Here is a 115343-nt window from a genome sequence, read left to right as displayed (position 1 = left end):
CTCCCGCTTTGGCCTTGCGGGACTTGTCGGCGGCGGTCTGCTCGGCATCGATGCGGCCGTCGGGCCCGATCTCGGCCTCGACGGGGTTGAAGTACCGATCGTCGGGGCCGGGGTTCCACACCGCCTTGGTGGTGTCCACACGCGCGGCGGCTGCGGACGAGGTGACGCCGGGTGCCGCGGTCAGTCCCGTGACCGCGAGGAGCGAGACGGACAGTAGCGTCACCGGGCCACGCAATCGCCGGATGGCTCGCGGCGGAGTTCCGCCACGTCCGGGTATCGCTCGACTCAAGATGGTCTCCCTTCCGCCCGGAAGGTGGTTCCGGACGCGAAGCGACGCCGATCAGGGTGCTGTGGTGCCGTTGTGCGCCCACGACGTCGAGCTGTTTCGGCAGAAACCCGACGCCTGCTCCCACCAACCGCCGGGTCACGGCGACCGGTGGGAAACGGGCCGGGTGACCGGACCCTAGAGGCGTGAGTGACGGCAGAGGCAGGGGAAGCCAGAGGTTCTTTGCGAATTCTTTGCCCGGCTATCAACGAGGCATGCCCTGCGCAGTGATCGCACTCGTCCCGATCGGCTAAAATTCGCCGCCGCGAAATCGCCCCGCGCCCGGTCGCAGCCTCAAATGCCCTGTCGACAGCCGGATTTCGTCCTCCGAGGCAGATGTTGCCGGCACCGTGCCGCGCGCGGCACGCGGTTCCCGCGGGGAGTCGACTTTCGTATCTCCCACCGTCATCCTCCGCGCCGTCACACCCAACTTTCGTCGGTTCCGCGCGAGTCGGGCCGCCGCCATCCTGGACCGGTTCGGCGCGCCGTGTGCGTTCGGCGCACCGATCCCGATCCCGCCACCGACACTCGAAGGATGGACATCCTCGAAACGCACGGCACGATCTCGCTCCCGGATCGGGGCGAAGTCGAGGTCACGCTCGACCTGTACGACCCGCCCCGCACCGACGACGTACTCCCCCGCGGGTGGACCGCGATCATCACCTCCGGTCCCGACCTCACCGTCGGCGACCGAGGCCTGCTCTTCCTCGACGCCCAGGACGGCCTGATCGCCAACCCCTTCGTCGTCGTGGCGAGCGCCGACCGCACCACCCGGATCAGCGGCCACGAGCCGTCGTGAAGGAGGATCCCCACCCCCGCACGGGCCGGCGTCGCCCGCGAATCCCTATTCGGCCGAGACCAGGATCAGCGCCTCGTTCAGGTTGTGTTCGGGGATCTCCCGTATGAACGCCCGGTCGGGAAAGTCGCCGTCGAGCAGCCGCAGCGGCCCGGCCGTCAGGGACAGTCGTTGGGCGAGCATGTAGAGGGCGAGCCGGTCCTCGTCCAGACCGCCGACCGCGAGTCGCCGGTAGTCGTCGTGCAGCCGGATCCGCAGGAACACGTGCTCCCACTCGACGTCGAAGTACATCAGGTCCTCGATGTCGATCAGGACGGGCCGGCCTTCGCGGTCCACCAGTACGTGGTCCAGTCCCAGTTCGCCGTGCACGACCGAATACTCGGCGCGCGGTTCACCTCTCCGGCTCGACGACCGGAGCACCCTATGCGGGCCGGCGCGCGACGCCGAACGATTTCTCCGGCCAAGTGGCCGATGTACCGGGGAGGTTCACCGGAAACCGAAAGAAATCCGGTACCGAGGGAATCCGATATCGGCCGCCCCCTCGGCCCGGCCGGGCCGAGGGGGCGGCGAGGGCGCCGGCGTCCGGGTCGGCCCGGCGCGGGCCGACCCGGACGTCGTGCTCACGCCAGGTCGAACCGGTCCAGGTTCATCACCTTGTCCCACGCGGCGACGAAGTCGTGCACGAACTTCTCCTTCGCGTCGTCGCTCGCGTAGACCTCGGCGAGGGCGCGCAGCTCGGAGTTGGACCCGAAGACGAGGTCGACCCGGCTGCCGGTCCACCGGACCTCGCCGGTGGCGGCGTCGCGACCCTCGAACGTGCTCGCGTCCTCGGAGGTCGCCTTCCACGTCGTGCCCAGGTCGAGCAGGTTGACGAAGAAGTCGTTGGTCAGCACCCCGGGGGTCGCCGTGAAGGCGCCGAGCGGGGACTGCTGGTGGTTCGCGCCCAGGACCCGCAGGCCGCCGACGAGGGCGGTCGTCTCCGGGGCGCTCAGGGTCAGCAGGTTCGCCCGGTCGATCAGCAGGTACTCGGCCGGCAGCCGGTTGCCCTTGCCGAGGTAGTTGCGGAACCCGTCGGCGGCCGGTTCGAGCGCGGTGAAGGACTCCACGTCGGTCTGTTCCTGCGAGGCGTCCACGCGGCCCGCCGTGAACGGGACCTCGACGTCGAAGCCGGCGTCCTTGGCGGCCCGCTCGACCGCGGCGGCGCCGGCGAGCACGATCAGGTCGGCGAGCGAGATCCGCTTGCCGTCGGTGCGGTCGGCGTTGAACGCCTCCTGGATCCCCTCCAGTGCGCTCAGCACCGTGGCCAGCTCGTCGGGCTCGTTGACCTCCCACCCGATCTGCGGCTGGAGCCGGATGCGCGCACCGTTGGCGCCGCCGCGCTTGTCGCTGCCGCGGAAGGACGAGGCCGACGCCCACGCGGTGGACACGAGCTGGGACACCGACAGGCCCGAGTCGAGGATCCGGCTCTTGAGCGCGGCGACGTCCGCTGTGTCGACGAGTTCGTGCGTCACCGCCGGCAGCGGGTCCTGCCACAGCAGCGTCTCGGTGGGGACCTCCGGGCCGAGGTAACGCACGACCGGGCCCATGTCGCGGTGGGTCAGCTTGAACCACGCGCGGGCGAAGGCGTCCGCGAACTCGGCGGGGTTGTTCAGGAAGCGCCGCGAGATCTGCTCGTAGGCCGGGTCGAACCGGAGCGAGAGGTCGGTCGTCAACATCGTCGGCGCGTGCGTCTTGGACGCGTCGTGCGCATCCGGCACGGTGCCGGCACCGCCGCCGTCCTTCGGCCGCCACTGGTGCGCGCCGGCCGGGCTCTGGAACAGCTCCCACTCGTAGCCGAACAGAATCTCGAAGAAGCTGTTGTCCCACGTCGTGGGGGTGTTGGTCCAGATGCCCTCCAGACCGCTGGTGATCGCGTCGCCGCCCTTGCCGGTGCCGTAGGAGTTCTTCCAGCCCAGGCCCTGCTGTTCGAGCGGCGCGGCCTCGGGGTCGGGGCCGACGCTGTCCGCCGGGCCCGCGCCGTGGGTCTTGCCGAAGGTGTGGCCGCCCGCGATCAGGGCCACCGTCTCCTCGTCGTTCATCGCCATCCGGCGGAACGTCTCGCGGATGTCGCGGGCCGCGGCCAGCGGGTCCGGGTTGCCGTTCGGGCCCTCGGGGTTGACGTAGATCAGGCCCATCTGGACCGCGCCGAGCGGGTTCTCCAGATCCCGGTCGCCGGTGTACCGCTCGTCGCCGAGCCAGGTGGTCTCCGGGCCCCAGTACACGTCCTCGTCGGGCTCCCACACGTCCGCCCGACCGCCGCCGAAGCCGAAGGTCTCGAAGCCCATCGACTCCAGGGCGACGTTGCCGGTGAGGACCAGCAGGTCGGCCCACGAAAGGTTGCGGCCGTACTTCTTCTTGACCGGCCACAACAACCGGCGGGCCTTGTCCAGGCTCGCGTTGTCCGGCCAGCTGTTGAGCGGGGCGAAGCGCTGCTGGCCGGAGCCGGCGCCGCCGCGGCCGTCGCTGATCCGGTAGGTGCCGGCGCTGTGCCAGGCCATCCGGATCATCAGGGGGCCGTAGTTGCCGAAGTCGGCGGGCCACCAGTCCTGCGAGGTGGTCAGCACCTCGGCGATGTCTTGCTTGACGGCGGCGAGGTCGAGGGTGTTGAACGCCTCGGCGTAGTCGAAGTCCTCGCCGAACGGGTTGGCCACGGCCGGGTTCTTGGCAAGGATCTTCAGGTTGAGCCGCTCCGGCCACCACTGCCGGTTGCCGCCGCCCTGCGTCGGGTGCGGGGCGCGTCCGTGTGCGACCGGGCAGCCCCCCTCGCCCTCCGACTTCGCGTCTACGACGATTGCATCATGGTTCTCAGACATGGGAATCCTTCCGGACCAGGCGGATCACGGTGCTCGGAACTGCGGATCGCGGTGCTCGGAACTGCGTGCCACGAAGCCGGGGGACTGCGTGGACGGTGGAACGGTCGGGGCAGCGGCGGCCCCGGTCGGCGACGACACGACGTCCTCGGTCGAACCGGGCCGGGGCGCCCGCCGGTTCGAGGCGGTGAACGGGTCGCGCCGGCGGGAGCGGGTCGAGGTCCCGGGGGGCGGTCCGAAGGGGAATGGTGATCACGTTCGTCCCATACCCACCGCACGCCCGAAAGGCGATCGCCTCGACATCGAGGTGGTCACCGTCCGGAATGCTCCGGAGCAGCGCGACGCGGGTGGCCGTCATGCGCAGGCCGGTACCGCGCGGCTTCTCGACGGTGGTGCCGTCACGTCTGCGTCTCCTGCCGTAGTGGAGTCTTCTGCTGCCCCTTGGCTACCGCCGGAACCGATCCTACGATGGACAGAGTCCAAGTCAAGATGCTCGCCAATCCCGTACCCAACCGGAATCCGGACGTCCACCGGTAAACTTCGGTATCCCACCGAGCCTGAATAGGTGAACCGACATGAGCGACCTGCTGGAGCGGCTGCGAGAGCGCGGTTGGCGGATGACCTCCCAGCGGCGTGTCGTTGCGGAGGTCCTCGACGGCGACCACGTACATCTGACGGCCGACGAGGTACACGCCCGTGCGGCGCGGCGGTTGCCCGAGATCTCCCGGGCAACCGTCTACAACGCGTTGGGCGAGTTGGTCTCGCTCGGCGAGGTCAAGGAGGTCTCCACCGACGGCCGCGCCAAGCGCTACGACCCCAACGCCCACCACCCGCACCAGCACCTGGTGTGCTCGGCCTGCGGCACCGTGCGCGACGTGCACCCGACCGGCAACCCGCTGGCCGACCTCCCGCCGGACCAGCGGTTCGGCTTCACCGTCTCCGAGGCCGAGGTCACCTACCGCGGCCTGTGCCCGTCCTGCGTCTAGGTCCTGTTCCCAGGCTCTGTCCATAGGCCCTGTTCGACGAGGGCACAGCGGCGCGGCCGCCGGTCGGGTGTCGCGCCGATGCCGGTTGTTCAGGCGCCGACGTAGGCCGCGAGGTACTCGCCGGTCAGCGTGGAGCGGTCGGCGACGAGGTCGGCGGGCGTGCCCTCGAAGACGACCAGGCCGCCGTCGTGGCCGGCGCCGGGGCCGAGGTCGATGATCCAGTCGGCGTGTGCCATCACTGCCTGGTGGTGCTCGATGACGATGACCGACTTGCCGGCGTCGACGAGCCGGTCGAGCAGGCCGAGCAACTGCTCGACATCGGCGAGGTGCAGTCCGGTGGTCGGCTCGTCGAGGACGTAGATGCCGCCCTTCTCGGCCATGTGCGTGGCCAGCTTGAGCCGCTGCCGCTCACCGCCGGACAGCGTGGTGAGCGGGCGGCCCAGGCTGAGGTAGCCGAGCCCGACGTCGGCGAGCCGGACCAGGACGGCGTGCGCGGCCGGCGTGTGCGCCGCACCGGAGCCGAAGAACTCCAGGGCCTCGGTCACCGACATGGCGAGCACCTCGCTGATGTCGCGACCGCCGAGCCGATACTCCAGCACCGACGCCTCGAACCGCTTCCCCTCGCACTCCTCGCACACGCTCGCGACGCCGGCCATCATCGCCAGGTCGGTGAAGACGACGCCGACGCCGTTGCAGGTGGGGCAGGCGCCCTCGGAGTTGGCGCTGAACAGCGCCGGCTTCACCCCGTTGGCCTTTGCGAACGCCTTGCGGATCGGGTCGAGCAGGCCGGTGTACGTCGCCGGGTTGCTCCGCCGCGATCCGCGGATCGCACTCTGGTCGACCGACACCACACCCGCGCCTGCGGCTGCCTCCGAATCCTTGACCAGCGACCCGTTCACGAGCGAGCTCTTGCCGGAGCCGGCGACCCCGGTGACGACGACCAGCACCCCGAGCGGGACGTCCACGTCCACGTTGCGCAGGTTATGCGTGCTCGCGCCGCGGATCTCCAGCGCGCCGGTGGGCGTGCGTACCTTCTCCTTGAGGACGGCCCGATCGTCGAAATGGCGGCCGGTGACGGTGCCGCCCGTCCGCAGTCCCGCCACGGTGCCCTCGAAGCAGATGGTGCCACCCCCCGCGCCGGCGCCCGGGCCGAGGTCGATCACGTGGTCGGCGATCGCGATCGTCTCCGGCTTGTGCTCCACCACGAGCACCGTGTTGCCCTTGTCCCGCAGCCGCAGCAGCAGGCCGTTCATGCGCTGGATGTCGTGCGGGTGCATCCCGATGGTGGGCTCGTCGAAGACGTATGTGGTGTCGGTCAGCGAGGACCCCAGGTGTCGGATCATCTTGACGCGCTGCGCCTCGCCACCGGACAGGGTGCCCGCGGGCCGGTCGAGCGAGAGGTAGCCCAGCCCGATCTCCACGAACGAGTCGAGGGTGTGCCGCAGCGTGTCGAGCAGCGGCGCCACCGACGGCTCGTCCAGGTCGCGGATCCAGGCGACCAGGTCGGTGATCTGCATCGCGCACGCGTCGGCGATGCTGATCCGCTTGATCTTCGAGGACCGGGCCCCCTCGCTCAGCCGGGTACCGGCGCACTCGGGGCACGTGGTGAACGTCATCGCCCGCTCCACGAACGCGCGGATGTGCGGCTGTAGTGCGTCGATGTCCTTGGCGAGCATCGACTTGCGGATCCTGGGGATCAGTCCCTCATAGGTCAGGTTGACCCCCTCGACCTTGATCTTGGTCGGCTCCTTGTGCAGGAGGTCGTTCAGTTCCCGCTTGGTGAACCTGCGGATCGGCTTGTCCGGGTCGAAGAAGCCGCAACCGCCGAAGATCCGCCCGTACCAGCCGTCCATGCTGTAGCCGGGGACCGTGATCGCGCCCTCGTTGAGCGACTTGGAGTCGTCGTAGAGCTGGGTGAGGTCGATGTCGGAGACCGTGCCGCGGCCCTCGCAGCGCGAACACATGCCGCCGGTGCGGTCGAAGGTCGCCTTCACCGCCTTCTTGGCACCGCGCTCGACGGTGATCGCGCCGCTCGCGCGGACCGAGGGCACGTTGAAGGCGTACGCGCTGGGCGGGCCGATGTGCGGCTTGCCGAGTCGGCTGAACAGGATGCGCAACAGCGCGTTCGCGTCGGTGGCGGTGCCCACCGTGGAGCGCGGGTCGGCGCCCATGCGCTGCTGGTCGACGAGGATCGCGGTGGTCAGCCCTTCGAGGACGTCGACCTCCGGCCGCGCGAGCGTCGGCATGAAGCCCTGCACGAAGGCGCTGTACGTCTCGTTGATCAGCCGCTGCGACTCCGCGGCGATCGTGCCGAACACCAGGGAGCTCTTGCCCGAGCCGGAGACGCCGGTGAACACCGTCAGTCGACGCTTGGGGATCTCGACGCTGACGTCCTTGAGGTTGTTCACGCGCGCGCCGTGCACCCGGATCAGGTCGTGGCTGTCGGCAACGTGCGGCGCAGGCGACTGCGAGTCCGTTCTCTTGGCCATGCTCGTCGTGTCTCCATCTCTCGGGCGGGACCGCTTTCGCGGCCTCCGCCGGCGTCGCCCGGCTCGATCCGATCGGGTTCGAACCGTACATCCGGTGCTCGTGCGCCTCGGCCGGCGGAGCAGCCCGGGAGGGCGCCGCCGTCGGCCGCGGTGTCCGCTTGGCCGGCAGGGCGCCGTCCATGATCATCACGCTAGCCGCGGCCCGGTCGGTCGCGCTTCTCGATTCCTGATCGATCCGGCCGCAATACGATCATCCGGCGTGCTTGGGGTCCTGCCCGGCCCCGGGTGTGCGCAGTTCCAGGAGGCCGGAGCCCAGGCGGCGGGTGGCGAGGCCGGCTTCGGCGGCCTCGGCTTCCATCCGCGCGAGCGGGATGGGATGCATCGTGAAGCGCGCCGAGCGCTCGTCGAGCACGCGTCCGGCGCTGGTGGTGCGGTAGGTCATCGTCCAGTCCATCGTGTCGGCCCCGCTGGGCTCGGCTCCCATCCAGCCCTCGTACACGAGGTCGCCCACGGCACTGGCGTGATAGCGGGTTCGTGGGATGCGGCAGGGCGCGGGCGGCTCCTGCACCTCGACGAACGCCGGTGCCCCCGGAGCCAGTCGCTCCGCCAGCAGGCGGGTCAGCAGACGACGTTCGTCGGGGTCGAAGTGATGCAGGACGGCGGTGGCCACGACGGCGGACAGGACCGGCGGCAGCGCGGGCTCGGCTTCGGCGAGCGTCGCGGCATGGATCGTCACCCGCCCGTGCAGTGCCGGATCGTCGGCCGTGCGGGTACGCAGCACGGCGCACATCGCGGTGGACGGTTCGAGCGCGACGATGCGCGCGGCGGGCAGTGCGTCCGCCACGACGCGGGTGGACAGGCCCGTGCCCGCGCCGATGTCCAGGACCGGGCCCACCGCGGGGTCCACCTGGCGCAGGGCGTCGGCCAGGACCGGGCGCAACTGGCGCCAGTAGGGCTCGGACATCAGGTGGTAGTAGTCGGCGGTCACGGCGTAGGGGTCGTTCATGGAGGCCTCTCGGGCGGGATGCGGTGTCGATCGGACCCTCAGGCGTTCGGGGTGTCTGACCGTGGTTAATGGAAACGATTATCATGAGCTATAGGGTGTGGCGTCCAGGGGCCGGGCATCTCCCGTCCGGGTCCCGCCGACGAGAGGGAAGGTTCCCGTGAGCGAGACGAGCACGGCGCGCGAGGCGGATGAAGCATCCGGAACGCGTGAAGCACCCGAGATAGGCGAAATGGGACAGATGGGCGAGACGGGCCGAACCGGTGAGCCGTTCGATGTCGTCGTGGTCGGGGCCGGCCCGGCGGGGTTGAATGCGGCCCTGGTCTGCGGACGGCAGCGTCGCCGCGTATTGCTGATCGACAGCGGCCGGCCCCGCAACGCCCCCTCCCCCGAGACCCACATGTTGCTCAGTCGGGACGGCTTCTCCCCCGCCGCGTTGCGCGCGGCCGCCCGTGCCGACCTGGCGGCGTATGCCACCGTCGAGACCCGCGCGGGCGAGGTGACCGACGCCCGCGCACTGGACTGCGGATTCGAACTCGTGCTCGCGGACGGGCGGGTCGAGCACACCCGCAAGCTGATCCTGGCCACCGGGCAGGTCGATGTCCTGGTCGACATCCCCGGTCTGGCCGAGCGGTTCGGCCGCGGGGTCTTCCATTGCCCGTTCTGCCACGGCTACGAGACCCGCGACATGCCGCTCGCCGTCGTCGGGTCGGATCCCGCCTCGGTGATGTTGGCCCGCTATGTGGCCGACCGCTTCACCGACGACGTGGTTCTGGCCACCCACGGGCAGGCGCCGACCGACGAGCAGTGCGCCCTGCTCGCCAAGGCCGGAGTGGGGCTGCGCGTCGAGCAATTGACCTCGATCACCGGCGAACCCGGCTCCCTGACACTGGAGTTCGCCACCGGATCACCGTTGGCCCGAGGCGCGGTCTTCCACCGCACCCGGATCCACCAGCACTCCGCGCTCGCCGCGCGCCTGGGCTGCGCGCATCTCCCGGACGGCTGCGTGCGCGTGGACGAGTTCCAACGCACGTCCGTTCCGGGCGTCTTCGCGGCCGGCGACATGGCCCGCCTGGAGGCGTTGCCGGATCCGCTGACGTTCGTGGTCACCGGCGCGGCGGACGGCGCCCGCGCCGCGGTGTGGGCGGATCAGGAAATGTTCAGGGCGGACGCGGGACTGTAGCCGGACGGTTTCGGTCGGCCTTCGTCGGCCTCGGTCGGATCGGCATCAAGCGCACCCGCGCCGGACGGATGGCTTCCGTCCGGCGCGGGTGCGCTTCGGCGCGGTGCGGGTGCGGGTGCGGCTCCAGGTAAGGGTGCGGGGGCGCTCAGCGCAACGGCTCGTGCTCGTCCTCGCGTTCCGCCGAAGCCGTGCGGACCGCCTCCGCCAGGGCTGCCACGGTCGGCGCCGTCAGGAACGCGCGGGGCGGCACCCGGCCCACGCCGGTTCGGGCGAGCATCGCGAGCATACGTACCGCCAGCAACGAGTCGCCGCCCGTGGCGAAGAAGTCCGTCGCCCGGTCGATCGGTTCGTGCTCGGGCAGCCCCAGCACCGTGCGCCAGGCGTCCGCGATGACCTGTTCGAGGGCATCGCGAGGAAGGCCGCCCGCAGCTCGTACGACGGCCCGAGCACGCGCGTGCAGGCGTGGCGCCGCCGGGTCGTCGGTGGGGTCGAGCGGCTGCGGGAGCGGGTGTTCGACCTGCCATCCCTCGGGCTCGGCGAGAGCTGCGACAAGGCTTGTGAAGTGGGTGAAGAGCGCGTCCAGGGCGGCGGGGGCGAACAGTTCCTCGACCGCGGACATCCCGATCACCAGTTCGTCGCGCGCCTCGTACAGGCGGGCCTCCAGGGCGACCTGTGGCGTGCGCAGTTCCTGGTGGTGGTCCTTGAGGTCCACCGTGCCCAGCGGTCCGGCGTCCTCGGGGACCGCGCTGCCCATCGCCACGTCGACACCCAGGGTGCTCTGGAACACCACCGGTGCCACCGGACGGGTGGTGCCGCGCCTGCGGGCCAGCTCGCGGCCGATCTCGACCCCGGACACCAGGTTGTGGGCCAGTGCCCGGCCCAGGTGCTCGCCCGTCGACCGGGCGGCCTCGGCAAGCGTGGTGCGCGCGTCGAGCTCGATCGCGAGCGGGACGGTCGTGGAGAACGGCCCGATCATCCGGTGCACGTCGGGGTGCAGCGGCAGCCGACCCAGTTGCAGGCTGCCCACCAGGAAGCGGCGATGGCCGGCCATCCGCGCGAGGGCCATGGCGTAGGCGGCCAGCGCGGCGGACGACGGCGTCACCGAGTGGCTGCGGCACAGGTCCCGGAGGGCTTGCCAACGCGCCGGTGACAGGCGCGACTCGCGGCTCGTCATCACCGGTTCGGCCACCGCGTCCGGCTGCACCGCCAGCGGCAGCGCGGGCGGTTGCGGCAACTGCGGCAGCCGTCGCCACCACCAGTCGCGGTCGGCGATCCACCTCGGGGTCGTCGGCAGGGCGGCCAGCGCGGTCGCGTAGTCGCCGAAGTCCACGTCCAGCGGCGCCGGCACGGCGTTCCAGTCGGCGGCGAAGGCCAGCAGGTCCCGGTAGAGCAGACCCGAGGACCAGCCGTCGATCAGGAGCAGGCTGGTCGCCGAGTGGATCCGGGCACGCCCGCCCGGCAGCAGGCTCAGCCGCACGTCGATACCGGGCCCGGTCTGCGGATCCGGCCCGTGGTGGCGCATGCGCTCGCGCAACTCGGCAACTCGCAGGCGGGCTTCCTCCGGGTCCGCGTCACGCCAGTCGTACACGGTCGGTGCCACGATCGCGTCCGGGTCGTCGGGGTCGAGGATGTGTTGTCGGCCGTCCGCGGTGATCCGGGCGCGCAGCATGGGCTGATGGATCATCAGGCGGTACAGCGCGTCGCGCAGCGCCTCGGGCGCCTCGTCGGCGTCCACGTCGCGCAGCGCGAAGTCGAGGTAGTGGTGGGCGGACGCGTAGGACAACTCCCAGGCGTCCTGTTGACCGACGAAGTAGCCCTGCTGCAACGGGAGCAGCGGGAACGCCGCGCGTGGATCCGGACGCGGCGTCACCTCCAGGTCCGGGACGCTCGCCGCGCCGGAGGCGGGTGCCCGCGTGGCGACGGCCGTCGCGAACTCCGCGAGGGTGTTCTCCACGCGCACGTCGGACAACGCGAGCACGGCTCCCGCGCGGCGGCGCACCAGCGCGGCGGTGCGCACGGCGAGGATCGAGTCCCCGCCCAGGGACAGGAAGGTGTCGTCGGGGCCGATGTCGGCCGCGGGCAGGTCCAGGATGTCCGCCCAGATGCGGCGGACCAGGGTCGTCGCGTCGATCGGATCCGTGGGGTGGCCGGGAGTACCGGCAGCGCCGGGAGCGGGCGATGCGGTCGGGTTCGTGGGGCGGAAGGTGCCGGGCGCGGGCGGTGCGGTCGGGTTCGTGGGGTCGGGGGTGGTGGGCACAGGTTCCTCCGGGGCGGTGTCATGGGGCGGGCACGGTGGATGGGGCGAGGGCGTCGACGGCGTGTACTTCGATCGGGGCAAGGGCGGTGGGCAGCAGGTCGGCGGCGGCTGCCCGGACCGCGCCCGGGTCGGGGCGCGGCCGGCTGGGCTCGCGGCGGCGGGCGGTGAACACGTGTTGCCCCGCGGCGGCCAGGGGATCGCCCGGTCCCGGGTCCACGGCGACGTGGTCGAACCCGGCCGCGTGCAGGGAGGTGGTCCATTCCCCGACCGTCGGGAAGATCCGGTCCCCGCCGGCGCGGAAGTCGGCGAAGCCGGGCACCGGATCGTCGGCGCGCGCCGACATCAGGAACTGCATCCCGGTCGAGAGCACGGCGTGCTCACGGCACGACTCCAGGAAGACCAGGGTGCCGTCCGGCGCCAGGAGTTCGCGCAGCAGAGCGAGACTGCGGGTGGCATGTCGGGCGTTGTGCAGCACGTTGGCGGCGAGGATCACGTCGAACGGCGGTTCGGCCGCGAGCCGGGACGACCTCGGCGCGTTGATGTCGACGAGCGTGTAACGCAGACCCGGGCGGGCGGCGAAACGTCGTCGGCCGGCGTCCAGGAAGAAGCTCGACACGTCGGTGAACAGGTAGTCGACCGAGCCGAGTTCGGGCAGCACGCTCTCGGTGGTGGCGCCCACTCCCGCCCCGATCTCCAGGACACGTGGTCGCCCCGCGGCGCGGCCCGCGGCGTGCGCCACCGCCGTCGCGGCCACGGCGTTGACGTGCCGACTGATCACGTTGTCCCGGTAGTTGCCGGTCGCGGTGTCGGTGGCTCCGCCCTCGAACAGGGAGGCCTGTACGGTGCGTTGCCCGCTGACGAGAGCGGGCAGGGCACGCAGTGTGGTCTGGAGGAAGCGGCCCATCGTCGGCGGGTAGCCGAGTTCGCGTCGGGCGGCGTCCAGTCCGACCATGGCGACACCGAGTTCGGCTCGCGTGACGGCGCGCAGCGGACCGTATCGCGCCTGCGCCGGGACGGCGGCGAGCAACTCGTGTTCGGTCAGCGCGGTCAGCCAGCGGCGGAGGATCCAGCGATGGCGTTCGGGGACGCGCAGTCGGTCGCAGATCTCGGTCGCGGTGTGCGTGTTGCCCGGCGTGAACAGACCTGCCCCGTGCAGCGTGTGTGCCATCGCCAGGACCGCGGCCCGGTCCAGTGCGGCAATGGCGGGCGTCACGTCGGGGCCGGTGTACGGCGGACTCGGGGCCGGGGTTCCGGGGGTGGTGGGATCGGGCGGGTGGTGACCGCGGACCAGCGCGGCGACGGCGGCGGCCGGGCCGTGCGCGATCCGGAACACCTCGGCCGCGGCCACGTCCGGCAGCGCTTCGAGCACCTCGCGAACGCGGAGCAGGTCGTGGTCAGCGGACACGGGCGGCCTCGCGGGTGGCGGGCAGCGCCACGGACAGGCGCGGCGGGGTGCGCCCCGGCAGCCGGGCGCGCAGGTGGTCGCGCAGGACTTCGGGCAGGCGCCGGGCGATGAAGGCGTGCAGGGGTTCGTGCGCGGGTGCGGTGCCGTCGGCGATGTCCTCGACCGGCCGAAAGCGGGCACTGTCGGGGCCGGCCACGACCAGGCGGGTGGGGTCGTCCGGGTCGACCAGCACGACGGCGTCCCGGGCCGCGGCCTCGGTGTGCAGGTCGTGCGGGGTGCGGGCATCGGGGTGGTCGGTCAACAGCGCGTTGGGTACGGGTGATTCCGGGCGGGTCGGCGTCGGGCCGGGTGGGGCGTCGACGCGCAGCAGGGCGTCGTAGCGATAGCGGGTGAGTTCGGTGTCGGCGGCCATCGTGCGGGCTCGTATCGAGAGTTCGACCCGGCGACCGGTCCCGGTCGCGGCCCATGCCAGCGCACGCGGGTCGAGCAGCATCTCCTCCTCGTGCCCCGCGCGTTCCAGTGCCCGGCGTCGGATCTCGTCGGGTGCGGCGCCGGGGTCCCTGGCCCGCTCGACCCAGCGGGCGTAGTGATCGAGCAGACCGGCGTGGCGGATGTCGCCGACCAGCACACTCCCGCCCGGGGCAGAGGAGGCGATCGCGTCGTGCAACACGGCCCGCAGGTAGGCCAGGTCGGGAAAGCACTGCGTGACGGAGTTGATCAGGACCAGGTCCGGCGGCGCATCCGGGCCGAACGCCGCGGCCGACGCCCGGGTGACCGCCGGCGAGCGCATCTCGTGTGCGCCGGCCGGCACGATCGTGGCGTACGCGAGATCCTGGCTGCGCAGGCGGTCGACGGCCGCGGCGGACACGTCGGTGCCCACGTACGCGGTGACATGGGCACCGAGCGCGCGCACGAACATCCCGCTTCCGCAGCCCGGTTCCAGGACTCGGGTGGGCCGGCAGGACAGCGCGAGCGCGGTGGTGGTGTCGCGCCAGTCCGCCATGTGTGCGGCGGGCAGCGGCCGTCCGGTGTCGGAGGCGAGCCACCCCGACAGGTCCGCGTCGACGGGGTGTTCCGGGCCGGCGGGCCGGTCGTACACCCAGTCGTAGACGTCGCTCCAGTGCTCCAGAAACTCGCGGAGCAGACCCCCGGGGGCGGGCCGAAGGGCCGACGCCTCCGGGTGCGGCACGACGACCAGCCCGCCGTCGGGTGCGCGTCGGGCGTCGCCGACCCACGGGTGCGCACGCAGTTCACGCAGAAGGTCGTCTCGATCGTGGCTCATGTACTTCCTTCGGATCGGTCGGGGCGGCCGGGGTCCGGATGGCCGGGGTGACGGAGGTCGGGAGCGAGGTGGTCGGAGGCGGGTGTGCCCTCGGTCAGGGCGCCCCCGGTGATGTGCAGAATGCGGTCGGCGCGGGCCGCGATGTGGGGGTCGTGGGTGGCCATCAACACGGCGAGGCCCTCGGCGCGTAGACCGTCGAGCAGGTCGAGGAGCGCGGCGGCGGTTTCGGCGTCCAGCGCGGAGGTGACCTCGTCGGCGAGCAGGATCTGCGGCCGGGCCGCCAAAGCCCGGGCGAGGGCGACCCGTTGGCGTTGCCCGCCGGAGAGCCGACCGGGTCGACGGCGGGCCGTCCCGGCGTCGAGGCCGACGGCGGCGAGCAGCCGCAGTGCCTCGTGCCGCGCCGGGGTGCGGGCGAGCCCGTTCGGGCCGCGCAGGGGGCGGGCAACGGCGCCGATCACCCGGTGTGCGGGGTTGAGCTCGTCGCGTGGATCCTGCCCGACGTATTGAATGCGCCGCAGTTCGGCGCGCGAACGAGCGGCGGCGGATGCGGCGAGCGGACGCTGGTCCGTGCCGAGGTGAAGGGTGCCCGCGCAAGGTGGATGGAGGCCGGCCAGGGCGCGCAGCAAGGTGCTCTTGCCGCTGCCGGACGGTCCGATCAGCGCGATGAACTCACCGGCGTGCAGGCTGAGTTCGACATCCGTGAGCAGCGGTGCAGCGAGCTCCCGGCGAGCCGGCTCAGGGTCCGGTCCCGAATCGGATTCCGGTTTCGGTTCCGGTTCCGGTTCCGGTTCCGGTTTCCGCACGCTCTGCAGTTTCGATCCGATGGACGCCGCCGTGGTGAACGAAGCGGCGCCCGCCTCGGGCCCGCCCCCGGTGGACGGCGTGACGGCGCGGTCGGCGTGGGCCAGTTCCACTGCGTGTGCGGCCAGAATCGGCGGCCCGATGGGCGCCCGCTCGCGACGGGGCACGTTTCGGCGGATCCCGGGCCGGTCGAATCGCAGTACACGGTCGGCGAGTTCGGCGATCAGGTGCTGATCGTGGGTGGCCGTCACGGTCACCCGGGAGCGATCGTGGTGCCGTTCGCGGATCAGGTTCGTCACCCGGCCGGCGGTCTCCCGGTCCAGGCTTGCGGTGGGCTCGTCGAGGAAGGCGAGCATCGGGTTCGCGACCAACGCGACGGCCAGAGCGGCGCGTTGTGCCTGACCTCCGGACAGCGCGCGTGGCCGCCGCGCGGCGAGCCCGGCATCCAGCCCGAGCCGATCCAGCAGTTCGAGGGCCTGCTCGCGGGCGGCCCGGCGGGCGACACCGCGGTCCGCGGCGGCCTCGGCGACCAGGTCGAGGATCGTTCGGCGTGGGTCGAGCGCGCCGTGCGGATCCTGGCCGAGCAGGCCGACGTGGCGCAGCCGCCAGGCTCGGCCCGCGTGCGCGATCGGGCGGGGCGCGCCGTGCCAGGTCACCGTTCCGGTGGTGCTGCGCAGCCCGACGGGAAGCGGGCCGAGCAGGGCACGCAGCGCCGTGGTCTTGCCGCAGCCGGACGGGCCGACCAGCGCGAGTACGCCGCCGGCCGGCGCGTGTGCGGTGAATCCGTCCAGGACCGGGCGACCGGCGGCGTCCACGACCCGGATGCCGTCCGCCCGCAGGCCCTCGCCGGCGTCGAGCGGGTGCGTGGGGGCGGCGATCGGGCGCGTCGTGGTTCCGGGGGCGCTCATCGAAGCCCCGATCCGGTACCCGCCCGCGCGGCCGTGTGTGCGCTGCCGGCAACGGCGAGGGCCAGGGCGGTGATCAGCACGGCGGGCGCGGCCAGGGCGGCGGGGTTCAGGGTCGCGCCGGGCAGGTTCTCACGCAACATCGCCGCCCAGTCCCCCGACGGCGGCACAGTACCGCCGAGTCCCAGCACGCCGAGGGCGCACGAGAGTTGCAGCGCGGTGACGAAGCGAAGCCCGAAGTCGGCGGCGAGCAGCGCGGACATCGACGGAAGCACCTCGCGGACCAGGATCGTCGGCGACCGTTCCGCCCGCAGCCGTGCCGCTCGAACGTAGCCGGAGGCCAGGGCGCGGGTCGCGGCATCGGCCACGATCCGCGCGGTGAGCGGCGCCCCGGACACGACGGTCGCGGCGATCACCGCACCGGTCCCGGGCAGTACGGCCGCCAGTAGCAGCGCGGGCAGCAGTGCCGGCACCGCGATCAGCAGATCGGCGGCGAGGTCGACGGCGTAGCCGGTGCCCGGCCGCCCGCCCGCGGCGATCAAGCCGGCCGCGGTGCCGATCAGGCACGTGCACGCGGCGGCCAGGGCGCCGACCGCAAGCAGCCGGTGCCCGCCGGTCATGGCCCGGGAGAGCACGTCGCGGCCCAGGACGTCGGTACCCAGCACGTGCCGCCCGCCCGCGGGGGTCCACGGCGCACCGACGGGCGCCGCCGGGTCGTACGGGGTCAGCGCGGGCCCGACGACGACGAACGCGACGAGCAGGCACGCGGCGGCGGCCGGCAGCAGCACCCGCGGGCGCACCGCGAGCCGCGGTGACCGGCGGCCGACGGCGCTCACCGGTCCTCCCGCCCGGCGACCAGGTCGGCGACGAGCAGGATGCCCGACACCACGACCGCCGATCCGACGGCGAGCAGGTGGACCACGGGGGTGTCCCGGGTGGCGACTGCGGTGACCAGGAGTTCGCCCGCGCCGGCGTAGCCGAAGGTGCTCTCGGCCAGGGCGGTTCCGGCGGTCGTGGCCGAGACGGCGACCGCGAGCACCCGCAGCGCGGGCACGGTGAGTGCGGGTGCGACGTGTCGGCGCAGGATACGGCCGGGTGGAACGCCGCGCAGGCGCGCGTCGACGGCGTGCGGGGCCAGGAGCGCGTCGGCGACGGCGCCGCCGAGCAGCGCGGTGGCGAACGCGGCGGTGGGCAGGGCGATGGTGAGTACGGGCAGGATCAGGATGCGGGGCTCCGTCAGGGGATTGCCGCCGGGTGGCAGCAGCGACACGGGAGGCAGCAGGGCGAGGCCGCCCGTGAGCAGAGCGGTCAGTCCGGCGGCCACCACGGGTTGCGGGACGGCCGCGAGTGCGGTGGCGACGCCGGACGGCCCGGTGTGCGGGCGGCGCAGCGCCCGGCGCCCGGTGAGCAGGCAGCCGACCAGGCATCCGAACGCGGCGCAGGCGAGCGAGAGTCCGGCCAGGATCAGGGTCGCGGGCAGTCGTTCGCCGATCACCCGGTACACCGGGCGGCCGGTGAGCAGCGAGTGTCCGCCGTCCCGGCCGGCCAGATCCCCGACGGTGTGCAGCCAGCGCAGCCACTCGGGGTCGGTCAGGCCGCGCCGGGCGCGTAGTTCGTCCAGTCCGGTGGGTGTGACCCGCCCGCCGCCGAGGGTGTCCGCGGCATCGCCCGGGAGCGCCTCGCCGGCGGCGAACACCGTTGCGGAGACGGCCAGGAGCAGGAGCGCCGCGCGCAACACGGCCCCGAACAGCCGAAACCGTGGCCGCCGAGGTTGTGGCGGTCGGGCCCGAGGCGGCAGGGGCCGTGGCTGTCGGCGCCATGGCCGCGGCCATGGCGTCGGCCGACGGGAACGCGACTCGGGCGCACCGGCGAGCGGCTTCCGGGACGGGCGGATCGTGATCATCGCCTACCGGGCCATCCAGACCGAGTCCAGGAGAAAGCGTCCGAACCCCGGCGTGGTGGGCATCCCGTGCACGGCCGCGGAGGTCAGGTCGAGCCCGTCCCCCAGACCCCAGACGAGATAGCCACCGTCCGCCCACAGTTCCTTCTGGAGTGCGCCCAGGTGCGTCTGTCGGGCCTGGTCGTCCCGGTTGCCCATCGCCTCGCGGAAGCCCGCGTCCCACCCGGGTCGCCGCCAGGCGCTCTCGTTGCCGGGCGAGGTCGACAACAGCGTGACGCGTGCGACGTCGGTGAACGGAATGCCGCCGAAGTAGCCGGTGTAGAAGTCGGCGGTGCCCCATACCGCGGTGAAGTAGGTGTCGGGCGGCTCGTTGCGGACGGTGACCACGACGCCGATGTCGGCGAGTTGGCGGGCGTACAGGGCCGCCGCGGTGTCCATGCCCGGGTAGGAGGTGGTGGTGCGCAGCGTGACACGCAGTCCGTCCGGGTGTCCCGCCTCGGTGAGCAGTTGCCGGGCTCGGACGAGGTCTCGGGGACGCTGGGCGAGGTCCTTGGGGTACGCGGGGTCGTACGGCGTCGGGAGGTCGTTGCCGATGCCGCCGAAGCCCAGGAAGACGGTGTCCACCAGGGCCTTGCGGTCGGCGGCGAGCTTGAACGCCTCGCGCACACGGGGGTCGTCGAAGGGCGCCCGGTCCAACCGCATCACGAACGGGTAGGCGGTGACGCCGGTCCTGCGGACCACCCGGGCACCGCTCCCGGCGGTCTTCGCGGCGGCGGGCCCGACGCTGCCGGCCGCATCGACCTGTCCGGAGGTGACGGCCGCCGCGCGGGCCTGGGGGTCGGCGACGGCCCGAATTTGTACTCGGTCCGGGTGCGGACGCGAGCCCCACCATTGGGGGTTGCGGCTCAGGGTCGCGGTCTGCGCGTCGGCCGTGTCCAGCCGGAAGGGTCCCGAACCGGGGGCGGGGCGGGCGAAGTCGGTGGTGCCGTCGGGTACGACGAAGGTGACGGATTCGAGCGCCTCGGGCACCAGGGCATCGGGGGTGCGGCTGACCAGGACCACGGTGTGCTCGTCCGCGGCGGAGGAGGCGTCCGTGTCGAACTGGGCGAGCCTGCCATAGTTTTCCGCGGCCTTGCCCTGGATGCGGCGCAGCGAGTACAGCACGTCCGCGGCCCGCACCGGGCGCCCGTCGGTGAACCGCGCGTCCGCGCGCAGGTGCAGCGTCCACCGGGTCGCCGACGGGTCGGCGTCCCAGGATGCGGCGAGGCGCGGTGCGGCGCGGCCGTTGCCGCCGGGCACGGTCAACACGTCGTACATCAGCGCGAATCGCTGCACGTCGGATTCGTTGGCCAGTCCGCCGTGCGGGTCGTTGCTCGCGGTCGCCGGGCTGCCGGCGAGGGCGTAGCGCAGCGTGCCGCCGTCGCGCGGCGCGCCGGTGGGGGCGGCGGCCTCGGGGGTGGGCGTGTCGGTCCGGGTGGAGCAGGCGGCCAGGATGCAGGCCGCGGCGGCGAGATGAACGAGGTTGCGAGCGGAGCGGCGTGGGCCGGTCGGCCGGGATCGGGCGATGCGCATGGGGTCCTCGGGGTGATGGAACAGGGAACGGGAAGGCGACACGCGGGCGGGGGCGGGCGTTGCTCCCGCAGCCTCTCCCGCTGCCGGCCCTCGAAGGCGACGCGCGGGCGGGGGCGGGGGCGGGCGGGAGCGGGGTGTGACCTGCGAAAGCGGTCAGGACCTCGGGCGCTCGGCCGCCGCGTCGGGTTCGGCCGCTGCCGGAAGGTCGCGCAGCGCTCGGTCCACGAGCGCGACGAGGTGGCCGAGTGCGGGTTCGCGCAAAAGGGCGTAGTGGTGGGCGTCGACGTCGACGCAGCGCGGTGGTGTGCTCAGGAAAGGCGTCCACCCGAGGTCGGTTCCGCCGGGAACGTCGTCCACACCCATGCCCGTTCCGCTGTTTCGCGGCGAGCGTTGCCCGGCGCGCACGATGAGCGTGTCGGTGCCGGCGTCCTTCAGCGGGTGGGCCGTATGCAGGCCCAGCAGGCGCAGGTGGCGGGTGAACACCTCGATCCGCTCGGCGGCCGTGTCCCGGGCGCCGAGCAGGCCGGCCGCGCGCAGTCGGCGGGTGGCCTCGGGGATGCGCTCGGCGGGCGGCAGCGCGGTGAAGCCCGCGTCGGAACCTGCCGGGTCGGGGTCCGCTCGGTCGAGGTTGGAGTCGAGGTCGAGGTCGAGGTCGAGGAACGCTTCGAGGGAGGCGAGATAGCGCAGGGTCGGTTCGGTGTCGCGGGTCTGGTCCGCTTCCTCGGGGAAGGTGCGGATGTGGTCGGGCAGGTTGGCGTCGAGCAGGACGAGCAGTTCGACGCGCTCCCCGGCGGCGTGCAGTCGGCCGGCGATCTCGTGGGCGAGGATGCCACCCATGGACCAGCCGCCGAGGGCGTACGGTCCGCACGGTTGGCGGAACCGGATCGCCCGGAGGTGCCGTTCGACCAGCGCCTCCGCGTCGACGGGGGCTTTCGCCCCGACGAGTTGCGGGTCGGTCAGGCCGATCACCGGACGGTCGGTGGTCAGCCTTCGGGCCAACTCGCCGTAGCACAACACGTCACCGCCGGAGGGATGGATCAGGAACAACGGGCGCGGGTGCGCGCCGGCACGCAGCAACAGGGCCACGTCGTCGGGGTCCTCGACCCCGTCGAGTGTCGTTGCCACGCCGTCGGAGTCGAGTTGCCCTCCCCACGCTCGCGGATCGTCCGCGAGTCGACGCACCGTCGCCACGTACCGCGTGAACGCCGCGTCCACGTCGGCCGGTTCGAGGATCGTCTCCGCGGCGTCCCATTGCAGCAGCAGGGCGCCGCCCTGCTCGAACGCCTGGTGGTCCAGCCACACCTGCGGCGTCTGGCTCACGCCGTGGACCGGAGTGCCGACCCAGTCCAGGTCGTGGCCGCCGTCGAGGACGTCGGCCAGGCCCAGTGCACTGGTGAACACGACGGGGGCGGCGTGCAACCGCCCGGTACGGGCGGCTTGTTCGGCCAGGACGTCCAGGGCGCCGAAGTCGCGATGGTCCAGGTCCGCGAACAACCGCCGCTGCGTCGTCGCGGCTCGTGCGGCGAACGTCGGGGTCGGCGTGGGGTGTCGGCTCTCGTGCAGCAGCAGCGTGGTGAAGTCGCCGACCACACGGTCCACGTCGCGGTGGATCGCGGGTCGGTCGAACAGGGTGAGGTTGACGCAGAACCGGTCGCTTCCGGACCAGTGGGCGAGGGTCTCGGTGTAGGCGGCCAGGAGTACCGCGGTGGGTGTGAGGCGTCGGCGGGCCGCCGCGTCGCGCAGTCGGCGCCAGGTGTCGGGGGCGAGGCGGGCGGAGCGGCGGACGAATCGGGGCGGCTGCTCCGTCGTCGTCCCCGTGGTGTGGGCAAGGGCGGGCGGTCCCGGGAGGTCGGCCAGTCGTGCACGCCAGAATTCGGCGGCGGCATCGAACGCGGGTCCGCTGCGGCGGGCCTCCAGGGCTGCCGCACAGGTGGCGAAATCGAGTCCCGGGAGCGGAAGTTCGTCGTGCGGATGGTCGTGGAAGTGTTTGATCTCGCGGTCCACCAGCAGATAGCTCGCGGTGTCGCAGACCAGCACGTCGAACCCGGTGAACAGTCGGATCGCGCCGTCGGACAGCCGGGCGGCGGTCACCTCGAACAGCGGCCAGCGGTCGGGACGTGGTGCGCGGTGGGAGAGCCTGGCGCGCAACTCGACCAGTTCGGCGTCGCGTTCGGCCGGGTCCAGGCGGGTGAGGTCGTGCACGCGGATGCGGTAGCGGGGCACCCGGTCCAGGATGCGGTTGCGGCCCTCGGGCGTGATCACGGCGCGCAACATCGGGTGCCGGGCGATGACCCGGTTCAGCGCCTCCTGGTAGCGGTGCACGTCCAGGTCGGGGCAGTGGTGTTCGAGAAAGAAGTGACACGCGGTCCCACCGTGCCGATAGCCTCCGCCGCCCCCGACCCAGTAGGCATGCTGGACGCGCGTGAGCGGGAAGTCCCGCACCACGGGCGACGCAGCCGACCGAAACGGCTCGGGAACGGTCGAGAGGTCCCGGGCTGCGAGCGACGCATCCGGTCGAGGCCCCTCGGCGCGCGGGGGAAGGTCGCCACTCGCAGGCGATGGAGCCGATCGGAGCGGCTCGGAGCCCGGGGGGAGATCGCCACTCGCGGGCGACGGAACCGATCGGAGCGGCTCGGTATGCGGCGCGCCGTCCCCCGCCACGACCGGTGCATGCGATGCGGACGGTTCGGGCGGCTCCGGCCGCGTCGTGCTGTTCGACTCGGTGCGGTCGAGGAGATGGGCCAGGCCCGCTGCGGTGGGGTGGTCGAGGAGGTCCGACAGGCGCAGGCGCACGCCGAACGCGTCGTGTACGCGGGCGAGCATGCGAGTCGCGAGCAGCGAGTGTCCGCCGAGCGCGAAGAAGTCCGCGTCCGGGTCCGCGACGGCGAAACCGAGCAGGTCGGACCAGATCGCCGCCATGGCGTGTGCTCGCGGATCCGTTCGGCGGTCGGAATCGCATGCGTCCGGCGACGGATCCGCCGGTGTGGGTACCGCGGTGGGCGCCACGGTTGGTGCCGGTGTCGCATCGTGCCGCAGCCGGGCGGCCAGGTCGGCCGGGGAGACGGCGACGACGCTCGGGGCCGTGTCGTCGGCTGCCGCGGCGAGCAGCAGGTCCAGGGCGCGGGTACCGTCCTCGGCGCCGAGCGAATGGGCTGCGGCCACGACGCGTTCGCGACCCGCGGGTCCGACCCGCCAGCCGTCCCAGGCCGCGCAGAGCCAGGTGGTGTGGTCGTCGCTGTGACGCGCGGAGATCGCTTCCAGTGCCCGATTGGCGGCGGCGTACGGGCCCAGGCCCAGGCCGCCCACCGCCGCGGTGGCGGAGGACATCGCCAGGACGGTCGGCGGGCGCAGCGCCTCGGGGAGCTCGCCGAGGGCGATGCGCAGGGCGTCGGCGGCGCCGACCTTGGCACGTACGTGCGCGGCGATCGTCGCCGGGTCGCTCGCACGCAGCGGTGCGATGCCGGCGGAGGCGACGACGCCCGCGGCGTGGACGACGAGTCGAGGGCGGCCGTGCCGTTCGCCCAGGTCGTGCAGGAGTCCGTGCACGGCAGCCGGGTCCGCGGCATCGCAGACGGCGATCTCGACGCACAGGCCGCGCAATCGCAGGTGATCGAGCCACGCCCGACGGCCCGCCGCGGTCCGCTCGGGCGCGGAGCCGTCGGGCGCGGAGCGGTCCGACCCCGTGCGGCCCGACCCGGAGCGGTCCGACCCGGAGCGGTCGGGCACGGTGCGAGCGCGTGCCACGCCGTGCGATTCTGTGCCGTCCGACGCCGTCCGGTTCAAGGTCGCGCCGCCGGCCGACAGCTCACGGTGCGGCGCCGGGTGATCCGCCGCGGTCCGGTCCGACACCGTGCGGTCCGACGGCGATCGATCCGGCTCCGCGTCGTTCGACGCCGCGCGGACCGACGCCGAGCGGGTCGCCGCCGACCGGTCCACGGTGATGGGTTCGGGTGCGGAATCCGGTCGCGGCGTGGCCTCCTCCGGGTTCGGGATCCCGGTACGGGAGGTGAGCACCACTCGGGCCCGGTGGGTGCGGGTGAGGTGTTCGGCGAGGGTGAAGCCGACGTCGCCCAGGCCGCCGAGGATGACGATGGTGTCACCGGGGTCGATGGCCGGCGTGCGGTCGGTGGGATGCCAGGCGGCGAACGAGCGCACCCGGCGGGTCCGGCCGCGCACGGCGACCTCCCGCGCGTTGTCGCCGGTCCGCAGGTCGGCGGCCTCGCGGGCGAGGGCATGCATCGGATCGTGCGCACCGAGGTCCAGTGCGCGCCAGCGCAGGCCCGGGGTCTCCTGGGCGAGTACCCGCGGCAGCGCGCGGATCGCGGCGGCGGCCGGGTCGAACGCGTCGGTGTGCTCGACCCGTTCACCATTTCGGGTGAGCACGATCAAGCGGGTGGGGGCATCCGCACGATCCGCCAGGCCTGCGGCGAAGCGGGCGAAGGCGGCGACGGCGGCTGCCACGGCCGCTTCGCTGCCGTCCGCTACCGGTGCGGCGTCGTGGACGAAAACCGCTCCCGTGCACGGGCGTTCGTCGTCGATCGTGGCGGTTTCGGCGCCGGCGGCTTCGAGGGCGCGGCGTACCGCGTGGGCGGGGTGCTCGGGCCGTGCCCGCTCCTCTTGCTCGGGCGGGCTCGTCGTAGCCGAGGTGTGGTCGGCCACGATCCAGCGTTCGCCGTTCAGCATGGCTGCGACCGGTGGTGCGCTCTCGTGCCAGACCGGGATCTGGAGGAGCAGGTCGCGGTGCAGCGGCGGCCGTTCGGCGGATGCGGGTTCGATCCACAGTCGGCGGCGGCGGGTGGGGTGGCCGGGCAGGACGACGCGGCGGCGTCCGGGACGGTGCAGCGCGCGGGCGTCGAGGTCGATGCCGTGGGTCCACAGTCGCCCGGCGGCGCTGAGCAGCGCGGCACGTTCCGTGCCCTCGCCGGCGGCGCCGAATCCGACCAGGGCGGCGAGCAGGGCGGGCGGCTGTTGTCGCCGTGCGGCCAGGGCGAGTTCGCTGCCGGGGCCGGCTTGGAGCAGGATGCTCGGCTGCCGCCCCACGGCGGTGCGCAGCGCGCGCGAGAACAGCACGGTGGAGCGCAGATGGCGTACCCAGTGCTCCGGGTCTGCGCGTTCTTCGGCACGCAGTTCCTCACCGGTGACGCTGGTGACCAGCGCAATCGTGCCCGGCGCCGGGTGTACGCGGCGGGCGGCGGCGCGCAGGTCGGCGAGTACGGGATCGACCAGGCGCGAGTGGGCTGCCGCGTCCAGCCGCAGGCGCGTCGCGTCGACCCCGCGAGCCCGCAGTTCGTGTTGCAGGGCCAGGATCGCGTCGGTCGGTCCGGCGAGCACGCACGCGTCGGGCGCGTTGACCACGGCCAGGTCCAGTTGCGGATGCCGGCGGGTCAGGTGGCGGGCCTCGGCTTCGGACAGTTGCACCGCGAGCATGGCACCCGCTCCGGCGGCTGCGGCCATGCCGGTGCAGCGCACGGTGACGAGTTCGGCGGCGTCCTTCAGGCTCAGGATGCCGGCGGTGACCGCGGCGGCGTACTCGCCCAGGCTGTGCCCGAGCACCACATCGGGTTCGATGCCCCACGAGCGCAGCAGCCGGGCGGTGGCCACCGAGACGGTGAACAGGGCGGGCAGGCCCACCCGCGGATCCCGGGCGGCGTCGGCGGCGGCGGATCCGCGCGGGTGCGTGAGCAGTAGGTCGCGCACCGGGTCGGCGAAGTGGGCGGTGCAGGCATCGATGGCGGCGGCGAACTCCGGTTCGCTCCGGTAGAGTTCGGCGCCCATTCCGGCGTACTGGGCGCCGCCGCCGGGGAACGCGAGGATCAGCCGCGGGGCGGTGGGTTCGACTTCGCGACCGGTGGCCGCCCGCAACGCCGCGGCGGCTCCGGCATGGTCGGTGCCCACGGCAGCGACGCGGTGCCGCAGCGCGGGGCGGCCGCTGTGCAGGGTCGCGGCAATGTCGGCAAGAGCGTGCGGCTCGGCAAGCCCGGCGGGGCCGGTCCGGACTCCGGCGCGGCGGGCAGGGTCCGCCGGGTCCGTTTGCACTCCGGCGCAATCCGCATGATCGGCGGGGTCCGGCGGGCCGGAAGGGCCGGTCGGGCCGGTCGGGCGGCCGGTGGGGACTCCGGTGCGGTCCTCAGGGCAGGCCGGGAATCCGGCGCCGCCCACGGGGTCGGCAGTCTCCGCCGAATCCTCGGCGCGGTCCGGAGGTTCGGCAAGGTCAGCCGCAAACTCTGCCCGGCCGGCAGGGACCGCAGACGCCGCCAAAACCTCGACACGGGCCGCAGGTTCGCCGAGGCCGGCCAAATCCTCGGCCCGGGCCGCAGAGTCCGCAGGCGCCGCCGCAACCTCGGCGCGGTCCGCCGATTCGCCGCAGGCGGTCAGGACGTCGGCGAGGGCCTCGACCGCGGTCGGCAGTGCGGCGGCGGAGTGCGCGGACAGGAGGAGGAGTTGCGGGCGGGGGTCGGGCGCGGACGCCGTGCGTGGCGGGGCCTGGCCCAGGACGATGTGGCAATTGGTGCCGCCGATTCCGAAGGCGCTCACGCCGGCGTGCCGTACGCCCGGCCAGGGTCGGGTGGCGTCGGCGAGGGTGAACGGCGAGTCGGCGAGGTCGAGTGCGGGGTTGACCGGGTCGCAGTGCAGGGATGCGGGGATGACGCCGTGGTGCACGGCGAGGACGGCCTTGACGAAACCGGCGATGCCGGCGGCGGAGTTGGTGTGGCCGATGTTGCCCTTGACCGAGCCCAGGGCGCACCATGCGGGGCCGCTTGCGCCGAACACCTTGCGCAGCGCCGCTACTTCGACGGCGTCGCCGAGCGGGGTGGCGGTGCCGTGTGCCTCGATGTAGCCGATCTCGGTGGGTTCGAGGCCGGCGACGGCGAGGGCTTCGGCCACCGCGCGGGCCTGACCTCGGGGAGAGGGTGCGGTGAACCCGACCCGGTCGGCGCCGTCGTTGTCGACGGCGGATCCCAGCAATACGGCCAGGACGCGGTCGCCCGCCGCAACCGCGTCCTCCAGGCGGCGCAGCACGACCGCGCCCACGCCCTGGCTGTGCACGATCCCCGTGCCGCGAGCGCTGAACGGGCGTACGCGCCCGTCGGCGGAGAACATCGCGTCGGGCACGTGCAGATAGCCGCGCCCCTGCGGCACGATCAGCGAGACGCCGCCCGCGAGCGCGGTGTCGCATTCGCCGGCGAGCAGCGCCTGTGCGGCGACGTGCACGGCGACCAGCGACGTCGAGCAGGTGGTGTTGATCGCCAGGGCGGGACCGGTGAGGCCGAGCCGGTGCGCGACGTGCAGCGGGAGGTAGTCGGCGACGCCGGCCATGGCGGCCTGGAGGCTGCCGATCGGGTCGGCGCCGGCGCCGGTGGGGTCGTGCCGGTCGCGCAGGTTGTGGGCGAGGTAGGCACTGTGTGCGGATCCGGCGTAGACGCCGACGACTCCCGCATCGGCGCCTTCCCCGTGTCCGGCGTCGTCCAGTGCCTGCCGGCAACATTCCAGGAACAGGCGCTGCTGTGGGTCGGCGAGAGCCCCTTCGGCCTCGGTCATGCCGAACAGGTCGGGGTCGAACAACTCCTGGCCGTCGATGACCGCGCCGACCGGAACGTACCCGGGGCGGCGCAGCAGTTCGGCCGGGACGCCGCGGTCGGCGAGTTCGTCGGGGGTGAACCGGGTCAGACCTTCCCGGGCGCCGAGCAGGAGGTCCCAGTAGGCGTCGGCGTCCGGTGCGCCCGGGAAGCGGCAGGCCAGGCCGACGACCGCGATGGCCGACGGGGTGGCGGGATCGGGATGGCTCATCGGGAGATCTCCTGGGCGCGGGCACGGGCGGTCAGCCGGGACTGGCGCCCGGGCGCGGCGGCATTCGTGGCGGTACGCGCGGCAGTACTCGCCGCGATACTCGCGCCGGTGTTCATGGCGGCATTCGCGGCGACATCCGCAGCGGTATTCGCACGGGTGCCCGTCGTGGTGCTCGCGACCGTCGGGGTGCGGGGCTCCGCTGCCCCGCGGACGATCCGGGTCGCAAGGGCGTGTGCGGTGGGGTGTTCGAACAGGTCGACCACGGCGAGGTCGCCGGCGCCCAGGCCGCGGAGTCGGCGGTGGGCGCGGACCAGGTCGAGCGAGGAAGCACCCAGCACGAAGAACGACGTGTTTGGTTCGACAGGTCGATCCAGCAGTTCGGTGAAGACGCCGACGACCGTGTCCAGCGTGGCCGGGTCGATCCGGGCCGACCGGGTGTTCGACGCGGGCGTACCGGCGGTCGGCTCGATGGTGCCCGTGGCCGACGCAACGGTGCCCGCAGTCGGCGCAAAGGTGTCCGCGGTCGGCGCAAGCGTGCCAATCCTCGGCCCGGAACCCCCAACCGCGGTGTCGTCCGTACCGCGCGGAGTCGGGTCCGCCGGGATCCGGAAGGCCGCCAGAGCCCCGGCGCCGGCGGTTTCCAGCGTCGGCGTCGGGTCGTGTTCGTGCGCCTGTTGCCGGCAGGCCTGGGCCCAGTCCGCCGCCGCGTGCAGCGCGTCGAGCGGGTCGAGCTGCGCGCCGTCGGCCTGACGTACCGTCAGGATCGGTTCCAGGCCCAGTCGGTGGGCGTGCTCCACGGCTTCGCGCAGCCAGGCGGTGGGGTCGAGGCGGGCATCCGGCCCCGATAGCTCCGGGGCGTGGGACGATGCGACGACGTCGGCCGGGTTCGGGCCGGGTTCGGCCAGCGTTGCGTGGTCGATCTTGCCGTTCGCGGTGACCGGCAGGCGGTCCAGGACGACGTAGCGCGTCGGGATCATGTACGCGGGCAGTCGTTCGCGCAGCGCCCGGGTCCAGCGTCGTTCGGTGTCGGCGTCGGGGCGCCGGCCGTGTTCGGGCACGACATGGGCGATCAGCCGCAGTCGTCGGTCCGCCGTGCGTACGGCCGAGGCCACACATTGGCGCACGCCCGGCTCGCGGCCCAGGACCGCCTCGATCTCGCCCAACTCGATCCGGTGACCGCGGATCTTGACCTGGCGGTCGACCCGGCCGAGGAATTCGATCGTCCCGTCCCGCCGCCAGCGGCCCAGGTCCCCGGTGCGGTACAGGCGTTCGCCGAGCTGCGGGTGGAACGCGAAGCGCTCGTCGGTCTGTTCCGGGTCGGCGACGTAGCAGCGCGCCAAACCGGCGCCGCCGATGTGCAGTTCGCCGGACTGGCCGAGCGGGACCGGGGTCCCGTTCTCGTCCAGGATGCGAAAGCTCTGTCCGCGCAGTGCGCGGCCGTAGGGGATGCTCGTCCAGGACGGGTCGACGCGTTCGACGGGGTGGCTCACCGACCAGATCGATGCCTCGGTGGCCCCGCCGAGGCTGACGAATCGGGCTTGCGGTGCCAGCGCCCGCAGGCGGTCCGGCAGGGTGATCGGGATCCAGTCGCCGGAGAGCATCACCAGGCGCAGGGACCGCAGTTGCCGGCGGGTGCGCTCGGGTTCGAGTTCGCCGTACTCGACGAGCATCTCCAGCAGCGCGGGGGCGGTGTTCCATACCGTGACGGCGTGGGTGTCGGCGAGGTCGAGCCAGTGTTCGGGGTCGCGTGAGCGATCGGGGTCGGGCAGCACGAGGGCGCCGCCGGCGCCGAGGAGGCCGAACACGTCGAAGACCGACAGGTCGAAGCTCAGCGCGGACAGGCCCAGCACCCGGTCCCCGGGCCCGATGTCGAAGCGCTCGACGATGTCGTCCACGGTGGTGCGGGCGGCCGCGTGCTCGATCGCGACGCCCTTGGGCGTGCCGGTGGAGCCGGAGGTGAAGACGGCGTAGGCGAGGTCGTCCGGTTCGGGGCGACCGCCTGCGGGTTCGGGAAGTTCACCGGGGTCGGCGGGCTTCGGGCCGGGTGCCCGGTGCGGGGGGACGATCACGACGCCCGCCGGCCACGCGGGCGCCGCGTCGGGCTCGGCGACCGCGTGGGTGAGCCCGGTGCGTGCGCAGACCGAGGCGACCCGCGCGGCGGGCCAGGTCGGCTCCACGGGTACATACCAGGCGCCGAGCGCGCCGACCGCCAGGACCGCGGTGATCCGGTCGTGCCCCTCGTCCAGGGCGATGGCCACCGGTGTGCCGGCGGCGACTCCGCTCGCACCCAGCGTCGCGGCGAAGGATCGTACGCGGTGCGCGAGTTCGCCGTGGTCCAGTCGGCGGCCGGTACCGAGCAGCGCGGGGGCGTCGGGGGTACGGCGGGCGGCGGCGGCCCATGGGTCGTCCAGGAGGGGGCCGGCGGTGGGGAACGGGTTGGGGGCGGGCGGTTCGTCGGGCAGGAACGCGGGGTCTGCCGCGAGGGTCGGCGAGGTCCAGGCGTGCGGTTCGGTCAGCCGGCGCAACAGCCTGATCTCGGCGGCGAGGCAGTCGCGGATCCAGTCGGCGGGCAACGCGCCGTCCACGCCGTCCCATACGATCCGCAGCGCTCCCCCGTCGTCGCGCACGATGTGGTCGAGCAGGATCTGCGGCGTCTGCGAGATCGCGTACACCTCCTCCCCCAGCCATGCGGTCACCGGACGGTCGCCGTCGGCGAGGCCGATGCCGCTGGTGAACACGACCGGGTGGGCGGGGGTTCCGCCGACGCGGCCGGCGCTGCGCAGCACCTCCACGCCGGAGACGGCCCGGTGTTCGAGGTCGGACCAGAAGCGCCGGTTGACCTCGCCGGCCCACGCGGCGAACGTCCACGGCCGGGACAGGTCGGGCAGCGGCGGCTCGACCAGCACGGTCGTGGTGAAGTCGCCCACGATGTCGAGGAGTTGGGGGTCGTCGGGCCGGTCGAACAGGGTGGTGTTGAGGCAGAAGGGCGCACCGGCGCCGCGTCGGTTCAGAGTCAGAGCGAATGCGGCCAGCAGTACGCCGGTGGGGCTGAGTCCGTGTTCGGCGGCGCGGGATCGCAGTCGGGTCCATTCCGCGGCGGTCAGGCCGTCCTGGTGCCGGGTGAAGCGCGGCGGACCGGGTTCGTTCGCCGCCGCGGTCCACGGCAGTGCGGGGCCCGGCGGCAGCTCGGCCGCGCGGCGCGCCCAGTACACGCCCGCGCGCTCGCGCCGCTGCAACTCCTCCGGATCGGCCGCCCGTTCGCGCAGCACGGTGCCGAAGTCGGTGGTACAGGGCGCGGGCAGCGCGGTGGGGTCGGCGACGAGCGCTCCCCACTGGCGCATGAGGAGCAGCCAACTCGTCATGTCCAGCGCGAGCACGTCCATGCCCACGTACAGCCGCGTACCACCCTCCGGGAGCAGCGCGGCGTGGATGTCGTACAGCGGCCAGGTGTCGGTACGGCGGGTCTGATGCGAGCGCTCGGCGCGCAGGCGGGCCAGGGCGGCGGCCCGTTCGTCGGCGCTCACGGCCCGCAGGTCGGTGCGCCCGATGCGGTAGGGACCGGGGTCGGCGAGGACGCGTTGCATGCCGTCGTCGTCGACGATCGCGCGCAGCATGGGGTGGTGGCGCACGAGGATGTTCCACGCGTCTTCGAGCCGGGTCAGGTCGCCGTCGTGGTCGCCGTCGGGCAGGACGCGGTCGAACTCGTGGAAGTAGAAGGTGGCCACCCCACCGAGGGGAAACGAGGGATCGCGGCCGACCCAGTAGGCGGATTGCACCGGTGTGAGCGGGAACGCGTCCGGGGGCGGGACGGGGCGGGCGGGTGCTTCGGCGGGTCGGGCCGGCCGGACCGCCTCGACGGATCCGGTGGGTGGCGCCGGTCGGGTCGCCGGGTCGCCGGCGAGCGGATCCGGGAGGCGTGCGGCCAGCGAACGGGCGGTGGCCTCGCCCAGGAAGTCGGCGATCGGCAGGTCGGCCCCGGTGCGTTCGCGCAGCCGACGCCGCAGTCGTACTGCCGTGAAGGACTCCAGGCCCAGTTCGGTCAGCCGAACGTCGGGGTCCACGGCGGGGCCGACATCCGGACCGACATCCGGAACGCCGTCCGGACCGGCGTCGATCCCCAGCACCTCGGCGACACAACTCGCGACGGCGGATATCGGATCGAGGTGAACGGGCGTGCCGGACGCGGGCATGGGCTCTCCTGAGCAGACGGAACGAGGCGGAAGGGCGGGGCGTCGGGGCAGCGGGCGGCGGGCAGGCGTCATCGCGCCACCGGCACGACATGGGCCGCAGCCGCAATCCCCGCGGGCTGCCGCCATTTCTATCACTATTGAAAATGATTTCCAATACCGATTGGCGATGGACGCACACCACCGCCGCCCGGGCCGGCCGGGCCGGCGCCGGCCGGGGCGGGGATCATGGGCGCATGCATCCCGTTCCCGTTCCCGACGCCGCCGCCTATCTCGCCGGACGCTGGAGCATCGACCGGACCGTGATCGACGAGCGCTCCGGCGCGCGGGGCACGTTCGTCGGTACCGCCCTCTTCCGCCGAGTCGACGACGAGCTGGTCGAAGCGGAGTCCGGTGAGTTCGTCTGGGCCGGGGTCGCCAACCCGGCGAGCCGCACCCACCGGCTGGTCCCGCGGGTCGACGGCACCGCGGACGTGCTCTTCGCCGACGGCAGACCCTTCCATCACCTCGACCTGCGCACCGGCCACTGGACCACCCGACACCCCTGCGCGGCGGACCGCTACGACGGCGAGTTCACCGTCGTGTCGCCGGACGAGTGGCATCTGCGGTGGTGGGTGGAGGGCCCGGCGAAGACACAGTCGCTCACGTCCGTCTACCGACGCCTCCACCCCGCATCCTGAGCGACTCACGCGACTCACGCGGCTCACCGGGTACGAGTGCCCCGGCTCGACACCGGGACGGGACGCACTCGCACCCCCGGGTCGAGCCGTCGAGGGGCTCGACCCGGGGGCGGGGTGGCGGGGTGTGCCCGCCGGGTGCGCGCGGTCTTCCCGGGCAGGTGGGCCGGGGCCGGTTCCTCGCACGGGTCGGCCGAGGGCCCGTCGCCGCGCAGGTGCAGGTCAGCGGAGGTCGGCTCCCCGCTCCGGTTCCGCCCCGGCGGCGGGCTCCTGCGGGGTGAAGCCGGAGGCCGCCCGGACGATGCGTCTGGTCATCGGGTCCGACCAGGCTTTGGGGGACAACACCTCGATCCAGATCGCGCGGGCGGTCTTGCGGCCGACGTTCTCCCAGGAGATCAGCGTCCGGGACGGGAAGGAGACCGAGTCGCCTTCGGCGACGTCTATCGGCTCCGCGACCTGCGCGTGATCGCCCAGCCCGCCGCCGACCCGAAAGCGCAGCGTCCCGGACATCAGGAAGACGAAGGTCTCCCCCGGGCGCGAGTAGGGGCCGCCGCTGGAGCCGTGCGGCGGGATGGACAGCAGCGCCGGTTCGAGATCGTGGCCGGGCAGGAGGAGTTCCTCCCACTGCACGCCGCCTTCGAGGACCACGGTCGCGCGCTCGTCGGCGCGGACCACGCTGGCGTCGGTCCGGGTGAACGACGCCAGGCTGCTCATCGGGACGCCGAGCGCGTCGGTGATGCGGGCGATCAGCTGGGTCGAGGCGCGCTCGACGCTGCGTTCGATCGATGACAGGTGCGACACGGAGGTGTCCGTCATCGCGGCGAGTTCCTTGAGGGACAGGCCACTTGCCAGTCGGGCGCGGCGCAACCGACCGCCGTCCGCGGGCTCGTCCGGTACCGGGACGTCGTCGGGGCCGCTCAACGAGGTGCGAATGGCCGCGGGGTTCCAGCCGTGCCGCTGCCGCAGGTCGGCGATCCGGCGGGCCCGGCTCACGTGCTCGGGGCCGTAGCGGCGCTGTCCGCCGGGTGTGCGGTTCGGCACGAGCAGGTCTTGTTTCTCCCATGCCCGGAGCGTCTGAGGGCTGACCCCGACCTCGGCGGCGACATCGCCGATGCTTCGCCAATTCATGCTCGGGAGTCTAGGCCGGACGTCGTCCCGACCCTCGACAAACTTACATCGTTACTGTAACTATGGCGCCCCAAGCGGAGAGGGGAAGCCCAATGTCGTCCGTGGATCGAATCGTCTTCGGCGCCGGCTCGGGGTCGGCGTTGGCCAGGCGCGGCGCAGTTCCCGGGTCCCCGACGGTGCTCTTCGTACACCCGGCCAACCTGCAGGCCCGCTGCTGGCGGGCGGTCCTGGCGGCAGTGCCGGACGCGTGGACGTGTCTGGCGATCGACCTGTCCGGACACGGGTCGTCGGCGCGCCGCGACGCGTACGACCTCGCCGGGTGGGTGCGCGAGTGCGTCGAACTGCTGGACGCCCGCGAGGTCGCGGGCGTGCACGTGGTCGGCGCCTCCGTCGGCGCGGCCGTGGCGGTGGAACTGGCCGCCGCCCACCCGGACCGCGTCGAGAGCGTCACCACGGTCGGCGGCGCCTTCCGCCCGGCCGACCCGGCCGCCTCGCGGGAGTTCCTCGCGGCCGTCGCCGCCAGGGGTGCGCGCAACGCCGTACTGGACATCCTGGCGAGCGAACCCGGCCTGGACGAGGTTCTCGTGGCCGAGGTCGCCGCCGACATCGGTGTCGAGTCCGACACTCAGGCCGCGCGCATCTGGACGGCGGCGGCCGCGGCCGCCGGACTCGACGCCGCCCCCCGATTGCGGTGCCCGACGCTCGCCATTGTCGGGGACCGGGACCTGGGTTGTCCCGTCGAGGACTCCCGGGCCTTCGCCGAACTCACCGGCGGCCGGCTCGCGGTCCTCGTCGAACACGGACACCTGCCGATGTACACCGCCCCCACCCGGGTCGCGGCCCACCTCGCATCCCTCGTCGACGGCACACGCGAGCACCACGGCCGCGACCGAAATCCCGCCGCCGGCGGAAGTCCCGACAGCGGAAGCCTCGGTACCGGAAATTTCGGCACCGAAAGCCTCAGCACCGAAACAGGAAGCCGATCATGACCGAAACCCCGTTCGCGGAGCGAACCGCGCCGAAGGCGGACATCGCCGAGATCCTCAGGCTCCACAAGCAGTGGTGGGAGTCGAACATCGGCTGGGACATCGACCGCATGGTCGAGGTGTTCCCGTCCCCGGGCCACGAGTATCTGATGTTCAACTTCAACGGCCATCCGTACTTCGACATGACCGAGAAGGTCGCGTTGTGGAAGTGGTACCGCGAGATCATCGCTCAGACGGGCGGCCTGCGGACCGAGATCATGCGCCTGGAGGTGCGTGCCGACACCGCCTGGCTGGCCTGCGAGTTCACCATCGAGGCGGAGATGCTCGACGGCGGCGAGTGGACCGCGGACTCGGTCGACGCGACCATCGGGCGGGCCACCGAGATCTACCACCGCGACGACGGCACCGGCGCACCCCGGTGGCGCATGTGGCACACCCACATCACCGCACTGCCCGACCCGGACGAGACGCGGCCCGGATTCGCCGACTCCACCAACAGCCGCGGCCTGGGCCGGGTGCCGTGGAACCCGCTCCCGAAGGGCGTCTGACCATGACCGTCGCCGCACATTCCCCGCGTATCTCCCTGGTCCTCGGCAGTTCGCAGAACCCGGCCGAGATCGTCGCGTCGGCCAGGGCCGCCGAACGCGGCGGCTTCGACGAACTGTGGGTCGGCGAGGACTACTTCTACACCGGCGCCATCGCCTCGGCCGGCGCCGTGTTGGCCGCCACGCGACTCCCGGTCGGCATCGGCATCGTGCCCACCACCTCGCGCCATCCCGCGCTCCTGGCGATGGAGTTGGCCACCCTGGCCGGCCTGTACCCGGGCCGGCTCAGGGCCGGGGTGGGGGCGGGTGTCCCCGACTGGCTCGATCAAATGGCGATTCGCTCGAAGACCCCGCTGTCCTCGGTCCGGGACGTCATCGCCGGGCTGCGCACCCTGCTCGCAGGCGACACGCTGACCGTCGAGGCGTCCTCGTACCGGGCCCGCGAGGTGCGACTGGCCCACCCTCCCGCGATCGTGCCGCCGATCCTGGCGGGCGTGGGCGGTCCCAAGGCGCTCGCCATGTCGGGCGCGTCCGCGGACGGGACCGTGCTCTCCGTGCTCGCCGGGACGCGCTACGTCGAGTGGGCGGCCCGCACCGTCGCGGCCGGCGGCGCAGGCCCCGAACACGACCTGGTGGCATACGTCTTCTGCTCGATGCACGACGACGCCGCGGTCGCCCGCGAGCGGTTGCGCGAGTTGTTCGGGCTCTACCTGCTGGCCGGACCGCGCAACCCGATGACCGAGGCCCACGGCATCGCCGACGAGGCCGAGGCACTGGCCGCGCTGGACTTCGAGGACGCGGTACGCGCCATTCCGGACGCGTGGATCGACGACTTGGCGGTGGTCGGCACACCCGCGGACTGCGCGAAGCGGATCGGCGCGCTGGCCGAGGCCGGGGCGGACTGCGTCGCGCTGTGCCTGCTCCCCGACGAGGACGGCGCAGCGCAGGTCGACCGGCTCTCCCGCGACCTGCTCCCGCTGGTCCGGGCCCGGACCGGCGGGTGACCCGTCCGGCGGCCGGGCCGGCCCTCGACCGGGGCGCCGGTCCGGCCGCCGGGCGGCGACGCCGTCCCCGTACACGCCGAAGCGTCGGGGCCGCCGGGACGCCGGCGCACACATCGGCACGGCACACATCAGCGGTCCGAGATCGGAGATCGGGATGACCTATTCGATAGTGAGTTTCCATCCGCACGACGGCTCCCTCGGGTTCGCCGCGCAGTCGCACTTCTTCGCCGTGGGCTCGGTGGTCGGCGATGCCGAGGCCGGCGTCGGCGTGGTGGTCAGCCAGGCCTTCGCCAACACCGACTGGCCGCACGAGGGGTTGTCGCTGCTGCGGGCCGGCGCGACCCCCGACGACGTGCTCGAAGCGCTGATCGCGGGCGACCCGCTCGCCGACTACCGCCAGGCGATCGTCATGGACGCCACCGGCGCGTACGCCTGCTTCACCGGCGGTAGTTGCGCACCGCACACCGGCGTCGCCCGGGGCGAAGGCGTGGCCGCGGCGGGAAACATGCTGGCCTCGGACGAGGTGTGCCGGGCCATGGTCGCCGCACACGACGGTCACGGCGAACCCGGCGATCACGGCGACCCGGAATCGGCGTCGACGCACGCGCGTCGGCTGGTGCGCGCGCTCCTCGCCGGCGAGCGGGCCGGCGGCGACGCCCGAGGGTCGCAGTCGGCGGTGGTCAAGGTGGTCGACGGCGTTCGCGGCGAGCGGCCGTGGCGGCACGTGCTCGCCGACATCCGGGTCGACGACCACGCCGACCCGGTGCGCGAGTTGCGTCGCCTGCTGCCCGTGCACGAAGGCTTCCGCACGATCGGATCCGCGTTGTTCGCCCCTCCCCTGGTCATCGGCGACCCGTCGGGCATCGCCGCGGCCGACGCCCGGGAGATGGTCGAGGCGCTCACGGCGGCCGCGGCCGGCCTGGGCGGCAATCCCGAGGCGGACCTGTGGCGGGCGGTGATCCTGCTGCGCTGCGGCGAGTTCGACGCGGGCGGCACGCTCCTGGCCGAACTCACCGCGGCTCGGCCGCAATTGCGCGAATTCGCCCGCGGCCTGGAACGGGTCGGGATCCTCCCGAGGGCCGAGGTGCGACCGTGAGGCCGGCCCGGGCGGCCGACCCGAACCGGCCGTCGGTCGAGACCTTCGTCCGGGCCGACCGGGTATGCGAGACGGCGGCCGAACTGGTGCGCATCGACACCCGGAATCCACCCGGCCGGGAGTCCGCGGCCGTACCGGCGCTGTCGAACCTGCTGAACGCGCTCGGCTGCGACACCGACGTGTTCACCTCGCGCTCCGGGCGGCCCTCGGTGATCGCCCGGTACGGCCGCGGCGCGCCGGGCCGGCCGACGCTGCTGATCAACGGCCACGTGGACGTCGTACCGGTCGTCGAGTCGGACTGGACGGTGCCCCCGTTCGACGGTCTCGTGCGCGACGGGCGCCTGATCGGGCGCGGCGCGGCGGACATGAAGGGCGGCATCGCCGCGGCGATCGAGGGACTGCGCGCCTGCATCGACTCCGGGGTCGAACTCGGCGCCGACATCGTGTTCCACCTCGTCGCCGACGAGGAGACCGGCGGCGATCACGGCACGGCCGAACTGGTGGCCGCCGGTCTGGTGCGGGCCGACGCGTGCATCGTCCCCGAGCCCACCGAGCTGCGGGTCGCGGTGGCCGAACGCGGCTCCTGGCAGGCTCGGATCGAGGTGTTCGGCACCGCCGGGCACGGCGGCGACCCGGGGCGGGGACGGTCCGCGGTCGCCGACGCGGCACGGATCACCACCGCGCTGCATCTGGCCCGGTTCCATGCCCGCCCGCATCCGCTGCTGGGCAGCCCGACGTGCAACGTGGCGATGGTGCGCGGTGGTGTCGCGGCCAATGTGATCGCGCCGAGCTGCGAGTTGACCATCGACCGGCGCACGCTGCCCGGGGAGAGCGCCGAGGACGTGCACGCCTCGATCCTCGCGATGATCGACGCGTCCTGCCCGGACGTCGACTACCGCGTGGTCCCCACCTTCTTCTGCGAGGCCTCCGAGCTGCCGCTCCCGCACCCCTTCGCGGACTTCGTCGACGCCTGCCGGCTCGACGCCCGGCCGGACCGGGACCCGGTCGGTCCCGGCGTCGGCCCGGACCAGGGCTTCGTCGGCCTGTACCTCGGCTCCGACGCCCGCTTCCTGCGCAACGACCTGCGCATTCCCACCGTCGTCCACGGCCCGGGTTCGATCCGTCAGGCGCACGGCGCCGACGAGTGGGTGGCCCTCGACGACCTCACCGCGGCCGCGCGCACCCTCGCCCGCGCCATGGCGGGGTTCGCCGACTTCGCGGCGGACGGTGCCGCCGCCGACCGGAACCAGAGCAGACAAACAACCGGAAAAATGTAGATTCTGCCCCACATGAAGGAGGGCACATGGCTGACCACTCAGGTGCGGTGACAGGCCGGCAGGCAGCAGGAACCGGGCACGCCCGCGGTCCGGTGCTGGAAACCCGCTCCATCGACTACGTCCCACAGTCCGAGCGGCACGGCCGCGCCTGGCATCAGGCGCCGTTCTGGTTCACCGGGCAGTTCGTGCCGACCACGATGGTCGTCGGCTTCGCGGGCCCGGTCATGGGCCTGTCGATCGGCTGGTCGATCACGGCCACCGTGCTCGGCATCCTGTTCGGCACCTGCTTCATGGCCTTCCACGCGAACCAGGGGCCCACCATGGGCCTCCCCCAGATGATCCAGTCCCGCGCCCAGTTCGGCACCCGCGGCGCACTCGTGCCGATGCTCGCCGTCATCTGCGTGTACATCGGCTTCAGCGCGTTCGGCGTGCTCCTGGCCTCCCAGGTCCTGGAATCGGTCCTGCCCGGCTCCGCGACGCTGTGGGCGGTCGTCATCGTGCTGCTCGCGGCCACCGTGGCGATCGTCGGCTACGACCTGCTGCACACCGTGCTGCGCCTGCTGCCGTACCTGGTGGTACCGGTGTTCGCGATCCTGACCGTGCTGGCGCTGATGCACCTGGAGCCGCACCCGGTCGCCCACTCCTCGGCCTTCACCCCCGCGGCGGCACTCGCCCAGTTCGTCGCGGCGGCCGGCTACCAACTCGGGTACGCCGTGTACGTCTCGGACTACTCCAGGTACCTGCCCGCGGACACCTCCGAACGCGGCGTCATCGGCTGGACCTACGCCGGGGCCGCGCTGTCGGCGATCTGGCTCATGGTGCTCGGCAACTTCATCGCCGGTTCGGTGCCGGTACCCGATGCGCTGGTCAACCTCCAGGACATCGGCGACACCCTGTTCACCGGCTTCGGCAAGACCGCCGTGGTCGCCGTCCTGGTCCCCAGCGCGATCGCGGTCATGGGTGTCAACCTCTACGGCGCGATGCTCTCGGGACTGAGCATCGTCCAGGCCTTCCGCCCGATCGCACCGACCGTACGCACCCGCATCGCCGGCATCCTGGCCGGCGCGGCGCTCGCGCTCGCCGTGGCCGAGGGCCTGCCGGCGAAATACCTCGGCAGCTTCAACGACTTCATCACCCTGATCCTCTACGTCCTGGCGCCGTGGACCGCGGTGAACCTGATCGACTACTACTTCGTCCGCCGGGGCCACTACGCCATCACCGAGATCTTCAGCCCGAACAGCATCTACGGGCGCTGGAGTTGGCGCGGTCTGCTCTCCTACGCGCTGGGCGTCGCGGCCCTGGTGCCGTTCATGGTCACCGGCTTCTACACGGGACCCATGGTCGACACACTCGACGGCGCCGACATCGCCTTCGTCGTCGGACTCGTGGTCTCGGGGGCGGCCTACTGGCTCGGCACCCGGGGATTCGACCTCGACGCCGAGCAACAGGCCGTCGAGCGCAGCAAGTTGCATCTCGACGGTAGCAATGCCGTCGTCCGCTCCAGACCTCCCGTCAGCGGATGACCGGTGCCGGGTCGACGCCCGCCGCGAACGCGGAGTCGTCGACCCGGCACACCTGCCGCGGGGCGTCGGGTCAACCCTGCGCGGGGAGTTCGTAGACGTGGTCCGGGGTGATGATGGAGGTGACCGCACGGGCGATTAGGGTGCTCGGCTCGTAACCGTCGTGCACGATGTCGGTGTTGAGCAGGATGACCATCGTGGCGTCCTGCTCCGGCAGGTACATCGTCACGCTCTCGTAGCCCGGCAACGAGCCGTTGTGCCCGACCCAACCGTGGGTCCGGAACAGGCCCAGGCCGTACCCGGCGCCGTCGAAGCCGGGCACCGTGATGAACTTCTCCCGCTCCGCCTGGGTGGCCGGGGAGAGCAGTGTGCCGGTGGCGACCACCTCGGCCCAGCGGCGCAGGTCCTCCAGGTCGGAGATCATCGCGCCGGCCGCCCAGCCCCAACTCGGGTTCCAGTCGGTCGCGTCGGCGACCGCGCCGGTCGGTGTCTGGTTCGTGTAGCCGTGCGCGTGCGGCTCCGGGAATTCGGCGCCCCGGGGGAACAGGGTGTGGTGCAGGTGCGCCGGCCCGGTGACGCGCTCGTGGATGAAGTCGGCGAGGGGCATCCGGCCGAGCCTCTCCACGACGAGTCCGAGGAGGACGATGTTGGTGTTGGAGTACTGGAACTGCGCCCCCGGGGCGAAGACGTTCGGGTGCCGGAAGGCGTACGTCAGCAGTTCCTGCGGAGTGAACGAGCGGGTCGGATCGGCCAGCAGGGTGTTCACGAAGTCCGGGTCGAAGGTGTACGAGAACAGGCCACTGCGCATCTCCGCCAGTTGCCGGATGGTGATGTGCTCCCCGTCGGGAACGCCGTCGAGGTAGGCGGAGATCGGATCGTCCAGCCCGATCAGGCCGTCGTCGACCAGTTCCAGCAGGGCCGTGACGGTGAAGGTCTTGGTCTCGCTGCCGATCCGCATGTGGAGATCGGGCGTCATCGGAGCGCCGGTCGCGGTGTCGGCCACCCCGGTCGAGCGCACGTAGCGGCCCCGGCCGGGCAGCCACAGGCCCACGGTCACCCCGGGGATGCCGGCTTCCCGACGGGTGCGCTCGATCGCCTCGTCGAGGCGGGCCACGAGCGCGGGGTCCAGGCCGTGCGGCGGGCAGTCGTCGTGTGGCTCGGCGGTGGCGACGGCCGCCGTGGCCGCCGTGGCCGGGGTGGCCTGGGCCGAGGGCGCGGTCAGGGTGAGCGGGACCAGCGCGGAGAGGGCGAACAGAGCGGTGGCGAGGCGACAGGCGGGGGCACGGCGCATGACGGGACGTCTCTTCCGGGGGGGGTCGAGGGGACCTTGCCCGACCAAGATCACCCTTCGCGCCGGAGCGGCCCCCGCGCCGCACGAACGCCGCGCGGCGAGTCCACCCGAACGGCTCCGACGGCGTCGATCCGCTCGGAGCAGATCCGCTGTGGGCAGATCGGCTTGGCGTCGCCGTGGGCATCGGCCCAGGGTGGAGGCATGAGCGATGACACGAAGGCCCCGCTTTTCCCCGAGCACACGCGGCGCGAACTGTACGCGCAGCGCGTGCTGCTCCTCGACGGCCCGTTGGACGACGACAACGGCACGTTGCTCACCACCCAGTTGCTCACCCTGGCTGCGGAAGACCCCACTGCGGACATCGCGTTGTGGATCCACTCGCCCGGTGGTTCGGTGCCGGCGATGCTCGCGATCCGCGATGTCATGCGGGTCGTCCCGTGCGACGTGTCCACCCTGGTCCTCGGTATCGCCTACAGCGCGGGCCAGTTCCTGCTCTCGTCGGGAGAACCGGGCAAGCGCCGGGCGCTGCCGCACGCACGGGTGCTCATGCACCAGGGCTCCGCCGGCATCGCCGGGACGGCCGTGGACATCGAGTTGCAGGCCAACGACCTGCGTCACACCCGCGACACCGTGCTCGGCCTGATCGCGGAGGACACCGGCCAGCCCATCGAACGGGTCTTCGAGGACTCGCTGCACGACCGCTGGTACACCGCACAGGAGGCCCTCGACTACGGCTTCATCGACGCGATCGTCCAGACCTTCGACGAGATCGCCCCGCGCGGTGCTCGCCGAGTCGCCAAGAACGCCGGATTCCAGGGAGCCTCGGCATGAGTACCTACGCCATTCCGAACGTCATCACCCGCGACTCCCGCGGCGAACGCATCATGGACGTGTATTCGCACCTGCTCGCGGAGCGCGTCGTCTACCTGGGGACCGCCATCGACGCGGGCGTCGCCAACGCGCTCGTTGCGCAGTTGTTGTTCCTGGAGGCGGACAACCACGAACAGGAGATCCAGTTCTACATCAACTGCGAGGGCGGCGACCCCAGCGCGATGCTGGCGGTGTACGACACGATGCGCTACGTGCGGTCGGAGATCGCCACCACGTGCGTGGGCCAGGCCGTCGCGGTGGGCGCCGTACTGCTCGCCGCGGGCGCGCCCGGCAAGCGCGCCGCGCTGCCCCATGCGCGGGTGGTGCTGCACCAGCCCGCCGCACAGGGACGCGGCGCGATCCCGGACCTGATCCTCCAGGCGGACGAAGTGGTGCGCGTCCGCGCCGACATCGAACACATCCTCTCCCGGCACACCGGCCAAAGCACGGCCACCCTGCGTGCGGACACCGACCACGACCGGGTCTTCACCGCGACGGCGGCAAAGGAGTACGGACTCGTCGACGTCGTACTCGAAGAGCGATGACCCACCCCGCCCGGCGCGCCGGCGCCGCTCCCGATCGTGCCGCTACCGCAGTGCCGTCACGCCGTCAGGGCGAAGGCGGCGCGGCAGACCGCGTTCGAACGGCCCGCCGGGCGGGTGCTCCTCAGGTTTTCGCTCACCGCGAGGGTCAGATCGACCAGACCCACGCCCAGTGCGCCGGCCATCGCCGCGATCATCTCGCTCGACGGCTCCTTGATACCGCGCTCCACCTCGGAGAGGTACTGCGGCGAAACGCCGGCACGGCCCGCCGTCTCGACCAGCGTCTCGCCGCGTTCGTGGCGCAGCGACCGCAGGTGCTCGCCGAGCACATCCCGCCACAGCGGCTCACGACTGGGCGTGCTCGATCGGCGGTGCACCGGCACGGGCGCGGGTGTGCGCTCGGGCCTCGGCGCAGGCGCCGGGGCGGCCCGCCTGTTGTCGTCGGTACGGTGCGAAAGCGGTGGGGCGGTCTCGGCCATGCCTCATCGTAGGCCGGACCCCGCGAGCTTTCCCCGTTGTCCGCCCGCAGCGAAATCCGACAAGGCGTCGAGCTTGGGGACACGGCCATGGCGACTCCCGACCCCGAACGCGACTCCGGGCCTGCCGGATTCAGGAATCGACTCTTCCTGATTGATGCCTACCGTCATCACATCCAAGCAGGCCAATCCGGTGGGAGTAGTCATGATCCTGGTCGTCGGCGCAACGGCACATTTCGGACGCGAGACCGTCGAGGCACTGGCGGCCGCGGGTGCACCGGTACGGGCGCTGTCGCGCACCCCCGACAGGGCGGCTCTGCCCGCGGGCGTCGACGTCGTGCGCGGCGATCTCACCGACGCCGCGTCGCTTCGACCGGCCCTGCGGGGGGTCCGGACCCTGTTCCTCGTCCTCCCCTACGGCTTGGCACCGAACGGGCTGCTCGCCGAGGCCGCCGACACGGGTGTGCGGCACATCGTGTTCCTGTCCTCCGGGGCGGTGGTCGACGGTGCGGACGTGCAGCCGGACGTGATCGCGACCCACCACGCGGGTGTCGAGCGCGCGATCGCGGAGAGCGGCATCCCGTGGACGTTCCTGCGGTTGCTGTTTCCCGCCGTCAACGCGTTGTCGTTCGCGATGCAACTGAAGGGATCCGACGTGGTGCGCGGCGCGTACGCCGAAGCCGCCGCGTCCGTCGTGCACGAGCGCGACGTTGCCGAGGTGGCGGCCGCGGTGCTGACGGGCGACGGGCACGCCGGGCGCACGTACGATCTGACCGGGCCGGCGTCCCTCACCCAGGCCGAGCAGGTGCGGGTGTTGGGCGAGGTGCTCGGACGACCGCTCGTGTTCGAGGAGTTGCCCGACGCGGACGTCCGCGAGCAGCTGAGCCGGTTCCTGGACGGTCCGTTCGTGAACGCCCTGTTCGACCTGATGGCGGCGACCGTCGGCAAGCCCGCGCCGCTCACGGACGTCGTCGAGCGCCTCACCGGCAAGCCGGCCCGCACCTTCGCCGAGTGGGCCGCCGACCACCGCGCCGACTTCGCCTGAGCACACGGGCACAACGGACGGACGGGCGCGAGCGGCCGGCGCGCCCGGCCGGCATGCCCGGTGGTATGCGGCCCGGGTCGGGGGTCGCGCGCGCCGGCCCGGACGACGCCGCGAGTCCGCCCGGGCGATGAATCCGGGCGAGTGTTGGTCTAGACCTTCGCGCGCCCATGGCGCACGCTGGATGCCATCTGCCCGGTCCGACGCCGGTGTGGGGAAAGGGCGTCGGGGCGGTCCGTCCCGTCACCACGTCGACGGAAGGCTCCCCCATGCGCATGCGCACCCTCTCGCTCGCCCTCGTGACCACCGTCGCCGCCGCGCTCGGCTGCGCCCCGTCCGCCGGTGCCGCGCCCGCGTCCACGCGCGCGTCGGTCGTGCTCGTGTCGACGTCGGCGCAACTCAAGGCGGCGCTGGCCGCGGCCGTACCGGGCGACACCATCCGCCTCGCCGACGGCACCTACACGGGCAACTTCCAAGCGGTGAAGGCCGGTCGCGCCGATGCGCGGATCACTTTGGCCGGCTCCGCGAATGCCGTGCTGCGCACCGGCACCGGCGGCGGCAACGCCCTCCATCTCAACGGCGCCTCCTACTGGACCGTGCGTGGCATCACGCTCACCCACGCCCAGAAGGGCATCATGATCGACGCCGCCCGCGGCGTACTGGTGGACTCCGTCACGGTGCACGAACTCACCATGGAGGGTGTGCACTTCCGCAACTCCAGCAGCGACGGCGAGATCGTGGACTCGCGCATCTTCGACACCGGCCGGGACAACCGCGGCATGGGCGAGGGCGTGTACGTCGGCACCGCCAACACGCTGTCCGACCGCAGCGACCGGGTACGGATCCTGCGCAACGTGATCGGCCCCGGGGTGCGCGGCGAGGCGGTGGACCTGAAGGAGGGCACGACCGGCGGCCGGGTCGCGGACAACACCTTCGACGGCACGGGCCTGACCGGCAACAACTACGACGACTCGTGGGTCGACGTGAAGGGCAACGACTACCTGATCGAGAACAACACCGGCCGGAACACCACCAACAACGGGTTCGAGGTGCACGCACAGGCTCCGGGATGGGGCTGTGGCACGGTCTTCCACACGAATCACGCCGACCTGACCGGCGCGACCGGCCCCGACCGACTCGCGATCCACCCCGTCTCGTACCGCCCCGGCTGCCCGACCACGGTCACCGCCGACAACACGTTCACGGGAGGAAACGGCCTGGTCGATCCGGGCGTGCCGGTCATCCCCTGATCGCGTCCTCGATGCGGCGGCATCGCGGCGGCGGACCTCCCGCACGTCTTCGATCGATTCCGGCGCGCGGACAAGTCCCGCAACCGCCGCACCGGCGGCAGCGGACTCGGCCTGGCGATCGTGCAGCGCCTCGCCCGGGCCCACGGCGGCTCGGTCACGGTGCGCAGCACGCCCGGCGTCGGTTCGGTGTTCGCCGTCCGCCTGCCGACCTGAGCGCCCCGGCCCGGAGCGGGGCCGACGGCGCGTTCGGTACGCGGTGCGTCAGGACACGTCGCGGCGCAGGGCCCGACCGGCCAGGGCCCCGGTGGGCCGGCCGTCGCGCAGCGCGGCGGTCCCGTTCACCAGGACATGCCGCATGCCGCGTGCGTAGCTCGCCGGGTTCGCGTAGGTCGCCGTGTCCACGAAGTCCTCGGGCGCGAAGATCGCCACGTCGGCATGTGCGCCGACGCGCAGCACTCCTCGATCGCGCAGTCGCAGCGTCGTCGCCGGCAGGGCGGTCATCCGGCGTACGGCCTCCTCCAGCGACACGATCCCCTCCTCGCGCGCGTAGCGGCCCAGCACCCGGGCGAAGGTGCCGTAGGCCCGAGGGTGCACGGGATGGTCGGCGAAGGGTTCCTCGACCGCGGGGGCGTCCGAGTCCGAGCCCACCGACACCCAGTCGCGGGCGAAGGCGAGCCGGATGTTGTCCTCGTTGCCGATGAAGTACGCCGCGTCGGCGTGCGGCTCGGCGAGCACGATGTCCAGCATCGTGGTGATCGGGTCGGCGTCGCCGCGGGCCTTGGCGATGTCGGCGATCGTGGATCCGGTGCGCACGCCGATGTCCGGGTGATTCGACAGGATCACGATGCCCTCGGCGCCGCCGCTCATCCGCCACAGGCTCTCCCAATCGCCGCCGTCGCGCACCGCGTCGACGATCTGCGCCCTGCTCCGGGGGTCGCCGAGGCGCTGCCGGAGCTTTTCCGGGCCGCCGAGGTGGAAGGGCGGAGGGACCGCGGCCGACAACAACGTGCTGCCGGCCGTGTAGGGGTAGATGTCGGCGGTCACCTCGACACCCGCGGCCCGGGCGGCCTCGATCCGGTCCAGGACGGCGGGCATCTTGGCCCAGTTCTCGCGGCCGGCGGTCTTCAGGTGGTAGATCTCGGCACGCGCGCCGGAGGCTCGGGCGATGTCCAGGAGTTCGTCGACGCCCTCCAGAAGGCGGTCGCCCTCGTTGCGCAGGTGCGAGATGTACAGCGCGTCGTGGCGGGCCAACACGTGGGCGTAGGCGATGAGTTCGTCGGTGTCGGCGTAGCTGCCGGGTGGGTAGATCAGCGCGGAGCCGACGCCGAGCGCCCCGTCCGCCAGTTCCTGTTCGAGCAGTGCGCAGGCGCGAGCGAGCTCGTCGGCGTCCAGCACGCGGTCCTCCAGCCCGGCCACCGACATCCGGAGGTTGTCCGCGCCGACGAAGCTGGCCACGTTGTGGCCGACGCCCTGGGCCTCGAGCTGCTCCAGGAACTCGCGCAGTCGCGGCCAGGACCGGCGGGCCCCCTCGGCCGACGGACCGAGCTCGAGCATCCCGTCGGTCATCGCGCCGGTCACCGGGCCGAGCGAGACGCCCTCGCCGAAGATCTGGGTGGTGACCCCCTGATGGAGGTCGGACAGGCCGCGGGGATCCTGCTGGAGCGTGAAGTAGGCGTGGCTCAGCACGTTGACGAAGCCGGGGCAGACCACGCAGCCCCGCGCATCGATCTCGTCACGGCCCCGGAGATCGCCGACGTCGCCGACCGCGACCACACGTCCGGCATCGATCGCGAGATCGCCGTCGAATGCGGGCGATCCGCTCCCGTCGACGAGGGAGCCTGCGCGGACAACGAGATCGACCTGCATACGGAGCCTCTTCGAGTACGAGTGAGCCGACTTCCCGGGCGCCCCTCAGTATCGCCGCCCCCGCGCCACCCGATCATGGGCTCCGGCACGAGCGACACGTCGAAGATGTGTCCATCCACACGAAGACCGCCGGTGCCGAAGGCACACCCGGGCCGGCCACGCGATCGAGAACTCGGGCCTCGGTCAGGAATGCGATGGAGCATCCGACCGACCGCCCATAGCGTACGGACGTGTGAGCAACCGATTGCGGGAAATCGCGGAGACCAACGCACGCATCGTCGCCGCGGGCGAATACTCGACGCCGGTGGGCGCCGTCGTGGTGGCGCCCGCACTTCGCGCGGCGATCTCCGGCACGGTGAGTCATCCACCGGAGGGACCCGTCCAACCGAGCCACCCGGGCGGCGAACATTCGACGTCGTTCGAGGTGACCGACGAGAACAGCCTCCAGGCCGCCCGGCGCCTGGTCGCGACGGGCATCGGACCGGTCGCGGTGCTGAACTTCGCATCGGCGCGCAACCCGGGAGGCGGCTACCTTCGCGGGGCCCGGGCCCAGGAGGAGGACCTCTGCCGCAACTCCCTGTTGCACCCCTGCCTCCTGGCGGTCCCCGACTACTACACGGCCCACCGCGCCTGCCCCGACCCGGTCTACAGCGACCGGGTCGTGTGGTCCCCCGACGTCCCCGTGCACCGCGACGAGTGGGGTGCACTGCTCGCCGAGCCGGATCGGGTGTCCTTCCTCACCTGCGCCGCGCCCAATGCCGGCGAGGTCCTGCGCCGTGATCCGGGCGCAGGGCGAGCGCATCCGGGAGGCGCTGTACCGGCGCGCCGAGCGTGTGCTGACGGTGGCCCACCGGCACGGCGCGCGGCAACTGGTACTGGGCGCATGGGGGTGCGGGGTGTTCGGCAACGACCCGCGCGTCGTCGCCGCGGCGTTCCACGCCCCGCTCACCGAGGACGGCTCCTTGTCCACCGCCTTCGAAAGGGTGGTGTTCGCGATCCCGGATCGCTCGCCCGACGCGGTCAACCGGGCGGCTTTCACCGGGCGATTCGCACCGGGCGGGCGTGGGCGGGCGGGCGGCGCCGGGTCGGCGGGGCGCTGACCGTCGCCGGGTGGGATGTCCGAGTGCCCGCGACGCAGGGCGGAGGCGGCTCGGAACTTCCGCGAGCCGGGTGGGGCGGGTGGGTTTGCGGGTGCCTACGCTGGCTTGTGTGCGGTGCCGGTGGCCGGAGGTCGTCGATTTCGGAGGCGGATGTGGTGCGTGACGGTGGGAGATTCGACGTCGTCGTGGTCGGGGGCGGGCACAACGGCCTGGTGGCGGCCGCGTATCTGGCGCAGGCGGGCCGGTCGGTCCTGGTGCTGGAACGGCTCGACGAAGTGGGCGGCGCGGCGGTGTCGTGCCGGCCGTTTCCCGGGGTCGACGTGCGGCTGTCCCGCTACTCGTACCTGGTCAGCCTGCTGCCCCGAAAGATCGTCGACGACCTGCGGCTGCCCGTCGAGCTGCGCCGGCGCCGGGTCGGCTCGTACACCCCGCTCGGCGCCGGCGGCTTCCTCGTCGACGCCGCGGACCGCGAACGCACCCGCGCCGAGCTGACCCGTTTCGCCGGTTCGCGCGAGGCCGACGCGTGGGAGCGGTTCGGCGCGGCCACGGCGCGACTGGCCGGTCGGGTCTTTCCCACCCTCACCGAACCGCTGCGTTCCGCGGCCGAGTTCCGCCGGCTGGTGGACGACGATCGGGTGTGGGACGCGGTGTTCGCGCAGCCCCTGTCCGCCCTGATCGAGGCGGAGTTCGCCGACGACACGGTGCGCGGCGTGGTGGCGACCGATGCGCTGATCGGCACGTTCGCCCCGATGGACGACCCCGAGCTGCGACAGAACCGCTGCTTCCTCTACCACGTCGTCGGCGGTGGTACGGGGGATTGGGACGTGCCGGTGGGCGGCATGGGAGCGGTCACCGCGGCCCTTGCCGACGCGGCCCGCGCGGCGGGGGCGCAGCTGCGGACCGGGGCGGCGGTCGGCTCGGTGGATCCCGACGGCGAGGTGCGATACACGCTCGGCGACCGGGAGTTCCGGGTGACGGGTGGGCACGTGCTCGCCGCGGTCGCGCCCGACACGTTGGACCGGCTCCTGGGGAACACCCCCGACGGGCCCGGGCCGGAGGGGTCGCAGCTCAAGATCAACATGGTCCTCGCCCGATTGCCGCGGCTGCGCGACCCGTTCGCCGACCCCCAGCGGGCCTTCGCCGGCACCTTCCATGTCAACGAGGGCTATGCACAGCTCGCGGCCGCGTACGAGCGTGCCGCGAGCGGCCGGATGCCCGCGCTGCCGCCGGGCGAGATGTACTGCCATACGCTGACCGACCCGTCCATCCTCGGGCCGCGGGCCCGGGACGCGGGTGTGCACACGTTGACGCTGTTCGGCCTGCACATGCCGGCGCGCCTGTTCGCCGAGGACAACGAGAGTGCCCGGACGAAGGCGCTGCGCGCGATGCTCGACTCCGTCGACGCTGTGCTTGCCGAGCCGATCGAGGACTGCCTGCTGCGCGACGGCGACGGCAATCCGTGCCTGGAGGTGCACACGCCACTGGATCTGGAACACGAACTCGGCCTGCCCGCCGGGCACATCTTCCACCGGGACCTGTCCTGGCCGTACGCGCGGGACACCGATACCCACGGCACGTGGGGTGTGGAAACGGCCCACGAACGAATCCTGCTGTGCGGGGCCGGCGCGCGACGCGGCGGCGGCGTGAGCGGCATCCCCGGGCACAACGCGGCGATGGCGATCCTGCGCGGAGGCCCGACACGACGGGTGCCCTGACGCCGCGACACTCCACGGGACGTCCCGGGCGGACGGCGGGCCCACCCGCGGCACTCGCGACGTGGCGCCGCGGGGCCGGCCGGCCGTATCGCGGGGCGGGCGCCCTCCGGGCCCGGGCGGGCAGACGTTCGTGCCCGATCATCGTCCGTTCGCGGCGGCGAAGCGGACGACGATCGGGCTCGGTTCGGCGCATGGTTCCGGTCGCGGTCCCGGCAATGGTTCGGAGCGTGGTTCCGAAGGTGGCTCGGGCCGCGGGGTGAGGCGACGAGTCGGGTCGGTCAGACGCCTGCGACCGACTGGATCCAGGAGCGGTACGCCGTCACGTTCGTGTACGCGGTGGTGGTCTGTCGGTCGCTGGTGGAGGCGACGCCGACCTGGACACCGTTCGCCAGCATCGGACCACCCGAGTCGCCGCCCGCGGTGATCCCGTTACCGCGCTGCGCACAGATCGCCGAACCGTTGTACGCGTCGCGGCAACCACCGGTCACGGTCACGTTCGCGACCTTCAGGAACTGCGACTGGCAGTTGATCTCCTGGCCGCACCGTGACGTCGCGCCCCATCCGTAGACCTGGACGCTCTGACCCACCGTCACCGAACCGGGTTGGCCGAGTCGGGAGTAGGTGGCCGAGACGGAGCGGTCGAGCCGAACCAGGGCCAGGTCGGCCGACGGACTGGTGTAGGTCTGGACGCCGTTGGCCACGGTGCCCCCGGAGGTCTGGTCCAGGCTGCCGATGCGGAACGTCAACTGCCCCCCGCTGACGCAGTGTTTCGCGGTGAGGATCCAGGTGGGCGCGATGATGGTCGAGGTACACGTCTGCCTGCCGGCGGAGAACAGGCGGGCCGCCCAGGGGGCGTTCTGCGCATATCCGCCACCGATGATCGGCTGGGGGCCGCCGGCCGACGGCTGGTCGACCGGAACCGCGGACGTGGCGGGGGAGGCGGTGGCTGTGGCGCCGAGGGTGAGCACCATGAGCAATGCGGCCAAGAGAGCGGGGACTATCCTGGTTATTCGCAAAGTTCCTCGTTTCCGAAGACACGCGGCATCTCGCGTGTGGTGTCCAGGGGGTACCAGGATCCCGATGGCGGCCGGCCGCGGGTAATAGCAATCTTCCATGTCGCCGGAGATATGCCTCCGACCGGAATCGGCCGCGCTGCGCGCCGGCGGCGGAGCAGGCGGGACCTGCCGCGGTCGAATTCGATGCACGCGAAGATGCTCCCGGCCCCACCCGCACGGCCGCCGCGCCGCGCCTCCCCCGCCTACCCGCCTCGACTCCGCAGGCCCCATCCTCCTGCCGCCGAACTCACCGTCCAGGCGTGGCAGTTCGGGCCATCTTCACGCGGGTGACACCGAGCAGACCGGCAAGGGGCACCGTGGCGGCGGTCTGGTGTGGGCTCACCGTGAGGCCCTGGGAGCGGATGCGATCGAGGAGGTGTTCGGCCAGCGGCATGATCAGGTGTCGGCCGCGGCAGCGGTCGGAGGCGTGGCCGAAGGGGAAGTACCCCGGATGGTTGTCGGCGTCCAGGTCGCTCCAGCGCTCGGGTCGGAAATCGTCCGGGTCGACCCACAGTTCGGGATCGCGGTGACTGAGCAGCGGGAGCAGCAGCACGTCGTCGTTCGGGCCGATCCGGGAATCCAGGGCGGGAAACTCGGGGGAGGCGACCCGCAGGATGTTCCACGACGGCGGCAGCAGGCGCAGGGACTCCAGCACGATGTGCCGGTTCGACGCGTCGGCGTCGAAGGGCGAGCCCAGCCAGAGCGCGTTGGCGACCAGTGCCGAGACTCCCAGGCACACCGGAGCCGCGACCCGTCGGTACAACCCCAGCGCGTGGTGCCGGTTGTCCGGATCCGCGGCCGCCGTGGCGGTCAGCGCCGCGAGTTGCGACATCGGCGCGTCGGGATCGGGCGTGCCGGGCAGTGCGGCACTCGTGCGGACCGCGGCCCGCGCCAATACGGGCATCGCCTCGAGCCGGCGATCCGTGAGCATGCGCAGTCGCAAGGGATCGGGACGGAAAAGCAGATCACGTAGATAGGCGTGGCCCGCGTGCGGCCAGTTCCCGGAAAGATCCACACTATCGGGAATCGGCTCGTGCAAAGCGGCGCGGACGTCCCGCGAGAGCGCCTGCATCACGTCGGCGGCCTCCGCGCGGGCAATGGATCTTCCGTACAGCGGCTTGAAAGTCGGCCGCTCGAATTCATGGGCGGACCTGCTCTCGAGAAGTTTCTCGATCAGATCCGGGTCGGCGACTCCGACGGTGTCGGCGTCCACTCGAAAGAACTTCACACCGCGATGTTCCCGGAGGAGTTCTTCGATCTTCGGCGAAAAAACCGTGGTCCGGGCGCGCCCGACCGTATCGGAACTCATCGGTGCTCTCCACGTGGCGGGAGTCTCGCGTCCGGTGCCGCCGACATACGGCGACACCGGACCCGAACCCGGGCGGTGAACCGACACTTCGTCGGATCGTGGCGGCGTTACCGCAGGAGTATCGATCGTGCGGCGGGAGCGGCCACGACCCGTATCGGTTCGATGATCAACCGGTTCTCAGCGCGTGTTGATCAGCTGTACCAGATGTACCAGACTGCGGACTTCAGGGACTTCTCGGGCCTGAACCTCTTGGAGAAAGAGTTGACGATCTTGATCACGACAACCTCCAGGTGACTGTGAACCGGCCGAGTCTCGGATGACACGGGCGGTCGGGGCGATAAACCATCGCTACAGAATCCGACTTTCCGATTCCCGTCGCCTGGAAAGTGAATCCCCGGGACTAAAGGCACGTCAATGTGACGTGGATCACAGATCAAAAACGCCCCATAACAAGCCGCTCATATCCGGCCGGCGCTTATCCAAGCACACTCACACGCAGTTCACACAAACCGCGGAAAACTTGTTTCTCGATCTTGCCACCGATGCCGATCGACAGGTCGGCCGGCGGGTCCACCGCCGCCGCGCGACGCGCGGACGAACACCCGTTTTCGGCCGGCAACCATTCCGGCAGCGCACCCCGGGTAGGCGAGCAGGAGCCGCCGGCCAGTCGGTCGGCCCGGTCGGTGCAGCCGGTGCACCCGCGACAGCGGACGCAGGAGTCGCGGCGAACCGAAACGCGCCGGCCACCCGGCCCTGCCCGGTGGATCCTCACGGCGGGCCGACGACGCCGCTCGCGACCATCGCGACTCGTGACTGGGCCATCGGTATCAGATCCAGCCCCGGCGCGATCCGCATCGCGCGACGGATCGTCCTCCCGGCTCCGGCCACGTCCCCGAGTTCCGCGAGGCACACCGCCATCAGTGCGTCCGCGGAGGCCCGTGCCCTCCGATCACCCAGCCGCGACCTTCGTCGATGCCGGCGCACGCGCGAATACGCCTCCGCACTCCGCCCTTCCAACACGTCGAGCACCAACGTCACCGGACAGAACGGGTGTTCCGCCTCGTCGGCGACCGCCTCGGCGGTCCGAAGCAATGCCGACGTGCCGGCCAAGGAGAACTCGCCCGCCAGGAAGCCGACAGCCGCGTAGTCCGCGTACTTGTGTGCCATGAGGGATCGAAACGGGTCGTCCGCCGGAGCCGCGTCCAACCAACCTCGGACGACGTCCAGGCAAGCCGCGTACTCCCGCTGCCGCGCGAACAACATCGCCCGCCCGAGGACCCACCCGACACGATCGTCGCGATCACCCGACAGTTGGTCCATCAACCGGTGCGCCCACCCGAACTCCCCGAGCGCCACCGCCCCGGTGAACGTCGCGCCCCACTCGTCGACCTCATCTCGACCCCACCCGCCGGTTCGCATCCCGCGAGTATGGCGCCCCGGGTTCACGCGCAACGCGGCCGTCCCGATCCGACCGGCGGCGGGCCTCGCCTGCGTGCGGATCCGGGCGGGTGCGCGCGACGCGGGCGTCGGGCGGGTGCCGGTTCGCCGTTCGGGCTCCGAGTCTCCGAACCTCCGGGCGTCCGGAATCAACCCCGCCCGCCGGTCAGCGTCGGGCCGGGTTCGGGGCCCGGCGGGCCGGGTCGCGGGTGGTGGTGGTCTCGATCAGGGCCTCCAACTCGGGGTCGGCCCACGGGCGGTGCGCGGCCAGCGTGGCACGGTGTCGGCCGGTGGCGATGTCCCGGAGGATGTCCTCGGCGGTGACGCCGGGGCCGAGCAGGCGGGTGGTGGCGGGCGCGTGGCCGGTCCAGGCCCAGCGCAGCGATGCGCCCATGCTGTAGACCTCGGCGGCTTCGGTGAGGGTGACGGCGGCGTCGGGCCTGCCGTGGAGGAGTTCGCGCGCGATCTCGGGTGCGGTGGACTGGTCCATGCCTCCTCGGTAGGGACGCGGCAGCGGCAGATCGGGATGGTGGGCGAGGTCGTGGTCGATGAACTCGACCGCGTTTCCCGGAGTGATCAGGATGTTGGCCGGTTGGATGTCGCCGTGCCGCCAACCCGCGGCGTGCAGTGCGGCCAGCAGCGCGAACGCCCGATGGGCGATCCGACGCAGGCTTGCTCGGGTGCCCGGCGTGGCGGTACGGCGGGCGGCGACGCACCAGTCCCACAGGGTGGTGCCCGGCCGCCAGGCGATCGCGATCCACGCACCGTCGCCGAGACGTCCGCTCACCGCTCCGGCAGGGTGCAGTTCCCGATCGCGCAGGAGGGCGACGGCACGGGCCTCGTGCAACAACGCGGCGACGTCGGCGGGTTCCGTCGCGGTCCTGATCTTCCAGTGCCGGGTGCGCCAGGCGGCGCTGTGGTCCCGGGTCAGCGGGCGCGGATCCTCCGCGATGCCCAGGCTTTCCAGGGCGGCGGCGAGCAGCGGGTCCATTTCACGTCCTCGTGGTCCGGACGATCGGTCCGGTCCGGCCGCCGCGCACCGACCCGCGAACGGACCTGCCGCGTGACCGCCGCACGGAGCGGAACGCCGCCGGGCGGTGGCGTGGTTGTGCCCGGCGGCGACCTGCCCGAGGTGCGGACGTCAGTCGTCCTTCTTCCACCGACCGGCTTCCTGGGTACCGGTGTACTCGGCGAGCGCGGCCTGCTTGCCCGCGTGGACCAGCGGTACGCCGTCCGCGGTGACGTTGAGGCCGAGGACGGCGTCGAAGTGGTGCTCGGGCAGCGCAGGGCGCGACGCCCGGGCAGGGTCGGGAGAAGGGGCCCTGCGGGTGAGGATCAGCGGTCGAACCATGGGATTCCTCCTGTCCGTTCGATACGGGCACCGCGGCTGGGACCTGCCGTACTCCGAGTGAACCCCGCGTCGCCGCACATGAACAGCCCCTGCCGGCGGTGGAATCGCCGACGCGCCGCCCCGCCTGCGACCCGCACACGGCGTGGCGAGCCCTGGTGGGGTTGCGGGATACGCAGGGGGCGGGTGGTACGCACCGGGCGCACCCACCCACGGGCACCGCATGCGCCGAAACGGCCGTCGGGACGATACCCGCGGCGGCGGGGCCGGGTGCGCTCCCGGGTACGCCGAGCGCTGCCCGCCCCCGGCTGCCGACCGGGTTCGGGCCCGGCCGCCGCGCACCCGTACGGTCCGCGTGGTCGTCGGGTCGGCCGGGGCGGTACCGACGGCGAACTCGCCGGACTCGATGGCCAGGTGGCCGTGACGGCGGCGGTCGGCGGCGACCGCGTACTGCCGTGCGTGCTGCGGTACGTGCCGGCGCTGACGTACGTGCCGAGGCTGCGCAACTCCGGCCGCGGTGGCGGTCCCCGACCGCGCCGGTCACGGGTGCGGCGGCACGCCGTGGTGCAGGTAGGCGGTGGTGTTCGCGGTCAGAGCCTCGGCGCAGGCCCGCAGACGGCGGGCCATGTGCGGCGCCATGAGCACGTCCCACTCGGCGGGGGCCGCCAGACGCCAGGCCGTGAGTTCACCGGCGTCGAGCCGGATCCGGGCACGCGCCTCGGCCTCGGTGAGGGCTCCCCCGTCGAAGAGGTGGTTCGTGAGGGCGGGCCGACCGTCGGGTTGCGGCGGAACCCAGTCGACGACCAGCAGCCGCCCGGGAAGCAACGCGAGACCGAGTTCCTCCTCGATCTCCCGACGGGCCGTGTCCCAGGGATACTCACCGTGGTCCATGGCGCCGCCGGGGATCTCCCAGTGGCCGTCGCCGTAGGCGGGTTCGACCAACAGAACGCGTCCGCGCTCGTCGTGCAGGATCGCCCCGGCGGCGCCGATGTGCCTGGGCAACGACGCGTAGTACTCGGCAGGAGGTAGATGCGCCATGCGAACGAGGCTAACGCCGCCCGGTGTCCGGGCCGGTCCACCTACGCCGGGTCCGGGTTCGCGGGAGCCCGCCGAAGTTCTGCCCCTCGGGTGGTCGGGAACCGGAGAGGAGGCCGACCTTCCGGTCGGCCGAAGTGCGTCTCAGCGCGTGGCTCCGGGCCCGGTGTCGCCCGTCGCGTCCGGCCCGGCGGCGCTGCCGGTGTCCCGGACTCGGCGCAACGCCCGTCCCATGTGCAGGAATTCGGCCTGCTCCCCGTCGCCGAGGAAGGCGTACGAGGGGTGTCGCCCGCCCTCGGGCTCGGCGGTGATCAGGGTACGCGCGTCCAACGGCACGACCCGGCTGGTGGCGGCCTCGTCACCGACCAGTTCGGCGATGGCACCGAGGGCGCGCGCGGTGAAGGTCAGGCCGTCCTCGGTCTCGGCGATGTCGATCTGCACGGCCGGTGACGCGTAGCGGCCCACGACGTAGCCCGTGTCGATCGACACCGGTTCGGCGGGCGGCGCGGGCGGCTCCGGGACCTCGACGCCGCCTACGGTGCCGAGCAGTTCGCGGACCAGGTCGAAAGCGCCGTACAGGGCGCCGCCGTTGGTCAGCAACGCGACCGAGAACTCGCGCGAGGGCACCACGCGCAACATCGCACCGTGGCCGATCGTGCCGCCGTCGTGACCGATGACGGGCTCGCCGGGCCAGTCGTACAGGTTCCAACCCAGGCCCCACGACCTGCCGAGCCGGCCGTCGCCGACGATCTCGATCTGCGGTTCGCACATCGCTCGTGCGGACTTCTCCGACAGCAGGCGTGTGCCGTCCGGGAGCAGCCCGCGGCGAATGTGCGCGGCGGCGAATTCCAGCAGGTCGCGCGCGCTCGTGGCGAGCATGCCTCCGGAGGGGCCGCCGGCGCGGGACATGTGGTGGATGGGTGCCTTGACCGGGCCGTCCGGTCCGCCGAGGTGGCCGATGGCGGTGCGGTGCAGGATCGACTCGCTCGCGTCGTTGGCCACCTCGGTCAGGCCCAGCGGCGTGAACACCCGTTCGCGCAGGGCCGCCTCCCAGGTACGCCCGGTCAGCACCTCGACCACGCGGCCGAGCAGGTCGAATCCGCTGTTGCTGTACGAGAACGTCTCGCCCGGCGGGAACAGCTGGATGCCCGCGGTCGCCAGGCTCGCCTCCAGGCGCTCCAGGGCGTCGTGTCCGGGGCCGTGGTCGTCGTACAGCTCGCCCTCGAAACCGCCGGTGTGACACAGCAGGTGACGGATCGTCACTCGCGCGGCGGCGTCCTCGTCGACGAGCCGGAAGTCGGGGAGGTACGTGCGGATGGGGACGTCCAGGTCGATCAGACCCTCGTCCACGAGCTGCATCACCAGGGTCGTGGTCCACACCTTGGTGATCGACCCGACCTGGAACAGCGAGTCGGGCGTCGCGGGGTAGCCGGTCTCGATGTCGAGCACGCCCACCGCCGCGGTCACGGTTCGATCGCCCAGGCGGACGGCGATACTCGCGCCGGGTATGCCCGCCTGCTCGGCCAGGTCGGCGAGCCGGGCCCGCAGGTACTCGGGCGTCGGCAGGGACCCGGACGCACTCGACAGATCCGGGCGGCCGGACGACGGCGTGGCGGCCGGGGACGGGGCGGATCGTGCCATGGACGAGCACCTCCTGGATCGGCGGCGGGAGCGCCGCGGTGAGCGCTCACGGTAGGCAGCGCCCAAGACCCCCGGCTCGTCGCCCGCGACGAAGAACCGACACCGAACCTGTACGAATCGCCAACGCCCGGACGGGGTGACGTGCGTGATGCTCGGCGGGGCGTCGCGCACCCCCGCGGATCGGCGGAGCAGGGCAACGAACGGGAGAATCCGATGGACGTATACATCTCGATCGACATGGAAGGCATCGCGGGTATCGCCACGATCGACCAGATCGTGCGCGGGGGCGGCGGGTACCGCAATGCGCAGGAGATGATGACGGGCGAGGCGAACGCGGCCATCGAGGGTGCGTTCGCGGCGGGCGCGGACAACGTCCTGATCAACGACAGCCACGGCACGATGGACAACCTGCTCGCGCGCGACCTGGACCCGCGGGCCCGGGTGATCCAGGGCAGCCCCAAGGCCCAGTGCATGGCCAGCGGCCTGGGCGCGAACCACGGAGTGGCGCTGTTCATCGGCTACCACGCGGCGGCCGGCGCACCGGGCGTGCTCGCGCACACGTTCTCGTCCGACTTCGGGGCGGTACGGCTGAACAACCGCCCTGTCACCGAGGCCGAGGTCAACGGACTGCTCGCGGCCCAGCACGGCGTCCCGATCGGGCTGGTGACCGGCGACAACGAGGTCTGTGCGGCGACGGCCGCGGCGTTCCCCGGGGTGATCACCGTCCCGGTCAAGACGGCCGAGGGGGTGCACGCGGCGAACAGCGTGCACCCGTCCACGGCCCAGGACCTGATCCGGGCCGGCGCCGCGGCGGCGGTGGAGAAGGCCGCGACCGTGGAGCCGTTGGAGCTGCCGGAGAAGTTCGTCTTCGAGGTCGGGTTCCAGATCCCGCTGGCCGCCGAGATCGCGGCGTCCACGCCGGGTGCGGAGCGCGTGGACCAGTTGACCGTACGCTGCGAGGCGCCCGACGCGAACGGTGTGATCGACCTGGTCAACATCTGGGCCACCATCGCCGCGCACTCCGCCCGCTCCCGGCTGCCGATGCTGGCCGTCCGCTAGTGGGCGAGGGGGCGGGCCGAGGGGCGGGACGCGCCCGGTACGACGCGCGGGTCCGCGCCGGACGCGTCCGCGGTGTGCGCCGAGGCGCGGGTGGTCAGTCCGTGCCCGGGCCGGGGCGGCGGCCCGGCAGTCGCGGGGTGCCCGTGACGGAAGTGACCAGCGAGTACAGCGCGTTGTTGGCGGCCAGGAACATACGGTTGAGCTTGGGGCCGCCGAAGGTGATGTTGGCGACGGGTTCGGGAGTGCGGATGCGGCCGATGAGGGTGCCGTCGGGGTCGTAGCAGTGCACGCCGTCGGCCATCGCGGCGACCCACAGGCGGCCCCGGTCGTCGAAGCGGATGTTGTCGAACCGCCCTTCGCCCGGGCGGCATTCGACGAAGACCGCACCCTCGGAGAGGGTCCCGTCCGGGCGCACGTCGAAGACCCGGACATGGTTGGCCCGGGTGTCCGAGACGTAGAGCCGTTGCTCGTCCCGGGACAGCACCAGCCCGTTCGGTCCGCCGAACCCGTCGGCCACCAGGCGCACTTCGGCACTGACCGGGTCGATGCGATAGACGTTGGTCGCGCCGATCTCGCTCTCCGCGCGGTGCCCCTCGTAGTCGGTGGTGATGCCGAAGTCGGGGTCGGAGAAGTAGATCGAGCCGTCCGAATGCACGACGGCGTCATTGGGGCTGTTCAGCCGCTTTCCCCCGAATCGGTCGGCCAACACGGTGACGGAGCCGTCGTGTTCGGTCCGGGTGACCCGCCGGTTGCCCTGTTCACAGGTGACCAGGCGGCCCTGCGCATCGAGGGTGTTGCCGTTGGGGTGTCCGGCCGGTGAGCGGAAGACGCTGACGACACCGTTGGTCTCGTCCCAGCGCAGCATGCGGTCGTTGGGGATGTCGCTCCAGATCAGGAAGCGTCCCGCCGGGAAGTAGAGCGGCCCCTCCGACCAGCGCCCGCCGGTGTAGAGGGTCTCCAGCCGGTCGTCACCGAAAATGCAGCGCTCGGTGCGGAAACGTTCGTCGATCACGTCGTAGATCGGGGTGCGGGCCTCGGACATCGTCTCGCGACTCCTCGCAGCGTCTGAATACCATCCTGGCTCCATGCATGAATACAGAATATGATTCTGCTATGTCAAGATCCGATCGAACCCCATCTCGTGGCGACGATCCGGCACGGACGGAGCGGACGGGTGCTCGGCCGGGGTGCGGCGGGCCCTTGGCGCCGCGGGTGTACTCGGTCGCGGCGTGTTCGACCCGGCTCGCTACCATCGAGCCGCCTCGACCACCGAGCCGCCCTCGATCACCGAACCGCCCTCGATCGGCGCGACCACGGAGGAACCCCTTGGACGACATCGATCGGGACCTGCTCGCGCTGCTCCAGCAGGACGCCGTCCGCACCTATGCCGAACTCGGCAAGGAGGTGGGGCTGTCCGCCGGTGCCGCCCACGAGCGCGTGCGCAAACTGCGGGCGAGCGGGGTCATCCGCCGTACCCTCGTCGACGTGGACCCGGCAGCGGTGGACCTCGACGTCCTGGCCTTCGTCACCGTCGACTCGGTGGCCTGGATGGGTGACTCCGGACCGGCTTTCGCGGCCGTCCCGGAGATCCAGGAGGCGCATGTGATCGCCGGGACGGCCTCGGTGCTGCTCAAGGTCCGCACCACGTCCACCGAGGCGATGCAGGACGTGCTGCGCCGCATCCACGCCATCGACGGGGTCAGCAGCACGCAGGCGACGATCGTGCTCGAGACCTTCTTCGAGCGAACGATCCCCACCGGCGGCACCGCCGGCTGAACCGAGCGCGCCGGAGTCGGTCCGGGTCCGAGTCCGGAGCCCGGGTCCGAGACCGTTCGCGGGCGCGGCGAATGGCGGCGCGCGGGATTGCCTTGCGTCACATCGCCTGGCGATGTGGGAGGTTGGCGGCGTGCGGGATTGCGTTCGCGTCGCATCGTGTCGCGCCCTGCCACGCGGGTTGCGTCGTGGCGCGTCAACGCACGGGTCGCGGCACCTCACGCGCCTCCCCGACGCCGTCGACGCGCGACTCGCCCCCGGGCGGCCATTGCGCATGCCGCCGTTCGCGGAGGTCTCGCGCTCCTCCCGCGTGCGCCCGGCGCACGGCCGCAGCGCCGACGAAATACCGGACCCCGCACGGTCCTTCCCGAAGGCCGTCCGATCACGCCCGGCAGCGACTCGTTTGGTCGAGCGTCCGGTCCGGGCGCCCTCGTCGCCCCCGCGCCTTGCTCGCACATCCGTGCGCTCTGCCGGGGCCGGGCACACGCCAGAAGCATGAGCGGACACTCCCGCAGGCGACCCCGCCCGCACCTTCAGGAGGCACCGCGATGACCACGAAAGCCACCGGAGGAGACCCCTCCTCGGCACGCTCGAAACCCGGGTCCACCGGCATCCCACACCAGGCCGGCACCGCTCGACCGACCCCGCCGAACCCCGCTGCCGCAGACGAACCCGCGGACCAGGAACCGCAGTTCGCGCCACCCGGACGCGACACCGCGGTCGCGCTGACCAGGATCACCACCCGGGCGATGGCGGCCCGTCTGCCCCGACTGATCATCCGCGCGATGCGCCTGGCCTGGCGGGCCGATCCGGGCGCGTTGATCGCGCTGCTCGTGTGCCAGGTCCTCGCCGGGCTCCTGGAAGCCGGCGGCCTGCTGGCGACGACGGGCACGATCACCGCACTGATCTCCTCGGGCGACGTCGCCGACCGCCTGCGCGAGGCGTTGCCCTCCATCGTCCTGCTCGCCTCGGCGGTCGGCCTGCGCGCCGTACTGGGCATCGCCGTCGTCGGCCTGTCCGCGCGGGTCACCCCTCGCCTGACCCGCGAATCCGAATGGCTCCTCCTCCAGGCCGCCTCCCGGGCCGAGTTGGCCGCCTACAACCACCCCGGCTACCAGGACCGCTGGGACGCCGCCGACCGCGGCCTGCAATCCATGCGCGGCCTGATGCCGCAATCCCAGGACGTGCTCGCCGCGTGCGCGTCCCTGATCGCCGCCGCGTCCGTCCTCACCATCCTGCACCCGGTGCTGCTCCCGCTGCTCCTGCTCGGAGCGCTGCCGCGCGGAGTCGCCGCGGTACGCGGGGCCAGGGTCGAGTACCTGACCACGCTCCGCACCCAGGACGAGCGGCGGCTGCTCAACATGCTGCGGTGGCACATCTCCGACCAGCGCTGGGCCGACCAGGTCCGCGCCTGCACCATGGCGCCGTACCTGCTCAACCGCTACTCGATCGCCGCCGAGCGGGTGCAACGCGTCACCCAGGCCGGTGCCTGGACCACCGCGAAGATCGGCTTGGTCGGCGCCGCCGTGGGCGGCCTCGCCGCGAGCCTGGTGTGGGCCACGCTCGCCTACCTGCTCTCCACCGGCCGGATGTCGGTGGCCGCCGCCGGCACCGCCGTCATCGCGCTGCGCACCGTGGGAACGGCACTGGGCGGTCTGGTGGTGTCGGGCAGTCGGCTGTACAGCGTCGGCCTCTACCTCGACGACTGGGCCCGCTTCCTCGACGAAGCCGGCGGTCACGGCATGAAGCGGGGCACCCTCGCACCGAGTTCGCCGCTCGTCGTGCGCGCGGAGAACGCCACGTACCACTACCCGGGCAAGGCGACCGCCGCCGTGGACGGCGTCGACCTGGAGGTGCGCAGGGGCCGAATCCTGGCCCTGGTCGGCGAGAACGGCTCCGGCAAATCCACCCTCTCCCGCCTTCTGTGCGGCCTCTACCTGCCGCACGAGGGCCGCATCACCTGGGACGAAATCGACATCACGGACCTCGACCCGCACGCGGCCTGGGCCCATCTCGGCTACGTCCCGCAGGAGATCGCCCGGTGGCCGCTGTCCGCCCGGCTGAACATCAACCTCGGCCAACCGCGCGCCGACGACGTCGCCGCCCTGGACCGGGCGGCAGCGGCCTCCGGCGCGGACGACGTCATCGCCGGCCTGCCGCGCGGCCTGGCCACGCTTCTGGCCCGGGAGTGGTGGGGCGGCATCGATCCGTCCGTGGGTCAGTGGCAACGCTTCGGCATCGCCCGGGCGTTGTACGGGCAACCCGGCCTGATCTGCCTCGACGAGCCCACCTCCGCACTCGACCCCCGGGCCGAGCACCGGATCTTCGCCGGACTGCGCGGCATCGCCCGGGACAGCGCCGTGGTCCTGGTCACCCATCGCCTGGCCAACGTGGCGGTGGCCGACGAGATCGTCGTGATGGAGTCGGGCCGTGTCGTACAGCGCGGCGCATTCGAGGAACTCCTCGCCGACAAGGACGGCTTGTTCGCCGAACTGTGGCGCCTGCAACAGGACCGCGGCGCCGACCCGGACGGCCGATCGTGACCGACCGCACCGCCGACCAAGCCATGCCCTCGCCCATGCGCTCCGACCCGAAGACCGGGGCCGGAGCCGGGGCCGGGGCCGGAGTCGGAGTCCGGGCTGAAGCCTGGACCCGAACCGAGTCCGGCATCGGGACCGGGACCGGGACCGGGACCGGGACGGTGACCGGCACCCGGACGGTGACCGACAACGCCGCGGCCGCGGCCACCGCCGCCACTGAACGCCTGCCCATCGACGACGAGGAAGGCCCGCTGTGCAGATCGGAACGAAGGTCGAGGCCGTACGGGACCTCGGCGGCGCCCTCGCCCAGTCGATCCCCGCGGGCACCCGGGGCGTGGTCGTCGGGCATCGTTTCGACGGACGCCTCGACGTGGCCTTCACCCTTCCCGGCCTTCTGGGCGGTACCCGCTCGGTCAATGTCTGGGTGACCGACACCGAAGTGACCACGGTCTGAACACACCCACCGCTCCCACGCCGCCCCCGCCCGGCCACCCCGGCGGGGGCGCACCGGGCCGAGCCGGGCCGGGTCAGTCCGGTTCGGCCATGCCCTCGGCCGCTCGCCTGACGGCCGCCGCGTCGTCGGGGCGGTTGTCTTCGTCGTAGCGGTCGGCGAGTGCCTTGGCGGCCTCGATGAAGGTGTCCGGTTCGGCGTGGCCCAGTTCCAGGCCGGTCGTCAGCGCACGGACCGTGAACTCCAACACGTCCACGAGCGCGGCGGGCTCCCGGCCACCGGCCACGGCCGAGGTGTAGGCCGCGTACCCGAGGATGCCGAAGCGTACGTGCGCGGGCCCGTTCTCGGGCTCGTCCTCACGCAGCCGGCCCAGCACGTCGACGGCGGAACTCAGGCAGCGGAAGGCCATGCCGTGGTTGCCGAACGCGGTGAACGCCGCGGCACAGTCCGCGAAGGCGTCCGCGGTCGCGAACGCGTCGCGCGTCGGCCACTCGTCGGCGAGCAACTCGTATGCGGTGGAGGCACGAACCAACGCGCGCCGCTCCTTGCCCTGCACGGCCAGTTCACGGGCCTGTCGGGCCAACGCCCGCCCCCCGTTCCTGGGGCCGAGATCGCCCGCCCGTCGCCCAAAACGCATGAATTCCTCCGATTCGCACCCAGCGCCGACCGCCCCCACCCCCTTCCGACGCACCCCACCCCTTTCACGTTCCCCGGTCGCGGCCGTGCTGCCCGACCCCGACGGGGTGCTCCGGGCGCGCTGGATGGCCTGATCGGACGCCGGCCGGGCTCGCCCCGATTCGGCTGCCGGAGCACGAAGTTCACGTCGTACATCCGCGCACGTGGGGGCCTCGGCGGTGCGCCGTCGCCAAGAATTCACGCCGCATGGGGTCCCGGTGGACCGGGGTGCTCGGGCACGCTGGGCGCGCCGATCCGCGCCCGGGTCCGGGCCGGATGCCGCCAACCGCCTTCGGGAGGCCCTGCCGTGACCGCTCCGTCCGCCCTGCGTCGCACCGCAACCACCGTGTGTATAGCCGGGCTTGCCCTGGCCGCGACCGCCCCCGCGCACGCCGCGCTGCCCACGCCGATATCGGCGGCGACCGCCCGCTCCTACCTCGCCGGCATGACCGCGACCGCCGAAACGCACGGCGACAGCTACGACCGCGACCTGTTCCCGACCTGGATCACCATCTCCGGGACCTGCGACACCCGCGAATGGATCCTCAAGCGGGACGGCGCCGGCGTGACCACGAACAGCGCGTGCACCGCGACCTCCGGAACCTGGACCAGCGCCTACGACAACGTGGTGACCACCAACCCGTCGACGTTCGACATCGACCACCTGGTACCGCTGTCCGAAGCCTGGGCCTCCGGTGCCTGGGCCTGGACCACGACCCGCCGTCGCACCTTCGCCAACGACGTGAACGACCCCCAGCTCATCGCCGTCTCCGCCTCGTCCAATCGCTCCAAGGGCGACCGGGATCCCGCCGAGTGGCTCCCCCAGACGTCCTACCGCTGCACATACGCCCGAGCCTGGGTCCAGGTGAAGCACGACTACGCACTCACCGTCGACTCCACCGAGAAGAACACACTCACCACAATCCTCAACGCCTGCTGACCCGACGCCCCGCCACGTCCCGACCACACCCGACCGTCGCCCCGGCCGACGGCCCACCCACGGCCCCTCACCCGGGTCGCAGGAACAATGGTCCCATCGACCCCGCGCTCCGGCACAGTCCGCTCAGCGATCACCACCTTCCGGCCCTTGCCTGCGCGGCCCTGCGATCGTGACCGGACGACGCGAAGCCGTTCGCGGCTGCGCCCCGAGCCGACGGCGAAACCGGCAACACCGCCTTACCCCCCGTCCTCGCCGGCGACGTCCCACGCCTGCGCCGCCTTCGGCCCGAGGACGCCGCTACGTGACCGGGCACCATCCGTGCCCCGACGACGTGACCTTCCCTGCCCGGCGGCCGGCCGCCCTCGAAGCGCCTACCCCGGGGTTCGGCCGGCGTGCCGGAGGAAGTCGATCACCTCTGCCCGTTCGGCGGCGAGGCCGGCTGCGACGGGGGCAGGCAGCGGCTCGAACGCATCCACCTCGATGGAGCGGCCCGCACCGACGCGGGTCCAGGTGCCGACCGCCAGGCCGTCGGCGCAGACGGTGGGGCGAATGAGGCCGCCACCGGGCCGAACCCGACCCTCGTAGCCGGCGGGGACGGACAGTTCGCGGGTGCGATAGCCGACGAGGTAGTCGTCGTAGGCCGGCAACATCCGCACATCGGGAGTGTCGGAAGAGATCCCGGCCCAGCCCTCGCCGCCACCGCCCGGCGCGATCGGCGCGGTCGGCTCGCCGTCGGCGGTGATCACGCCCGACCGGCGCAGCGCCGTCCAGGCCGTACGGGCCCATGTGATCGGCAGGCCCGACCAGGCCGCGAAGTCCGCCACGTCGACGGGCCCGTGCGCCTTCAGGTAGCGCAGGGCCAGTTCGGCGAGGGCGGCGTCCTGCTCCCGTTCCCGATCCCCGGATTGCGCCGGCAGCCAGTCGTCGAGCAGCACGTAGCCGGCTTCGCCGGCACGTTGTGGTCCCTGGCACAGGATCCCGGTGAGTGCCGCGTGGCGGATCAGGTGGAACGGCGCCTGCCCCCGCGGCGAAACCCCGAGGGTGGCCAGGTGTTCGGTCAACTCGGGCCGCGTGAGCGGCCCGTGGACGGTGAGAACGCGCCGGATCAAGTGGTCCGCCCGCTCGCGCAGGCTCTCGTCCAGGCCGAGTTCGCGATAGCGGCGATCGGTGGCGGCGAGGAGGCGGGGCGCAAACAGTCGCAGCAACCAGCGCACGTCCGCCGCGGCGACGGTGTGCAGGGTCCCACGCATGAACCAGCCGCGGACGATACTGCGCTCGTCCTCGTACGCGGCACGGATATCGTCCGCGCCAATGTCCCGGCCGCGTACCCGGATACCCAGGTCGGCAGCAGTGGCGTCCTGCGCCTGGATGGCGAACACCCGTCGCAGGACCCCCTCGACGGAGTCCTCCCGGATTCCGTCGGCCAGCCCCTGAGCACGGGCGCGCATCCCACGGACCCTCCGCCCCGACCCCACGATCGCCATCCGCGGGACCCTACCAGCGTTGGTGACGGAGATTTCGCACCGAACGCCCGTGCGGCCGCGCACCTTCCGCGGCCCTCGGCACGAAATGCGGTCGGTGGCGCCCCCTGGGGTGCCGGATTCGATCCAGCACCCGCCGGATCGAATCCGGCGCCTCTTCGGTAGGGCCCGCCGTCCGGGCGGCTCTGCGGGTCGCGAGCGACCCGCGTTCTCCCCCTCCCCGGCGAGCCCGTGGCGACCCCGCGGGCATCGGGACGGATTGCTTGGAGCCGGTCATGACCATGGTCGACGACCCGCACGGGATCACCACGACGCGGCGGGAAATCGAATACGCCGCGGCCACATTGGGAGATCATCTGCGCGGCCGACTGGATCGCCTGTGTCGGGCGGCCGGAACGGCCGATCCCGAGGGGCGGTACCGGGATTCGCTGACCGAACTGCTCGGCGCGGGGGCCGACCGACCGCTCTCGGCGCCCGCACCGCCGTCCCGGGTCTCCGACGACCACACGCCGGCGGAGTTCTCGGTGACCTTCCCGGGCGGCGACCGCCCGCGGGTACGGGTGCTGACCGAGCCCGGCTGCGGCGCGGCAACGCTCGCCGAGAACGGTCGGCTTGGCCAGCTGGCCCTGCAACGCACGGCCCGAAGCTGGGACTTCCCGCTCGATCCGCTGCGCCGCGTCGAGACGCTCTTCTTCCCGGCCGCGCCACAGGGCACGTTCGCGCTGTGGTGTGCGATGGAACTGCCGGCGACACCGGGCACACCGGGATTCAAGGCCTACCTGGACCCCGCCGTGCACGGCCCCCAACATACGGCCGACGTCGTCGAGGAGGCACTGGCCCGGTTCGGCTGCGCACGGGCCTGGCCACTGCTGCGCGAGCACGTCGCGGCGCGGTACCCCGACGACGATCGCTTCGCCTTCTTCGCGGTGGACCTGGGCCCGTGGGCGGCCCCGCGGGTGAAGGTCTACGTCGCGCACCACCGATTCGACCTCGACGGTGTGCGTCGCGTCGCCGGGCTGTTCTCGGAGCGGTGCGGCCGGCAGGCGGTGGAGTTCTGCCGTATCGCCGCCGGCACGGATCGCTTCGATCGCCGTCCGCCGGTGTCCTGCCTGTCGTTCACCGGTGGCGACCCCGGGACTCCGGCCGCCTACACGCTGCATCTGCCGGTGCGGGACCACGTGACCGACGACGGCCACGCTCGCGATCGCGCGGCTTCGCTGCTTCGACGCCAGGGGCTGCCCACCGGCCTGCTCGATCGGGCGCTGGGCGCGGTGTCGAGGCGCCGTCCGGTGGACGGGGTGGGACTGATCTCGTACCTCTCCCTGGTGCAGGCGCCGGCCCGGCCCCCGCGGGTGACGGTCTATCTGGCTCCCGAGGCCTACCGGGTCGCCCCGGCGCAGGTCCGCGAGTCCCGCCCGGTGGCCATCCTTTCGAGGGAATCGAGTCCGCGGATCCGGCACGCCCATCCGCCGGCTTCCTAGTGCCGCACCCGGCGACGTTTTGCCCCGTCGCGGTGTTCGGTGCGGTGCGTCGGCGTGCCGCCGGAACGTTCTCGTACCGGAGTACTCGGACGTTTCGGCGGGGCGGCGAGGTGCCGTGCCGGGCGCCGCGACGGTGCAAACGTGGCCGGGCGCGGCACTAGAGTCGGCGGTGGGTCGGCGGTCCGATGTGGTCGTGGCTGTTCGCCCGACGGCCCCGGCGTTTCGGCCCGAGAGGACACCGTGCCTTCCGCACTCATCGGCAGGGACCACTGTCTGGGCGTGCTGCGGTCCCGGGTCGAGCGGGCCCGCGCGGGTCGCGGCGGGCTCGTCCTGGTCGGCGGGGAGGCCGGGATCGGCAAGACCGCCCTGGCGCGCCACATCGCCCACGAGGCCCTGGGCCTGGGCATGTGCGTGCTGCGCGGGACGTGCTGGGACTCCGGTGCCACGCCCGACTATTGGCCGTGGACCCAGGTCTTCCGGAGTCTGCGACGGGAGACGACCGACGACGAGTGGGCCCTGATCACGGCGGCGGCCGGCGCGGCGCTCCCCGTCCTGCCGGCCGAGCACGCCCCACCGGGTGAACCCGCCGCACCGGGCGAGCCCGCCGCCGGCCCCGACCGCTTGGCGATCGGCGACGCGGTGACGACGATGCTGGGCACGGCGGCCCGGAGGCGATCGCTGCTGGTGGTCCTGGAGGACCTGCACTGGGCCGATGCGGCGTCGCTGGACCTGCTCGAATTCGTGGCCCGGCACACCTGGTTCGAGCACCTGCTGGTGGTGGGCACCTGCCGCGAATTCGAGGCACGGCAGGCCGGCCGGCAGCTGCCCGCGGCGGGCGCGGAGACGGCGATCGTACGCCCGGCCGGTCTGAACCGCGCCGAGGTCGCGGAGTTGATGACCCGTACGGCGGGCGCCCGGCCCGAGGATGCGGTGGTCGAGGAGGTGCATCGGCGCACCGGCGGCAATCCGTTCTTCGTGGAGGAGACCGCCCGCTTGTGGGCCGCCGGTCGGCCCGTCACCGCGCTCTCCCCCGGCGTACGGGCAGCCGTTCGGCGCCGGTTGGCACTTCTCGACGACGCCGTCGTCGAACTCCTTTGCAATGCGGCCGTGTTGGGACCGAGTTTCGATGTCGACCTGCTCGCCGGGGCTGCCGGGACCGGGGCGACCACCGCCGACCGATTGTTGACCGACGCGGTGGACGCGCATGTGCTGGAGTCGGTCGCGGACGGCGTGCTGGCCTTTCGCCACGACCTGGTACGCGAGACCCTGTACGCGTCCCTGGCCGAGGACCACCGGTGCCGGCTGCACGCCGCCGTGGTGCGCGCGCTGCCCGCCACGGCGTCCGTCGCACATCCGTCGCGGCCGAACGAGGCCGCCCACCACGCCTATCTCGCCGGCGCCGAACTCGCTCCCGGGACGGTGGTCGACCTCCTCGTGGCCGCCGCCCGGCACGCGGCGGCCCGGCTGGCGAACGAGGAGGCGGTGCGGCACTACCTGCACGCGCTGGAGCGACTGGGCACCGACGCGCCGCGCCGCCGGGTGATGCTGACCCTGGACCTGGCGCTCGCCCTGCAACTCGTCGGCGCCCACCGAAGATCCTGGCTCGCCTTCGAGGAGGCCGCCGCGACGGCCCGTCGGCAGGACCCCGTACTGCTGGGCCTGGTGGCGCTCACTCTGCTCTCGGTCGACGCCCGAGGCGACACATCGGGCCTGAAGGCTCGCCTTCTGCACGAGGCACACACCGCCCTCCCCACGGACTCCCCGAGCCCACGGCCCGCGCCGTCCGCCCTCGCTGCCGCGGCCGACTCCCCCACCCCGTACGGCGATCCCTGCGTCCCCGCGGCGGCGGTCGCCCGGCACGTCACGGCCGCCGCCCGCCGCGACGGTGACGACCACGCCCTGCAGACCGGATTGTGGGCGGCGGTACAGGCGTCGTGGGGGCCGGACATCGTGTCCGAACGCGCTTGCCTGACCGCGGAGTTGAGTGAGGTGGCGCGCCGTCGGGGCGACCGCTGGATGGAACACATCGCGATGTCGCTGCGCTGGGTGGCCCTATTGGAGCTGGGTGATCCGCGCTTCCTGGACCGGCTGCACGCCCTGGAGGCGGTGGCCCGGGCGGGCGGCTCGCCTCGGATGACGCTCACCTCGCTGATCGATCGCAGTGTGGTGAGTGCGTGTCAGGGTCGCTTCGAGGAGGCCGAGTCGCTGCTCGGCGAAGTGCTTTCGCTCGACGGTCCACGGCCGAGCTACCGCCACTTCGGCTGCCAACACTCCTGGTCGATGGCCCTGTTGCGCGGCGACCGCGCGGAGTTGGATCGGGCGCATCGCGCGCTGCGCGAGCACGATCACCCGTTCGCGGATCTGCTGGAGAGCATCGGCGCGCTGGAGTCCGGCGACCGGCCCCGGTACCCGTGTCCGGTTCCCGTGGGCGACGGCGACGGCGCGGTGGCCCACCGGAGCATCATTCCGCTGTGGCTCCGCCACCAGGCCCAGTTCGCCGCCGCGGACCGGGATCCGGCACGGTGCGAGCAGGCACGAGCCGCGCTGGCGCCGTACCGGGGGCGGTGGTTGGTCTCGCTCTACGGATGGGACATCGCCGGACCCGCCTCCCTGTGGGCGGGCCTCGTGGACGCCGCCCGGGAACACTGGGACGACGCGGTACGCGAGTTCGCCGACGCCCGTCGCTCGGCACACCGACTGCACGCCCGTCCCTGGTCGACCCGTGCCGGCATCGAGTTGGCCGAGGCCCTGCTCGCCCGGGACGCCGACGGCGACCGCGCCCGGGCCGGGGTACTGCTGACCGACGCGCGGGCCGAGGCACATCGGCTCGGGATGGCACACCTGGTCGACCGCGTACGCCGCTTGAGCACCCCACCGCGCCGCCGCGCACAGCCGACGGACCCGGCGGAACCGGTGAACGCGGCGGACCCGGCGGACACGGAGGAGCCGGCGGACGCGGCGGAGCCCGGGAACTTCCCGGGGCCATCGGAACCGACCCGGCCCACAACGCCCGATCGGCACGCCGGAGCGGCAGCGTCGACGAAGCCGGCACAACCGAACGCCCACTGCTGCGAGTTCCGCCCGGACGGAGCCGTCTGGCGGCTTGGCTTCGCCGGTCGTGTGGTGCACGTGCCCGATGCCAAGGGGCTTCGGGACGTACACCGCCTGCTCGGACAGCCGGGTACCGCGATCCCGGCGACCGAGCTGCTGGCGCCCGAGGGCGGAGCCGTCGTCTTCACCGCGGCAACCATGGGCGGGGACACGGTGTTGGACGACGAGGCGCGCACGAGCTACCGCCGCCGCCTGGATCGGCTCGACGAGGAGATCGACCGGGCCCTGGGCCGCGGCGACGACCGGCAGGCCGCCGAGTACGACCGCGAGCGGGCCGCCCTGGTGACGGAACTGCGCCGCGCGGCCGGCCTCGGCGGACGCGTGCGCCGCCTCGGCGATCACAGCGAACGCGCGCGCAAGACCGTCACCGCCCGCATCCGGGACACTCTGCGACGCCTGGACGAGCGGCACCCGGAGCTCGCGGCGCACCTGCGGGCCGCCATCTCGACCGGCGCGACGTGCTGTTACACGCCGGATCCCGAAGTCCGGTGGCGACTGTGAACCGCCGTCCCGCAAGGCCGCGACCCTCGGCCCCACAATCCACACGCCGCACCCGAACGACCGCTCCACGCGGTCCACACGGCCCATGTAATCCGCATCCTCCACGCAACCCACACGGCCCGTGTGGCCCGGACGGCCCACATGGGCCACCCGGGCCACACCACCACCCACGGCCGATTGATCCATCACCGGCGAGGGGACCGGAACATCCTCGGTCCGGGAAAGGAAGCACAAGACCATGAACAGCACACCATGACCGCGCGACGGACTCCGCCGACAGGCGGCAAACGAGCCCTGGCGGCACTGGCTCTGGCCGGGGCGGTGTTGTCGGCGTCGAGCGCTGCGGCCTCCGGCTCCGCGACCGGTTTCGGCCACCGCGCCGACGCGTCCGCCGCCGCCGGCGCCGTGGTGCGCACGGATGCGGGCCTGGTGCGCGGCGTCCGAACCGCCGACCACCGCCTCTTCCACGGCATCCCGTACGCGGGGGCGCCGACCGGCGACCACCGCTGGACCGCGCCGCGGCCGGCCCCGCCGTGGCAAGGCGTCCGGGACGCCACCACCCCGGGTCCGCTGTGCGCGCAGCTTCAGGCCGCCCACGCGCAGGTGTCGAGCAGCGCCGAGGACTGCCTGGTGCTCAACGTCACCACGCCGGCGCGGACCACTCCCGGGCGCGCCGCGCCGGTGCTGGTGTGGATCCACGGGGACGGCACCGTCGGCGGCGGCGGATTCTTCGACGGTCGCCGGTTCGCCGACCGCGGGGTGGTCGTGGTCACGATCAACTACCGACTGGGCGTCTTCGGCGGCTTCGCCCACCCGGGCCTGCCCGGTTCGGGCACGTTCGCCCTCCAGGATCAGCAGGCCGCGTTGCGCTGGGTGCAACGCAACGCCCGCGCGTTCGGCGCCGATCCGGAGCGGGTGACGGTGGCGGGTTCGTCGTTCGGCGCCGCAGCGATCGGCGCGCATCTCACCTCGCCCACCGCCCGCGGCCTGTTCCGGCATGCCGCCCTCTCCAGCGGCGAGGCCATGATGGACATGCCCGCGGGCGCGATGGGCCCGGGCGTTCCGGCGTATCCGTGGTACAGCTGGCGCACCACGGGTGAGATGCAGGACACCGGAGTCGAGACGGCTGCCTCCCTGGGCTGTTCGGCGCCGGATCCCGGCGAGGTGCTGCGCTGCCTGCGCGCACTGCCGGTCGAGCGGCTGCTCCGGGTGCCGTACATCATGAACGCCTTCCAGGCCTTCGCCTTCGGCAACGAGATCCTGCCCGAGCTGCCGGAACGGGCATTGCGCGAGGGTCGATTCCACCGGGTGTCGGTGCTCTCCGGGGCCACCCGGGACGAGCACCGTCTGTTCGTCGGCGCGAACTACGACCCGGTGGCACGTCCGTTCACCGAGGAGCACTACGGGCAGGCGGTGGAAACCGCCTTCCCGGGCCGGCGGGAATGCGTGCTCGCCGAGTATCCGGTGCGCGATTTCCCGTACCCCGCGCTGGCCTGGTCCACCGTCGTCACCGATCGCATGTGGGCGCGCGGAACGTACGCGCAGAACACCGCCTTCGCCCGCTTCGTGCCGACCTACGCCTACGAGTTCGCCGATCGGGGTGCGCCGATGTACCTGCCGCTGCCCGGCCGCTTCGACTTCGGCGCCTACCATGCCGCGGACACGCCGTACCTCTTCGAAGACCCGGCGGCGCAGCGCCTGTTCACCCCCGCGCAGGTGCGATTGTCGGACACCATGACCGACTACTGGGCGGCCTTCGCGACCGACGGGGACCCGAATCGCCGGGGTTTGCCGTACTGGCCGCGCTTCGTCGACACACCGGCGTCGTCCGCACCGCCGCAGACCCAGTCGTTGGCCCCGGACCGGATCGCACCCGTCGACTACGCGAGCACGCACAACCTCGACTTCTGGCGCGACGGCGGCTGCGCGGGGGCGGCGCCGGCACCCGGGTGAGCCGGGGTCGGTCGCCCCGGACGACGAGGGCGGAGCCCCGACCGGCCGGCGCGGCCGGTCGGGGCTCCGCCGAGAGCGGTGAATGCTCAGCACTCGTACGCGTAGTAGGCAGCGGCGTCCGCCGCGAAGCTGACCTTGCGCGTCTCCTTGGCCGGGATCGCGACGCAGTCGGGATCCCAACCGTCGATCTCGACCGAGGCGTTGATGCCGTGCGAGCAGTCGTTGACGATGTCCGCCCAGCCGGGGCCGTGGTTGCCCAGTTGTGCGCATCCCGGTCCCGGGGCGACGGAGGCGGCACCGGCGGTCGGGGCCGTGACCATGGTCGCCGGGATCGCGAGCAACACGGCGGTGGACAGGGTGACGAGGGTGGTACGAGCAATGGACACGGGGTTTCCCTTTCGGTCGGCGTTCGGTGTGGTCGCCGCGCGGCGCGCGGGATGGTCGATGCGCATCTTCGGATCTCGTTTCGCATGTCCTCGACGGACGGGAATCCGTCGGTACGGGGCCGCCGACGCGGTGCGACGTCACCGGAGACGCGGTGTCGCGTCCTCCGGCTAGGCGGGGTGGTCGGCTGTGCGGCCCGAGATCACTGTGCCGAGCGCGGCTTCGCCCGTGCGCCCCGATGGCGTGAACTCGCCAGTGGTACAAACTTCAACGTCTCCAACGTCTCCAACCGACCTCGACCCACTTCGACCCCCTTCGATGCACTTCGAAGCACTTCGACGCACTTCGGCCGTCGGAAAATCGAATGCGCCATACGCTCGGTTGCGTACTCTCGGTGATGACGGGTTCGTCCATGCTTGTCCGAGGAGAGCGGTCATGTCGGTGTCGTCCGGCCCTGCGCCGGCGCGTTCGGTCCTTCGCGAGTCGTTGAGCGAGACGCTGGCGGAGTCCGCCTTTCACGCCGATCGAGGAATCAGGCCGCCCGCCCAGCGGGTGCGCCCCGAGCATGTCGGCGCGATCGCCGCCCGACTGTCCGCCGCCACCCGGCACGAACTGCTCACCTTCGACGACCCGTCCGGCTGCATCGGGCAGGGCGTGCCGGAGCGCATGCTCGCGCACGCGGCGACGTGTGTCCGCGAGGTCGTGGCCCGCGTTCCGCACGTTCGCCAGATCACCTCACGCCGCGGCCTCGCCCGGGACGCGGAGGTGGGCACCATCCGATGGCGTGACGGTGGTCAGGCCCGACTCATCGACGAGATCCCGTTCCGGATGGGCGTCATGGACCGGTCGGTGGCACTGGTCCCGGTCGACCTCGACGTCCTGTACAACGGCATGCTTCTCGTCCGCGACCCCGTCGTCGTCCGCGCCCTGGTCCGGGCCCACCAACGTTCGTGGCAGAGCGGCGAGGACCCGAGCGCCCGCCCCTGCGACGAGGAGCCGCCCGCGCACCTGCTGCCCGTACTCGACTGCCTGCTCGCCGGTCTGACCGACGAGGCGGGGGCGGCCCGGATCGGCCTGTCCGCACGCACGTACTGCCGTCGGGTCGGCGACCTGCTCGCCCTGTTGGGCGCGGACAGCCGATTCCAGGCCGGCGCCCTGGCGATTCGCAAGGGGTGGGCCTGACCCGGATCGGCCACCCGCATGCCCCGGCTCCGCCGTCCCCGCCGGGTCGTCAGAACCCGTACACCGCCCGGGCGGTACCGCCGAAGACGCGCTCGCGCTCGGCCGTCGACAGGTCGGCGCAGGTGCGTTCGGCGACGGAGAGCACGTCCTCGTACGAGGCGGCGAGCGTGCAGACCGGCCAGTCCGAGCCGAACATGGTGCGTTCGGGCCCGAACGTCTCCAGCGCGTGACGTGCATAGGGAAGGACCTGGTCGACCGTCCATTCCCGCCAGTCGGCCTCGGTGACGACGCCGGACAATTTGACCGTGACGTTGGGCAGCACACCGATCTCGCGGATCGCCTCGGCCCACGGTTCCCACCTGCCGACGCCGATCTCGGGCTTGCCGATGTGGTCGAGCACGAAGGACTGTTCCGGATGCTCCCTGGCCACCCGACCCGCGGCGGCCAGTTGCGGCGCCCTGACCAGGAGGTCGTACACCAGGCCCGCGCGGGTCAGTACGGCCAGCGAGCGGGTCACGTCCGGGCGCAGCAGCCACCCGGGGTCGGGCTCGTCCTGGACGAGGTGCCGGATCCCGACCAGGTGCTCGCCGCCCGGACCGGCGCGCAGTGCGGCGATGCGATCGGCGGCGTCCGAAGCGGTCAGGTCCACCCATCCGACGACCGCGGCGACCGGCGTGCCCGGGTCGGCGGCGATCGCCAGCAGTTCGGCACTCTCCGCGGTGTCGGCGACCGCCTGCACGGCGATCGTCGCCACCTCCGCCCGACCGCCGACGGCCGCCGCGAGTTCGTTCGGCCCGAACCGGCCGCGCAGCGGGTCCGCCCAGGCGCCGTCCATCCATCCGTATTCGCGCTCGGCCGTATCCCACAGGTGGTGATGCGCGTCCACTCGCACCGAAACGGTCACGCTCGGATCTCCTGTACATGAGAGGTAGTCATCGGATCATTGGGTTGTCTAGAGTCCGAGTTGCGCAACGAAGCTGCGACAATCCGAAGAATTGATCCGATCACTGAAGCGTGACGGCCGACCCACTGTCAAGGCTCGACGCCGTCACCGACACCGACAACCACCACCCAAAGCCCACCACCCACCTGGGAGTTCATCATGCGCGTAGCCCTGCACACCCGACTCGCGGCCGGCCGCGAGAGCGAGTACGAACAGGCCCACCGCGAGGTGCCGGCCGCACTGATCGCCGCGATCCGGGCGGCCGGCGTGCACGAGTGGAACATCTGGCGCAGCGGCCTGGACCTGTTCCACGTACTCGAATGCGACGACTACGCGGCACTGCTCACCTCCCTCGCCGACCTGCCGGTCAACATCGAATGGCAGGCCCGCATGGGCGAATTGACGGAGGTCCCGCACGACTACTCGGCCGACGGCAAGGAGGCGACCCTGCCCCTGGTCTGGAGCCTGTGATGCCCGGGGCCCGACCCGCGTCCCTCGGCGACGCACACCTCCCGCCATCACAAAGAGCCGATGTATGTGTCGCCGTCAGTAGGGAAACGACAACTCCGCCTTCGATCGAGAACTGCGTATCTCACCGCTAAAGCCCCGATATGGAGTGCCGTCGAGGCCAGGATTGCCGGCAAAAACGGACCTCGGGTATCGAGTCGGCCGCAGCACTCCGTAACCCTTGTGCGGCCAGAGATCGGATGTATAAGCTCCGACTCAGCGCGGGATCGCCTGAAGGGCGACCCGCAAACCCTCACATCCCTCCGCAGGTGCCTCACAAGATGCCCTGCGCGGCTCGATCACGGGGTCGGTCCGAGCCGCGAGCGTTCCAACAACTTACGGAGCACCATGAAGAGCTCAGGGATACGGCGGTTCGCCACCACGGTGGCGGGTATCGCGGCTTTCGCCATGTCGGCCTCGGCTTGCGGCAACGACGGCGCGTCGTCCTCGACCGACGGCAAGGTCACCCTCAAGTACTCGACCTGGTTCCCGACCGACGCGACGCTCAAGAAGACCATCGCCGCATTCGAGGCCGCGAACCCGAACATCAAGGTCGACCTCCAGCTCAGCACGAACTCCGACTACCAGAAGAAGCTTCCGCTGGCGCTCAACAGCGGCCAGAAGCTCGACCTGGTCGGCGTGCAAACCTCCGCGATGGCCGAGCAGTTGCACGCCAAGCTGACCCCGATCGCCGACCTGGGCATCGGTGACGACGTACTGAACCAACTCGCACCGAAAGCCCTGGACCAGAGCCGGAAGCTGGTCAAGGACGGCAAGCTCTACTTCATCCCGATGGGCCGTCTCGGCTCGGCCGCGATGTTCTACAACAAGGACATGCTCGACCGGGCCGGCGTCACCACCGTGCCCAAGACGATGGCCGAACTCAAGGACGCCGTCACCAAGGTCAAGGCGACCGCGCCGGACAGCATCCCGGTCGTGATGGCCGGCGACTCGTGGTTCCAGGACGAGGTCGCCCTCACCGTGGCCGGGCAGACCGCACCCACGCTGTTCAACGACATTCGCTACGGCAAGGGGCGTTGGGACAACGAGGCCTATGTCGGCGCGCTGCGCGACTATGCGGGCCTGTACAAGGACGGCACGCTCAGCAAGGACACCCTCGACCTGACCGGCACCCGCGCCACCGAGCTGTTCGCGTCCGGCAAGTCGGCGTTCTACCTGGGCGGCACCTGGGACGCGGGCATGCTCTCCCCCGGCTACCGCAGCGCCAACAAGATCGACATCAAGGACGTCGGCGCCGCCGCCCTGCCCGTGCTGAACCCGACCGCGACCCCCTCGCTGCGCGGTTTCATCGAGACCGGCCTGGCCGTCCCGAAGAACTCCAAGCACCCCAAGGAAGCGGCCGAACTGCTCAAGTTCCTGACCGTCGGCGACGGCGTCTCCGTATGGGGTGCGGACCTTGGCCTGTTCCCGAGCAAGAAGGACTTCGCGCTCGCGCCGGACGTGTTGTCCACCGAGACCGCGAAGGCCGGCTACACCGCGCTCCAGCAGCTCGTGGACTCCTCCGTCGGCGAGCGCAACAACATGAGCGACTTCACCGTGGTCGCCGGCGACACGGTCAAGAAGGTCATCCAGGGCTCCGACCCCTCCTCCGAGGCGAAGAAGCTCCAGGAGGAGTTCACGAGCGGCCGCTACAGCAAGTAGCCACACCGCCCGGCGCATCCCAAGCACGCGCGTGGAACACGCCGCCCTCCCTCGGCCGGCACGCCGCTGCACCGCCCCCGATCGGCAAGGACGCCCATCATGACCACCACCGCCCCGGGCCCGGCCGGCACCGCGTCAGCCGGGGCCGGGCCGGCGGCCCCCCGCCGTCTGCCCGGCCTGCGCCGCGCAGGCAAAGCCGGTCGCACACGCAAAACCAAGCGGATCGACGGCCCGCAGCAGCGGGGGATGATGCGCACGGCGCTGCTGTTCCTCCTCCCGCTCCTCGCCTTCTACCTCGTGTTCTACGTCTTCGGCTTCGTGTTCCTGGCTCGCACCAGCCTCCAGCGCACCGACCTGTCCTTCGTGGACCCGGAGTCGGTCGGCCTGGAGAACTATCGACTGCTGTTCACCGACGACCGGTTCATCCGGGCGCTGCTGAACAACGTCGTGTTCGCCGCCGCCGCCGTCGCCGGCGCGCTGACCCTGGGCTTCTTCCTGGCCGTCGTGCTGAGCACCGGAATGCGCGGCCGCAAGGTCTTCTACGCGGTCTTCCTGGTCCCCTCGCTGATGCCCGTCGCACTGGTCGCCTCGGTGTTCGGTGGCATGATGGAGAACCGCTACGGAACCCTCAACGAGACGCTGCGCAGCGCCCACCTGGACTTCCTGGCCGGCCACTGGCTGACCGAACCGGGCCTGGCATACGCCGTGGTCATCGGCATCTTCGTCTACCTGGTCGGCCTGCCGATCATGTACTACACCGCCGACCTGAGCGCGCTGAACACCTCGCTCCTGGAAGCCGCCGTACTGGACGGCGCCTCGTTCTGGCAGTTGTTGCGCACGATGCTCTTCCCGCTGATGCGCACCACCCACAAGACGGTGGTCGTCTCGATCCTGCTGATGTCCTTCCGTGCCTTCGAGATCGTCTTCTTCTCCACCAAGGGCGGACCGGCCGGCGGCACCGAGATCTCCGGCACCTACGTGTACAACTACGCGACCTCGCCCGGTCCCCGGGTCGGCTACGCGTCGGCCGCCGCCGTGGTCGTCCTGCTGCTCGCGCTCCTGTTGTCCGCGATCCAGCTCCGTTTCACCGGAAAGTCCGAGGAGTAGACCGTGGCCGAGACCAGCGACGCCATGCGCGTACTCACCGGTCGCAAGCGCGACCGCCGGATCCTCCAGGGCATGCTGCTGCTGATGGGCGCGATCTGGCTCTTCCCGATCTACGCGGCGATCAAGCGATCCCTCGAAGGCGGCGGAACGGGCAACTACACCGCGCTGTTCACCGACCCGGTCGGCGACGTCACGATCTACGACACCTACCTGAACTCCTTCATCATCGCCGTACTGCACGCCGGCATCGTGGTCAGCGTCGGCGCGCTCGCCGGATACGCCTTCTCCAAGCTGCACTTCCGCGGCAAGGAGGCGCTGTACTACGGCATCGTGTTGTGTCTGGCGGTGCCCGGGACCGCGATCCTGGTGCCGCTGTACTACACGATCCGCGAAGCGGGCCTGTTCGACAACTACCTGGGCGTCGCGCTGCCCGAGGCGGCGCTGACCCTGCCGTTCGCGGTGCTGCTGCTGCGCAACTTCGGCGACAACATCCCCGATTCGCTGATCGAGGCGGCGCGGATGGACCGGGCCGGGCACTGGCAGGTCTTCCGCACGGTCTACCTGCCGCTGTGCCGGCCCGCGCTGGTCAACCTCTCCATCCTGTGCGTCATGTGGTCGCTCCAGGACTTCCTGTTCCCGAGCCTGCTGTTCACCGACGAGAAGTACACGACCGCCGCAAAGGCTGTGCAGTCCTTCCAGCAGTACCTGGCGACCAGTCCTTCGGACATCGGCAAGTACAACGCCTCGCTGGTGCTGCTCGCCGTCCCCGCGCTGCTGCTCGTCGTCTTCGGCCTGCGCTTCATCACCGCGGGCCTGACCAGCGGCGGAGTCAAGGAATGACCGCGCCCGCCCCGACCGCCCACCACCCCTTCTGCACGTTGGAGCACTCATGGCCCAGGTGATGTTGGACCAGGTGTCCAAGACCTACCCGAACGGGCACGTCGCGGTGCACGGCATGGATCTGGACATCGCCGACGGCGAGTTCCTGGTCCTGGTCGGCCCCTCGGGCTGCGGCAAGTCGACCCTGCTGCGGATGATCGCGGGCCTGGAATCGATCACCGGCGGCGAACTGCGCATCGGTGACCGCGTCGTCAACGACGTGCACCCCGGCGAGCGCGACATCGCGATGGTGTTCCAGAACTACGCGCTCTACCCGCACTACACGGTGGCCCGCAACATCGCCTACCCGCTGCGCCTGGCCAAGCGGCCCAAGGACGAGATCGAGCGCCGCGTGCGAGAGGTGGCGGCGATGCTGGAGCTGACCGATTACCTCGACCGCAAGCCCGGCCAGCTCTCCGGAGGCCAGCGCCAGCGCGTCGCGATGGGTCGGGCGATCATCCGCGACGCCGCGCTGTTCCTGATGGACGAGCCGCTGTCGAACCTGGACGCCAAGCTGCGCGTGCAGATGCGCGGCGAGATCGCCCGCCTACAGCGCCGGGTCGGCACAACGATGATCTACGTGACGCACGATCAGGTCGAGGCGATGACCATGGGCCACCGGGTCGCGGTGCTCAAGGAGGGTCGCCTCCAGCAGATCGGCACGCCCGACGAGATCTACCGCTGCCCCGCGAACACCTTCGTCGCGTCGTTCATGGGCACGCCGCCGATGAACCTGGTCGAGGCGCGGCTGCGCACCGGCGAGCGAGGTAACGAGGTGGTACTCGGCGGCGTGGACGTGCCGTTGCCCGCCGTCGAGCGCGGGTATCCGGAGGGACCGGTCACCGTCGGCGTGCGGCCCGAGCACCTGCTGGACGCATCGATGCTCGGGGGCACCGCCGAGCATGTGCGGATCCCGGCGATCGTCGAGTACGTCGAGGCGCTGGGCGCGGAGAAGAACGTCTACGTCACCCTCGGCGCGGTACGCGGCGACGCGGCCTCGGCCGGTGCGCCGATCGCCTGCCGCTTCCCGGCCGAGAGCGCCGTGGTCGCGGACGCGAAGGTCGAACTGGCCCTGGACCCCGCGCGGATCCACCTGTTCGACGCCGAATCCGGGGCTGCCCTGCGCTGATCGGGCGCCCCACCCCTTGAACCCGCGAATGCCCGGCCGTACGCCCGTACCGCCGGGCATTCGCGTATGGCGCCGCCGCCTGGCCGCGGCGGCGCCGATCCATCAGCACCCTCCCGGCGACAAGCAAGGAGTCTTGACCGATGTTGAGACGATGGTGCACCATCCTGGCGACCACCGCGGCCATGTGCGCGCCGCTCGTGGTCGTCGCGCCCGCCGCACACGCGGCGCGCACACCCCGACCCGCCGAATCGGCGCCGGCCGCGGCACCGGGCGCCGTCCCGCAGGCGGGACAGGTCCCGCTGCCGGTCGACCAGAAGGCGGTCAGGGACAACGTCACGACCCTGATGGGCACGGCCGCCGAGCGCACGCCCTCGATGTCCGTGTTCGCCCCCGACACCAGGAAGAACTTCTGGGTCGAGAACTTCAAGACCTCGGACGACTACCTCGCGTGGACCGTGACCGTGCCCAAGGGCGACGTGTACCGGATCACCGGGATGCTCAACGCGGCACCGGGCCAGACGTTCAAGATCGGCGTGCGCGGTTCGGCCGCGGCGACCGGGTTCGCCCAGCCCGCCGGCGGCTGGGCGCGGGTGGACGCGGGCAAGCTCGCGCTGCCGTCCGGGACGTCGACCATCGTGCTCAGCCGTACCGCGACGCTCGCGGGCGACGTGCAGGTCAAGTCGCTCGAACTGGTCCGGGAGAAGGACCGCCCGGCCCGCGAGGCACGGATCGCCGATGCCCGCGCGAACACCGCCGACTTCGCGTCGGCGGGCTACGGCCTGATGTTCCAATACGGTTCCTGGGGCTTCCCGGAGAACGGCGGGCCGGCCAAGTCGCTGAACCGCCAGGCCGCCGACTTCGACGTGCCGGCCTTCGTGAAGATGGTCAAGGGCACCGGCGCGGGCTACGTGATCTGGTCGTACAGCTGGTGGGGTTACCACGTCGACGGCCCGAACGCGGCGATCGACAAGGTCGTCGGCAACGGCGACCTGACCGCCGAGCGCGACCTGATCGGCGAGATCGCCGACGCGCTGCACGCCGAGGGCCTGGGCTTCACGCTGTACTACCACTTGGGCACCGAGGACGCGGCCTGGTGGCCCACCCAGAAGTTCCCGAGCACCTTCTACACCACCGGCACGGGCGACCGCAGCACGCTGCTGAACAACTGGAAGCAGGTCGTCGCGGACATCGGCGCCCGCTACGGCAAGAAGCTCGACGGCTTCTTCTTCGACGACGGCCTGATCTACTACCCGGCCCCGTTCGAAGAGCTGGAGAAGATCGCGCGCACCGGCAACCCGGCGCGCATGGTCTCCTGGAACTCGTGGATCCTGCCGCGCTACACCGACTTCCAGGACACCTACTTCGCCGAGGAGGTGCACGGCGAGCCGATCGAGGGCAGCGCACCGGTCGGCGGCGACGGCATCTTCCGCTCCGGTCCGCAGCAGGGCCTGCTCCAGCACGCGATGTTCCGGATGGAGGACGACTGGGGCATCCACCTGCGCGGCCAGAAGATCGGCGGCCCGAACTTCTCCGCCAAGCAGGCCGTCGACTGGGCGCTGGACGCCGCCTCGCGCAAGGTCCCGCTCAGCTTCAACATGATGATGTACGAGGACGGCAAGGTCTCCGAGCAGTCCCTCTCGATCCTCAACGACGTGCGCCAGGCCCTGCGCGGCAACGCCGAACGCATCGATGCCAAGCCCGTCAACCAGGACACGGCGGGCTTCGTGTGGGAGGGCGCGTGGACGCACACGAGCAACCGCTGGACCGGTGATCTCGGCGACGACGTGCAGGCGGCGACGGCGAACGACAGCTCGGTCACGTACACGTTCACCGGCACGGCCGCCGACGTCCTGGGCCCGCGCAACCTGCTGGGCGGCAAGTACGACGTCTACCTCGACGGCGCGCTCGTGCAACGGCTGGACGGCTTCTCCTGGTGGCCCCGACCGCAGTCGGTGCTGTACGCGGCGCGTCACCTCGCGCCGGGCACGCACACCGTCAAGCTGGTCAAGGTCTCCGGTGTGCGGCTCGCGATCGACGGCGCCCGGATGATCGAGGGCCCGATGGCGCTCAACGACACCGACCCGGCGGTCTCCTATCAGGGCGCCTGGACCCATTCCGGCAATCGCGGCGGCGGCGACCACGGCGACGACGTGACCTGGACCTCGACGAACGGCGACTCGGTCACGATCACGTTCACCGGCAGCGCCGTCGACGTGCTGGCGCCGATGGGCGAGGGCTACGCAACCGCCGACGTCACCCTCGACGGCGTCGCGGCCGGAACCGCCACCACCGACAACGGCGGATCCTACGCGCCCCGCCAGAAGGTGTACTCGGTGAAGTTCCCGACCTCGGGCCCGCACACCGTCACACTCACCAAGACCGGAGGCAGCTACCTCCAGTTCGACGCGGCATACGTGAACAAGTAGCCTCCGACCCCGTTCGCGGTCACCCGAGAGCCCGGCCGTACTTCACGTACGGCCGGGCTCTCTCGTCGGCGCCGTGTGCACCGTGTGCGCGGCGGCGGGCCGGCGCAGCGACGCGACAACGAAGTGACCAGGCAATACGCAACCACGCGACGAAACGGCCCGTTTCCCCGGCGGGAAACGGGCCGCTCGGCTCGCCCTGCCCCAGTGCGGGGCGAGTCGAGTCTCAGGTCGCGGCGGCGAGTTCGGCCCACAGGGCCGCCGGGACGTTCCACTCGCCCATAGTGACCGCGTCGGCCGCCTCCTCCGGGCTGCGGGCGCCGACCAGGACGGTGGCGACCGCGGGGTGCGCGGCGGCGAAGCCGATCGCCGCGGCGCGCAGGGGGACGTCGTAGCGCGCGCAGATCGCCTGCAAGCGCAGGGCGCGGGCGAGCAGGTCGGCATCGGCCGGCGCGTAGTCGAAGTGGGCGCCCGGTCGCGGGTCGGCGAGCAGACCGCTGTTGTATACGCCGCCCGCCAGCACCGAGACGCCGCGCTTCGCGCAGTGGTCGAGCAGCGCGCGGCCGCTGTGGTCGAGCAGCGTGTACCGGCCGGCGAGCAACACGCAGTCCACGTCGGTTTCGGCGACGAAGCGATCGAGCATCGCGGACTGATTCATCCCGACCCCGATCGCGCCCACGACACCCTGCTCGCGCAGGGCCACCAGCGCGGGTACCGCCTCGTGCGCGGCCTGCTCCCAGTGTTCGTCGGGGTCGTGCACGAGGGCGATGTCGATCCGGTCCAACCCCAGGCGTTCCAGGCTGGATTCGAGACTGCGTCGCACGCCGTCGGCGGAATAGTCGCGCACGCGTCGCCGACGCGGCGTGTCGACGAAGCCGTCCGCCGCGGTCGGCGCGGCCGGGTCGTCGACGAGCAGCCGGCCGACCTTGGTCGAGATCGTGTACGCGCTGCGCGGGCGCCCGCGCAGCGCGGCCCCGAGCCGGGTCTCGGCCAGCCCCACCCCGTAGTGCGGCGCGGTGTCGAAGCAGCGGATGCCGGCGGCCCACGCGGCCTCGACGGTCGCGTGTGCCTGTTCGTCGTCGGTCGCGGTGTACAGATTTCCGAACGCCGCCGCCCCGAGCCCGATCGAGCTCGTGACGACCGGCGTACCGCCGATGCGGTTGGTGTCCACGAACGATGCTCCCTTGCTGAAAAACGACCGCGGAGTCGAGGGCGCGCACGATGCGTTCGCCTCCCTCGACTCCAGGATCCCGGTCGTGATCGGGTTATTCCGGCCGCAGCCGCAGTCCCTGCATGCCGCCGTCGACGGCGAGCGAGGTGCCGGTGGTCGAGGCCGCCAGCGGGCTCGCCAGCGAGCAGATCGCGAACGCGACCTCGTCCGCGCCGACGAGCCGGCCCATCGGCTGGCGGGCGTCGAGGGCCGCCCGCTCGCGCGCGGGGTCGGCCGCCGCGTCCAGCAGCCGGCCGATCCACGGGGTGTCGGCGGTACCGGGGTTGACGCAGTTCACCCGGATGCCCTCACGGACGTGGTCGGCCGCCATCGCCAGGGTCAGCGCCAGCACCGCGCCCTTGGAGGCGGAGTAGAGCGCGCGTTGTGGGAGCCCGGCGGTGGCGGCGATCGAGCACGTGTTCACGATCGCGGCGTGCGCCGACGCCCGCAGGTGCGGCAGCGCCGCCCGGGTGACCCGAACCAGGCCGACGACGTTGACGTCCAACACCCGATGCCATTCGGCGTCCTCGTTGTCGGCGACGGTGCCGGCCGCGCCGATGCCGGCGTTGTTGACCAGGATGTCCAGGCCGCCGAGCAGCGCGGCCGCGTCCCGGACGGCCGCGGTGACCGAGGCGTCGTCGGCGACGTCCGCGGTGAACGAGGACAGTTCCGGGTCGCCGGCCAGGGCGGCCGGGTCGCGGTCGAGCACGGCGACGGTCGCGCCACGGGCGGTCAACATCCGGGCGGTGGCCAGCCCGATCCCGGACGCGCCGCCGGTGACCAGGGCGCGCAGGCCGGCGAAGTCTCCGGCCGACGGCGGGGCCGGCACGGAGGCCGAGGACGAGCCGGCCGGGCCGACCGACGCAGACGGATCGGACGGGTTGGCGGGGCCTGATGGCTTGTTCATGCGGACACCTCCACGACAGGCGCCTGTGCGGCGCGATCGGCGACCCAGAACTCGCCGTCCGGGTAGCGGAATCGGGCGATCGAGGCGGGCTTCATGGTGGACGAGAAACCGGGTGCGGACGGCGCCCGGTAGTTGCCGTCGGCGATCACGACCGGGGCGAGGAAGTGTTCGTGCAGGTGGTCGACGTACTCGATCACCCGGTCCTCGATCCGGCCGCTGACCGCGACGTAGTCGAACATCGAGAGGTGCTGGACCAGTTCGCACAGGCCCACGCCGCCGGCGTGCGGGCATACCGGGACGCCGAACTTGGCGGCCAGCAGCAGGATCGCGATGTTCTCGTTGACGCCGCCGACCCGGCACGCGTCGATCTGTACGAAGTCGATCGCCTCGGCCTGGAGCAACTGCTTGAAGACGATCCGGTTCTGCACGTGCTCGCCGGTGGCGACCTTGATCGGGCTGATCGCCTTGCGGATCGCCGCGTGGCCCAACACCTCGTCCGGGCTGGTGGGTTCCTCGATCCAGTGCGGGTCGAACGGGGCGAGCGAGCGCATCCAGACGATCGCCTCGTCCACGTCCCAGCGCTGGTTGGCGTCCACCGCGATGCGGATGTCCGGGCCGACGCTCTCCCGGGCGATCCGACAGCGCCGGACGTCGTCGGCCAGATCGGCGCCGACCTTGAGCTTGATCTGGGTGAAGCCCTCGGCGACCGCCTCGCGGCACAACCGGGCGAGTTTGTCGTCGTCGTAGCCCAGCCACCCGGGCGAGGTCGTGTACGCGGGATACCCGCCGCGGCGCAGCGTTTCGGCCCGCTCGGCGCGGGTCGGCTCGGCGCGGCGCAGGATCGCCAGCGCGTCCTCGCGGGTGAGCGCGTCGCCGAGGTAGCGGAAGTCGACCAGGTCGACGATCTCCTCCGGCGTCAGGTCGGCGAGCAGTTGCCACAGCGGCTTGCCCGCGCGTTTGGCCCTGAGGTCCCACGCGGCGTTGACGACCGCGGAGATGGCCATGTGCATGATGCCCTTCTCCGGGCCCAGCCAGCGGAACTGGCTGTCGCCGACCAGGGATCGGGAGAACGCGCCCAGGTCGTCGAGCAGTTCGTCCAGCGGCCGGCCGACCACGTACGGACGCAGCGCGTCGATGGCGGCGACCTGTACGTCGTTGCCGCGCCCGATGGTGAACGAGAAGCCGTGTCCCTCGTGCCGGTCTGCGGCGTCGGTGCGCAGGACGACGTAGGCGGCGGAGTAGTCCGGGTCGGGGTTCATCGCGTCGGAGCCGTCCAGGTCCCGGGAGGTCGGGAAACGGATGTCCGTGGTCACGAGTTCGGTGACGACGGGTCGGCTCGGTGTCGTGGGCCGTTCGGGTGGGGCGGGCCGGCTCACGCCGTTCGGGTGCTGCGGGGTCACGTGTGGCTCCTCGGTTGTCGGCCGTGCGGCCCGGCCGCCGCGAACGGGATGGGTTCCCTGCGGTGGGTGTCCGGGACGGGCTGGGCCCGGAGACCCCAGACATCCGATGTATACCGTGGGCGGCGCGCATACGTCCAGCATCCGTCGGATCAATATCTCGATAGACGGGCACAGTGAGCCATAATCGACTTGTTTCAACCCTCTACCATGGCCTATACATCGGATGACTTATTCGACAAGGGCAAGACGCGATCACCCGAGGAGACCGTTGTGAAGCTGGTTCGTGTAGGCGCCCCCGGTTGCGAACGCCCGGCCGTCCTGGAGGCCGACGGGATCCTGCGCGACCTGTCGGCGGTGGTCCCGGACATCGACGCCGCGCTGCTCGCGGACCTGTCGGTGCTGCCCGACCCGGCGAGCCTGCCGGTTTTGGACACGACCGGTCTGCGCTACGGCCCGCCGCTCGCCCGGCCCGGAAAGATCGTGTGCGTGGGCCTGAACTACCACGACCACGCGCGCGAGACCGGCGCCGAGATACCGACCGAGCCGATCGTGTTCATGAAGGCCCCGGACACCGTGGTCGGCCCGAACGACACGGTCCTGGTGCCGCGCACATCCCTGGCCACCGACTGGGAGGTCGAACTCGCGATCGTGATCGGCCGCACCGCCGCATACCTGACGGCCGATCAGAACCCGTTGGATCATGTGGCCGGGTACACGATCAGCCACGACGTCTCCGAGCGCGACTTCCAGTTGTTCCGCGGCGGCCAGTGGGACAAGGGCAAGAACTGCGCGACCTTCAACCCGCTCGGTCCGTGGCTGGTCACCGCCGACGAGGTGCCCGACCCACAGGCGCTGGCGCTCACCCTGAGCGTCAACGGCACGCTCCGCCAGAACGGCACGACGGCCGACATGATCTTCCCCGTGGCGTTCCTGGTCGAGTACCTGTCGCAGTTCATGACGCTGTACCCGGGCGACGTGATCAACACGGGCACCCCGGCCGGCGTCGCGCTCGGGCAGCCCGAGCCCAAGCCGTACCTGCGCGCCGGCGACACCGTCGAACTGGCCGTCACCGGACTCGGCACCCAGCGCCAGACCTTCGCCGACGCCTGAGCCGCCCGACGCGCGGGACGGCCGGCCCGCCGGCCCGCGCGTCAGGCCACCTTCCGCAACCACTGCTCGACACCCGCGATGTGCGCCGTCGAGCACGCCCGCGCGGCCTCCGCGTCGCCACTCTCCAGCGCGTCCACGATCGCCTGGTGCTCGCGCACCGTACGCTCCCACGAGTCGCTCTGGGTCAGCCCACGCCAGACCCGGGCGCGCATCGTGGGACTGGACAGCGAGTCCAGCAGCGAGCACAGCACGAGATTGCCGCTGAAACCCGCGATCGCCTGATGGAAGGACAGGTCCTGCTCGATCAGTTGCTCGGCGGTGGGATGCGGCTCGTCGACCTGTGCGAGGCCACGCAGCTCGGCGATGCCGGCGGCGTCGATCCGGGCCGCGGCGAGGGCGGTCGCGGCCGGTTCCAGGATCCGCCTGACCTGGAGGAAGTCGAGCACGCTCTTGTCGTGGTGGAAGTCCACGACGAACGCGATCGCGCCCATCAACAGACCAGGCTCCAGACTCGTCACATAGGTGCCGTCGCCCTGCCGCACGTCCAGGATCTGGATCAGCGACAACGCCTTGACCGCCTCGCGCAGCGAGTTGCGGGACAGTCCCAGCTTGGTGGCCAGATCCGCCTCTTTCGGAAGCTTGTCGCCGGGCCGAAGCTCCCCGGAGACGATCATCTCCTTGATCCTGTCGATGGCCTCATCCGTCACAGCCATGCCGATGATCCTTCCAGAGGTCCGATGACTTCCAGTATGACGGGGCGGTGTACGAGACGACAGACCGGTCGGGTGGCCGCCCCCCGGCCGGTCCGCTCGCGACGCGCGCTCGCCGTCACATCGGCTCGGGTGCCGGGCTGATCCGCAACACCACCGGTTCGGGCACTCCGTCCCGAACGGGCGGCACCGGCAAGCCCGCCAGGCTGCCGACGGTGCCCACGGTGCCGTCCCCGCCGAGCCACGCACACCCGGCGTCGGCCGTGCCCGCAAGCCGCTCGGGCACCGAGACACCGGCACTCGGACGGTCCAGAAAGGTCGCGTACAGGTCGCCGTCGCGAACGGTGTAGCGCACCCGCAGGCCCTCAGCCGTCCGATCTTCCGCGACGTGCCAGGAGCGGCTCCCGTACACCGCGTCACCGTTGACCGCGAGCCAGGCCCCCAACTCGCGCAGCGCCGCGTCCTGTTCCGGCGAGATACGGCCGGCCGCATCGGGGCCGATGCCCAGGAGCAGATTGCCGCCCTTGCTCACCACGTCCATCAGCAGTTCGACCAGGTCCGGCCCCGACGTGGTCCACGACATGTCCTCCTGACGGTTGTATCCGAAGGACAGTCCGACCCCGCGCACGGTCTCCCATTTGGTACCGCCCGACGTGGCGCGCGTCGCGTACTCGGGCGTCACGAAGTCGGGCGTGCCGGCGTAGAAGCGCTCGTTGACCACGCCGTCCGGAACGGCTTTGCGGTAGTCCGCGAACAGCTTCTCCGGCTCGGCGGCCGGCGGGTAGCCGATGTCGTTCCACAACACGGCGGGCTCGTAGCGCTCGATCAGTTCGCGCCAGTGCGCGTCGGCGTAGGCGGCGTACTCGGGCGAGTCCGGCACCGCGCGGGCCACGTCGTCGGCGCGCAGGATCGGCAGGTTGGCGAAGGTCCAGTCGATGCCGCCGGAGTAGTAGATCCCGAATCGCATCCCGCGTACCCGGACGGCCTCCCGGAACTCGCCCAGCACGTCGCGCTCCAGGGCCCAGTCGGGCCGGTGCGGATTGGCCGTGCGACTGGGCCACATCAGGAAGCCGTCGTGGTGCTTGGCGAGCGGAACGACGTATCGGGCGCCGGCCGCGGCGCACAACTCCGCCCAGGGCTCGGGCGACCACTGCTCCACGGCCGCGGCGAAGTCGCCGCGGAAGTCGGCGTAGGTCCGGTCCCCGTAGGTCTCTCGATGGTGGTGCCAGGTGGGACTACCCGGTACGGACACCGAGTTCAGATACCACTCGCTGTAGCTCGTGGTCACGATCGGATCGAACCCGTCCGCGTCCGCCTCGGCCTCGTAGGAGCGATTCCGGTCCGCCCCGTCGCCGTGCTCGGCGAGCAACCGGACCAGGCGATCGTCCAGTGGCGCCCACGCCGGCACCGAGTACAACCCCCACGTGATCATCACCCCGAGCTTGGCGTCGTCGAACCAGCCGGGAAGCGGGCGAACGGGATCGTCGTGACCGGGGGTGGATGCAGACATGCGAAATCCTTGGGCAGAGCCGAGCCGGAGCGCGATCGATAAAGGTAGGATCAATATTCCTGGTTGCGTCTCCCTTGACAAGAGTGCAATCCGCAAAATGCGCTGATACCTGGCATATCGACTGAAGATAGATCGGCTCTCTCGATCCAGGTCGATGCCTGGGGGAATCGACCACCTTCCCCGATCGGACCCTCGGCCGGCCCGACCGGCCCGACCGGCCCGACCGGCCCGACCGGCCCGACCGGCAGCATCGGGGCGCGGATCGGGCCGGTGGGGGTTGCCGTGCCAGGCTGCGGAGGCGTTGGCCGAGCACGGGCCGTCTCGTCGCCCGCCGCAGCCGGGCCCGCAGCACCTGATACCGCCGCTCCGCCCGTCCGCTGTTCGCGGCAAGGTTGCGGGCGACGCCCGGCAGCCACGGCGGCGCGCCGTCCTGATGCAGGACGACGTCCGCCCGGGTGCGCCACGCATGCAGGAACACCGCCGAGGTCAAATCGTCGGCATTCGTCCACGATGCGGTGCGCCTGAGCAGGGGATTGTGGATCGAGAGCCGGGACGCGGGGCCCGTGGCGCGTCGAGCCGCGCAGATCGAGCGGGCGGGCACGCCATGTGACCCAGGTCACACAATTCGTGTCATACCGGATGTCGTCACCGAACGTGTACGGGATGTCCGCTTTTCGCACTTCGAAGGAGCTCCATCATGCGTCTCCGCAACTTCGTCCTCGGTCTCGCCACCGGCAGCGCCGTCCTGGCCGGCACCGTGCTGGGCGCGGCGCCCGCCCAGGCGGCTCCGGCGACGGTCGCCTGCACCCACCCGTGCCACCCGCCGGCCAGCCCCGGCTACACCTACATCACCGACTACTACTGGGCCAGTGCGTGCAACGACACCGGCAACCAGGGGATCAACGCCGGCCGCTGGTCGACCTACCAGTGCACGGGCGGCGGCCAGTTCGAGAACTACGAGCTGTGGGTGAAGTAACCACCCCGACCCCGGCCGCCCGCCGATCCCGCGGCCGTGGCACCACCCTGGGCGTCGTCCCCACCGACCACCCGTCGGCGGGGACGACGCACCGCACCGGACCCGGGCCGGCCGACACGTGGATGGTGGCCCGGGAACGAGCCACGCGGCATGCGGCATGCCACTCCGAGGACTGCCCGACTGCGCAAGCCGGGAGCGGCCGGGTCGGGTCGCGGTCAGTCGTGCGGTGGGAGGTTGCCGATGCGGTGGTCGGCGACCCGCAGGGCCTCGTCGACGAGACGGTTGACGTGCCCGTGGGGCAAGGCGTAGACGACGCGGCGGCCTTCCTTGCGGGTCATCACGAGTCCGGCCAGGCGCAGCCGGGCCAGATGTTGGCTGACGGAGGTGCGGCTCGCGCCACACGCCTCGGTCAGGGTGCCCACATCGGCCTCGCCCTCGGCCAGGCGTCGCAGCAGGGCCAGTCGGGTGCGGTCCGCCAGCAGGGTCAGGACCTCCACCGCGACCGCGTATCGCTCGCTTTCGTCATGCACCTGCGCATCGTACGCAAGTGATAGGTGCATGCGTGCGCTCATACGCACATAATTGGGTGCGGCCTGCCGACGACGAGCCGAATCGCCGGCTCGGGCACCAAGCACCGTGCGCGCAGGCAGCACAGCGCAGAAAGCACAGAGCGCGAAACACGCGACGCCGACCGCCGACCACGAGGATGCCGCCGTGCCCGAGACCACGCCGGACCACCCGCACGACCATCGTGAACACGAACACGAACACGAACATCGACACGCGCACCCCGGGTCCGAGCCCGGCTCGGGGCACGCCCACGCTCATTCCCACGCCCACCCCCACGGAACCGGCCGCCGATCCCGAATACGCCACGTCGTGACGCACGCGCTCGCCCCCCACTCGCACGAGGCATCCGACCGGATCGACCCGACCATGGAGGCGTCGGCGGACGGGATGCGCACGTTGTGGGTCTCACTCGCGATCCTGGGCACGACCACCGTCCTGCAAGCCTTCGTCGTGGTGTTGTCCGGGTCGGTCGCGCTGCTCGGCGACACCGTGCACAACGGCGCCGACGCCCTGACCGCCGTGCCGCTGGGCATCGCGTTCGTCCTCGGTCGCCGCGCCGCGACCCGCCGCTTCACCTACGGCTACGGCCGCGCCGAGGACGTCGCCGGGATCATCGTCCTAGTCACCATCGTCGCGTCCTGCGTGTTCACCGCCTGGACCGCGATCGATCGCCTGTCCCACCCCCGGGAGATGTCACACCTGCCCACCGTCGCGGTCGCGGCCGTGGTCGGTTTCGTCGGGAACGAGTGGGTGGCCCGCCTCCGCATCCGCACCGGACGCCGTATCGGCTCCGCCGCACTGGTCGCCGACGGACTGCACGCGCGCACCGACGGCTTCACCTCGCTGGCCGTGCTCCTCGGTGCCGCCGGCGCCGCGCTCGGGTGGACGTCGGCCGATCCGATCGTGGGTCTGCTGATCACCCTGGCGATCCTGGCGGTCCTCAAGGACGCCACGCGCGAGGTGTTCCGGCGGTTGATGGACGCCGTGGACCCGGCACTGGTCGACACCGCCGAGCGCACGGTACGCGCGGTGCCCGGCGTGCTGGAGGTCGGCGAACTGCGGATGCGCTGGATCGGCCATCGCCTGCGCGCCGAGGTCGCCGTGATCGTCGACGCGAACCTTGATCTGCGCAGCGCCCACGGCCTGGCCGTCGCCACCGAACACGCCCTGCTGCATGCCCTCCCCCGGCTGGACGCCGCGTTGGTCCACACCGACCCGGCCACACCCACCGACGGCCACGATCCGCACGCCGCCCTGGCCCACCACTCCCGCACCTGAACACGTCGCGCCCCCCACCGCGGCCGCCGCCGACGGAGCGGGCCCAAGTGACGCTGCGCTACCTCGACGCGAACGGCCGCCTGCACGACAGCATGCCCGCCGTCGCCAAACTCGCCGACAAGTTCAAGGGCGCCACCGCCGACCCGTTCGCCCCCGCCTCCGCCTCCGACGGACTACACGACCACGGCATCGACCGGTACATCGCCCACCTGGAGAAGAACCTCGCCTGAGCGCCCCTCGCTCGCTCGCCTCGCGGGCGCGGGCGTGCGCGGGCGCGTACGCACACGAACCGGCACGCGGCACCCACCCATCGCGGCACCGGCACCGAAAAGCAATCCGAACCCGGCGCCTTCCGGCCGCTCGCGCCCGCCCGCATACCGCCAGGGTTTACCCGGTTCTCCTGCGCTCGTTGGATGCCGGGTATGCGGCCGGGCGCATAGCGTCCCGTGGTCGGGGACCGTTCGCGCGCAGAGCGGGCGAAGGTGTCCGGCACCGAACGAGACCGTGATTTCCTGGAGTTCAGTGTGTCCGATGCCCGGCACGACGTGCCCGATCCGCCCCGACCCGCACACGCCCCACCGCCTCCCGCGGCTCCGCCCGCTCCGGCGTTCCCGCCGTACTCCGCTCCGGTCGGGCCGGGGGACGCCGGTGCGCCGGAGCGTTCCGACACGTTCGCGGGTGGTCCGGGCAAATGGATCGCGCTGGTCGCGGCGGGCATCGTATCGACCGTCGTCGCCGCCTTGTCGATCAACGGCACGGACGGCGGCGGCCACGATCGCAAGGGGTTCGAGGACCCTGCCGGCGCGGGACCGCCCGCGGCCGCGGCGCAGCCGCTACCGGCGTTTCCGTCGATCGACACCACGGCTCGGATGCCGGCGGAGAGCGCGAAGCCGGCGCGCACCGCGGACGTCCGCCCCTCGGCGCCGCCCGCGCCCAGGCGGGACGGCCGGTTCACGGCCCGGCCCGAGGACCCGAACACGTGGCCGGACGCGTGCGACATCGTCACCGCCGACGACGTCCGGGGGGTCTTTCCCGACGTGCGCGGCGTCGAGGTGATCGGCACGGCCGACGCGCGCGGATTCCTCAAGAGCAAGGGGCCCGCACTGCGCAGCACGACCTGCAAACTCACCCTGGACACACCCCGGGTGATCGACGCCTACAGCACGATCAGCCTGACCGTGGACATCATGTCGATCGCCACCGGCGCCGAGATGACACACGACTGGGACTTCTCCACGTCGGGCCCGCGCCGGCTCGCCGACTACCGGGAACTGCCGCCGTCGGCAGGCGCGGACGCCGGCTACAGCGCACAGGGCGGCGTGCAGTTCCGCAAGGACGAGTTCATCGTGCGCATCACCGCCCTGGGCCACCTGTCCACACCGGACGGCTACCCCCAACGCGGCTGGGAGGTCGACCTGTTGCCCCGACTCGTCGGCAAGGCCACCGCCCGCCTGTGACCGGCCGCATCCGACGGCGCGCGCAGCGGCGGGTCCGGCGGGTGCGCCCCGGCCGCCTCCGCACCCGCCGCCCGGTTCAGCCGACGAGTGCCTCGGGTGATCCGACGGGTGTCCGGGGCGGCGACCGCCGCATGATCGGCCTCGGCCGGCCGTCCTCGGGCTCGAACCCCTGAAGGGTGATCAGCCGTACGGCCTACGGCCTCCACGAGCAGGGCCCATTCGTACCCGGTCCGGCCCGGCCTGGACCGCTCCGCGTCGGGGCCCGCGCGGATCCATCGGACCCGGCGCCCCGGGTCGACGTCTGCCGGGTCGACGGCGCCCCGCCGACCACCTACGGCTCGGCGAGATCCGGCGCACGGTCGACACGGCCGGCACGCGCTCGGGCGGGCCGAGGGCGGCCGACCGACCGACCGACTGACCGATCGATCGATCGATCGATCGATCGATCGGCCCGACCCGGCGGCGCGGTCAAAAGCCGTGCGCCGGCCGCGAGACGTCGCCGAACTCGACCCGATTGGCACAGCGCGCCAGACCGGGCCGGGCGCGACCCGGCAGCCGGGCGCGAATCCGCAGGTGCCGGCCCTGCGCGGCCTCCGCCGCCGATTCCCCCGCCGTCACTCGCGCAGCGCGGGTCCGGCAAAACCCGAGGTGGGCGGCGCCGCGTCCACACCGCCGTTCGGGTGATCGGCGATCGGCTGGCCGACCCGCCGTCCGCGCCCGTGGTACCTGTGGAGTGGCCTTTCCGGTCGGAGAAGGAGGATTCATGTCCGACACCGTCCGTCCCGATGTCGACGCCACACCGACGGCCCGGGATTCCCGGCTTACCGTGACCGTGTACCGGGTCGACCCGCACGGTACCCGGCTGATCCGAGGCTCCCGCGTCCATCAGGGAACTCCGCCGTCGATCCTCGCCTTCCCGGAAGAGCCCCCCTGTCGCTGCTCCGCCGCCTGCCGCTACCCGAACACCGACGCCCCGCACCCGATCGGCCCGCCCGAAGGGTGACCCGGATCGTCCGCCGGCACCCTTGGCCCCCACCATCGCCCGCCACGCACCACTCCGTCCGAGCCACGGCGCTCCGACCCGGATCCCGGCCCCTCGTCGCGTGAGCCGGTGCGTAGTGGGAACGCGGCCTCCCCCCTCCCCGCTCCGGTTCAAAAGACCTCCCCCTCCCCGGCGCCCGCCCCGGCAACCGGAGTACCCGGAGGCAGCGTTCCGACCCGCGCGGCGGAATGTGCGCTGATCAAACCGGCGACGATCACCAGTCCCGCCCCGGCATGGAACGGAACCCGCAGACCAAGGAAACAACGCGGCCACCGGGCCCGAGGTCGCGCTGCCGACGACCACGGCGGCAAACGCGCTACCCACGGCGGCAGTTCGCAGGATCCGGACGGCGCCGAAGCCTGCGGTGGCCGCAGGCGTCGACAGAGCGCCGGGCACCCCGCCGACCGCGAACGAGGCGATCAGCAAGGCAAATTCGAGATTTCCCACGCCGAGGGTGCGCTGGGCGCGCCGCGTACGCGGACCGTTTTCGCGCCCAACCCGGCTACCGCCGCGTCTGGTTTCACGGGCCGCGGATCGCCGCGGTGGGCGCGGTCGGTCGGCAGACCGACATGGACATCGCCGATCGGCTGCACCAGGCCCTCGTACGCGGCTACGCGATGCCGGACACCGAGTTGTCTCGCCGACGGGCTCGACTCGCGGTCGTGGTCGGGGGTGGTCTGCTCGACCTCGCCTTTCGCGAACGGCCCGAAGGAGACCCGGAGATCCTCGCCGATGCCGCGCTCATGATGGACCGCTATCTCTTCGCGCCGTCCTCGGATGCCTGAGTCGGCGACCGACGGCCGATCGGGTTGCGTGTGACACGTGGTGAAAGGATGCACATGATTCAGTGACGATCGTGTGAAGCGACGGGATGAGAGTGCATGAACGCGAACCGGCAGACCCCTGCGCCGAACGAACCCACCGAACCGGTCGGATCAACCGAACCGACCCGGTCGGTCGAAGAGACCGATCCGACCGGATCCACCGGATCGACCGCATCAGTCGAACGTGTCGGATACGTCGAATCCGCCGTGCCGATCGACGACTTCGAAGCGGCTCACGCGATCGACACGACGACGCCGCACTCGGCGCGGATGTGGAACTTCTGGCTGGGTGGCAAGGACAACTACCCGGTAGACCGGGCCCTGGGCGAGCAGTTACAGAAGTCGTTCCCGCAGATCGTCGACATCGCCCGTGCCTCCCGTCGGTTCCAGGCGCGCGCCGTGCGCCACCTGGCGGGTGAGGCCGGGATACGGCAATTCCTGGATCTGGGCACCGGGTTGCCCACGGCGGAGGCCACTCACGAGGTGGCCCAGCAGGCCGCCCCGCAGGCGCGCATCGTCTACGTGGACAACGACCCGATCGTGCTCGCCCACGCCCGCGCGCTCCTGTCCGGCCGCCCCGAGGGGGCCACCGCGTACGTGCCGGCCGATCTCACCGACACCGAGACCGTGTTGCGCGAAGCCGGCAGGACGCTGGACCTGAGCCGACCGATCGCGCTGATGGTGCTCTCCACCCTGGGTCATGTCACCGACGACGCCCGCGCCGCCACCCTGTTGCGCACCTATCTGAACGCATTCCCCGCAGGCAGCCACCTGGTCCTGTGCGACACCGTCGAAACCCCGCTGACGCGCGCCGCGTCGGACGAGTACGCCGACGGCGGCGCCCTCCCGTACGTCTCGCGTCCCGCCGAGGTGCTCCGCTCCTTCGCCGACGGCCTCGACCTCCTCGAACCCGGCTTCGGCTCGATCAGCCTGTGGCGTCCGGACGAGCCCGTCACCACCGAGCCGGTCGACCAATGGGGATTCGTCGCCGTCAAACGCTGAACCCGACCGGTGCGGCAAGAGTGGGAGTCGGCGCGGGTCGGCAGAGCACAGTCGCAAGGAAGCTCGCGGAAATCACCGCCATCACCCTCGACTGTGCGGACCCCGCGAGGCTCGCCGAGTTCTACCGACCGGATCGCCACCCCGAGCAACCGGCCGGACCGGTCGGACCCACCGGAAGGCCCGGGCCGATCGCATCGATCGAACCGGTCGAACCCGTCGGGCACAGGCTCCCCGCCTACTCCGGGGTGCCCGCCGTCCATGTGATGGTCGGCGGGACGACACGCGCGCATCGCGGCTCCCCGCAGGCGTCGGTCAGCCCGAGTCGGCCGATCAGCAGACCGGAACGGACCGCGGCGGCCAGGACGTCGGTCGGGACCTCGGCAAGCATGAGCTTGGCTCGGCGGAACATCGCGAATGCGCCCGCGCCGTCGACCGTGCCCCACGAGAGGTACACGAATCGATCCCCCGGCCGGCCCTGGATGTACGGCCCCTTGAGGTCGAGGCCGGACGCCGTCCGGGTCGCGGTCGCCTCCACCGTCCAGCCGGCGTGCCGGGCGTCGGCCGGGCGCGGGTCGAACAGGTCACCGGGGCGGTCGCGCCGCTGTACGGCGACGTGGACGTTCCGGTACTCGGGGTCGGCCGCCCCGGGCGGACAGACCGGCCCGGGGAGGTCGACGGCGTCGATACGAATCCTCATGGGGACATGATCCCCTCGGTCCCCTCGGTCCGATCACTTCCGCGGGGGCACCCCACGCCGGGCCGCGCGTCGGCCCCCGGAGGCCGATTCCGGGGTCCTGCCGGACAGTTCCCCGATCGCGTGCGTGCATCGTTCGGTCACGCCCATGCATCGCGGGCAGAACATCTCGTGCCGGCGTCGGCTCTCGCCGATGCCGACGTCGTCGAGCCCCTCCGTCGGGCCGACGCCGTGCCGTACCGGGCCCTTGCGGCCCGGCGACTGCCAAGCGGCATTCGGCGTGTTCGGGGCCGTTCTCGTCCTGCGCATGTTCGCTCCATCCGAAATGATCCGTCGCCTTCACCAGGTAAGCCGCCGGCAACGCATTGCGCATGCCCGAGAACGAGCCCGGCGCGCCGCCAAGCCCACCCGGGACCGGAAGAACCCACCCCCGGCCATGCGCCCGCGCGGGTGAACACCCACCGCGGACCACACGCACGCCCTCCCGCTCGCCACGCCACGCCAACCATCACACCGACCCCTGCCCCGGCAGCGCATGGACACGATCGGCCGTCGGCACCCGCATCCCCCAGCGGCGTCGCGACGAAGGCCGTCCCCCGGCGTGAGCCGACGATGCCGCCTGCCATGCCCGTCGCACGCGCCTCCGGACCCGGCAGCGGCGCCGCCCCGGCCCCGGCTCCGGTCCCGGCAGCCGTTTGCGGTCAACACCCCCGCCACGACCCCGTCGACGACCGCGCGGCCCCCACCGACGGCTCACGACAATCGGCGGCGGCGCAGTCACCGTCCCCGGCAACCCGGCAACCCGGTAATCCAGTCGCCCAGTCACCCAGTCACCCGTTCGGCGGCTCACCCGCAACGGCCAACGTCTCCGTCGCGCTTCGGGCCGTCGTCTCCGGGGGTGATGTGGCGCCCCGGGTGAACGCGGCGGTGAAGGCCGCCGGGCCCAGTGTCGCCGTCGCGACCCGGGTGATCCGGTCGACGTCGATACGCTCGGCGGCCGGCAGCGGCGCGCCCACGCTGCGCCGGGCCGCGTGGGCCGCGCCGAGCCGTCGGGCCGCCTGCTCCGCCGCAGCGGCCGTACCCGCGAGCGAGGCCGCGCCGGCCAGGCCCTCCAGGGACAGGGCCAGCGCGCGCGGTTCGGCGAGCGAGCGCGCGATGTCCAGGCTGCGCAGATGATGGGCGAGCGCCCCGGCGGCGTTCCCGCGCAGTTCGTCGATGAAGCCCAACTCCGCCTGGAGCAGATGTCTCCCGGCCGGCGAGGAGAGTTCGGCGTCCCGCATGTGCACCAGGTGCGCCTCGGCCTCGTCGAGATCGCCGGAGCGCCGTGCCCCCAGCGCCAGGCCCATCAGCGCGTGGATCTCCCCGTACTTGTAGCCCTGCTCGACGGCCGCCCGTCGCGCCTGTTCGTGCAGCTCGCGGGCACGCTCCCAGGCGTGTTCGAGCAGCGCGAGTCGGCCCAGGCCGGACAACCGCGCACAGACCTCGACCGCCAGACCCAGTTCCCGGGCCGGGCGCAGGCCCTCGTGGTGGAGACGCGTCGCCTCGGCGTGGTCGCCCTTGATCTCGGCGAGTGCGGCCAGCGGTTGTACGGTCTGCGCCTCGCCCCAGCGGTCGCCGACGGCCCGGAAGAGTGCGGCGCTGCGCAGACCGTCCTCGCGCACCGCGTCGAGATCGCCGCGGATCAGCGCACACATCGCCCGCAGTGCGAGCCCCGCGGCGGTGCCCCACCGATCGCCGTCGGCGTCGAACCGGCCCAGCGCGCGATCGTTGGCCACCTGCGCGGCGCGCATTTCGCCCCCGTTGAACAACCCGTACGCGTACAGCCACAACGCCGGCGCGGGCACCGCCGGGTCGTCGGCGGCCGCGTCCGAGTCGGTCGGGGACGTCGGACGGTCTCCGGTGAGCAGGGTGAACGCGTCGTGGAGCAGGCGTAGTTCGCTCGACTCAGGCACGGCGTCCAGGATCCGCCCGAGCCGCCGCCGCGCCTCGCCCGGCCGCCCGCGCAGAAGCCACCACCAGGCCAACGCCGCGGCGAAGCGCCGGGCCGGGTCCGCGCCCATACCCTGGTCAGCCCCCGGGTCCGCATCCGCCGACGCGTGTCGGATCGCCGCCTCCAGCGCCGCGTACAGGTTGGCCGACTCCGCGTCCAGGCGCTCCAGCCATTCCCGCTGACCGTGGTCGCACAGGCGCGGTCGCGCGCGTTCGGCGAAGTCGAGGTAGTAAACCAGGTGTCGGTTCCGGACGGCGTCGGCTTCCTCGGTCCGGGCCAGTCGTTCCTGCGCGTAGGCCGCGACGGATTCGAGCAGGCGATAGCGAGGCGCCGTACCGCCGGCGCCGTCGACCATCACGACCAGCGACTTCTCGACCAGCCGCGCGAGCAGGTCGACGACCTCGTCCGGCCGCACCCCCCCACCGGCGCAGACCGCCTCGGCCGCCTCCAGCGTGCAGCCGTCCCGATGTACCGCGAGCCGGCACAGGACGATGCGCTCGCGGGTACGGAGCAGGTCCCAACTCCAGTCGATCATCGCCCGGAGCGTCTGTTGCCGGGCCGGGGTGCCGCGGCGTCCGGACGTGAGCAACCGGAAGCGGTCGTCCAGGCGGGCCGCCAACTGGGCCATGCCCAGGGCCCGTACCCGGGTGGCGGCCAATTCGAGGGCCAGCGGAATGCCGTCGAGCCGCACGCAGACTTCCGCCACCAGATCCCCGATCTCGCCGGGCGCGGTCGCCGCCGCCGGCGAGAAGCCCGGGGCCGAGGCGGCGGCGCGTTCGGTGAACAACCGCACCGCGTCGTCTCGATGCAGCGGCTCGACCTGGAACACCGTCTCGCCGGGCAGCGCCAACGGCTCGCGGCTGGTGGCCAACACCCGCAGTCCCGGCGCGCCGGCCAGGAGCCGGTCGGTGAGTTCGGCGGCGGCTTCCACCACGTGTTCGCAGTTGTCCAGGACCATCAGCACCCGCCTGTCGCGCAGCGCCGCCACGAGTCGTTCCGCCGTCGAGCGGCCGGCCGCGGGCCCGAGTCCGTCGTCGCGGACCCCGAACACGTCGCAGACCACCTGCGCGAGTTCGGCCATTTCGCCGCCGCGCCCGGCGAGTTCGACCAGCCGTACGCCGTCGGGCACGCACCCCGCGGCCTCCCGCGCGAACCGGCCTGCCACTTCCAGGGCGAGTCGGGTCTTGCCCACGCCGCCCGATCCGGTCAGTGTCACCAGGCGCGTACGTTCCAGGAGCGGCCCGAGCTCGGCGACGGCCTGTTCCCGCCCGATCAGCGGGGTCAGCGGGACGGGCAGCCGAACCTCGGGCGCGGCGGCGGGCCCTCGGGTGTCCGACCGGCCGCGGGCGGCGTCCGCGGCCTGCGCGACCGGCGCCGGCGGGCGCGGCGACTCGTCCTGGCGCAGGATCGCCGCGTGCAGGGCGACGATTTCCGGCCCGGGATCCAGGCCCAGTTCGTCGGCCAGGCGCTCGCGCAGGTCCGCGTACGAGGCCAGCGCCTCGCTTTGCCGACCGGCACGGTACAGCGCCCGCAGGTACACCGCGCGCAGCCGCTCACGCAACGGATGTTGCGCGACCGGGCCCGCGAGTTCCGCCGCGAGCGCCGCGTGCTCGCCCGCCTCCAGCCGCGCGCCCGCATGTTCCTCGACGGCGACCAGGCGCAGTTCCTCCAGCCGCCGGGCGGCCGGCCGGGCGAACTCCTCGTCGGCGAAATCGGCGTACGCCGGCCCGCGCCACAGGCCGAGCGCCCGGGCGAGCGTCGCGGATCGCTCCTGCGGATCGCCCTGCGTCCGGGCCTGTTCCACCAGGGCCGCGAAGCGGTGCGCGTCCAGGTCCGCGTCGGCGGCGTCGATCCGCTCCAGGAGCAGCCGATATCCGGGCGCCTGGTACACCACCCGGTCCCGGCCCAGGGTCCGGCGCAGTACGGAGATCCGGGTCTGGAGCGCGTTGGCGGGTCGGCCGGGCGGGTCCTCGCCCCACAGGTCGTCGACGAGCCGGTCGGCGGAGACCGTACGGCCCTCGTACGTCAACAGGTCGGCGAGCAGCGCGCGGACCCCGGCCTCGGGGACCTTGAGCGGTTCACCGTCGACACCCCATACCGCCAGTGGACCCAACACCCCGAACCGCATCGAACCACCGTACACAGCGGCTCCGCGTGACTCCTCAGCGGATCCTCAGCGACCCCTGAGCGCCGGGGAGCACAGTCGTGTCCATCGCCGGAAGGACGCCCCGAAAGCGCCCGATCCGGACAGTTCCACCGCACGGGTTCGGCACGAGCCCCGACACCGGAGGCAGCACCATGGACAACGCCCTGTACGACTACAGCCCGATCGTCGACCGCGAGCCGATCCACTGGCCCGACGGTGCCCGCGTCGCCTTCTACGTGGGTCTGAACGTGGAGCACTTCCTCGTCGGGACCGCGTCGACGAGCATCAACCAGGCGACCGCGGGCCTGGTCCCGGACCCGCTGAACTTCGGCTGGCGCGACTACGGCCCGCGGGTGGGCATCTGGCGGATGATGGAGGCGTTCGACAAGCACGGGATCCGGCCGAGCGTGTTGCTCAACTCCGACGTGGTCGAGCACTACCCGCAGATCATCGAGGCGGGACTGGCCCGCGACTGGGCCTGGTTGGCGCACGGTCGCAACAACTCGACGCTCCAAGCGGACGTGGCCGACGACGAGCGCGCCTATCTGAAGCACGTCGTCGAGACGATCGAGAAGGCCACCGGCCGACGTCCGCGCGGATGGCTGGGCCCGGCGCTCACCGAGACGTTCCGGACCCCGTCGCTGCTGGCCGAACTGGGCCTGGACTACACGCTGGACTGGACCAACGACGACCAGCCGTACCGGCTCAACGTGCCCGGGATGTCGAGCGTGCCGTACTCGCTCGAACTCAACGACCTGGGCCTGTTCACCGCGCATGCGCTCAGCGGCCCGGACTTCGTACAGGTGGTCAAGGACCAATTGGACCGGCTTTACGAGGAGTCCGCCGACAGCGGTCGGGTCATGTCCCTGGCGCTGCACCCGTTCGTCACCGGTCAGGCATTCCGGCACAAGTACCTGGACCAGGCTCTGGAGTACGTCGCCAACCACCCCGGCGTCTGGCTCACGACGAGCGACGAGATCGCCGAGCACTACACCCGGACGTCCGCCCCGACGGCGGGATGAGCCCGGCCGGTACGACGCGGCCCCCGACCGCCCGGACCGAGCACCCGGCCCGGACTCCCCCACGAGTCCGGTCCGGGCGCACCCCTGGCCCACCCGGGCCGGCGCCACCAAGCCCGGCACCCCGGCGCCTGGTACGCCTCGCGGCCGTGCGGCTCGGGGCCGGCGCGCTGCGCGGCAAGGGCGGCACCGAGATCCGCGCCGGCGATGCAACGACGCCCGTCAACTCGTCGGGTCGAGGACCAGTTTGCCGGTCGTGCGTCGTTCCTGGAGGTCCTCGTGAGCGCGGTGTACCTCGCCGAGCGGGTACTCGCCTCCGATGTGCGGGGTGATCGCACCGGAGAGCGTGGCCCTCCACAGTTCCCGCATGGAATGGTCGACCATGTCGCGCCGGGAGTAGAGCTTCGGCAGGACGAAACCGATCAGACTCTTGTTGTCGAGCATGATCCCCCGGGTGTCCACCGTGGCGGTCCTACCGCTTGCGAAGCCGAAGAGAACCAGTCGTCCGAAGTCGGCCAGTGCGTCCGACGCCGCCTGGGCGACGGTGCCGCCGGCCATTTCGAGGATGACATCGAGTCGACGTCCGCCATTCGCCTCGATCAGCTGTTCGGTGAGGTGATCGACGGTGGAGGAGTCCACGGCGGCGTCGGCGCCGAGTTTCAGCGCCGCTTCGCGTTTGGCAGGGGTGGATGCGGCGGCGACGATACGGCCGGCGCCGGCGAGTCGGGCCAGTTGGATCGCGAGTGTGCCCACGCCACCGGCAGCAGCGAACACCGCGACGGATTCGCGCGGTTGCAGTCGCGCGCTGGTGTGCAGGATGTGCCAGGCGGTGTTCCCCTGTACGCCCAGCGCCAGGGCCGAACCGTCCTCGATGCCCTCGGGCACCTCGAACGTCGTCCGCGCGGGTGCGAGCGCGTATTCCGCGTAGCCGCCGCCGCGCTGGGTGAGAGCCAGGACACGTCTACCGTCACTGTCGCGCGTCCCGACGACTTCGCTGCCCAGCACGTAGGGAAGGGGCGTGTCCGCTATGTAGTTTCCCTCACGAATGTGCACGTCCGCAAAGTTCACACCGGTCCGGTGCACCCGAACCAGCACCCTGCGCCCGGGTTCGGGAACCGGAACCGGTAAGTCGACCACCCGCAGCACGTCGGATCCACCGAACTCGCTCACCTGTACCGCCCGCACGCGTTTCCCCCATCGGTTCGAACGAAGCCCGACTCCCCACGGTAGCCGCCCGCGTGGTCAGCGTCGTCGCGCGTGCCGAGGCGTTCACCGGGTACGCCCTCGTTGTCCGCCCTGCTCGCCCTCCCCGCCCCGCCCGACCCAGGACGGGGACAAGAGCCGACGCAGACAAGCGCGGACGCGAAACGCCGACCGGCGGTCGGTCCCCGTCGGGGCCGGCCGCCGTGTCGAACGCGACTCGCCTCACACGCCTGCCAACCGCCGCGCCGACGGGCGCAGGTACACCGCCCACGTGACCACCAGGCACAGTCCGTAGAACGCGAGGAAGGCCAGGTAGGCGGCGTCGCCCCGACCGGAGTTCAGGAACGACTCGCGGAAGGCGATGTTGACCAGAACCCCGCCCAGCGCTCCGATCGCCCCCGCAATGCCCATCAGCGCACCGGACTTGCGCCGCGCGGCCGGACCCGGGCCGAGCTTGGCCGCGAAGATCGCCGGAATCATCTTGTACGCCGAGCCGTTGCCCAACCCGCTGAAGACGAACAGCAGCACGAAACCGGTCAGGAACAACCCCAGCGACTCCTGCCGCGAGGCCAGATAGACCACGAGCGCGGCACCGGCCATCGCGACGAAGTTCCAGAACGTGACCCGCGCGCCGCCCCATCGATCCGCGAACCACCCGCCCACCGGGCGCACCAAGGAGCCCAACAGCGGTCCCAGGAAGGTCAGGTAGGCCGCCTTGACCGGAGTGGCGAACTCCGCGTGGAACTGCACCTGGAGCACCTGCCCGAAGGCGAACCCGAAGCCGATGAACGACCCGAACGTGCCGATGTACAGCAGCGACATCACCCACGCGTGCGGCTCCCGGGCGACCTCGCGCATCGCGCCCTTGTCGTTGCGCAGCGCGGGCAGGTTGTCCATGTAGCGCGCGGACAACAAGGCGGCGAGCACGATCAGCGGGATGTACACCACGAGCAGCAGCCGAGGATGCCCCGCGCCCGCCGTGGCCAGCACCGCGAGCCCGACCAACTGCACCGCCGGCACACCCAGGTTGCCGCCACCGGCGTTGATCCCGAGCGCCCATCCCTTCAGCCGCTGCGGATAGAACGCGTTGATGTTCGCCATCGAGGAGGCGAAGTTGCCGCCGCCGACCCCGGCCACCGCGGCGACCGCGAGCAACGTGCCGTAGGAGACGCCCGGTTCCAACACGATCGCGATCGCCGTCGTGGGCAGCAGCAGCAACAGTGCGCTCACCACTGTCCAGTTCCGGCCACCGAAGCGGGCGACCGCGAACGTGTACGGAATCCGCATCGCACCGCCGACCAGGGTCGGCACTGCGGTCAGGGTGAACTTCTGCGCGGGGTCGAACCCGTAGGCCGGGCCGAGGAAGAGCACGATGACCGACCACAGGCTCCAGACCGAGAAGCCGATGTGCTCGGACAGGACCGAGAAGATCAGATTGCGCCGAGCGATCCCGGCTCCCGCCTGCGCCCAGAACGCCTCGTCCTCGGGCCGCCAGTCGTCGAGTGGTCCGGACCCGGGTGCGGCGATGGGTCCGGCCGTGCTGGTGGTTGTCGTTGTCGTCGTCACTGGGACCTGCCTGTCCGAGGGGAAATATCGGCTGATGCTCCGTCACGCTAGGAACGGCAGATTTCGGCGCACTACGTCGTGTCGGTCGCCGGCGCTACAAGTCGCTCAGCATCGGCGTCGAAGCGGTGTGAGAATTCCGGGAACGACACGGCAGGGCATGGCACGGCACGGCGTCACGTGGCATGGCATGGCATGGCATGCCATGGCGTGGCGTGGCGTGGCGTGGTGCCGACCTGGGCGCCATCACGGGCGCCGGCAAGGGCACTGGTACCCGCACGGGCACGGAACCGGCCTTGACGTCCGTACAGGCACGAAACCGGCCTTGGTACCCGCACGGGCACGGAACCGGCCTCGCCGTCCGCGCGGGCACGGGACGGCGCCGGCCTGATGCCGACACGAGCTCGGACACCGGCACCGACACCCGCACCCGCACCGGTCGAAGAACGGTTCCGCGCACGCCCCCGCTCCGTCAGTGCGTACGAACCGCCCACGTCCGCAACGCCGCCGGCTGCCCGTCGGGAGCCTCGTCCTCGTCCAGACACGCACCCGTACGAAGGTCGAACACCTGCTTGTACATCGGCGACGCAACCGTGGGCACCTCACCCCGCTGCCCGACGATGCCGCGCGACATGACGTACGCGCCGCTGAACGGGTCGCGGTTGGCCAACGCGTACAGCCGCCCCGCCCGGTCGCGAAACACCGCGACCTGGTGGCCCTCGATCAGGGCCGCGACACCGCGACCCGGCACGAGGTCGGCGTACGAACACACCGGCATCCACCCGGTTTCGCCGGCGATCTCGACGGTGAGCTCGGTCGTCGACTCGATACTTGTCGTCATCGGCCGCGTACCTCCAACTTCTCGAACAGGACGGGCTTGATCTGGTCCCGCTCGGCGGTGAACCGAACGGTGGGGTCGGGAGTCCCGGGCGCGTTGACGAACGACACGAACCGGCGGACCCGGTCCGGGTCGGCCAGCGTCGCCGCCCACTCGTCCCGGTAGGTGCCGATGTGACGGGCCATCAATTCGTCCAGGTCGGCGCAGATCCCGAGCGAGTCGTCGATGATCACCGAACGCAGGTGGTCGAGGCCGCCCTCCATCCGCTCCACCCACGACGCGGTGCGTTCGAGTCGGTCGGCGGTACGGATGTAGAACATCAGGAAGCGGTCGATGGTGCGGATCAGCGTGTCGCGGTCGAGGTCGCTCGCCAGCAGGTCGGCATGCCGCGGGGTCATCCCGCCGTTGCCGCCGACGTACAGGTTCCAGCCCTCGGCGGTGGCGATCACCCCGAAGTCCTTGCTCTGTGCCTCGGCGCACTCGCGGGCGCACCCGCTCACCGCGGACTTGAGTTTGTGCGGCGAACGCAGCCCCCGGTACCGCAGTTCGAGCTCGATCGCGAGACCGACCGAGTCCTGCACGCCGTAGCGGCACCAGGTCTCGCCGACGCACGACTTCACCGTCCGCAGCGCCTTGCCGTATGCGTGGCCCGACTCGAAGCCGGCCGCGACCAACCGTCCCCAGATCTCCGGGAGTTGGTCGACCGTCGCACCGAACAGGTCGATCCGCTGGCCGCCGGTGATCTTCGTGTACAGGCCGAAGTCGCGGGCGATCTCACCGATGGTGATCAAGCCCCCGGGAGTGATCTCGCCGCCGGGGATGCGCGGGACGACCGAATACGAGCCGTTGCGCTGGATGTTGGCGAGAAAGTGGTCGTTGGTGTCCTGAAGCGAGGCCTGTTCGCCGTCCAGGATGTGCCCCTGGGCCAGACTCGCCAGGATCGAGCCGACGGTGGGTTTGCAGACGTCGCACCCGTCGCCGCCCGACGCGCCGGCGCTGCCGTGCTCGTCGATCAGCCGGGTGAAGGACGTGATGCCCTTGACCCGAACTATCTCGTACAACTCGGCGCGGGTGTGCTCGGCGAAGTGCTCGCACAACCCGCGCATGCTCTCGATGCCGGCGGCGGCCAGTTCGTCGGTCACGATCGTGCCGATGAGTTTGACGCAACTTCCGCACCCGGTACCGGCCTTGGTGCACTTCTTGACGGCGGGAAGATCGAGGCAGTCGTGGGCGGTGACCGCGTTGCGGACCTCCGCCTTCGTCACCGCGTGGCACGAGCACACCACCGCCTCGTCCGGAAGCTCGAACCGCACCGGCGCACCCATCGACGCGGGCAACACGAGTTGTTCGGCCGGCACCGGCAGGGCGCCGCCGGTCAGCGGCCGCAACGTGCCGTACGCCTCCGCGTCACCGACCAGAACGCCACCCAGCAGCTGTCCGTCCGTTCCGATGACCAGCTTCTTGTACACGCCGGCCCGGGTGTTGGAGTACAGCACCTCCACGCACCCCTCGGCCGTTCCGTGCGCGTCGCCGAAACTGGCCACCTCGACGCCGAGCAGCTTGAGTTTGGTGGACAGATCCGCGCCGGTGAATCCGTCCGTCCCGGCGCCGGCGATCTCGGCCGCGGCCACCTCGGCCATCGCGTATCCCGGTGCGACCAGCCCGTACACGCGCCCGTCCGCGGCCAGTGCGCACTCGCCGACGGCCAGGATGTGCGGATCCTCGGTCCGACAGCGCTCGTCCACGACGATGCCGCCGCGCTCACCCACCGCGAGGCCCGCGTCCCGGGCGAGTTGGTCCCGGGGTCGTACTCCGGCCGAGAACACCACCAGGTCGGCGGCCAGTTCGCTGCCGTCGGACAACGTCATGCCCGAGACCCGCCCGTCGTCGCCGGTGCTGACGGCCTGCGTCCCCGCACCGGTGTGGACGGTCACCCCCAGCTCCTCGACCTTGCGTCGCAACACCTCGCCGCCGCCGTCGTCGACCTGAATGGCCATCAGACGCGGCGCGAACTCGACGACATGGGTGTCCAGCCCCATCGCGGTCAGCGCTCCGGCGGCTTCGAGTCCGAGCAACCCGCCGCCGACGACGGCTCCCACCCGCGCACCGCGCGCTGCGGCCTCGATCGCCTCGACGTCCTCGATGGTGCGATAAACGAAGCACCCGTCCGCGTCATGGCCGGGCACCGGCGGCACGAACGGATACGACCCGGTCGCCAGCACGAGCACGTCGTACGGAACGCTGCGGCCGGTCCGGGTGGTCACGGTGCGGCCGACCCGATCGATCGCCTCGACGGGATCCCCGAGCCGAATGTCGATCTGGTGCTGCCGCGCGAACTCGGCGCTGCACAACGACAGTTCCTCCGCCGTCGTGCCCGAGAACCAGGACGTCAGGTGCACCCGGTCATAGGCCCGCCGCGGCTCCTCGGCCAGCACGGTGACTGCAAACCGCCCACCGGCCTGCTCGACCAGCGCCTCGACGAACCGCTGCCCCACCATGCCGTGACCGACCAGTACCACATTCGTCTTTCCGACATCACTCACGACCGACTCCTCCAACAACGCCAAGACACCCCGGACCCACGACCACCACAAACCCACTCACCAACCCACGCCCCCACCTCCCGACCGCTCTCCGCCCCCGACCGCGCCGGCCGGACCCCCGCCGCCGGCCCCGGCATCACCATCACGAGCCGACACCCGCCCACACCGTCCACGCGAACCGGCCTGCCAGAGGCGGCACCCCAGTCGGGCAGCGAAGGTGAAGGTGGTCGAGCCGGGGCTCCCGGTCCGCAACTACGGTCGTGCCGGCCCGAGTCGGGTTCACCCCGTCGACGCGGCCCCGCGACGTGCCGGCTCGGTGTGCCGGCAGCCTCGGTCGCCGGGGGCGGCCCGGGTCGTTGCGGTGACGCCGTCGGGCGGCGGCGGTCGTGGGAGACGTGGTCATCGGTACGCTCCCGGCACGGCCAACAGGTGGAGCGGGTCGGCCGGCAGCGGATCGTCGCGTTCGAAGGCGCGGGTCAGGGCGCCGGCGGTGGCGAGGTCACCGATCAGGATCCCGGCGACGAGCCGGTCGCCGCGCATGACGAGCTTCTTGTAGGCGTTGCGGGTCGGATCGGCCAGGCGTACGACGTCGTCGCCCGCCCGGGCACCCGTCGCACCGAACGCCGCGACCGCCAAGGGCCCGGCCGTCAGCCGCATCATCGTGCGCGACCCGGCGTAGCGCTCGCCGCCGCCGGTGAGGTGCGCGGCCAGGACGTCGGCCTGATCCCACGCCGCCGCCGCAAGGCCGTGGACGTCCCCGGCGAACTCGGCGCAATCCCCGATGGCATATATGCCGGCGGCCGAGGTGGCGAGCCGGTCGTCCACCACGATCCCGGTATCGACCCGCAGGCCCGCGTCGCGGGCGAGCGCCACCCTGGGACGGACCCCACAGGCGAGCACGACCAGGTCTGCGTCGAGCACGTGCCCGTTGGCGAGTTCGACGCCGGTGACATGCTCCGTGCCCGTCAGGGCCCGAGCCCGGTTGTCGAGGTAGACCGCGACGCCGAGTTCGGCGAGGCCACAGAGCAACGCACTCGCGGCTTGGGCGTCGAGGTGACGCTCCATCAAGTGCGGTCCCTGATGCACGATTTCGACCGCGACCCCCAACGCCGCCAAAGCCCGCGCGGCGCTTACGCCGAGAACGCCTCCCCCGATCACCACGGCCCGCTCGGCCCTGGGCGCCGCATCGGCCAGCGCGGCGCAATCGTCCAGAGAACGGAACGCGTGCACGCCGCCGAGCAGCTCCAGATTCGGCTCGCCACGACTCGGCGGGGCGGGGGCGGGGGCGGGGGCGGGCGCGGCGGGCGGCGCGGCGGGCGCGGAAGCGACCGGCCCGGCCACGGTTTGCCCAGTCAGCTCGGTCGGCGCGGTCGGCCCGGTCGACCCCGTCGAGGTGAAGGAACCGTGCGGCCTGCCGGCGACCCGCAGGTTTCGCATCGGTGGCAGCACGGGCCCGGCGCCGGTCGCAAGCACGATCGCATCGAACGAATGCACCTCGCCGTCGGCCAACCGAAGAGAGCACCGCTCCGCGTCAAGAGCACTGACCCGCGCTCCGACCCGAACCACCGCCGACGGCCCGACCGGAAGTCCGATCGCCTCGGCCCCGAAGCGAGCACTGAGCACATCCGCGAGCAGTGCTCTGTTGTACGGCGCATACATCTCGTCCCCGAACACCGTCACGGAAATCCTGGGATCCCGCGCAGCGATCTGCTGCGCAAACCGCGCCGCCGCCATCCCCGCTCCCACCACCCCAACCCGCATCGCGATCACCTTTCACAACCAAGAGCACCGCTCACACTCACGAGCACCGCTCCACCAGAACGCCACCACATCCGACCGCGCGGCCTCGCAAGAGCACTGCTCGCATCAATGCGCGGTGCTCCGCCCCGGGCGCCACGACCTCCCACTTCAATTGGAGAGCACTGCTCATATTCGAGAGCACCGCTCCCCGAAGGCCGACCCGCGCCGGAGCACCGCACACACCCGAGAGCACCGCTCCCCCAGGACCGACCCGCACCGGAGCACCGCACACACCCGAGAGCACCGCTCCCCCAGGACCGACCCGCACCGGAGCACCGCACACACCCGAGAGCACCGCTCACATCGGCGAGCACTGTTCCGGCGAGCTCCCTCAACCGGCAAAGTGCCATCACGCGCCTCCCCCGTCAGCGCTGCTGCCGCCAACCCCGATCCCGCTCAACGCAACGCCCCCGCCCCCGCCCCCGCCCGGACCCCGACCCCCGACCGGCTCGGCACCGCCCTCGCCTCCACCCCCACCCCGACCCCCGCCCGACTCGGCACCGCCCCCACGCTCCCCCGCCCCCCGCTCGACATTGCCGACCCGGTCGAGCCGGACCGCGCAGACCTTGAACTCCGGCATCCGCGACACCGGGTCCAGGGCCGCGTTCGTCACCGAGTTCGCCCGCCCCGCGCCCGACCAGTGGAACGGCATGAAGACCGTGTCCGGCCGGATCTCCCGCGAAAGCCTCGCCGGCGCGACCGCGCGTCCTCGCCGACTCGTGACCGCGACCGGATCGCCCTCGCCCACCCCCATCCGCCCCGCCAGGTCCGGGTGCAGTTCCACGAACGGGCCGGGCGCCGCGCGGTTCAGGGTCGGTACGCGGCGGGTCTGGGCGCCGCTCTGGTACTGGCTCAGCACCCGGCCCGTGGTCAGGTACAGCGGATATTCCGCGTCCGGCTCCTCCGCCGCGGCCCGGTGCGTCGGCGCCGCGAAGCGGGCTCTTCCGTCCGGTGTGGCGAAGCGGTCCAGGAACAGCCGCGGCGTACCCGGGTGGGTCACCTCCGGGCAGGGCCAGAACACCCCGTCCTCGGCCCGGATGCGGTCGTAGGTGATCCCCGCGTAGTCCGCCGCGCCGCCCGCCGATGCCCGGCGCAGTTCGTCGAACACCTCCTCCGCGTCCGTCGCGAAGCCGCGCTCGACGCCCAGCCGGCGCGCGAGCGCGTTCAGTGTGAACAGGTCCGTCCGCACGCCCTCGGGTACCGGCAGGGCCGCCTGACGCAGGATCACCCTGCCCTCCAGGTTCGTCGTGGTTCCGTTCTCCTCGGCCCACTGGGCACTGGGCAGCACGACGTCGGCCAGCGCCGCGGTCTCGGACAGCACCACGTCCGCCACGACCAGGAAGTCCAGCGCCGCGAGTCGGGTCTCCACGTGCGCCGCGTTCGGCGCGGACACCACCGGGTTCGAGCCCATCACGAACAGGGCGCGGATCTCGTCGCCGCAGGAGTCCAACAGCTCGTACGCGGAACGCCCGGGTCCCGGCAGCGAATCCGCGTCCACGCCCCAGACGCCCGCCACGTGCGCCCGCGCGGTCGGGTCCGTGATCATTCGGTAGCCGGGCAGTTGGTCGGCCTTCTGGCCGTGTTCGCGTCCGCCCTGCCCGTTGCCCTGGCCGGTCAGGCAGCCGTACCCGGACAGCGGTCGGCCGGCCTTGCCGGCTGCCAGGCACAGATCGATCCAGGCCCCGACCGTGTCCACGCCCTTGCTCTGCTGCTCCGGGCCGCGGGCCGTCAGCACCATGGCCGTCGGCGCCGACGTGAACATGCGGATCGCTTCCCGCATCGCCTCCACCGGTACGCCGGTGATCCGCTCGACCCGCTCCGGCCAGTGCGCCATCGCCGCCGCCTGCGCCGCTTCGAAGCCGACCGTGCGGGCCGCCACGAATTCCTCGTCCACGTGCCCGTCGGCGATCAGCAGGTGCAGCAGGCCCAGCGCGAGCGCCAAGTCCGTACCCGGTACCGGCTGAAGGTGCAGATCGGCCTCGGCCGCCGTCCGGGTCCGGCGCGGGTCCACGACCACCAATCGCCCGCCGGCCGCGCGCATGTCGGTGAAGTAGCGCAGGGCCGGCGGCATCGTGTCCGCCGGATTGGCCCCGACCAGGACGACGCAGCCGGTCCGGGCGATGTCCTCCATCGGAAACGGCAGCCCGCGATCGATCCCGAACGCCGCCTTGCCCGCAGCCGCCGCCGAGGACATACAGAACCGGCCGTTGTAGTCGATGTTCGCCGTGCGCAGCACCACCCGCGCGAACTTCCCCAACAGATAGGCCTTCTCGTTGGTCAGTCCGCCGCCGCCGAACACCCCGACGGCATTTCGCCCGTACGCCCGGCCCGCGTCCGCCAACCCGGCCGCGACCCGGTCCAGCGCGTCGTCCCACCCGGCCTCGCGCAGCACCCCGTCGGCACCGCGCACCAGCGGCGCGGTCAGCCGTACTCCTCGCCGCAGCACCTCGGCCGCGCTCTGCCCCTTGCCGCACAACGCACCACGATTGACCGGAAACCCGGGCCGCTCGACCACCTCGACCGCGACATCCCCGGCTCCGGGGGCACCCGCAGCCCCCGCCGCACCCGGCCCGGCCCCGGCCCCCGAGCCCGGCTCGGCCCGCAGGCCCATGCCGCACTGCAGTGAGCAGTACGGGCAATGGGTGTCCGTCGTCGTGGTCCCGGCGTGCGTCGTCATGTCGGTAGCGTCGCGAGCTACGGTTACGCCGCCTGGTCTGCGATGTTGCGCCGGCGGTACGGCTGTCTCACCGGGCCGGGTGCCCGTCGTGAGAACCGTGACACCGAAGAGCCCCACGAAAACCCCAGACCTAACCCGGGGGTGATCACGCCGCAACACCCCCGTAACGCCGACCCTCCACTCTCGTCACATGGTTACTCGCACAAACGCCGCCGAACCCCTCGTCGGGCTCACGGTCGGCGTCACGGCCGCCCGGCGCCGCGACGAACTGGTCGCCCTGCTCGAACGTCGCGGCGCAAAGGTCGTGGGCACCGCGACGCTCAGCATCATCCCGTTGCGCGAGGACCACGTACTGCGTCTCGCCACCGAGCGCTGCCTGGTCGAACCGCTCGACTACGTGGTCGCGACGACCGGCGTGGGCTGGCGCGGCTGGATGAACGCGGCCGAGGGTTGGGGGCGATCCGCCGAGTTGCGCCGAGCCTGCGAGGCCGCGACGGTGATCAGCCGCGGTCCCAAGGCCACCGGAGCGGTTCGGGCCTCGGGGCTGCGCGAGACGTACTCGCCCGGCTCGGAGGCCAACGACGAGCTTCTGCACTGGTTGCTCGCCCGGGATCTGCGGGGCCGTCGGATAGCGCTCCAGGAACATGGCGCGCCGCTGGAGGGGTTCGCCTCGATCCTGCGCGAGCGCGGCGCCGAGGTGATCGAACTGCCCGTGTACCGATGGGGACCGCCGGAGGATCCGGTCGCGGTGCGCC

85 protein-coding genes and 4 pseudogenes (2 of these 89 only partly in view) are annotated in these 115343 nt (G+C 72.0%); 43 read left to right on the top strand and 46 right to left on the bottom strand.

Annotation, left to right across the window (positions count from 1 at the left end; all coding sequences use genetic code 11):
* On the bottom strand, nucleotides 1–223 hold the 5' portion of the coding sequence (locus ACFZBU_RS18160; RefSeq protein ID WP_391584589.1) for an immune inhibitor A domain-containing protein. 2489 nt of this gene lie to the left of the window's left edge; the window shows 223 of its 2712 coding nt (coding positions 1–223); its start codon is at nucleotides 221–223; its stop codon lies beyond the left edge, outside the window.
* Between the two features lie 637 nt (nucleotides 224–860).
* Here ACFZBU_RS18160 and ACFZBU_RS18155 point away from each other — a divergent pair.
* Nucleotides 861–1124 (top strand): hypothetical protein, encoded by a 264-nt coding sequence (locus ACFZBU_RS18155; RefSeq protein WP_391584588.1) that lies wholly within the window; start codon nucleotides 861–863, stop codon nucleotides 1122–1124.
* A gap of 45 nt (nucleotides 1125–1169) precedes the next feature.
* Here the strand turns inward: ACFZBU_RS18155 and ACFZBU_RS18150 are convergent.
* From ACFZBU_RS18150 to ACFZBU_RS18140, 3 genes and pseudogenes are all read right to left on the bottom strand, one after another.
* Nucleotides 1170–1511: pseudogene (locus tag ACFZBU_RS18150) on the bottom strand (aminoglycoside phosphotransferase family protein); the annotation flags it as partial.
* A gap of 230 nt (nucleotides 1512–1741) precedes the next feature.
* On the bottom strand, nucleotides 1742–3973 hold the full coding sequence (gene katG, locus ACFZBU_RS18145; RefSeq protein WP_391584587.1) for a catalase/peroxidase HPI: 2232 nt from the start codon (nucleotides 3971–3973) through the stop codon (nucleotides 1742–1744).
* Nucleotides 3974–4256: 283 nt separating this feature from the next.
* A pseudogene (locus tag ACFZBU_RS18140) lies at nucleotides 4257–4334 on the bottom strand (transcriptional repressor); the annotation flags it as partial.
* Between the two features lie 211 nt (nucleotides 4335–4545).
* On the opposite strand from ACFZBU_RS18140, the gene ACFZBU_RS18135 reads away from it, so the two are divergent.
* Nucleotides 4546–4956 carry a Fur family transcriptional regulator gene (locus ACFZBU_RS18135; RefSeq protein WP_391584586.1) on the top strand — a complete coding sequence of 137 codons (411 nt, stop codon included), beginning with the start codon at nucleotides 4546–4548 and terminating at the stop codon, nucleotides 4954–4956.
* Between the two features lie 89 nt (nucleotides 4957–5045).
* Here ACFZBU_RS18135 and ACFZBU_RS18130 read toward each other — a convergent pair whose 3' ends face one another.
* The gene (locus ACFZBU_RS18130; protein WP_391584585.1) at nucleotides 5046–7445 is read right to left on the bottom strand and encodes an ATP-binding cassette domain-containing protein; all 2400 of its coding nucleotides are present in this window, start codon (nucleotides 7443–7445) and stop codon (nucleotides 5046–5048) included.
* Between the two features lie 250 nt (nucleotides 7446–7695).
* Nucleotides 7696–8451 carry a class I SAM-dependent methyltransferase gene (locus ACFZBU_RS18125; RefSeq protein ID WP_391584584.1) on the bottom strand — a complete coding sequence of 252 codons (756 nt, stop codon included), beginning with the start codon at nucleotides 8449–8451 and terminating at the stop codon, nucleotides 7696–7698.
* A 157-nt stretch (nucleotides 8452–8608) separates the two neighbouring features.
* Between ACFZBU_RS18125 and ACFZBU_RS18120 the strand changes: the two genes are divergently transcribed.
* Nucleotides 8609–9631 carry an NAD(P)/FAD-dependent oxidoreductase gene (locus ACFZBU_RS18120; protein WP_391584583.1) on the top strand — a complete coding sequence of 341 codons (1023 nt, stop codon included), beginning with the start codon at nucleotides 8609–8611 and terminating at the stop codon, nucleotides 9629–9631.
* Nucleotides 9632–9776: 145 nt separating this feature from the next.
* On the opposite strand, the gene ACFZBU_RS18115 is transcribed toward ACFZBU_RS18120, so the two are convergent.
* The 9 genes from ACFZBU_RS18115 to ACFZBU_RS18075 form a co-directional block, all read right to left on the bottom strand.
* On the bottom strand, nucleotides 9777–11888 hold the full coding sequence (locus ACFZBU_RS18115; protein WP_391584582.1) for a condensation domain-containing protein: 2112 nt from the start codon (nucleotides 11886–11888) through the stop codon (nucleotides 9777–9779).
* Nucleotides 11889–11907: 19 nt separating this feature from the next.
* The gene (locus ACFZBU_RS18110; RefSeq protein WP_391584581.1) at nucleotides 11908–13293 is read right to left on the bottom strand and encodes a class I SAM-dependent methyltransferase; all 1386 of its coding nucleotides are present in this window, start codon (nucleotides 13291–13293) and stop codon (nucleotides 11908–11910) included.
* Nucleotides 13283–14575: a class I SAM-dependent methyltransferase gene (locus ACFZBU_RS18105; protein WP_391584580.1), complete on the bottom strand. Its 1293-nt coding sequence runs from the start codon at nucleotides 14573–14575 to the stop codon at nucleotides 13283–13285. The genes ACFZBU_RS18110 and ACFZBU_RS18105 overlap by 11 nt, the downstream gene beginning before the upstream one ends.
* The gene (locus ACFZBU_RS18100) at nucleotides 14572–16284 is read right to left on the bottom strand and encodes an ABC transporter ATP-binding protein (RefSeq protein WP_391584579.1); all 1713 of its coding nucleotides are present in this window, start codon (nucleotides 16282–16284) and stop codon (nucleotides 14572–14574) included. The genes ACFZBU_RS18105 and ACFZBU_RS18100 overlap by 4 nt, the downstream gene beginning before the upstream one ends.
* Nucleotides 16281–17117, bottom strand: coding sequence for an ABC transporter permease subunit (locus ACFZBU_RS18095; RefSeq protein WP_391584578.1), 837 nt, complete (start codon nucleotides 17115–17117; stop codon nucleotides 16281–16283). The genes ACFZBU_RS18100 and ACFZBU_RS18095 overlap by 4 nt, the downstream gene beginning before the upstream one ends.
* Entirely contained in the window at nucleotides 17114–18019 is a 906-nt protein-coding gene (locus ACFZBU_RS18090) for an ABC transporter permease (RefSeq protein WP_391584577.1), read from the bottom strand. Before ACFZBU_RS18090 ends, ACFZBU_RS18095 begins: the two co-directional genes overlap by 4 nt.
* A gap of 168 nt (nucleotides 18020–18187) precedes the next feature.
* Nucleotides 18188–19753, bottom strand: a complete 1566-nt coding sequence (locus tag ACFZBU_RS18085; protein WP_391584576.1) for an ABC transporter substrate-binding protein — start codon at nucleotides 19751–19753, stop codon at nucleotides 18188–18190.
* A gap of 153 nt (nucleotides 19754–19906) precedes the next feature.
* Nucleotides 19907–27541 carry a beta-ketoacyl synthase N-terminal-like domain-containing protein gene (locus ACFZBU_RS18080; RefSeq protein ID WP_391584575.1) on the bottom strand — a complete coding sequence of 2545 codons (7635 nt, stop codon included), beginning with the start codon at nucleotides 27539–27541 and terminating at the stop codon, nucleotides 19907–19909.
* Nucleotides 27538–31731: an amino acid adenylation domain-containing protein gene (locus ACFZBU_RS18075; RefSeq protein WP_391584574.1), complete on the bottom strand. Its 4194-nt coding sequence runs from the start codon at nucleotides 31729–31731 to the stop codon at nucleotides 27538–27540. Before ACFZBU_RS18075 ends, ACFZBU_RS18080 begins: the two co-directional genes overlap by 4 nt.
* Nucleotides 31732–31964: 233 nt before the next feature.
* On the opposite strand from ACFZBU_RS18075, the gene ACFZBU_RS18070 reads away from it, so the two are divergent.
* Nucleotides 31965–32408 carry a DUF6314 family protein gene (locus tag ACFZBU_RS18070; protein ID WP_391584573.1) on the top strand — a complete coding sequence of 148 codons (444 nt, stop codon included), beginning with the start codon at nucleotides 31965–31967 and terminating at the stop codon, nucleotides 32406–32408.
* 219 nt (nucleotides 32409–32627) lie between these two features.
* Here the strand turns inward: ACFZBU_RS18070 and ACFZBU_RS18065 are convergent, their stop codons facing one another.
* Nucleotides 32628–33533, bottom strand: a complete 906-nt coding sequence (locus tag ACFZBU_RS18065; RefSeq protein ID WP_391584572.1) for a MerR family transcriptional regulator — start codon at nucleotides 33531–33533, stop codon at nucleotides 32628–32630.
* A 101-nt stretch (nucleotides 33534–33634) separates the two neighbouring features.
* On the opposite strand from ACFZBU_RS18065, the gene ACFZBU_RS18060 reads away from it, so the two are divergent.
* The 6 genes from ACFZBU_RS18060 to ACFZBU_RS18035 all read left to right on the top strand — a co-directional run bounded on the left by ACFZBU_RS18060 (nucleotide 33635) and on the right by ACFZBU_RS18035 (nucleotide 39964).
* Nucleotides 33635–34522: an alpha/beta fold hydrolase gene (locus ACFZBU_RS18060; protein WP_391584571.1), complete on the top strand. Its 888-nt coding sequence runs from the start codon at nucleotides 33635–33637 to the stop codon at nucleotides 34520–34522.
* Nucleotides 34519–35067, top strand: coding sequence for a YybH family protein (locus ACFZBU_RS18055; RefSeq protein WP_391584570.1), 549 nt, complete (start codon nucleotides 34519–34521; stop codon nucleotides 35065–35067). The genes ACFZBU_RS18060 and ACFZBU_RS18055 overlap by 4 nt, the downstream gene beginning before the upstream one ends.
* 2 nt (nucleotides 35068–35069) lie before the next feature.
* Nucleotides 35070–36068, top strand: a complete 999-nt coding sequence (locus ACFZBU_RS18050) for an LLM class flavin-dependent oxidoreductase (RefSeq protein ID WP_391584569.1) — start codon at nucleotides 35070–35072, stop codon at nucleotides 36066–36068.
* Between the two features lie 154 nt (nucleotides 36069–36222).
* Complete coding sequence (locus ACFZBU_RS18045) at nucleotides 36223–37164, top strand: DUF1028 domain-containing protein (protein WP_391584568.1); 942 nt, start codon at nucleotides 36223–36225, stop codon at nucleotides 37162–37164.
* Complete coding sequence (locus ACFZBU_RS18040; RefSeq protein WP_391584567.1) at nucleotides 37161–38441, top strand: M20 family metallopeptidase; 1281 nt, start codon at nucleotides 37161–37163, stop codon at nucleotides 38439–38441. Before ACFZBU_RS18045 ends, ACFZBU_RS18040 begins: the two co-directional genes overlap by 4 nt.
* A gap of 26 nt (nucleotides 38442–38467) precedes the next feature.
* Nucleotides 38468–39964: a purine-cytosine permease family protein gene (locus ACFZBU_RS18035; RefSeq protein ID WP_391584566.1), complete on the top strand. Its 1497-nt coding sequence runs from the start codon at nucleotides 38468–38470 to the stop codon at nucleotides 39962–39964.
* Between the two features lie 70 nt (nucleotides 39965–40034).
* Here the strand turns inward: ACFZBU_RS18035 and ACFZBU_RS18030 are convergent, their stop codons facing one another.
* The gene (locus tag ACFZBU_RS18030; RefSeq protein WP_391584565.1) at nucleotides 40035–41252 is read right to left on the bottom strand and encodes a serine hydrolase domain-containing protein; all 1218 of its coding nucleotides are present in this window, start codon (nucleotides 41250–41252) and stop codon (nucleotides 40035–40037) included.
* Between the two features lie 201 nt (nucleotides 41253–41453).
* Here ACFZBU_RS18030 and ACFZBU_RS18025 point away from each other — a divergent pair, with 201 nt between their 5' ends.
* On the top strand, nucleotides 41454–42083 hold the full coding sequence (locus ACFZBU_RS18025; RefSeq protein ID WP_391584564.1) for a ClpP family protease: 630 nt from the start codon (nucleotides 41454–41456) through the stop codon (nucleotides 42081–42083).
* Nucleotides 42080–42667 carry a ClpP family protease gene (locus ACFZBU_RS18020; protein ID WP_391584563.1) on the top strand — a complete coding sequence of 196 codons (588 nt, stop codon included), beginning with the start codon at nucleotides 42080–42082 and terminating at the stop codon, nucleotides 42665–42667. Before ACFZBU_RS18025 ends, ACFZBU_RS18020 begins: the two co-directional genes overlap by 4 nt.
* A 56-nt stretch (nucleotides 42668–42723) precedes the next feature.
* On the opposite strand, the gene ACFZBU_RS18015 is transcribed toward ACFZBU_RS18020, so the two are convergent.
* Nucleotides 42724–43143: a helix-turn-helix domain-containing protein gene (locus tag ACFZBU_RS18015; protein WP_391584562.1), complete on the bottom strand. Its 420-nt coding sequence runs from the start codon at nucleotides 43141–43143 to the stop codon at nucleotides 42724–42726.
* A 154-nt stretch (nucleotides 43144–43297) separates the two neighbouring features.
* Between ACFZBU_RS18015 and ACFZBU_RS18010 the strand changes: the two genes are divergently transcribed.
* The 3 genes and pseudogenes from ACFZBU_RS18010 to ACFZBU_RS18000 form a co-directional block, all read left to right on the top strand.
* Nucleotides 43298–44185: an NmrA family NAD(P)-binding protein gene (locus tag ACFZBU_RS18010; RefSeq protein ID WP_391584561.1), complete on the top strand. Its 888-nt coding sequence runs from the start codon at nucleotides 43298–43300 to the stop codon at nucleotides 44183–44185.
* Nucleotides 44186–44457: 272 nt separating this feature from the next.
* The gene (locus ACFZBU_RS18005; protein WP_391584750.1) at nucleotides 44458–45432 is read left to right on the top strand and encodes a sheath polysaccharide-degrading enzyme; all 975 of its coding nucleotides are present in this window, start codon (nucleotides 44458–44460) and stop codon (nucleotides 45430–45432) included.
* A gap of 18 nt (nucleotides 45433–45450) precedes the next feature.
* Nucleotides 45451–45645 (top strand): annotated as a pseudogene (locus ACFZBU_RS18000) (ATP-binding protein); the annotation flags it as partial.
* 48 nt (nucleotides 45646–45693) lie between these two features.
* On the opposite strand, the gene ACFZBU_RS17995 reads toward ACFZBU_RS18000, so the two are convergent.
* Entirely contained in the window at nucleotides 45694–47298 is a 1605-nt protein-coding gene (locus tag ACFZBU_RS17995) for an amidohydrolase family protein (RefSeq protein WP_391584560.1), read from the bottom strand.
* Nucleotides 47299–47530: 232 nt separating this feature from the next.
* Here ACFZBU_RS17995 and ACFZBU_RS17990 point away from each other — a divergent pair.
* From ACFZBU_RS17990 to ACFZBU_RS17980, 3 genes and pseudogenes are all read left to right on the top strand, one after another.
* Nucleotides 47531–48022: pseudogene (locus ACFZBU_RS17990) on the top strand (TIGR02452 family protein); the annotation flags it as partial.
* Between the two features lie 52 nt (nucleotides 48023–48074).
* A complete protein-coding gene (locus ACFZBU_RS17985; protein ID WP_391584749.1) occupies nucleotides 48075–48398 on the top strand; it encodes a TIGR02452 family protein in 324 nt (107 codons plus the stop codon).
* 155 nt (nucleotides 48399–48553) lie between these two features.
* The gene (locus tag ACFZBU_RS17980) at nucleotides 48554–50113 is read left to right on the top strand and encodes a phytoene desaturase family protein (protein WP_391584748.1); all 1560 of its coding nucleotides are present in this window, start codon (nucleotides 48554–48556) and stop codon (nucleotides 50111–50113) included.
* A gap of 278 nt (nucleotides 50114–50391) precedes the next feature.
* Here ACFZBU_RS17980 and ACFZBU_RS17975 read toward each other — a convergent pair whose 3' ends face one another.
* The 8 genes from ACFZBU_RS17975 to ACFZBU_RS17940 form a co-directional block, all read right to left on the bottom strand.
* A complete protein-coding gene (locus ACFZBU_RS17975; protein ID WP_391584559.1) occupies nucleotides 50392–51129 on the bottom strand; it encodes a S1 family peptidase in 738 nt (245 codons plus the stop codon).
* Between the two features lie 286 nt (nucleotides 51130–51415).
* Entirely contained in the window at nucleotides 51416–52477 is a 1062-nt protein-coding gene (locus ACFZBU_RS17970) for a cytochrome P450 (RefSeq protein WP_391584558.1), read from the bottom strand.
* A gap of 191 nt (nucleotides 52478–52668) precedes the next feature.
* Nucleotides 52669–52755, bottom strand: coding sequence for a tryptorubin family RiPP precursor (locus tag ACFZBU_RS17965; protein ID WP_391584747.1), 87 nt, complete (start codon nucleotides 52753–52755; stop codon nucleotides 52669–52671).
* Nucleotides 52756–53245: 490 nt separating this feature from the next.
* A complete protein-coding gene (locus tag ACFZBU_RS17960; RefSeq protein WP_391584557.1) occupies nucleotides 53246–53896 on the bottom strand; it encodes a hypothetical protein in 651 nt (216 codons plus the stop codon).
* A gap of 184 nt (nucleotides 53897–54080) precedes the next feature.
* Nucleotides 54081–54905 carry a hypothetical protein gene (locus tag ACFZBU_RS17955; RefSeq protein WP_391584556.1) on the bottom strand — a complete coding sequence of 275 codons (825 nt, stop codon included), beginning with the start codon at nucleotides 54903–54905 and terminating at the stop codon, nucleotides 54081–54083.
* A gap of 150 nt (nucleotides 54906–55055) precedes the next feature.
* Complete coding sequence (locus ACFZBU_RS17950) at nucleotides 55056–55265, bottom strand: hypothetical protein (RefSeq protein ID WP_391584555.1); 210 nt, start codon at nucleotides 55263–55265, stop codon at nucleotides 55056–55058.
* A gap of 537 nt (nucleotides 55266–55802) precedes the next feature.
* Nucleotides 55803–56300, bottom strand: coding sequence for an NUDIX domain-containing protein (locus ACFZBU_RS17945; protein WP_391584554.1), 498 nt, complete (start codon nucleotides 56298–56300; stop codon nucleotides 55803–55805).
* Nucleotides 56301–56441: 141 nt separating this feature from the next.
* The gene (locus tag ACFZBU_RS17940) at nucleotides 56442–57938 is read right to left on the bottom strand and encodes a serine hydrolase domain-containing protein (RefSeq protein ID WP_391584553.1); all 1497 of its coding nucleotides are present in this window, start codon (nucleotides 57936–57938) and stop codon (nucleotides 56442–56444) included.
* 213 nt (nucleotides 57939–58151) lie between these two features.
* On the opposite strand from ACFZBU_RS17940, the gene ACFZBU_RS17935 reads away from it, so the two are divergent.
* Nucleotides 58152–58997, top strand: a complete 846-nt coding sequence (locus ACFZBU_RS17935; RefSeq protein ID WP_391584552.1) for a M55 family metallopeptidase — start codon at nucleotides 58152–58154, stop codon at nucleotides 58995–58997.
* A 94-nt stretch (nucleotides 58998–59091) separates the two neighbouring features.
* Here ACFZBU_RS17935 and ACFZBU_RS17930 read toward each other — a convergent pair whose 3' ends face one another.
* Complete coding sequence (locus tag ACFZBU_RS17930) at nucleotides 59092–60039, bottom strand: SMP-30/gluconolactonase/LRE family protein (RefSeq protein ID WP_391584551.1); 948 nt, start codon at nucleotides 60037–60039, stop codon at nucleotides 59092–59094.
* A gap of 284 nt (nucleotides 60040–60323) precedes the next feature.
* Between ACFZBU_RS17930 and ACFZBU_RS17925 the strand changes: the two genes are divergently transcribed.
* From ACFZBU_RS17925 to ACFZBU_RS17915, 3 genes are all read left to right on the top strand, one after another.
* A complete protein-coding gene (locus ACFZBU_RS17925; RefSeq protein WP_391584550.1) occupies nucleotides 60324–60773 on the top strand; it encodes an Lrp/AsnC family transcriptional regulator in 450 nt (149 codons plus the stop codon).
* A 545-nt stretch (nucleotides 60774–61318) separates the two neighbouring features.
* Nucleotides 61319–63313: an ATP-binding cassette domain-containing protein gene (locus ACFZBU_RS17920; protein ID WP_391584549.1), complete on the top strand. Its 1995-nt coding sequence runs from the start codon at nucleotides 61319–61321 to the stop codon at nucleotides 63311–63313.
* 250 nt (nucleotides 63314–63563) lie between these two features.
* Complete coding sequence (locus ACFZBU_RS17915) at nucleotides 63564–63764, top strand: hypothetical protein (RefSeq protein ID WP_391584548.1); 201 nt, start codon at nucleotides 63564–63566, stop codon at nucleotides 63762–63764.
* 73 nt (nucleotides 63765–63837) lie between these two features.
* On the opposite strand, the gene ACFZBU_RS17910 is transcribed toward ACFZBU_RS17915, so the two are convergent.
* Complete coding sequence (locus tag ACFZBU_RS17910; RefSeq protein WP_391584547.1) at nucleotides 63838–64398, bottom strand: hypothetical protein; 561 nt, start codon at nucleotides 64396–64398, stop codon at nucleotides 63838–63840.
* Nucleotides 64399–64782: 384 nt separating this feature from the next.
* Here ACFZBU_RS17910 and ACFZBU_RS17905 point away from each other — a divergent pair, with 384 nt between their 5' ends.
* Entirely contained in the window at nucleotides 64783–65376 is a 594-nt protein-coding gene (locus tag ACFZBU_RS17905; protein ID WP_391584546.1) for an HNH endonuclease family protein, read from the top strand.
* A gap of 371 nt (nucleotides 65377–65747) precedes the next feature.
* Here ACFZBU_RS17905 and ACFZBU_RS17900 read toward each other — a convergent pair whose 3' ends face one another.
* Nucleotides 65748–66824, bottom strand: a complete 1077-nt coding sequence (locus ACFZBU_RS17900) for a winged helix DNA-binding domain-containing protein (RefSeq protein ID WP_391584545.1) — start codon at nucleotides 66822–66824, stop codon at nucleotides 65748–65750.
* A gap of 308 nt (nucleotides 66825–67132) precedes the next feature.
* Between ACFZBU_RS17900 and ACFZBU_RS17895 the strand changes: the two genes are divergently transcribed.
* From ACFZBU_RS17895 to ACFZBU_RS17885, 3 genes are all read left to right on the top strand, one after another.
* Nucleotides 67133–68338, top strand: a complete 1206-nt coding sequence (locus ACFZBU_RS17895) for a tryptophan dimethylallyltransferase family protein (RefSeq protein WP_391584544.1) — start codon at nucleotides 67133–67135, stop codon at nucleotides 68336–68338.
* 240 nt (nucleotides 68339–68578) lie between these two features.
* The gene (locus tag ACFZBU_RS17890; RefSeq protein ID WP_391584543.1) at nucleotides 68579–71950 is read left to right on the top strand and encodes an ATP-binding protein; all 3372 of its coding nucleotides are present in this window, start codon (nucleotides 68579–68581) and stop codon (nucleotides 71948–71950) included.
* A 252-nt stretch (nucleotides 71951–72202) separates the two neighbouring features.
* A complete protein-coding gene (locus ACFZBU_RS17885) occupies nucleotides 72203–73903 on the top strand; it encodes a carboxylesterase/lipase family protein (RefSeq protein ID WP_391584542.1) in 1701 nt (566 codons plus the stop codon).
* A gap of 86 nt (nucleotides 73904–73989) precedes the next feature.
* On the opposite strand, the gene ACFZBU_RS17880 is transcribed toward ACFZBU_RS17885, so the two are convergent.
* Nucleotides 73990–74289: a hypothetical protein gene (locus tag ACFZBU_RS17880; RefSeq protein WP_391584541.1), complete on the bottom strand. Its 300-nt coding sequence runs from the start codon at nucleotides 74287–74289 to the stop codon at nucleotides 73990–73992.
* A 433-nt stretch (nucleotides 74290–74722) separates the two neighbouring features.
* Between ACFZBU_RS17880 and ACFZBU_RS17875 the strand changes: the two genes are divergently transcribed.
* Nucleotides 74723–75469, top strand: coding sequence for a DNA-binding response regulator (locus tag ACFZBU_RS17875; protein ID WP_391584540.1), 747 nt, complete (start codon nucleotides 74723–74725; stop codon nucleotides 75467–75469).
* Nucleotides 75470–75518: 49 nt separating this feature from the next.
* Here the strand turns inward: ACFZBU_RS17875 and ACFZBU_RS17870 are convergent, their stop codons facing one another.
* Nucleotides 75519–76373, bottom strand: a complete 855-nt coding sequence (locus ACFZBU_RS17870) for an amidohydrolase family protein (protein WP_391584539.1) — start codon at nucleotides 76371–76373, stop codon at nucleotides 75519–75521.
* 198 nt (nucleotides 76374–76571) lie between these two features.
* Here ACFZBU_RS17870 and ACFZBU_RS17865 point away from each other — a divergent pair, with 198 nt between their 5' ends.
* The 6 genes from ACFZBU_RS17865 (at nucleotide 76572) to ACFZBU_RS17840 (ending at nucleotide 84122) form a co-directional block, all read left to right on the top strand.
* The gene (locus ACFZBU_RS17865) at nucleotides 76572–76883 is read left to right on the top strand and encodes an L-rhamnose mutarotase (protein ID WP_391584538.1); all 312 of its coding nucleotides are present in this window, start codon (nucleotides 76572–76574) and stop codon (nucleotides 76881–76883) included.
* Nucleotides 76884–77267: 384 nt separating this feature from the next.
* On the top strand, nucleotides 77268–78581 hold the full coding sequence (locus ACFZBU_RS17860) for an ABC transporter substrate-binding protein (protein WP_391584537.1): 1314 nt from the start codon (nucleotides 77268–77270) through the stop codon (nucleotides 78579–78581).
* Nucleotides 78582–78680: 99 nt separating this feature from the next.
* On the top strand, nucleotides 78681–79688 hold the full coding sequence (locus ACFZBU_RS17855; RefSeq protein WP_391584536.1) for a carbohydrate ABC transporter permease: 1008 nt from the start codon (nucleotides 78681–78683) through the stop codon (nucleotides 79686–79688).
* Nucleotides 79689–79691: 3 nt separating this feature from the next.
* The gene (locus ACFZBU_RS17850) at nucleotides 79692–80528 is read left to right on the top strand and encodes a carbohydrate ABC transporter permease (RefSeq protein WP_020552454.1); all 837 of its coding nucleotides are present in this window, start codon (nucleotides 79692–79694) and stop codon (nucleotides 80526–80528) included.
* 49 nt (nucleotides 80529–80577) lie between these two features.
* Nucleotides 80578–81696, top strand: a complete 1119-nt coding sequence (locus tag ACFZBU_RS17845) for an ABC transporter ATP-binding protein (protein WP_391584535.1) — start codon at nucleotides 80578–80580, stop codon at nucleotides 81694–81696.
* 140 nt (nucleotides 81697–81836) lie between these two features.
* On the top strand, nucleotides 81837–84122 hold the full coding sequence (locus tag ACFZBU_RS17840) for an alpha-L-fucosidase (protein WP_391584534.1): 2286 nt from the start codon (nucleotides 81837–81839) through the stop codon (nucleotides 84120–84122).
* A 223-nt stretch (nucleotides 84123–84345) separates the two neighbouring features.
* Here ACFZBU_RS17840 and ACFZBU_RS17835 read toward each other — a convergent pair whose 3' ends face one another.
* From ACFZBU_RS17835 to ACFZBU_RS17825, 3 genes are all read right to left on the bottom strand, one after another.
* The gene (locus tag ACFZBU_RS17835) at nucleotides 84346–85290 is read right to left on the bottom strand and encodes an aldo/keto reductase (protein ID WP_391584533.1); all 945 of its coding nucleotides are present in this window, start codon (nucleotides 85288–85290) and stop codon (nucleotides 84346–84348) included.
* A gap of 94 nt (nucleotides 85291–85384) precedes the next feature.
* A complete protein-coding gene (locus ACFZBU_RS17830; RefSeq protein ID WP_391584532.1) occupies nucleotides 85385–86236 on the bottom strand; it encodes an SDR family NAD(P)-dependent oxidoreductase in 852 nt (283 codons plus the stop codon).
* The gene (locus ACFZBU_RS17825) at nucleotides 86233–87636 is read right to left on the bottom strand and encodes an L-fuconate dehydratase (RefSeq protein ID WP_391584531.1); all 1404 of its coding nucleotides are present in this window, start codon (nucleotides 87634–87636) and stop codon (nucleotides 86233–86235) included. The genes ACFZBU_RS17830 and ACFZBU_RS17825 overlap by 4 nt, the downstream gene beginning before the upstream one ends.
* Nucleotides 87637–87906: 270 nt before the next feature.
* Between ACFZBU_RS17825 and ACFZBU_RS17820 the strand changes: the two genes are divergently transcribed.
* Nucleotides 87907–88746 carry a fumarylacetoacetate hydrolase family protein gene (locus ACFZBU_RS17820; RefSeq protein ID WP_391584530.1) on the top strand — a complete coding sequence of 280 codons (840 nt, stop codon included), beginning with the start codon at nucleotides 87907–87909 and terminating at the stop codon, nucleotides 88744–88746.
* Nucleotides 88747–88787: 41 nt separating this feature from the next.
* On the opposite strand, the gene ACFZBU_RS17815 is transcribed toward ACFZBU_RS17820, so the two are convergent.
* Together ACFZBU_RS17815 and ACFZBU_RS17810 are read right to left on the bottom strand one after the other, a co-directional pair.
* Nucleotides 88788–89459 (bottom strand): FadR/GntR family transcriptional regulator, encoded by a 672-nt coding sequence (locus tag ACFZBU_RS17815; RefSeq protein ID WP_391584529.1) that lies wholly within the window; start codon nucleotides 89457–89459, stop codon nucleotides 88788–88790.
* 115 nt (nucleotides 89460–89574) lie between these two features.
* The gene (locus tag ACFZBU_RS17810) at nucleotides 89575–90966 is read right to left on the bottom strand and encodes an alpha-L-fucosidase (protein ID WP_391584528.1); all 1392 of its coding nucleotides are present in this window, start codon (nucleotides 90964–90966) and stop codon (nucleotides 89575–89577) included.
* A 697-nt stretch (nucleotides 90967–91663) separates the two neighbouring features.
* Here ACFZBU_RS17810 and ACFZBU_RS17805 point away from each other — a divergent pair.
* The gene (locus ACFZBU_RS17805; RefSeq protein WP_391584527.1) at nucleotides 91664–91942 is read left to right on the top strand and encodes a hypothetical protein; all 279 of its coding nucleotides are present in this window, start codon (nucleotides 91664–91666) and stop codon (nucleotides 91940–91942) included.
* A 215-nt stretch (nucleotides 91943–92157) separates the two neighbouring features.
* Here ACFZBU_RS17805 and ACFZBU_RS17800 read toward each other — a convergent pair whose 3' ends face one another.
* Nucleotides 92158–92514, bottom strand: coding sequence for an ArsR/SmtB family transcription factor (locus ACFZBU_RS17800; RefSeq protein ID WP_391584526.1), 357 nt, complete (start codon nucleotides 92512–92514; stop codon nucleotides 92158–92160).
* 142 nt (nucleotides 92515–92656) lie between these two features.
* Here ACFZBU_RS17800 and ACFZBU_RS17795 point away from each other — a divergent pair, with 142 nt between their 5' ends.
* From ACFZBU_RS17795 to ACFZBU_RS17770, 6 genes are all read left to right on the top strand, one after another.
* The gene (locus ACFZBU_RS17795; RefSeq protein WP_391584525.1) at nucleotides 92657–93790 is read left to right on the top strand and encodes a cation diffusion facilitator family transporter; all 1134 of its coding nucleotides are present in this window, start codon (nucleotides 92657–92659) and stop codon (nucleotides 93788–93790) included.
* 47 nt (nucleotides 93791–93837) lie between these two features.
* Nucleotides 93838–94020, top strand: coding sequence for a hypothetical protein (locus ACFZBU_RS17790; RefSeq protein ID WP_391584524.1), 183 nt, complete (start codon nucleotides 93838–93840; stop codon nucleotides 94018–94020).
* A gap of 294 nt (nucleotides 94021–94314) precedes the next feature.
* Nucleotides 94315–95247 (top strand): hypothetical protein, encoded by a 933-nt coding sequence (locus tag ACFZBU_RS17785; protein ID WP_391584523.1) that lies wholly within the window; start codon nucleotides 94315–94317, stop codon nucleotides 95245–95247.
* A 763-nt stretch (nucleotides 95248–96010) separates the two neighbouring features.
* A complete protein-coding gene (locus ACFZBU_RS17780; protein ID WP_391584522.1) occupies nucleotides 96011–96250 on the top strand; it encodes a hypothetical protein in 240 nt (79 codons plus the stop codon).
* A 227-nt stretch (nucleotides 96251–96477) separates the two neighbouring features.
* Nucleotides 96478–97074: a hypothetical protein gene (locus ACFZBU_RS17775; RefSeq protein ID WP_391584521.1), complete on the top strand. Its 597-nt coding sequence runs from the start codon at nucleotides 96478–96480 to the stop codon at nucleotides 97072–97074.
* 96 nt (nucleotides 97075–97170) lie between these two features.
* Complete coding sequence (locus tag ACFZBU_RS17770; RefSeq protein WP_391584520.1) at nucleotides 97171–98115, top strand: SAM-dependent methyltransferase; 945 nt, start codon at nucleotides 97171–97173, stop codon at nucleotides 98113–98115.
* Nucleotides 98116–98350: 235 nt separating this feature from the next.
* Here the strand turns inward: ACFZBU_RS17770 and ACFZBU_RS17765 are convergent, their stop codons facing one another.
* Together ACFZBU_RS17765 and ACFZBU_RS17760 are read right to left on the bottom strand one after the other, a co-directional pair.
* Nucleotides 98351–98812 (bottom strand): DUF5990 family protein, encoded by a 462-nt coding sequence (locus ACFZBU_RS17765; RefSeq protein ID WP_391584519.1) that lies wholly within the window; start codon nucleotides 98810–98812, stop codon nucleotides 98351–98353.
* A gap of 827 nt (nucleotides 98813–99639) precedes the next feature.
* Entirely contained in the window at nucleotides 99640–102927 is a 3288-nt protein-coding gene (locus tag ACFZBU_RS17760) for a BTAD domain-containing putative transcriptional regulator (RefSeq protein ID WP_391584518.1), read from the bottom strand.
* A 170-nt stretch (nucleotides 102928–103097) separates the two neighbouring features.
* On the opposite strand from ACFZBU_RS17760, the gene ACFZBU_RS17755 reads away from it, so the two are divergent.
* Entirely contained in the window at nucleotides 103098–103967 is an 870-nt protein-coding gene (locus ACFZBU_RS17755) for a polysaccharide deacetylase family protein (RefSeq protein WP_391584517.1), read from the top strand.
* A 219-nt stretch (nucleotides 103968–104186) separates the two neighbouring features.
* Here the strand turns inward: ACFZBU_RS17755 and ACFZBU_RS17750 are convergent, their stop codons facing one another.
* The 6 genes from ACFZBU_RS17750 to ACFZBU_RS17725 all read right to left on the bottom strand — a co-directional run bounded on the left by ACFZBU_RS17750 (nucleotide 104187) and on the right by ACFZBU_RS17725 (nucleotide 114588).
* Complete coding sequence (locus ACFZBU_RS17750) at nucleotides 104187–105101, bottom strand: zinc-binding alcohol dehydrogenase family protein (protein ID WP_391584746.1); 915 nt, start codon at nucleotides 105099–105101, stop codon at nucleotides 104187–104189.
* 288 nt (nucleotides 105102–105389) lie between these two features.
* Complete coding sequence (locus ACFZBU_RS17745; RefSeq protein WP_391584516.1) at nucleotides 105390–106733, bottom strand: nitrate/nitrite transporter; 1344 nt, start codon at nucleotides 106731–106733, stop codon at nucleotides 105390–105392.
* Between the two features lie 469 nt (nucleotides 106734–107202).
* Entirely contained in the window at nucleotides 107203–107571 is a 369-nt protein-coding gene (gene nirD / locus ACFZBU_RS17740) for a nitrite reductase small subunit NirD (protein WP_391584515.1), read from the bottom strand.
* On the bottom strand, nucleotides 107568–110111 hold the full coding sequence (gene nirB, locus ACFZBU_RS17735) for a nitrite reductase large subunit NirB (RefSeq protein WP_391584514.1): 2544 nt from the start codon (nucleotides 110109–110111) through the stop codon (nucleotides 107568–107570). Before nirB ends, nirD begins: the two co-directional genes overlap by 4 nt.
* A 399-nt stretch (nucleotides 110112–110510) precedes the next feature.
* A complete protein-coding gene (locus tag ACFZBU_RS17730) occupies nucleotides 110511–111872 on the bottom strand; it encodes an NAD(P)/FAD-dependent oxidoreductase (RefSeq protein ID WP_391584513.1) in 1362 nt (453 codons plus the stop codon).
* Between the two features lie 388 nt (nucleotides 111873–112260).
* On the bottom strand, nucleotides 112261–114588 hold the full coding sequence (locus ACFZBU_RS17725; RefSeq protein WP_391584512.1) for a molybdopterin oxidoreductase family protein: 2328 nt from the start codon (nucleotides 114586–114588) through the stop codon (nucleotides 112261–112263).
* Between the two features lie 190 nt (nucleotides 114589–114778).
* Here ACFZBU_RS17725 and ACFZBU_RS17720 point away from each other — a divergent pair, with 190 nt between their 5' ends.
* Nucleotides 114779–115343, top strand: partial view of a uroporphyrinogen-III synthase gene (locus ACFZBU_RS17720; RefSeq protein WP_391584511.1) — the 5' portion only. The gene runs 563 nt beyond the window's last position; 565 of the gene's 1128 nt are visible here — the first part of the coding sequence; its start codon is at nucleotides 114779–114781; its stop codon lies off the right edge, out of view.

Origin of the sequence: Embleya sp. NPDC008237 (assembly GCF_042956465.1) — a bacterium.
Classification (GTDB): Bacteria; Actinomycetota; Actinomycetes; order Streptomycetales; family Streptomycetaceae; genus Embleya.
The sequence above is the reverse complement of the archived record's forward strand: the minus strand, read 5'-3'. Positions and strand labels throughout refer to the sequence as shown.

Bases quoted from the DNA above. Each gene is read 5' to 3' on its own strand.
- ACFZBU_RS18155 (WP_391584588.1), top strand. From the start codon at position 861: ATGGACATCCTCGAAACGCACGGCACGATCTCGCTCCCGGATCGGGGC.
- katG (WP_391584587.1), bottom strand. From the start codon at position 3,973: ATGTCTGAGAACCATGATGCAATCGTCGTAGACGCGAAGTCGGAGGGC.
- ACFZBU_RS18135 (WP_391584586.1), top strand. From the start codon at position 4,546: ATGAGCGACCTGCTGGAGCGGCTGCGAGAGCGCGGTTGGCGGATGACC.
- ACFZBU_RS18130 (WP_391584585.1), bottom strand. From the start codon at position 7,445: ATGGCCAAGAGAACGGACTCGCAGTCGCCTGCGCCGCACGTTGCCGAC.
- ACFZBU_RS18125 (WP_391584584.1), bottom strand. From the start codon at position 8,451: ATGAACGACCCCTACGCCGTGACCGCCGACTACTACCACCTGATGTCC.
- ACFZBU_RS18105 (WP_391584580.1), bottom strand. From the start codon at position 14,575: ATGAGCCACGATCGAGACGACCTTCTGCGTGAACTGCGTGCGCACCCG.
- ACFZBU_RS18100 (WP_391584579.1), bottom strand. From the start codon at position 16,284: ATGAGCGCCCCCGGAACCACGACGCGCCCGATCGCCGCCCCCACGCAC.
- ACFZBU_RS18085 (WP_391584576.1), bottom strand. From the start codon at position 19,753: ATGCGCATCGCCCGATCCCGGCCGACCGGCCCACGCCGCTCCGCTCGC.
- ACFZBU_RS18080 (WP_391584575.1), bottom strand. From the start codon at position 27,541: ATGAGCCATCCCGATCCCGCCACCCCGTCGGCCATCGCGGTCGTCGGC.
- ACFZBU_RS18075 (WP_391584574.1), bottom strand. From the start codon at position 31,731: ATGCCCGCGTCCGGCACGCCCGTTCACCTCGATCCGATATCCGCCGTC.
- ACFZBU_RS18070 (WP_391584573.1), top strand. From the start codon at position 31,965: ATGCATCCCGTTCCCGTTCCCGACGCCGCCGCCTATCTCGCCGGACGC.
- ACFZBU_RS18065 (WP_391584572.1), bottom strand. From the start codon at position 33,533: ATGAATTGGCGAAGCATCGGCGATGTCGCCGCCGAGGTCGGGGTCAGC.
- ACFZBU_RS18055 (WP_391584570.1), top strand. From the start codon at position 34,519: ATGACCGAAACCCCGTTCGCGGAGCGAACCGCGCCGAAGGCGGACATC.
- ACFZBU_RS18050 (WP_391584569.1), top strand. From the start codon at position 35,070: ATGACCGTCGCCGCACATTCCCCGCGTATCTCCCTGGTCCTCGGCAGT.
- ACFZBU_RS18045 (WP_391584568.1), top strand. From the start codon at position 36,223: ATGACCTATTCGATAGTGAGTTTCCATCCGCACGACGGCTCCCTCGGG.
- ACFZBU_RS18035 (WP_391584566.1), top strand. From the start codon at position 38,468: ATGGCTGACCACTCAGGTGCGGTGACAGGCCGGCAGGCAGCAGGAACC.
- ACFZBU_RS18030 (WP_391584565.1), bottom strand. From the start codon at position 41,252: ATGCGCCGTGCCCCCGCCTGTCGCCTCGCCACCGCTCTGTTCGCCCTC.
- ACFZBU_RS18025 (WP_391584564.1), top strand. From the start codon at position 41,454: ATGAGCGATGACACGAAGGCCCCGCTTTTCCCCGAGCACACGCGGCGC.
- ACFZBU_RS18020 (WP_391584563.1), top strand. From the start codon at position 42,080: ATGAGTACCTACGCCATTCCGAACGTCATCACCCGCGACTCCCGCGGC.
- ACFZBU_RS18015 (WP_391584562.1), bottom strand. From the start codon at position 43,143: ATGGCCGAGACCGCCCCACCGCTTTCGCACCGTACCGACGACAACAGG.
- ACFZBU_RS18010 (WP_391584561.1), top strand. From the start codon at position 43,298: ATGCCTACCGTCATCACATCCAAGCAGGCCAATCCGGTGGGAGTAGTC.
- ACFZBU_RS18005 (WP_391584750.1), top strand. From the start codon at position 44,458: ATGCGCACCCTCTCGCTCGCCCTCGTGACCACCGTCGCCGCCGCGCTC.
- ACFZBU_RS17995 (WP_391584560.1), bottom strand. From the start codon at position 47,298: ATGCAGGTCGATCTCGTTGTCCGCGCAGGCTCCCTCGTCGACGGGAGC.
- ACFZBU_RS17970 (WP_391584558.1), bottom strand. From the start codon at position 52,477: ATGAGTTCCGATACGGTCGGGCGCGCCCGGACCACGGTTTTTTCGCCG.
- ACFZBU_RS17960 (WP_391584557.1), bottom strand. From the start codon at position 53,896: ATGCGAACCGGCGGGTGGGGTCGAGATGAGGTCGACGAGTGGGGCGCG.
- ACFZBU_RS17955 (WP_391584556.1), bottom strand. From the start codon at position 54,905: ATGGACCCGCTGCTCGCCGCCGCCCTGGAAAGCCTGGGCATCGCGGAG.
- ACFZBU_RS17950 (WP_391584555.1), bottom strand. From the start codon at position 55,265: ATGGTTCGACCGCTGATCCTCACCCGCAGGGCCCCTTCTCCCGACCCT.
- ACFZBU_RS17945 (WP_391584554.1), bottom strand. From the start codon at position 56,300: ATGGCGCATCTACCTCCTGCCGAGTACTACGCGTCGTTGCCCAGGCAC.
- ACFZBU_RS17940 (WP_391584553.1), bottom strand. From the start codon at position 57,938: ATGGCACGATCCGCCCCGTCCCCGGCCGCCACGCCGTCGTCCGGCCGC.
- ACFZBU_RS17935 (WP_391584552.1), top strand. From the start codon at position 58,152: ATGGACGTATACATCTCGATCGACATGGAAGGCATCGCGGGTATCGCC.
- ACFZBU_RS17930 (WP_391584551.1), bottom strand. From the start codon at position 60,039: ATGTCCGAGGCCCGCACCCCGATCTACGACGTGATCGACGAACGTTTC.
- ACFZBU_RS17920 (WP_391584549.1), top strand. From the start codon at position 61,319: ATGACCACGAAAGCCACCGGAGGAGACCCCTCCTCGGCACGCTCGAAA.
- ACFZBU_RS17910 (WP_391584547.1), bottom strand. From the start codon at position 64,398: ATGCGTTTTGGGCGACGGGCGGGCGATCTCGGCCCCAGGAACGGGGGG.
- ACFZBU_RS17900 (WP_391584545.1), bottom strand. From the start codon at position 66,824: ATGCGCGCCCGTGCTCAGGGGCTGGCCGACGGAATCCGGGAGGACTCC.
- ACFZBU_RS17895 (WP_391584544.1), top strand. From the start codon at position 67,133: ATGACCATGGTCGACGACCCGCACGGGATCACCACGACGCGGCGGGAA.
- ACFZBU_RS17885 (WP_391584542.1), top strand. From the start codon at position 72,203: ATGACCGCGCGACGGACTCCGCCGACAGGCGGCAAACGAGCCCTGGCG.
- ACFZBU_RS17875 (WP_391584540.1), top strand. From the start codon at position 74,723: ATGTCGGTGTCGTCCGGCCCTGCGCCGGCGCGTTCGGTCCTTCGCGAG.
- ACFZBU_RS17865 (WP_391584538.1), top strand. From the start codon at position 76,572: ATGCGCGTAGCCCTGCACACCCGACTCGCGGCCGGCCGCGAGAGCGAG.
- ACFZBU_RS17860 (WP_391584537.1), top strand. From the start codon at position 77,268: ATGAAGAGCTCAGGGATACGGCGGTTCGCCACCACGGTGGCGGGTATC.
- ACFZBU_RS17855 (WP_391584536.1), top strand. From the start codon at position 78,681: ATGACCACCACCGCCCCGGGCCCGGCCGGCACCGCGTCAGCCGGGGCC.
- ACFZBU_RS17845 (WP_391584535.1), top strand. From the start codon at position 80,578: ATGGCCCAGGTGATGTTGGACCAGGTGTCCAAGACCTACCCGAACGGG.
- ACFZBU_RS17840 (WP_391584534.1), top strand. From the start codon at position 81,837: ATGTTGAGACGATGGTGCACCATCCTGGCGACCACCGCGGCCATGTGC.
- ACFZBU_RS17830 (WP_391584532.1), bottom strand. From the start codon at position 86,236: ATGAACAAGCCATCAGGCCCCGCCAACCCGTCCGATCCGTCTGCGTCG.
- ACFZBU_RS17815 (WP_391584529.1), bottom strand. From the start codon at position 89,459: ATGGCTGTGACGGATGAGGCCATCGACAGGATCAAGGAGATGATCGTC.
- ACFZBU_RS17810 (WP_391584528.1), bottom strand. From the start codon at position 90,966: ATGTCTGCATCCACCCCCGGTCACGACGATCCCGTTCGCCCGCTTCCC.
- ACFZBU_RS17805 (WP_391584527.1), top strand. From the start codon at position 91,664: ATGCGTCTCCGCAACTTCGTCCTCGGTCTCGCCACCGGCAGCGCCGTC.
- ACFZBU_RS17800 (WP_391584526.1), bottom strand. From the start codon at position 92,514: ATGAGCGCACGCATGCACCTATCACTTGCGTACGATGCGCAGGTGCAT.
- ACFZBU_RS17780 (WP_391584522.1), top strand. From the start codon at position 96,011: ATGTCCGACACCGTCCGTCCCGATGTCGACGCCACACCGACGGCCCGG.
- ACFZBU_RS17775 (WP_391584521.1), top strand. From the start codon at position 96,478: ATGTGCGCTGATCAAACCGGCGACGATCACCAGTCCCGCCCCGGCATG.
- ACFZBU_RS17770 (WP_391584520.1), top strand. From the start codon at position 97,171: ATGAACGCGAACCGGCAGACCCCTGCGCCGAACGAACCCACCGAACCG.
- ACFZBU_RS17765 (WP_391584519.1), bottom strand. From the start codon at position 98,812: ATGAGGATTCGTATCGACGCCGTCGACCTCCCCGGGCCGGTCTGTCCG.
- ACFZBU_RS17760 (WP_391584518.1), bottom strand. From the start codon at position 102,927: ATGCGGTTCGGGGTGTTGGGTCCACTGGCGGTATGGGGTGTCGACGGT.
- ACFZBU_RS17755 (WP_391584517.1), top strand. From the start codon at position 103,098: ATGGACAACGCCCTGTACGACTACAGCCCGATCGTCGACCGCGAGCCG.
- nirD (WP_391584515.1), bottom strand. From the start codon at position 107,571: ATGACGACAAGTATCGAGTCGACGACCGAGCTCACCGTCGAGATCGCC.
- ACFZBU_RS17730 (WP_391584513.1), bottom strand. From the start codon at position 111,872: ATGCGGGTTGGGGTGGTGGGAGCGGGGATGGCGGCGGCGCGGTTTGCG.
- ACFZBU_RS17725 (WP_391584512.1), bottom strand. From the start codon at position 114,588: ATGACGACGCACGCCGGGACCACGACGACGGACACCCATTGCCCGTAC.